Annotated in this window: 100 protein-coding genes, 2 tRNA genes, 1 pseudogene and 2 riboswitches (1 of these 105 only partly in view); of the genes and pseudogenes, 30 read left to right on the top strand and 73 right to left on the bottom strand. The window is 72.2% G+C overall.

The genetic code is table 11. The annotated features are described in order from the left end of the window. From JJV70_RS12020 to JJV70_RS12005, 4 genes are all read left to right on the top strand, one after another. Nucleotides 1-134, top strand: the final stretch of a protein-coding gene (locus JJV70_RS12020) for a fumarate hydratase (protein WP_257573800.1). The gene continues 1606 nt to the left of window position 1, outside the view; only the last 134 of its 1740 coding nucleotides appear in the window; its start codon lies off the left edge, out of view; it ends in the stop codon at nt 132-134. A gap of 136 nt (nt 135-270) precedes the next feature. Then, complete coding sequence (locus tag JJV70_RS12015) at nt 271-1653, top strand: aspartate ammonia-lyase (RefSeq protein WP_219047837.1); 1383 nt, start codon at nt 271-273, stop codon at nt 1651-1653. A 54-nt stretch (nt 1654-1707) separates the two neighbouring features. Further along, nucleotides 1708-2397 (top strand): DUF402 domain-containing protein, encoded by a 690-nt coding sequence (locus JJV70_RS12010; RefSeq protein ID WP_219047836.1) that lies wholly within the window; start codon nt 1708-1710, stop codon nt 2395-2397. A gap of 388 nt (nt 2398-2785) precedes the next feature. Next, complete coding sequence (locus JJV70_RS12005) at nt 2786-4840, top strand: SpoIIE family protein phosphatase (protein ID WP_308294790.1); 2055 nt, start codon at nt 2786-2788, stop codon at nt 4838-4840. A gap of 164 nt (nt 4841-5004) precedes the next feature. Here JJV70_RS12005 and JJV70_RS12000 read toward each other — a convergent pair whose 3' ends face one another. Then, entirely contained in the window at nt 5005-5535 is a 531-nt protein-coding gene (locus JJV70_RS12000; RefSeq protein ID WP_219047835.1) for an alkyl hydroperoxide reductase, read from the bottom strand. Nucleotides 5536-5537: 2 nt separating this feature from the next. After that, nucleotides 5538-6092 (bottom strand): peroxiredoxin, encoded by a 555-nt coding sequence (locus tag JJV70_RS11995; RefSeq protein WP_219047834.1) that lies wholly within the window; start codon nt 6090-6092, stop codon nt 5538-5540. A 175-nt stretch (nt 6093-6267) separates the two neighbouring features. Here JJV70_RS11995 and JJV70_RS11990 point away from each other — a divergent pair, with 175 nt between their 5' ends. Next, on the top strand, nt 6268-7224 hold the full coding sequence (locus tag JJV70_RS11990; protein ID WP_219047833.1) for a hydrogen peroxide-inducible genes activator: 957 nt from the start codon (nt 6268-6270) through the stop codon (nt 7222-7224). A gap of 418 nt (nt 7225-7642) precedes the next feature. Here JJV70_RS11990 and JJV70_RS11985 read toward each other — a convergent pair whose 3' ends face one another. The 6 genes and pseudogenes from JJV70_RS11985 to JJV70_RS11960 all read right to left on the bottom strand — a co-directional run bounded on the left by JJV70_RS11985 (nt 7643) and on the right by JJV70_RS11960 (nt 13080). Then, nucleotides 7643-8020 carry a YkvA family protein gene (locus JJV70_RS11985; protein ID WP_219047832.1) on the bottom strand — a complete coding sequence of 126 codons (378 nt, stop codon included), beginning with the start codon at nt 8018-8020 and terminating at the stop codon, nt 7643-7645. 213 nt (nt 8021-8233) lie between these two features. Beyond that, nucleotides 8234-8509, bottom strand: a pseudogene (locus tag JJV70_RS23405) (hypothetical protein); the annotation flags it as partial. After that, nucleotides 8455-9429, bottom strand: coding sequence for an SPFH domain-containing protein (locus JJV70_RS11975; RefSeq protein WP_219047831.1), 975 nt, complete (start codon nt 9427-9429; stop codon nt 8455-8457). The pseudogene JJV70_RS23405 and the gene JJV70_RS11975, both read right to left, overlap by 55 nt. A 95-nt stretch (nt 9430-9524) precedes the next feature. After that, nucleotides 9525-11858, bottom strand: a complete 2334-nt coding sequence (locus tag JJV70_RS11970; RefSeq protein ID WP_308294789.1) for an FtsX-like permease family protein — start codon at nt 11856-11858, stop codon at nt 9525-9527. Continuing rightward, nucleotides 11855-12559, bottom strand: coding sequence for an ABC transporter ATP-binding protein (locus JJV70_RS11965; protein WP_219047830.1), 705 nt, complete (start codon nt 12557-12559; stop codon nt 11855-11857). The genes JJV70_RS11970 and JJV70_RS11965 overlap by 4 nt, the downstream gene beginning before the upstream one ends. Continuing rightward, a complete protein-coding gene (locus JJV70_RS11960; RefSeq protein WP_219047829.1) occupies nt 12556-13080 on the bottom strand; it encodes a PadR family transcriptional regulator in 525 nt (174 codons plus the stop codon). Before JJV70_RS11960 ends, JJV70_RS11965 begins: the two co-directional genes overlap by 4 nt. A gap of 345 nt (nt 13081-13425) precedes the next feature. Between JJV70_RS11960 and JJV70_RS11955 the strand changes: the two genes are divergently transcribed. Next, a complete protein-coding gene (locus tag JJV70_RS11955) occupies nt 13426-15219 on the top strand; it encodes an alpha/beta hydrolase (protein WP_374227283.1) in 1794 nt (597 codons plus the stop codon). Nucleotides 15220-15293: 74 nt separating this feature from the next. On the opposite strand, the gene JJV70_RS11950 is transcribed toward JJV70_RS11955, so the two are convergent. The 4 genes from JJV70_RS11950 to JJV70_RS11935 all read right to left on the bottom strand — a co-directional run bounded on the left by JJV70_RS11950 (nt 15294) and on the right by JJV70_RS11935 (nt 20815). After that, nucleotides 15294-16724, bottom strand: a complete 1431-nt coding sequence (locus JJV70_RS11950; protein WP_219047828.1) for an AI-2E family transporter — start codon at nt 16722-16724, stop codon at nt 15294-15296. Nucleotides 16725-16926: 202 nt separating this feature from the next. After that, nucleotides 16927-17679: a transglycosylase SLT domain-containing protein gene (locus JJV70_RS11945; RefSeq protein WP_219047827.1), complete on the bottom strand. Its 753-nt coding sequence runs from the start codon at nt 17677-17679 to the stop codon at nt 16927-16929. Between the two features lie 490 nt (nt 17680-18169). Continuing rightward, nucleotides 18170-19501 (bottom strand): PhoH family protein, encoded by a 1332-nt coding sequence (locus JJV70_RS11940; protein WP_219047826.1) that lies wholly within the window; start codon nt 19499-19501, stop codon nt 18170-18172. A gap of 528 nt (nt 19502-20029) precedes the next feature. Then, entirely contained in the window at nt 20030-20815 is a 786-nt protein-coding gene (locus JJV70_RS11935) for an isoprenyl transferase (RefSeq protein WP_219047825.1), read from the bottom strand. A gap of 187 nt (nt 20816-21002) precedes the next feature. Between JJV70_RS11935 and mgrA the strand changes: the two genes are divergently transcribed. Beyond that, entirely contained in the window at nt 21003-22055 is a 1053-nt protein-coding gene (gene mgrA, locus JJV70_RS11930) for an L-glyceraldehyde 3-phosphate reductase (protein ID WP_219047824.1), read from the top strand. 182 nt (nt 22056-22237) lie between these two features. Here the strand turns inward: mgrA and JJV70_RS11925 are convergent, their stop codons facing one another. Continuing rightward, nucleotides 22238-22966: an A24 family peptidase gene (locus JJV70_RS11925; RefSeq protein WP_219047823.1), complete on the bottom strand. Its 729-nt coding sequence runs from the start codon at nt 22964-22966 to the stop codon at nt 22238-22240. Nucleotides 22967-23002: 36 nt separating this feature from the next. On the opposite strand from JJV70_RS11925, the gene JJV70_RS11920 reads away from it, so the two are divergent. Further along, entirely contained in the window at nt 23003-23386 is a 384-nt protein-coding gene (locus JJV70_RS11920; protein ID WP_219047861.1) for a DUF192 domain-containing protein, read from the top strand. 610 nt (nt 23387-23996) lie between these two features. On the opposite strand, the gene JJV70_RS11915 is transcribed toward JJV70_RS11920, so the two are convergent. Then, nucleotides 23997-24791, bottom strand: a complete 795-nt coding sequence (locus JJV70_RS11915) for an SDR family oxidoreductase (protein ID WP_219047822.1) — start codon at nt 24789-24791, stop codon at nt 23997-23999. Between the two features lie 504 nt (nt 24792-25295). Here JJV70_RS11915 and JJV70_RS11910 point away from each other — a divergent pair. After that, nucleotides 25296-25652 carry a hypothetical protein gene (locus JJV70_RS11910; protein WP_219047821.1) on the top strand — a complete coding sequence of 119 codons (357 nt, stop codon included), beginning with the start codon at nt 25296-25298 and terminating at the stop codon, nt 25650-25652. A 188-nt stretch (nt 25653-25840) separates the two neighbouring features. Further along, complete coding sequence (locus JJV70_RS11905) at nt 25841-26359, top strand: hypothetical protein (protein ID WP_219047820.1); 519 nt, start codon at nt 25841-25843, stop codon at nt 26357-26359. A gap of 67 nt (nt 26360-26426) precedes the next feature. Here JJV70_RS11905 and JJV70_RS11900 read toward each other — a convergent pair whose 3' ends face one another. The 5 genes from JJV70_RS11900 to JJV70_RS11880 form a co-directional block, all read right to left on the bottom strand. Next, nucleotides 26427-26579, bottom strand: coding sequence for a Clp protease N-terminal domain-containing protein (locus JJV70_RS11900; RefSeq protein ID WP_374227282.1), 153 nt, complete (start codon nt 26577-26579; stop codon nt 26427-26429). A gap of 2 nt (nt 26580-26581) precedes the next feature. Further along, entirely contained in the window at nt 26582-27364 is a 783-nt protein-coding gene (locus JJV70_RS11895; RefSeq protein WP_219047819.1) for an SDR family oxidoreductase, read from the bottom strand. A 94-nt stretch (nt 27365-27458) separates the two neighbouring features. Further along, nucleotides 27459-27656 carry a DUF397 domain-containing protein gene (locus tag JJV70_RS11890; protein WP_219047818.1) on the bottom strand — a complete coding sequence of 66 codons (198 nt, stop codon included), beginning with the start codon at nt 27654-27656 and terminating at the stop codon, nt 27459-27461. Nucleotides 27657-27667: 11 nt separating this feature from the next. Then, nucleotides 27668-27862, bottom strand: a complete 195-nt coding sequence (locus tag JJV70_RS11885; RefSeq protein WP_219047817.1) for a DUF397 domain-containing protein — start codon at nt 27860-27862, stop codon at nt 27668-27670. Nucleotides 27863-27876: 14 nt separating this feature from the next. Next, nucleotides 27877-28728 (bottom strand): helix-turn-helix transcriptional regulator, encoded by an 852-nt coding sequence (locus JJV70_RS11880; RefSeq protein WP_219047816.1) that lies wholly within the window; start codon nt 28726-28728, stop codon nt 27877-27879. A 212-nt stretch (nt 28729-28940) separates the two neighbouring features. On the opposite strand from JJV70_RS11880, the gene JJV70_RS11875 reads away from it, so the two are divergent. After that, the gene (locus JJV70_RS11875; protein WP_219047815.1) at nt 28941-29369 is read left to right on the top strand and encodes an ATP-binding protein; all 429 of its coding nucleotides are present in this window, start codon (nt 28941-28943) and stop codon (nt 29367-29369) included. A gap of 83 nt (nt 29370-29452) precedes the next feature. On the opposite strand, the gene JJV70_RS11870 is transcribed toward JJV70_RS11875, so the two are convergent. The 17 genes from JJV70_RS11870 to JJV70_RS11790 form a co-directional block, all read right to left on the bottom strand. Beyond that, nucleotides 29453-29875, bottom strand: coding sequence for an OmpA family protein (locus JJV70_RS11870; protein ID WP_308294788.1), 423 nt, complete (start codon nt 29873-29875; stop codon nt 29453-29455). A 203-nt stretch (nt 29876-30078) separates the two neighbouring features. Then, nucleotides 30079-30396: a hypothetical protein gene (locus JJV70_RS22710; RefSeq protein WP_257573799.1), complete on the bottom strand. Its 318-nt coding sequence runs from the start codon at nt 30394-30396 to the stop codon at nt 30079-30081. A gap of 286 nt (nt 30397-30682) precedes the next feature. Continuing rightward, nucleotides 30683-31285, bottom strand: coding sequence for a pilus assembly protein TadG-related protein (locus JJV70_RS11860; protein WP_219047857.1), 603 nt, complete (start codon nt 31283-31285; stop codon nt 30683-30685). After that, complete coding sequence (locus JJV70_RS11855; protein ID WP_219047814.1) at nt 31282-31455, bottom strand: Flp family type IVb pilin; 174 nt, start codon at nt 31453-31455, stop codon at nt 31282-31284. The genes JJV70_RS11860 and JJV70_RS11855 overlap by 4 nt, the downstream gene beginning before the upstream one ends. 297 nt (nt 31456-31752) lie before the next feature. Next, nucleotides 31753-32640 (bottom strand): DUF5936 domain-containing protein, encoded by an 888-nt coding sequence (locus JJV70_RS11850; RefSeq protein ID WP_219047813.1) that lies wholly within the window; start codon nt 32638-32640, stop codon nt 31753-31755. Nucleotides 32641-32653: 13 nt separating this feature from the next. Next, a complete protein-coding gene (locus tag JJV70_RS11845; RefSeq protein WP_219047812.1) occupies nt 32654-33595 on the bottom strand; it encodes a type II secretion system F family protein in 942 nt (313 codons plus the stop codon). 15 nt (nt 33596-33610) lie between these two features. Continuing rightward, nucleotides 33611-34948, bottom strand: a complete 1338-nt coding sequence (locus JJV70_RS11840) for a CpaF family protein (RefSeq protein WP_219047811.1) — start codon at nt 34946-34948, stop codon at nt 33611-33613. A gap of 55 nt (nt 34949-35003) precedes the next feature. Continuing rightward, entirely contained in the window at nt 35004-35507 is a 504-nt protein-coding gene (locus JJV70_RS11835; protein WP_219047810.1) for a TadE/TadG family type IV pilus assembly protein, read from the bottom strand. Next, entirely contained in the window at nt 35504-35869 is a 366-nt protein-coding gene (locus tag JJV70_RS11830; RefSeq protein ID WP_219047809.1) for a TadE/TadG family type IV pilus assembly protein, read from the bottom strand. The genes JJV70_RS11835 and JJV70_RS11830 overlap by 4 nt, the downstream gene beginning before the upstream one ends. Before the next feature lie 72 nt (nt 35870-35941). Further along, nucleotides 35942-37327, bottom strand: a complete 1386-nt coding sequence (locus tag JJV70_RS11825) for an AAA family ATPase (protein ID WP_219047856.1) — start codon at nt 37325-37327, stop codon at nt 35942-35944. Nucleotides 37328-37335: 8 nt separating this feature from the next. Beyond that, on the bottom strand, nt 37336-38049 hold the full coding sequence (cpaB, locus tag JJV70_RS11820) for a Flp pilus assembly protein CpaB (protein WP_219047808.1): 714 nt from the start codon (nt 38047-38049) through the stop codon (nt 37336-37338). A 131-nt stretch (nt 38050-38180) separates the two neighbouring features. Continuing rightward, nucleotides 38181-39200, bottom strand: a complete 1020-nt coding sequence (locus JJV70_RS11815) for a hypothetical protein (RefSeq protein ID WP_257573798.1) — start codon at nt 39198-39200, stop codon at nt 38181-38183. Between the two features lie 159 nt (nt 39201-39359). Beyond that, complete coding sequence (locus tag JJV70_RS11810; protein WP_219047807.1) at nt 39360-40739, bottom strand: Nramp family divalent metal transporter; 1380 nt, start codon at nt 40737-40739, stop codon at nt 39360-39362. A gap of 239 nt (nt 40740-40978) precedes the next feature. Beyond that, nucleotides 40979-42019 carry a serine protease gene (locus JJV70_RS11805; protein WP_219047806.1) on the bottom strand — a complete coding sequence of 347 codons (1041 nt, stop codon included), beginning with the start codon at nt 42017-42019 and terminating at the stop codon, nt 40979-40981. 385 nt (nt 42020-42404) lie between these two features. Further along, nucleotides 42405-43013, bottom strand: a complete 609-nt coding sequence (locus tag JJV70_RS11800; protein WP_219047805.1) for a hypothetical protein — start codon at nt 43011-43013, stop codon at nt 42405-42407. 10 nt (nt 43014-43023) lie between these two features. Then, a complete protein-coding gene (locus JJV70_RS11795; RefSeq protein ID WP_219047804.1) occupies nt 43024-45309 on the bottom strand; it encodes a DUF6571 family protein in 2286 nt (761 codons plus the stop codon). Then, nucleotides 45309-45752, bottom strand: a complete 444-nt coding sequence (locus JJV70_RS11790; protein ID WP_219047803.1) for a hypothetical protein — start codon at nt 45750-45752, stop codon at nt 45309-45311. The genes JJV70_RS11795 and JJV70_RS11790 overlap by 1 nt, the downstream gene beginning before the upstream one ends. Nucleotides 45753-45974: 222 nt before the next feature. Here JJV70_RS11790 and JJV70_RS11785 point away from each other — a divergent pair, with 222 nt between their 5' ends. Further along, complete coding sequence (locus tag JJV70_RS11785; protein WP_219047802.1) at nt 45975-47282, top strand: alanine racemase; 1308 nt, start codon at nt 45975-45977, stop codon at nt 47280-47282. A 100-nt stretch (nt 47283-47382) separates the two neighbouring features. Here JJV70_RS11785 and JJV70_RS11780 read toward each other — a convergent pair whose 3' ends face one another. Both JJV70_RS11780 and JJV70_RS11775 read right to left on the bottom strand, forming a co-directional pair. After that, nucleotides 47383-48015 carry a hemolysin III family protein gene (locus tag JJV70_RS11780; RefSeq protein WP_308294792.1) on the bottom strand — a complete coding sequence of 211 codons (633 nt, stop codon included), beginning with the start codon at nt 48013-48015 and terminating at the stop codon, nt 47383-47385. A gap of 409 nt (nt 48016-48424) precedes the next feature. Then, a complete protein-coding gene (locus tag JJV70_RS11775) occupies nt 48425-49648 on the bottom strand; it encodes an RNA-guided endonuclease TnpB family protein (protein WP_219047801.1) in 1224 nt (407 codons plus the stop codon). A 401-nt stretch (nt 49649-50049) separates the two neighbouring features. Here JJV70_RS11775 and JJV70_RS11770 point away from each other — a divergent pair, with 401 nt between their 5' ends. Then, nucleotides 50050-51876, top strand: coding sequence for a phosphoenolpyruvate carboxykinase (GTP) (locus JJV70_RS11770; protein WP_219047800.1), 1827 nt, complete (start codon nt 50050-50052; stop codon nt 51874-51876). A 139-nt stretch (nt 51877-52015) separates the two neighbouring features. On the opposite strand, the gene JJV70_RS11765 is transcribed toward JJV70_RS11770, so the two are convergent. From JJV70_RS11765 to JJV70_RS11745, 5 genes are all read right to left on the bottom strand, one after another. Further along, entirely contained in the window at nt 52016-52420 is a 405-nt protein-coding gene (locus JJV70_RS11765; RefSeq protein ID WP_219047799.1) for a hypothetical protein, read from the bottom strand. A gap of 83 nt (nt 52421-52503) precedes the next feature. Then, entirely contained in the window at nt 52504-53715 is a 1212-nt protein-coding gene (locus tag JJV70_RS11760; protein WP_219047798.1) for a pyridoxal phosphate-dependent aminotransferase, read from the bottom strand. Between the two features lie 185 nt (nt 53716-53900). After that, a complete protein-coding gene (locus JJV70_RS11755; RefSeq protein ID WP_219047797.1) occupies nt 53901-55949 on the bottom strand; it encodes a thioredoxin domain-containing protein in 2049 nt (682 codons plus the stop codon). A gap of 167 nt (nt 55950-56116) precedes the next feature. Beyond that, nucleotides 56117-58648: an ABC transporter permease gene (locus tag JJV70_RS11750; RefSeq protein WP_219047796.1), complete on the bottom strand. Its 2532-nt coding sequence runs from the start codon at nt 58646-58648 to the stop codon at nt 56117-56119. Between the two features lie 191 nt (nt 58649-58839). Next, a complete protein-coding gene (locus JJV70_RS11745) occupies nt 58840-59622 on the bottom strand; it encodes an ABC transporter ATP-binding protein (protein ID WP_219047795.1) in 783 nt (260 codons plus the stop codon). 424 nt (nt 59623-60046) lie between these two features. On the opposite strand from JJV70_RS11745, the gene JJV70_RS11740 reads away from it, so the two are divergent. After that, nucleotides 60047-60131: transfer RNA gene (locus JJV70_RS11740), tRNA-Leu, on the top strand. A gap of 116 nt (nt 60132-60247) precedes the next feature. On the opposite strand, the gene JJV70_RS11735 is transcribed toward JJV70_RS11740, so the two are convergent. Then, a complete protein-coding gene (locus JJV70_RS11735) occupies nt 60248-60445 on the bottom strand; it encodes a hypothetical protein (protein ID WP_219047794.1) in 198 nt (65 codons plus the stop codon). 92 nt (nt 60446-60537) lie between these two features. Further along, nucleotides 60538-61575, bottom strand: coding sequence for an SGNH/GDSL hydrolase family protein (locus tag JJV70_RS11730; protein ID WP_219047793.1), 1038 nt, complete (start codon nt 61573-61575; stop codon nt 60538-60540). A 262-nt stretch (nt 61576-61837) separates the two neighbouring features. Here JJV70_RS11730 and JJV70_RS11725 point away from each other — a divergent pair, with 262 nt between their 5' ends. Continuing rightward, nucleotides 61838-63232: a cystathionine beta-synthase gene (locus JJV70_RS11725; protein ID WP_219047792.1), complete on the top strand. Its 1395-nt coding sequence runs from the start codon at nt 61838-61840 to the stop codon at nt 63230-63232. A gap of 401 nt (nt 63233-63633) precedes the next feature. Further along, on the top strand, nt 63634-64473 hold the full coding sequence (locus JJV70_RS11720) for a MurR/RpiR family transcriptional regulator (RefSeq protein ID WP_219047854.1): 840 nt from the start codon (nt 63634-63636) through the stop codon (nt 64471-64473). Nucleotides 64474-64491: 18 nt separating this feature from the next. On the opposite strand, the gene JJV70_RS11715 is transcribed toward JJV70_RS11720, so the two are convergent. After that, a complete protein-coding gene (locus tag JJV70_RS11715; protein ID WP_219047853.1) occupies nt 64492-64800 on the bottom strand; it encodes a hypothetical protein in 309 nt (102 codons plus the stop codon). A 126-nt stretch (nt 64801-64926) separates the two neighbouring features. On the opposite strand from JJV70_RS11715, the gene JJV70_RS11710 reads away from it, so the two are divergent. Continuing rightward, nucleotides 64927-65160, top strand: coding sequence for a DUF4287 domain-containing protein (locus JJV70_RS11710; RefSeq protein ID WP_219047791.1), 234 nt, complete (start codon nt 64927-64929; stop codon nt 65158-65160). Between the two features lie 85 nt (nt 65161-65245). On the opposite strand, the gene JJV70_RS11705 is transcribed toward JJV70_RS11710, so the two are convergent. Then, nucleotides 65246-66643 carry an NAD(P)/FAD-dependent oxidoreductase gene (locus tag JJV70_RS11705; protein WP_219047790.1) on the bottom strand — a complete coding sequence of 466 codons (1398 nt, stop codon included), beginning with the start codon at nt 66641-66643 and terminating at the stop codon, nt 65246-65248. Between the two features lie 556 nt (nt 66644-67199). Next, a riboswitch (cobalamin riboswitch) is annotated at nt 67200-67332 on the top strand. 115 nt (nt 67333-67447) lie between these two features. On the opposite strand from JJV70_RS11705, the gene JJV70_RS11700 reads away from it, so the two are divergent. Then, nucleotides 67448-69790, top strand: coding sequence for a ribonucleoside-diphosphate reductase subunit alpha (locus JJV70_RS11700; protein ID WP_219047789.1), 2343 nt, complete (start codon nt 67448-67450; stop codon nt 69788-69790). Continuing rightward, nucleotides 69787-70830, top strand: a complete 1044-nt coding sequence (locus JJV70_RS11695) for a ribonucleotide-diphosphate reductase subunit beta (protein WP_219047788.1) — start codon at nt 69787-69789, stop codon at nt 70828-70830. Before JJV70_RS11700 ends, JJV70_RS11695 begins: the two co-directional genes overlap by 4 nt. Before the next feature lie 60 nt (nt 70831-70890). Here JJV70_RS11695 and JJV70_RS11690 read toward each other — a convergent pair whose 3' ends face one another. From JJV70_RS11690 to JJV70_RS11630, 13 genes are all read right to left on the bottom strand, one after another. Further along, a complete protein-coding gene (locus JJV70_RS11690) occupies nt 70891-71835 on the bottom strand; it encodes a Ppx/GppA phosphatase family protein (protein WP_219047787.1) in 945 nt (314 codons plus the stop codon). Beyond that, nucleotides 71835-72422 carry a DUF501 domain-containing protein gene (locus JJV70_RS11685; RefSeq protein WP_219047786.1) on the bottom strand — a complete coding sequence of 196 codons (588 nt, stop codon included), beginning with the start codon at nt 72420-72422 and terminating at the stop codon, nt 71835-71837. Before JJV70_RS11685 ends, JJV70_RS11690 begins: the two co-directional genes overlap by 1 nt. Before the next feature lie 38 nt (nt 72423-72460). Beyond that, complete coding sequence (locus tag JJV70_RS11680; protein WP_219047785.1) at nt 72461-72949, bottom strand: septum formation initiator family protein; 489 nt, start codon at nt 72947-72949, stop codon at nt 72461-72463. A 168-nt stretch (nt 72950-73117) separates the two neighbouring features. Continuing rightward, nucleotides 73118-74398, bottom strand: coding sequence for a phosphopyruvate hydratase (eno, locus tag JJV70_RS11675; protein WP_219047784.1), 1281 nt, complete (start codon nt 74396-74398; stop codon nt 73118-73120). A gap of 311 nt (nt 74399-74709) precedes the next feature. Further along, nucleotides 74710-75369, bottom strand: coding sequence for a transglycosylase family protein (locus JJV70_RS11670; RefSeq protein WP_219047783.1), 660 nt, complete (start codon nt 75367-75369; stop codon nt 74710-74712). Nucleotides 75370-75374: 5 nt separating this feature from the next. After that, nucleotides 75375-75535, bottom strand: a riboswitch (cyclic di-AMP (ydaO/yuaA leader). Between the two features lie 255 nt (nt 75536-75790). Then, on the bottom strand, nt 75791-76828 hold the full coding sequence (locus JJV70_RS11665) for a transglycosylase family protein (RefSeq protein WP_219047782.1): 1038 nt from the start codon (nt 76826-76828) through the stop codon (nt 75791-75793). Nucleotides 76829-76939: 111 nt separating this feature from the next. Next, nucleotides 76940-78202: a cytochrome P450 gene (locus JJV70_RS11660; RefSeq protein ID WP_308294786.1), complete on the bottom strand. Its 1263-nt coding sequence runs from the start codon at nt 78200-78202 to the stop codon at nt 76940-76942. Between the two features lie 79 nt (nt 78203-78281). After that, nucleotides 78282-78617 (bottom strand): DUF6479 family protein, encoded by a 336-nt coding sequence (locus JJV70_RS11655; protein ID WP_219047780.1) that lies wholly within the window; start codon nt 78615-78617, stop codon nt 78282-78284. Between the two features lie 28 nt (nt 78618-78645). Next, nucleotides 78646-79794, bottom strand: coding sequence for a nucleoside triphosphate pyrophosphohydrolase (locus JJV70_RS11650; RefSeq protein WP_219047779.1), 1149 nt, complete (start codon nt 79792-79794; stop codon nt 78646-78648). A 55-nt stretch (nt 79795-79849) separates the two neighbouring features. After that, nucleotides 79850-80470 carry a SurA N-terminal domain-containing protein gene (locus JJV70_RS11645; protein ID WP_219047778.1) on the bottom strand — a complete coding sequence of 207 codons (621 nt, stop codon included), beginning with the start codon at nt 80468-80470 and terminating at the stop codon, nt 79850-79852. 125 nt (nt 80471-80595) lie between these two features. Then, nucleotides 80596-80976, bottom strand: coding sequence for a hypothetical protein (locus tag JJV70_RS11640; protein ID WP_219047777.1), 381 nt, complete (start codon nt 80974-80976; stop codon nt 80596-80598). After that, the gene (locus tag JJV70_RS11635; RefSeq protein ID WP_219047776.1) at nt 80973-81230 is read right to left on the bottom strand and encodes a hypothetical protein; all 258 of its coding nucleotides are present in this window, start codon (nt 81228-81230) and stop codon (nt 80973-80975) included. The genes JJV70_RS11640 and JJV70_RS11635 overlap by 4 nt, the downstream gene beginning before the upstream one ends. Nucleotides 81231-81309: 79 nt before the next feature. Next, complete coding sequence (locus JJV70_RS11630) at nt 81310-81705, bottom strand: helix-turn-helix domain-containing protein (protein WP_219047852.1); 396 nt, start codon at nt 81703-81705, stop codon at nt 81310-81312. A 163-nt stretch (nt 81706-81868) separates the two neighbouring features. Between JJV70_RS11630 and JJV70_RS11625 the strand changes: the two genes are divergently transcribed. Further along, complete coding sequence (locus tag JJV70_RS11625; RefSeq protein ID WP_219047775.1) at nt 81869-83011, top strand: acyltransferase; 1143 nt, start codon at nt 81869-81871, stop codon at nt 83009-83011. Between the two features lie 128 nt (nt 83012-83139). On the opposite strand, the gene JJV70_RS11620 is transcribed toward JJV70_RS11625, so the two are convergent. From JJV70_RS11620 to JJV70_RS11605, 5 genes are all read right to left on the bottom strand, one after another. Beyond that, the gene (locus tag JJV70_RS11620; protein ID WP_219047851.1) at nt 83140-84537 is read right to left on the bottom strand and encodes an alpha-2,8-polysialyltransferase family protein; all 1398 of its coding nucleotides are present in this window, start codon (nt 84535-84537) and stop codon (nt 83140-83142) included. Next, the gene (locus JJV70_RS11615) at nt 84534-85529 is read right to left on the bottom strand and encodes a glycosyltransferase family 2 protein (RefSeq protein ID WP_219047774.1); all 996 of its coding nucleotides are present in this window, start codon (nt 85527-85529) and stop codon (nt 84534-84536) included. The genes JJV70_RS11620 and JJV70_RS11615 overlap by 4 nt, the downstream gene beginning before the upstream one ends. Nucleotides 85530-85854: 325 nt before the next feature. Next, nucleotides 85855-87141 (bottom strand): serine/threonine-protein kinase, encoded by a 1287-nt coding sequence (locus JJV70_RS22705; protein ID WP_308294785.1) that lies wholly within the window; start codon nt 87139-87141, stop codon nt 85855-85857. After that, a complete protein-coding gene (locus tag JJV70_RS22700; RefSeq protein ID WP_257573796.1) occupies nt 87138-87857 on the bottom strand; it encodes a hypothetical protein in 720 nt (239 codons plus the stop codon). Before JJV70_RS22700 ends, JJV70_RS22705 begins: the two co-directional genes overlap by 4 nt. Before the next feature lie 97 nt (nt 87858-87954). Further along, on the bottom strand, nt 87955-89907 hold the full coding sequence (locus tag JJV70_RS11605; protein WP_308294784.1) for an N-6 DNA methylase: 1953 nt from the start codon (nt 89905-89907) through the stop codon (nt 87955-87957). Between the two features lie 229 nt (nt 89908-90136). Between JJV70_RS11605 and JJV70_RS11600 the strand changes: the two genes are divergently transcribed. After that, complete coding sequence (locus JJV70_RS11600) at nt 90137-90727, top strand: DUF4352 domain-containing protein (RefSeq protein ID WP_219047772.1); 591 nt, start codon at nt 90137-90139, stop codon at nt 90725-90727. Nucleotides 90728-90836: 109 nt separating this feature from the next. Here the strand turns inward: JJV70_RS11600 and mfd are convergent, their stop codons facing one another. The 4 genes from mfd to JJV70_RS11580 form a co-directional block, all read right to left on the bottom strand. Continuing rightward, nucleotides 90837-94427 carry a transcription-repair coupling factor gene (mfd, locus tag JJV70_RS11595; protein WP_219047771.1) on the bottom strand — a complete coding sequence of 1197 codons (3591 nt, stop codon included), beginning with the start codon at nt 94425-94427 and terminating at the stop codon, nt 90837-90839. A 144-nt stretch (nt 94428-94571) separates the two neighbouring features. Then, nucleotides 94572-97142, bottom strand: coding sequence for an ABC transporter permease (locus JJV70_RS11590; RefSeq protein ID WP_219047770.1), 2571 nt, complete (start codon nt 97140-97142; stop codon nt 94572-94574). Next, nucleotides 97139-97927: an ABC transporter ATP-binding protein gene (locus JJV70_RS11585; protein ID WP_219047769.1), complete on the bottom strand. Its 789-nt coding sequence runs from the start codon at nt 97925-97927 to the stop codon at nt 97139-97141. The genes JJV70_RS11590 and JJV70_RS11585 overlap by 4 nt, the downstream gene beginning before the upstream one ends. A 314-nt stretch (nt 97928-98241) precedes the next feature. Then, a tRNA-Gln gene (locus JJV70_RS11580) sits at nt 98242-98313 on the bottom strand. Nucleotides 98314-98467: 154 nt separating this feature from the next. On the opposite strand from JJV70_RS11580, the gene JJV70_RS11575 reads away from it, so the two are divergent. Then, complete coding sequence (locus JJV70_RS11575) at nt 98468-99805, top strand: sensor histidine kinase (protein ID WP_219047768.1); 1338 nt, start codon at nt 98468-98470, stop codon at nt 99803-99805. Between the two features lie 115 nt (nt 99806-99920). On the opposite strand, the gene JJV70_RS11570 is transcribed toward JJV70_RS11575, so the two are convergent. After that, nucleotides 99921-100415 (bottom strand): SUKH-3 domain-containing protein, encoded by a 495-nt coding sequence (locus JJV70_RS11570; RefSeq protein ID WP_219047767.1) that lies wholly within the window; start codon nt 100413-100415, stop codon nt 99921-99923. Beyond that, a complete protein-coding gene (locus tag JJV70_RS11565) occupies nt 100412-100921 on the bottom strand; it encodes a YwqJ-related putative deaminase (RefSeq protein WP_219047766.1) in 510 nt (169 codons plus the stop codon). Before JJV70_RS11565 ends, JJV70_RS11570 begins: the two co-directional genes overlap by 4 nt. Before the next feature lie 319 nt (nt 100922-101240). Here JJV70_RS11565 and JJV70_RS11560 point away from each other — a divergent pair, with 319 nt between their 5' ends. The 7 genes from JJV70_RS11560 to pth all read left to right on the top strand — a co-directional run bounded on the left by JJV70_RS11560 (nt 101241) and on the right by pth (nt 110373). Next, complete coding sequence (locus JJV70_RS11560) at nt 101241-102215, top strand: SMI1/KNR4 family protein (protein WP_219047765.1); 975 nt, start codon at nt 101241-101243, stop codon at nt 102213-102215. A gap of 5 nt (nt 102216-102220) precedes the next feature. Continuing rightward, nucleotides 102221-104593 (top strand): SUKH-4 family immunity protein, encoded by a 2373-nt coding sequence (locus JJV70_RS11555; RefSeq protein WP_219047764.1) that lies wholly within the window; start codon nt 102221-102223, stop codon nt 104591-104593. Nucleotides 104594-104897: 304 nt separating this feature from the next. After that, a complete protein-coding gene (locus JJV70_RS23240; protein WP_219047763.1) occupies nt 104898-105794 on the top strand; it encodes a cellulose-binding protein in 897 nt (298 codons plus the stop codon). A gap of 144 nt (nt 105795-105938) precedes the next feature. Further along, on the top strand, nt 105939-107411 hold the full coding sequence (gene glmU, locus JJV70_RS11545; protein ID WP_219047762.1) for a bifunctional UDP-N-acetylglucosamine diphosphorylase/glucosamine-1-phosphate N-acetyltransferase GlmU: 1473 nt from the start codon (nt 105939-105941) through the stop codon (nt 107409-107411). 480 nt (nt 107412-107891) lie between these two features. Further along, nucleotides 107892-108863: a ribose-phosphate diphosphokinase gene (locus tag JJV70_RS11540; protein ID WP_219047761.1), complete on the top strand. Its 972-nt coding sequence runs from the start codon at nt 107892-107894 to the stop codon at nt 108861-108863. A gap of 213 nt (nt 108864-109076) precedes the next feature. After that, nucleotides 109077-109688, top strand: a complete 612-nt coding sequence (locus JJV70_RS11535; RefSeq protein WP_219047760.1) for a 50S ribosomal protein L25/general stress protein Ctc — start codon at nt 109077-109079, stop codon at nt 109686-109688. A gap of 88 nt (nt 109689-109776) precedes the next feature. Next, nucleotides 109777-110373, top strand: coding sequence for an aminoacyl-tRNA hydrolase (gene pth / locus JJV70_RS11530; RefSeq protein ID WP_219047759.1), 597 nt, complete (start codon nt 109777-109779; stop codon nt 110371-110373). A 115-nt stretch (nt 110374-110488) separates the two neighbouring features. Here the strand turns inward: pth and JJV70_RS11525 are convergent, their stop codons facing one another. Continuing rightward, nucleotides 110489-111172: a TetR/AcrR family transcriptional regulator gene (locus JJV70_RS11525; RefSeq protein ID WP_219047849.1), complete on the bottom strand. Its 684-nt coding sequence runs from the start codon at nt 111170-111172 to the stop codon at nt 110489-110491. Next, nucleotides 111172-112212 (bottom strand): fatty acid desaturase, encoded by a 1041-nt coding sequence (locus JJV70_RS11520; RefSeq protein WP_219047758.1) that lies wholly within the window; start codon nt 112210-112212, stop codon nt 111172-111174. The genes JJV70_RS11525 and JJV70_RS11520 overlap by 1 nt, the downstream gene beginning before the upstream one ends. A 367-nt stretch (nt 112213-112579) precedes the next feature. Between JJV70_RS11520 and ppc the strand changes: the two genes are divergently transcribed. Then, nucleotides 112580-115324, top strand: a complete 2745-nt coding sequence (gene ppc / locus JJV70_RS11515; protein ID WP_219047757.1) for a phosphoenolpyruvate carboxylase — start codon at nt 112580-112582, stop codon at nt 115322-115324. Nucleotides 115325-115343 lie beyond the last annotated feature (19 nt).

The raw sequence follows: 115343 nt of genomic DNA, 5'->3' as shown, positions 1-115343 counted from the left end.
GCATGGAGGCGGTCTGGAAGATCGACGTCGAGGACTTCCCGGCGTTCATCGTCGTCGATGACAAGGGCAACGACTTCTTCACCGACCCCGGCCCGGCCCAGCCGTTCGTGACGTCGATCCCCGTCCGCGGCTGACGCGGCGGGCGTCCGGCGCGCCGCGCTGACCCTGGAGCTGGTGCGGCGGCCCGTGTTGGGGTGCCACCCGCGAGCCGCGTCCGGCAGCGACCGACGGCCCGCCCGCGCCCCGGGCGGGCCGCCTACGCTCGGGGCCATGAACTACCGCATCGAGCACGACTCCATGGGCGAGGTCAAGGTGCCCGCCGACGCCAAGTGGCGGGCCCAGACGCAGCGGGCGGTGGAGAACTTCCCCGTCTCCGGGCAGCGGCTGGAGCGCGCCCACATCCAGGCGCTGGCGCACATCAAGGCCGCCGCCGCCACCGTCAACGCCGAACTCGGCGTGGTGGCACAGGAGATGGCGGAGGCGATCGTCGCGGCGGCCACGGAGGTCGCCGACGGCCGCTGGGACGACCACTTCCCCGTTGACGTCTTCCAGACCGGTTCGGGCACCTCGTCCAACATGAACATGAACGAGGTCGTCGCGACGCTGGCGGCCGAGCGGCTGGGCGCGCCCGTCCACCCCAACGACCACGTCAACGCCAGTCAGTCCTCCAACGACGTGTTCCCTTCCTCAGTGCACATCGCGGCGACCGCGGCCGTCTCGCAGGACCTGATCCCGGCGCTGGAACACCTCGCGGACGCGCTGGAGCGCAAGGCGGGCGAGTTCGCTACGGTGGTGAAGTCCGGCCGCACCCACCTGATGGATGCCACCCCGGTGACCCTCGGCCAGGAGTTCGCCGGGTACGCGGCGCAGGTCCGGTACGGCGTGGAGCGGCTGCACGCCTCACTCCCCCGGCTCGCGGAACTGCCGCTGGGCGGCACGGCGGTCGGCACCGGCATCAACACCCCGCCCGGCTTCGCGGCCGCCGTCATCGCCGAGGTCGCCCGCCGCACCGGGCTGCCGCTGAGCGAGGCCCGCGACCACTTCGAGGCCCAGGGCGCGCGCGACGGGCTGGTGGAGACCTCCGGCCAGCTGCGCACCGTCGCCGTCAGCCTCACCAAGATCGCCAACGACTTGCGCTGGATGGCCTCGGGCCCGCGCACCGGGCTCGCCGAGATCAACCTCCCCGACCTCCAGCCCGGCTCCTCGATCATGCCCGGCAAGGTGAACCCGGTGATCCCCGAAGCGGTACTGATGGTTGCCGCGCAGGTCATCGGCAACGACGTCACCGTGACGACGGCCGGGGCCTCCGGCAACTTCGAGCTCAACGTCATGCTCCCGGTGCTGGCCCGCAACGTGCTCGAATCCGTCCGGCTGCTGGGCAGCGCCTCCCGGCTGCTGGCCGACCGCACGGTGGAGGGCATCACCGCCAACGCCGAGCGCGCCCGCGAGTACGCCGAGTCCTCACCGTCCGTCGTCACTCCGCTGAACCGGTACCTCGGCTACGAGGAGGCCGCGAAGGTGGCCAAGCGCGCGCTGGCGGAACGCGTCACCATCCGCCAGGCGGTGCTCGACGGCGGCTACGTCGAACGGGGTGACCTGACCGAGGCCCAGCTCGACGAGGCCCTGGACGTCCTGCGCATGACCCGCCCGTAGCCGGGGCGGGCCTGCTGCCCGGGGTGCCAGGCCCCACTCCGCTACCATCCGTGGATGACAGCGGATACAGGGCAGGCAGCCCAGGGTGACGTCGGTACACCGCACCGGAGCCGGTGGGCGCGGGGTACCCAGATCCTGTGGCGGTACCGCGCGAACGGCCGCCGGGACCCGCACATCTGCCGCCCGGTGACCGTCGTCCAGGACACCCCGGACCTGCTGGCGGTGTGGATGGCTCCCGGCACCCCGTGCGTGAAACCGCAGCTCGCGGACGGTACGCCGGTGCACCGGGAGCCACTGGCGACGCGGTACACCAAGCCGCGCACGGTCACCCGCTGCCGCTGGTCCGGCACCGGCGTGCTGAAGCTGGCCACGCCCGGCGACCCCTGGTCGGTGTGGCTGTTCTGGGAGCCGGGCTGGCGGTTCAAGAACTGGTACGTGAACCTGGAGGAACCGCACCGCCGCTGGTCACGCGGGGTGGACTCCGAAGACCACTTTCTGGACCTGTGCGTCTACCCGGACGGCAGCTGGGAGTGGCGGGACGAGGATGAGTTCGCGCAGGCGCGGGCCGCCGGTCTGATGGACGCCGCGCAGGCGGGCCGCGTCCGGGAGGCGGGCCAGCGCGCACTGTCGGCCGTGCGCCGGTGGGAGGCCCCGTTTCCCGACGGCTGGGAGCACTGGCGCCCCGACCCGGCCTGGCCGGTGCCCCGCCTGCCGCGCGACTGGGACCGTCCGGCCCGCCCGTAACGCGTTACGCCATGTGGGGGAGCGCGCAAAAAGGTGCACGGGGCATCGTGATGCACCCGAAGCCCGAAGCCTCTTGCTACGCTCCGGGGCCGCAACCGTAGGATCATCCTCCGGGCTGCACCAGCATGCCCGCACGCACCGCCGCAACTCCCTTGCGCCCGGGCGGGCTTGACGGGCGTCGTCCGAGAGGAGCCCCGCACGTGAGCAGCAACGGACGCGCGAAGGTCCCCCGGGAAGCGACCACCCCGGGGTGTGGAAGCTGGCCTTCCGGTTCTGTTCCCGGGCAGCATGAACGGGGTATCGGCGTATCGACGCCCGTACTTCCGCGACCCGCCCGACCCCAGGAGATCCCAGCCCACGCCGCACAGGACGGACGGACACCCGACGCGTGACGGAGCACCCGACCACCCCCCGCCAGTCGGCGGCCGGAGCGCCCAAGCCCCGGCCCTCCGACCGCGCGATCCCGCACGCCCGGGCCCGGGCCGACGCGGCGGAGAGCGACAGCCTCGTGCGGGAGCCCGCCCGGCCGCAGGCCGGGGTGCCGACGGGGGCCGGGGCTCGCCCCCAGCCCGAGTCCGCCGCGCAGAACCCGGCCCAGGCGGAGAGCCCGGGGAGCGCGGAGGCCGCCGAGGGTGACGAGTACGCCCGGCGCGGTGGCGACCGGCTGCGCTTCGTCGGCGCCGCCACCCGCCGTATCGCCCGCGGGCTGGATCTGGACGAGACGGTGCTCGGCCTGTGCCGCTCCACGGTGCCCGCGTTCGCCGACGCGATCCTGGTCTACCTGCGCGACCCGCTGCCCGTGGGCGAGGAGCGGCCCACCGGGCCCGTCCGGCTCCGGCTGCGCCGCACCGACCGTCTCCCGGACCCGAGCCGCCCCGCCCCCGATCCGCAGGCCGCCCCTCCCCGCACCGGCCAGCCGCCCACCCCGCCGGAGCCGCCCCGCACCCCGGACCCGCCACGGCCGGGCGCCGACAGCTCCGGTCCGCGCCTGCCGCTGCTCGCCGGGCTCGCCGAGCTGCCGTCGGCCGGCGCCCCCGAGGTGGCCGAGATCCGCGGGGGCAGCGCGCTCGGGGAGGTGCTGCGCGGCGTGCGCCCGCTGTTCGGCGACCACCCCGCGGCCCGCGCCGCGCTGCCGGAGCTGCTGGGCCAGGAGCGGGACGTGCCGTCCGGCGACCGGGCGATCCTCGCCCCCTTGCGCGGCCGCCGCCGGGTCATCGGGGCCGCCGTCTTCCTGCGCCGCCCGGAGCGTTCCCCGTTCGAGGGCGACGACCTGCTGGTGGCCGCGCAGCTGGCCACGCACACCGCGCTGGGCGTGGACAAGGCGGTGCTGTACGGGCGCGAGGCGTACATCGCCGACGAGTTGCAGCGCACCATGCTGCCGGACCGGCTGCCGCAGCCCACCGGCGTCAAGCTGGCGAGCCGCTACCTCCCGGCCGCGGAGTCCGCGCGCGTCGGCGGCGACTGGTACGACGCGATCCCACTGCCGGGCAGCCGCGTCGCACTGGTCGTCGGCGATGTCATGGGCCACTCCACCACCTCGGCCGCGATCATGGGCCAGCTGCGCACCACCGCGCAGACACTCGCCCAGCTCGACCTGCCGCCGCAAGAGGTGCTGCACCATCTGGACGAGCAGGCCCAGCGCCTGGGCGAAGACCGCATGGCGACGTGTGTCTACGTGGTCTACGATCCCGTGGCGCACCGCATGATCGTCGCGAACGCGGGCCACCCGCCGCCGGTGATGCTGCACCAGGACGGGCGGGCGGAGACGCTGCGCATACCGCCGGGCGCCCCCATCGGCGTCGGCGGCGTGGACTTCCAGGCCGTCGAGCTGGACGCCCCGGCCGGTGCGACGCTGCTGCTGTACACCGACGGCCTGGTGGAGTCGCGGCACCGGGACGTGTGGGCGGGCATCGAGACGCTGCGGGAGAAGCTGGCCGAGACGGGTCGGCTGATCCGGCCGGACGCCGCGGCCCCGCTGGAGCCGCTGTGCGACGAGGTGCTGGACATCGTCGGCCCCGGCGACCGGGACGACGACATCGCCCTGCTCGCCGCCCGTTTCGACGGCATCGCCCCGAGCGACGTCGCGTACTGGCAGCTCGAACCGCGTCCGGAAAGCGCTGGGCAGGCGCGCCGACTGGCCCGGCGGGCGCTGGCCACCTGGGGCGTCGAGGAGCTGACGGACCCGGTGGAGCTGCTGGTCAGCGAGGTCGTCACGAACGCCGTGCGGTACGCCGAACGCCCGGTGACGCTGCGGCTGTTGCGCACTGACGCCCTGCGCTGCGAGGTGGGCGACGACGTCCCGCAGCTGCCCCGGCTGCGGCAGGCGCGGGCCACGGACGAGGGCGGGCGCGGCCTGTACCTGGTCAACCGCATGGCCCGCCGCTGGGGCGCCACCCGCCTGTCCACGGGCAAACTGGTCTGGTTCGAAGTCCCGCTGCCCTGAACTCCCACGGTCCGTGCGGGCGCGAGGTACACGGAGGCGCACAGGCGAGGGGCCTGGGAGCGTCAGCCCCAGGCCCCTCTTGTCCCGCGCCACGGCGGGACACGACCCGAACACCGGGGGTCCGGCGGAACCGAGCACCGCCAAACCCCCGCGTGCGGCAGTTCTCAGGCGAGAGCCGCCTCGGCGTCCAGCGTCGTCGCGACGGCCTGCAGGACGGAGGCGATCTTGAACGCCTCCTGGATCGTCTCGCGGTCCACGCCCGCCTTGCGCAGCACCTGCTCGTGCGAGTCCAGGCACATGCCGCAGCCGTTGACGGCGGAGACGGCGAGCGACCACAGCTCGAAGTCCACCTTGTCCACGCCCGGGTTGCCGATGACGTTCATCCGCAGACCCGCGCGCAGGGTGCCGTACTCGGGGTCGGACAGCAGGTGCCGGGTGCGGTAGAACACGTTGTTCATCGCCATGATCGCGGCGGCGGACTTGGCGGCGGTGTACGCCTCGTCGCTCAGGTTCTCCCGCGCCTGCGGCTCCAGCTCGCGCAGCACGCGCGCGGAGCGGGTGGCGATGGCGCAGGAGAGCACCGTGCCCCACAGCTGCTGGGCCGGGAGGTCGGAGTTGCCGATGACGGAGCCGAGGTTGAGCTTGAGGTCCTTGGCGTAGTCGGGCAGGGCCGACTTCAGGTCAGCGAGCGCCACGGTCACTCACCCGCCAGCAGCTGCACCGGGTCCAGCGTCTCGTCGCCGGCGCTCCAGTTGCACGGGCACAGCTCGTCGGTCTGCAGCGCGTCGAGGACCCGCAGGACCTCCTTGGGGTTACGGCCCACGGAACCGGCCGTCACCATCGTGAACTGGATCTCGTTGTTCTGGTCCACGATGAACACGGCACGCTGGGCGAAGCCGTCCTCGCCCTCGACGCCGCAGTCCCGCATCAGCTCGTGCTTGGAGTCGGCGAGCATGGGGAAGGGCAGGTCGCGCAGGTCGTCGTGGTCCTTGCGCCAGGCGTGGTGGACGAACTCCGAGTCGCCGGAGACGCCGAGGATCTGGCAGTCACGGTCGGCGAACTCCTCGTGCAGCTTGCCGAAGGCCGCGATCTCGGTGGGGCACACGAAGGTGAAGTCCTTCGGCCAGAAGAACACGCACTTCCACTGACCCTCGTACGTCTTGTGGTCGATCTGCTGGAACTCCTTGCCCTTCTCCAGCGAGACGCACGCGGTCAGATCGAAGGACGGGAACTGGTCACCTACAGTGAGCAAAACGCTCTCCTTGTGGGCACGGGAAGCACCGTGGGAGCGGGCTCCCCTTGAGGGTTGGACGGATGTCACACCCTGCCACAGCCGGTATTGATCAAAGAAATAGCTAGACTCGCACGTGTTGATCGGGTGCGGCTATCAGTGGCCGCGCCCCGCGACCCCTCGCGAGTACCGTCACATGAGCAAACCCTCCCGTACGCCCAGCCTCTCCCAGCTCCGGGCCTTCACCGCCGTCGCCCAGCACCTGCACTTCCGCGAAGCCGCCGCCGAGATCGGCATGAGCCAGCCCGCGCTGTCGGGCGCGGTGGCGGCGCTGGAGGAGTCTCTCGACGTGCGGCTACTGGAACGCACGACGCGGCGCGTGCTGCTCTCCCCCGCCGGCGAACGCGTGGCCGCCCGGGCCCGCGCGGTGCTGGACGCCGTCGGGGAACTGCTGGAGGAGGCCGAGGCGGCGCGCGCGCCGTTCACCGGCACCCTGCGCCTGGGCGTCATCCCCACCTGCGCCCCCTACCTGCTGCCGACGGTGCTGGGCCTGGTCCACGAGCGCTACCCCAAGCTGGAGCTACGGGTGCACGAGGAGCAGACGGACTCACTGCTGGACGGTCTGACCGCCGGCCGCCTCGACCTGCTGCTGCTCGCCGTCCCGCTCGGCCTGCCCGGCGTCACCGAACTGCCGCTGTTCGACGAGGATTTCGTCCTGGTGATGGAACGCGGCCACGCGTTGGCGGGACGGACGGACGTGCCGCGCGAACGGCTGCGGGACCTGCCGCTGCTCCTGCTGGACGAGGGCCACTGCCTGCGCGACCAGGCGCTGGAGATCTGCCGGGAAGCGGGCCGCGCGGACCGGCGGAGGGACGCGTCCGGCGAGGTGACGACGACAGCGGCCGGGCTGTCCACACTCGTCCAGCTCGTCGCGGGCGGCCTGGGCGTCACCCTGCTGCCGCACACCGCGCTGCGGCTGGAGACGGCACGCAACGACCGCCTGGCCACCGGGTGCTTCGCCCACCCGGCACCCTCGCGCCGCATCGCGCTGGCGATGCGCGCCGGGACCGCGCGCGAGCAGGAGTTCACCGAACTCGCCAGCGCGCTGCGCGAGGCGCTGAGCGCGCTGCCGGTACGGCCGATAGCCGCCTGAAGCACCGCTGGTACCCAGCCGACGGCCGCCCGGAGCAGTGCTCGGGGCGGCCGTCGGCGTGGGTCCTGCGGCGCGGATTTCACCCGGGAGGGTGACGCGCGTGCCAGGTCACCAATGGCGGGTGCGGTACACCGAGCGTCCCCGGTGCGGGCGCCCCCGCCCCTGGGCGGACGCTCCGCGCACGGCCCGCAGGATGCCGCCCACGACCGCTCCCACCCCGACCCCGTGCGGTGCGCGCCCCAGGCGGCTCGGCGTCGGGGAGTGGCGGCGGCGCGCCATCGGAGAGCCGTGGCGCATCTGACGGCTGATCGTCCTGGCCAGTCGCTTCAGTGCCGGCATGGCGGATTCCTCCGTCCGGTTCGTCGGCAGACCGGGGTGTTCACACCGTCCCGGCCTGTGGGCCCCTCTGCGGCCTGACCTACGTGTGCCCGCCTTCGCCCGCCGCACACTCCGGCTTCTCGCGCGCCGTCACGGGGCGTGGCGCGGGCCGGTTGGGCGCCTGCCGCGAGCGCCCGGGCCGCAACCCGGCGGCCTCGGCGGCCGTGTGCAGGGAGCGCAGCGCGAGCAGCAGCACGCCGATGTCGTCCAGCAGCACCGGGTCGGGCATGAGGTCCACCGGCGAGATGACGTAGACCAGCGCACCCCAGTACGCCAGCTTGTTGGATACCGGGACACCGGCCTCGCGCAGCAGACTGCGGGCCTTGACCACCTGCACCAGCAGGCGGACGGCGAACACGACCGTCACCACCACCAGGGCGGCGGCGACGGTGAGGACGACCCAGCTCTCGGTGCTCACAGCGGCACTCCAGTTTCCACGGGCGGTACACGGACGCGACCCCCTCCTCCGCGTCCGTATACCCGCTCCGGCTCAGGGGATTTCCCCCTGCTCCGCCTGGGCGCCCCCGGTGGCCGGGTCCTCAGGGGGCGGCCCGGCTTCCGGGGTGTCCGCCTGCGCAGGGCCAGCCTGCGCAGCGCCGACCCCCGGCGCGTCCGGCGGCGGGGCCTCCGCCTCCGGCCCGGGCGGAGCGGTAGTGCGGGGCGGACGGCCGCGGCGCGGGTGCGGGCGGGCGTCGCCGGGCAGCCGTCCCGCGTCTTTCAGGGCGCGGCGCAGCAGATAGTCGATCTGCGCGTTGGTGCTGCGCAGTTCGTCGGCCGCCCAGCGCGCGAGCGCGTCGTGGACGGCCGGGTCGAGCCGCAGTAGCACCTGCTTACGGGACGGCCGCCGCTCCGTCACTGGTAGAGCGAACCCGAGTTGACGATCGGCTGCGGGCCGCGGTCCCCGCACAGCACCACGAGGAGGTTGGAGACCATCGCGGCCTTGCGCTCCTCATCCAGGTGCACGAAGTCCCGTTCGGTGATGCGGCTGACGGCGGACTCGACCATGCCGCACGCCCCGTCCACGATCTGCTGGCGCGCCGCGATGATGGCGCCCGCCTGCTGCCGCTGGAGCATCGCGGCGGCGATCTCGGGCGCGTAGGCGAGGTGGGTGAAGCGCGACTCGATCACCTGCACCCCGGCCGCCGAGACGCGGGCGGTGACCTCGGCGGTGAGCTGATCGGTGATCGACTCGGCGTTGTCGCGCAGGGAGAGCGTGCCGTCCGCCTCGTAGGGGTAGTTGGTGGCGATGTGCCGCAGCGCCGTCTCGGCCTGGGTGGTGACGAACTCCTCGTAGTCGTCCACGGCGAAGGTGGCCTGCGCGGTGTCCTCCACCTGCCAGACGATGACGGCCGCGATCTCGATCGGGCTGCCGCCTGCGTCGTTGACCTTCAGCACCGCCGTCTCGTGGTTGCGCACGCGCGTGGAGATCTTGGTGGCGGAGGTCAGCGGGTTCACCCAGCGCAGGCCGTCCTGGCGCACGGTGCCGACGTAGCGGCCGAACAGCTGGATCACCCGCGCTTCCCCTGGCGCGACCATCTTCACGCCGTTCCAGGCGAACAGCGAGGCGAGGAGCAGCAGCACGCCCACGACGACCATGACCGCGATCAGCGCCGTCTGGTCGGGGGAATGGGTGCCGACCGCCGCGCCGCCCAGCGCCAGCCCGATCCCGGCCAGCGGGCCGAGAACGGCGCAGAGCAGGCCGAGCGCACCGGGGATGCTGCGGGCCTGGTGCTCGCGCACGGGCGGCTGCGGCATCTCCGGTGCGTCGATCTGCGGGTCGAGTGGTGTGGTCTCCGGCGTGGTCTCTGGTGTGGTGACGTCCGTCATGACTCCCCGTTCAGGTGATTGCAAACTGCTATCACTTTAACGCGGGCCGAGCGGACTGTCACCCCCCGGTCACCACCCCGTTCCATCTCTCACGGCTACTCCGTGCGCAATCCGTCGGGACGCATCAGGTGCCACAGCATCGGCAGGCTGGCCAGCGTGACCAGGGCGATCATGCCGAGCCCGGCTCCGGCCAGCGGCACAAACGCGAGCCAGTCGGTGACCTCGGCGTCGATCATGTTCACCAGCAGCAGGCCGAGCCCGGTACCGCCCGCCGAGGCCAGCGCCAGCCCGATCCCCACCGGCACCGCCGTTTGCCACAGCACCGAGGAGCCCAGCGTTCCGCGCCGGGTGCCGAAAGCCACCAGTACGGACAACTGCCGCTTGCGCTCGCGCAGTTGCTCCAAGGTGGAGACGATCATGCTGGCCGCGATCACCAGCATGATCACCGCCGCCCCCGCGAACAGCCCCTTGCGTACGGTGACGAACTGGGAGGTGAACTGGGTGTTACTGAGTGTCTGCACTCCTCCCCAAGGACCCAGCCCGGCCAGGTTGCGCAGGTGCTCGATCGCGTCCGCGTTGCCCGGCTCCGTCTGGGCGAAGCCCACCCACACCGCGTCCTCCATCCGGGACACCTCCAGGGCTCCCGGCGTGGCCAGGACCCCCGAGACATACAGTCCCTGCGGGTCCCGCAGGCCCTCCACCTGGCGGGCGGTTTCCGGAATGGTCCACCACCGGGGCTCGGCGTCCGTGCCCAGGTTGACGCGATTGGCGGGCTCCGGCACGGCGATGTCCTCCGGGATGTTCTCGGAGTCCTCGGCCAGGAAGACGTCGCCATCGGCACACGAACCCGTCCGCGCCAGCTGCCGGAGCTCGGCGCAATCCGCCACCTGCACGGCGACGTACTCCGGCATACCGTTCGTGTTCTCCCCGCCTTCGAGCACGGCCGATCCGCGCACGTAGCCGGTCAGGGCGGTGACTCCCTCGGCTCGGGCGTACCGGTCGCGTTCCTCCCGCGCCTGGCGCGCGCTGTCCACCTCCGCGTAGATGACAGCCTGCGCCCGGCTGGTGTCCTCGCCGGTCACGTTCAGCTCCTGCGTCTCCACGGCCGAGAACAGCATGTGCAGCGCCACCGCTCCGGCGACGGCCACCGTGACTCCGCTCACCGCACGAGCGGCCATACCGCTGTGCAGCTGGAGTCGGCGGATGGCCAGCTGCCAGGACAGCGGCCCGCCGTGCAGCCAGGTAACCGCCCGTTCCACAGCCCACGGCAGCAGCGCCGTGATGCCGCCGAGCATCAGCAGCACGCCGGTCGCGATAGCCCACTCGTTGACGTCTCCGCCACCGACGTTCGGCCCGAAGTACAGCAGCATGGCCACGCCCACGGCGAGCAGCGCCAGCCGCCACCACACCCGGCGCCGACGCGTCGTGCCCTCCCGGAAGACACCCAGCGGCCCGATCGACACCCCGCGCAGGGCCGCCAGTGTCACCAGCACCGCCGTCACCGGTACCAGGAGCATGACGAGTGCGCCCAGCCACCAGACCGGCACGATGTCGTGGGGATAGAGACTGATCTGCGATATCTCCACATCGTCAGCGAACAGGCGGGCGGTCAGAAACAGGCCGAGCCCGAGCAGCAGGCCGAGCACGGCGCCGAACAACACCTCACCGGACGCGATACGCCGCGTCATCGCCGCGTCAGCGCCCACGAGCCGCAGCGCGGCCAGCCGTCTGTCCCGCCGCTCGCCGCCGAAGCGCACGGCCGTCGCGATGAAGACGACGACCGGCATGAGCAGCACGGCCAGCATCACGATCAGCAGGACGACCAGGGCCGGTTCCAGGGGTGTCTTCGCACCCTGGACTCCGAAACCAGGCACCCGCACCACGGTGGTGTCGTTGTGGCGCAGCTGGTCCGAGCCCTGGTAGAAGACGAGCTCTCCGGGGCCCTTGAGCCCTTCGGGGCTGACCGTCCCCGCGATCCGCGTTCCCTCGAAGCGCTCCTTCAGCAGCTTTCCTTCGGAGCTCTTCAGCAGTTCCCGCAGCGCTGGCGAGACGACCATCTCACCCGGCCCCGGCAGTTCGGCCACCCCCGGCGGCCGGACGGCTTCGGCCGGGTCCCCCTCAGGCTGGAGCGCCCACCCCAGGACGCCCTTGTCCCGGTACTGGGTGTCCAACCGGGTCACCAGAATCGTGTGCGGCCCTCGCGGCGTCGCATCTTCACCGTCAGAGGTGAAGTTGACCTGGTGGGTCCGGGCGTTTGTCCTGGCATCCGCCGCCTGGAGAGCCGTGGGGATGGACCCCGCCAGCAGCAGCACCGCGACGCCGAAGCCGATGCCGACGGCGGTCAGCAGGGTGCGTACCCAGCCGGACCGGCCGCCCGCCGCCGCGAACCGGACGCCCATGCCCAGTTCGCGCACCCGCTGTGCGATCACGCGGCACCCGCCAGGCCCGCCACATCCCGCGCCTGGCCGTCCCGCACGATGACCTCGCGGTCGGAGTAGGCCGCCACCCGCGACTCGTGGGTGACGAGGACCACCGCCGCCCGCGTCTCGCGCGCGGCCTGGGTCAGCAGCTCCATCACGCGCTCGCCGTTGAGCGAGTCCAGCGCGCCCGTCGGCTCGTCGGCGAAGACGACGCGCGGCGTGCCGACCAGTGCGCGGGCGATGGCCACCCGCTGCCCCTGGCCGCCGGAGACCTGCCCGGGCCGGTGGTGCCGGACGTCGTCCACCTCCAGCCGCTCCAGCCACTCACGTGCCCGCACCTCGGCGGCCTTGCGGCCCACACCCGCCAGCCGCAGCGGCAGCGCGACGTTTTCCGTGCACGTCAGCTCCGGCACGAGCTGGCCGAACTGGAAGACGAAACCGAACTCGCCCCGCCGCAGCGCGCTGCGCTCGGCGTCGGACATGGCCGACAGCTCGTGGCCGCGGTAGAACACCGTGCCCGCGTCGGGCGCGACGATGCCGGCGAGGCAGTGCAGGAGCGTGGACTTGCCGGAGCCGGAGGGGCCCATGACGGCCACGAGCTCACCGGGGCGGATCGCGAAGTCGGCCCCGGACAGCGCCGGGGTGGAACCGTAGGTCTTGTGCAGCCCGGTGGCGGTGAGCAGCGCGCCGCCGGAGTCGTGGGCATTCACGGGGTGACCTCCTGACGGAGTCGGTCGAGACGCGCTGCGGTCAGCTCCAGCCAGCGCAGGTCGGCTTCCAGGTGGAACAGGGCGTGGTCGCAGATGAGCTGGTGGGCCAGGTCACCGCCGCGCTTGCGCTGGGTCAGCTCGCGCATCAGGCGCAGGTGCTCGGCGCGCTGGGTGTCCAGCAGCCCGGCCGCGTCCCGCTCGGTCAGCAGGGCGAGCACGACCTTCGTGTACAGGGTGGACTGCAGGTACGGTTCCGGCTTCTCGGGCCGCCCGAGCCAGGTGGCGACGTCGGTCACCCCGGCCTCGGTGATCGCGTACCGCTTGCGCTCGGGACCCTCTCCGGCCTCGACCGCATCGACCTCGACCAGGCCGTTCTTCAGCAGGCGCGACATCGTCGCGTACACCTGCCCGTAGGCCAGCTGCCGGTCGTGCCCGAAGCGGGCGTCGAAGGCCCGCTTGAGGTCGTACCCGTGACTGGGCCCCGACTCCAGAAGCCCGAGTAGGGCGTGACTAATGGACATGCGGAGCACTCTACACCACGCGTATACACATCGTGTATACGCCGTTGGGAGTACCGAGCCGGGGATCTGGCCTCCGCCGCACCAGGCAGCGGGGCGTCGATGACGCGGCCGGCGGCTGGGCGGAGGAAGCCACTCGCGCGTGCTGGACGACACCCCGCCGAAGACGCGGAGGCGGCAGGGCGAAAAGAAGATGCCGCGCGCATTCGTCGGGCGCAGACTGGGCAGCGGGGGATGGGGCGGTGGCACCGTGGCAACCCGCCCCGCCCGTACCGCGTCACCATCCACGGTTGCGGGTTCACCTACCGTGACCCCAGGGTCAGGGAATGACAGCCGGGAGTGGCCTCGATGCTCGACACCACGGGGGAACGGGTACCTGTGCCGGGACCGATGCCGGAGAGTGGGCGCGGCCCGGTCTGGCAGCGTGCCCGTCACCACGTGCTGGCGGCCGCCGCCAAGCCCTACTGGGAACGGCACGACGAGAGCTGGCTCGTGCGCCGCTGGCCTGATCTGACCGCCACCGCCGTCGCCACCGTCTTCTTCTGGCTGTCGCTCACCCCTTCCCTTGTCCCGCGCCCCTGGTACTTGCAGGGCGTCATCGGCGGCATCACGGCGGCTATCGGGTACGGGATCGGCTGCCTGCTGAGCTGGGCCGCGCCAGCCGTGGTGCGCTGGCGGCCATCGCCAGAAGCCCGCGCCCGCGTCCGGGCGCGGGCCTGGCAGGGGTACTGGGTGCTGAGCCTGCCGCTGGCGGTCTTCCTGCTGGGAGAGAGCGCGCGCATGCAGCGCGAGCTGCGCCGCCTCCAGGAGCTGCCGCCGACCCTCACCTGGCACTCGCTGATGATCGCGCTCCTGGCGCTGGCACTGTGCTGGACGCTGCTGGTCATCGCGCGCCTGATCCGGCTGGGCACCCGCAAGCTGATCACCGTGCTGCTGCGGTACGTGCCGCGTCCGGTCGCCGTCGTCTCCGGGCTGGCCGTCAGCGCCTTGGTGGTGACGTTCGGCGCCAAGGACGTGGTGCTGGAGCGCGGCATCATCGACGTCGCGTCGAGCATCTCGGCCAACACCGACCAGAGCACGAAGGACGGCGTCATACAGTCGGACTCGCCGTACGTGTCGGGCAGCCCGCAGTCGCTGATCGCCTGGGACGACCTGGGGTACCAGGGCCGCAACTTCACCGGGAGCGTCCTGAGCGAGGAGCAGATCCGCTCTTTCACCGGCCGGGACGCGATGGACCCGATCCGGGTCTACGTCGGCCAGGCGGCGGCCGACAGCTACGCCGCGCAGGCCGACCTCGCGATCGCCGAGCTGGAGCGCACGGGCGCGTTCAGCCGCGAGGTGCTGGCCATCGCGGGCACCACGGCCAGCGGCTGGGTTGACGCGCGTACCGCCGAGCCGCTGGAGTACCTGCACGACGGGGATACGGCCATCGTCGCGCTGCAGTATTCCTATCTGCCCAGCTGGGTGTCGTTCGTGGTGGACCGGGAGAAGGCCGGGCGGGCCACGCGCGAGCTGGTCAGCGCCGTCGAGGAGCGGCTCGCACAGCTGCCGGAGCGGGACCGGCCGAAACTGGTGGTGTTCGGCGAGTCCCTGGGCGCGACGGCCATCGAGGACTCGTTCACGGGCCTCGATGACCTGCTGGCTTCCACCGATGGCGCGCTGCTGGTCGGGCCGCCGCACCACAGCCCGATCTGGTCCCACCTCACTGCGCACCGCGATCCCGGCAGCCCCGTGTGGCGGCCGGTCTACGATGAGGGCGAGCACGTGCGCTTCGCCCAGTACCCGCAGCGCGACCTGTGGCGGCCGCCGGGCCCGTGGGAGTTCCCGCGCGTGGTGTACCTCCAGAACGCCTCCGACCCGATCGTGTGGTGGTCCCCGGACCTCGCGCTGCAACCACCGGCGTGGCTGGAGGAACCACTGGGCCCTGACGTGACCGACGAGGTCAACTGGTTCCCGTTCGTCACGTTCTGGCAGACGCTGGTGGACATGGCGGTGTCCTACGGCGTCGAGGCGCCGCACGGGCACCGCTACGGGACCAACGCCGTCGAGGGCTGGGCGGCGGTGCTGCCGCCGGAGGGCTGGACGCCCGAGGACACCCAGCGGCTGAAGGCGTTCGCCGAGTCCCACCCGTCACCGTACTGACGCGTTCCGGTACGAGCGCGGCGCACGCCAGCCGGTTAACGGCTGCTGCCGGGACGCCGGGCGGGCCGCAGGGGTCAGGGGTGCGGCCCGCCTGGGGCGTCCGGACGGCCCGGCTCGCCCGGCTCCTCCCGCCCCGCCTCCCGCTCCGCCAGCTCCCGCGCGGCGGCCTGGGAGGTGTCCAGCGCGCCGACGGGCTGCTCCTCGCCGCCCGGCATCGCGGGCGGCACCCCGGGCGAGACGGCCAGCGCGGTGGACCCGTGCACGCGCCGCCCGGCGGGGCTGCGCTCCTCGGCGTAGGCGCGCAGGTAGCTGACGACGGTATTGGCCACCGCCACCAGCGGCACGCCCAGGACCGCGCCCGGGATGCCCGCGAGCAGCGACCCGCCGGTGACGGTCAGCACCACGGCCAGCGGATGCACCTGCACCATGCGGCCCAGGATGAACGGCTGGAGCACGTGCCCCTCGATCTGCTGCACCAGCAGCACGATGCCGAGCGCGAGCAGCGCGGTGACGGGCCCATTGGTGACGAAGGCCACCACGACGGCCAGCGCTCCGGAGATGAAGGCGCCCACCAGCGGGACGAAGGCCCCCAGGAAGACGAGCACGCCCAGCGGCACCGCCAGCGGCACGCCCAGAAACCAGATCCCCACGCCGATGCCGATGGCGTCGATCATGGCCACTATCACCGTCCCGCGCACGTAGCCGGTGAGCGTGGTCCACGCGCGCGGCCCCGCCCCGGCGACGCCCTCGCGCGCGCTGAGCGGCACGAAGTTCAGCAGCCACTGCCACACCCGGCGCCCGTCGTAGAGCAGGAAAAGGCAGACGAAAGCCGCGAGTGCCGCGCCGCTGAGGAACTCCACCAGGTAGGAGGCGCCCTCCAGGCCCGCGGTGGTCAGGTCCTGACTGTTCTCCTCGATCCACTGATTGATGTTGGTGGTGAAGTCGTTGAGCTGGGCCTCGGTGACGTGGAAGGGGCTTTCCAGGATCATGCGGCGCAGTTCCTCGATGCCGCTCTGCACCTGCTGGGTGAGGGTTTCCTGGTTCTCGATGACCTGCCACACCACGAACCAGCCGATGAGCCCCATCACCCCGAAGCCGCTGATGAACGTGGCGGCCGTGGACAGCCCGCGGCCGAGGCCCAGCCGGCGCAGCCGGGCCACGGTGGGCTGAAGCAGCGCGGTGATCAGCAGACCGGCGGAGAAGGCGATGACCAGCAGGCTCATCGCGCCGACCACCTGCATGAGGACCCACACCACCGCGGCCAGCACCAGCAGCCGCCAGCCCGCCTCGGCGGCCACGCGGATGCCCCACGGGATCGCCTGCGCGGGTTCGTCCGGCTTCGGCGGGGGTGGCGGCCCGGGGGCCTCCGCGGCCGGCCCGGGCTCCGGGAACCGACCGCGTTCGCGGTCGCGGGCCTCGCGCTCCCGCTCGGCCCGCTCGCGGTACTCCGCCATGCGGGAAGCCATGCGGGACGCCTTGGTCCGCAGCCGCCGTAGTCCTGCCATCGTCTGTTCCTTCGCCCCCGCTCGCAGCGGTCCTGTCCCACCGTGGGGACGACGTTACCCCGCCGCGGGGTTGCCACACGGCACGGCTTCTCCCCAGCCGCCACGGTCCCCGGGACGCGGCACCCGGGCGGTCACCGGACGCGGCGCTGCCCCCGACCCGGCTTCCGGATCGGGGGCAGCGCCGTAGAAAGTGAGCGACGTCTCAGTACCAGTGGTTGGCCTGCCAGAACTCCCAGGCACCGCAGGGGCTGCCGTAGCGGTTGTTCATGTAGTTCAGGCCCCACTTGATCTGGGTGGCCGGGTTGGTGCGCCAGTCCGCGCCCGCCGAGGACATCTTGGAGGCGGGCAGCGCCTGGACCAGGCCGTAGGCGCCCGAGGACGGGTTCGTCGCGGTGTAGTTCCAGCCGCTCTCCCGCGTCACGATGTTGGAGAAGCACTGGTACTGGCCGCCGCCGACGATCTGCTGCGCCATGGCCTTGACCTCGGAGACCGAGTAGGAAGACTGCTGCGGGAAGGAGGCCGCCGGGCGTTCGGTGCTGCGCGTGGCGGCCTTACTGGCCTCCTCGCGCTCCTTGGCCTGGCGCTCGGCCTTCTCCCTGGCTTCCTTGGCCTTCTTGGCCTCCTCGCGCTCCTTGGCCTCGCGGTCGGCCTTCTCCTTCTTGGCCTCGGCGTCCTTGGCTGCCTGCTTGCGGGCGTCCTCCTGGGCGGACTTCTGCGCCTCGGCGTTGGCCGCGTCCGTCTGCCGGTCTGCCTGCTGCGTCAGGGAGGCGGTCTGCACCTGGGTGTTGCCATCGACGGGTACGTCGGCGAGCAGCGTCGCGTCAGCGGCGGCGAGCTCGACCGGCTCTGCCGCGCCCTGCTGGCTCCCCGAGGCCACTCCGACGACGGCGCCGACGGTGGTGACCGCGGTGGCGGATGCCACGGCGAATCCCCGGACCGAGATCCGAGCAGTCACTCAGTTTCCTTCCACAGTTGCCCGCAGCGGTGACCCCGCGAGCGCAATCGTGCCCCTGGCACTGTCCTCCGCCTTGTGCGTGGAGGTCCACGCACGTGTAGGGCCACAGGAGGCACGGGCCCGTGGGTCCCCTGAGCGGGGAGTCCGCGTGGTGCTTTCGGGCGGCATACGGCGGTGATGGCTGTTGAGTTGTGTGGTGCTGCACCTCTGGAGATGCGGGGGTGGCCGTATGCGGGGCCTGACAGAACCCACACCTTGCCGGAACCAGACGGCCGATGGCAATCCCGGGTTGCGTGGGAAAGCTCACATGCCGTTTAGCCCACGGGTGTTGCGGAAATGCGAGCGTAGCCGGGCCTGACCCGGCTACGCTGCTTCACCCTGCGACGGCGTGTCATGTCGGTTTGTTGACATGACAGTTACCTCATCCCACAACGGGGTGTTATTCCCCTTTCCGGGGACTCCGTCCGGTTTGCTCTTGATGCTTTTCGGATCAGATGCGCCCTTCCTCCAGCATCTCGGTCACCAGTGCCGCGATCGGGGAGCGCTCGGAACGCGTCAACGTGACGTGCGCGAACAGCGGGTGACCCTTCAGCTTCTCCACCACCGCCACGACGCCGTCATACCGGCCAACCCGCAGGTTGTCGCGCTGCGCCACGTCATGGGTGAGGACGACGCGGGAGTCCTGCCCGATGCGGGAGAGCACCGTCAGCAGCACGTTGCGCTCCAGCGACTGGGCCTCGTCCACGATGACGAACGCGTCGTGCAGCGACCGGCCCCGGATGTGGGTGAGCGGCAGCACCTCCAGCATGCCGCGCGCCACGATCTCCTCGATCACCTCCCGGGAGGTCACCGCCGAGAGCGTGTCAAAGACGGCCTGCGCCCACGGGTTCATCTTCTCGTCGGCGGTACCCGGCAGGTAGCCCAGGTCCTGACCGCCGACCGCGTACAGCGGCCGGAAGACCATCACCTTGCTGTGCTGCCGCCGCTCCAGCACCGCCTCCAGACCGGCGCACAGCGCCAGCGCCGACTTGCCGGTGCCCGCGCGCCCGCCGAGCGAGACGATGCCGACGTCCGGGTCGAGCAGCAGGTCCAGCGCGATGCGCTGCTCGGCGCTGCGACCGTGGATGCCGAACGCCTCCCGGTCGCCGCGCACCAGGCGCACCCGCCCGTCAGCGGTGACGCGGCCCAGCGCGCGGCCCTTCTCCGAGTGCAGCACCAGCCCGGTGTGCACCGGCAGCCCGTCAGCCTGCGGCACGGCCACGGTGCCGGCGCCGTCCGGTGCGAACAGCTCGTCGATGGCGTCACCCGGCAGCGTCAGCTCGCTCATCCCCGTCCAGCCGGAGTCGGTGATGGCCAGCTCCGCCCGGTACTCCTCGGCCAGCAGGCCAACCGAGGACGCCTTGATGCGCAACGGCAGGTCCTTGGAGACGACGGTGACGTCGTACCCCTCGGCCTGGAGATTGCGGGCGACGGCGAGGATGCGCGAGTCGTTGTCCCCCAGCCGGAACCCGGCCGGCAGGATGCCCGGATCGGAGTGGTTCAGCTCGACCCGCAGCGTGCCGCCGAGTTCGCCGGTCGGAATGGGCGCGTCCAGCCTCCCGTACCTGATCCGGTACTCGTCCAGCAGCCGCAGGGCCTGCCGGGCGAAGTAGCCCAGCTCCGGGTGGTGGCGCTTGGCCTCCAGCTCCGTGACCACCACGACGGGCAGCACGACCTCGTGCTCGTCGAAGCGGGCCACGGCCGCCGGGTCGGCGAGCAGGACGCTGGTGTCGATGACATAGGTGCGCCGGTCGTTCTCGCGGCGCTTTGTGCTGGTCACCACGGATGGACGAACCCCCTCGGACGAGGATGGTGCGCGGCGTCCGCCGACGGCGGGCCGCTGCGGAACGGACCGGGCCGGCCGCCACTGCCGTGGGCCGGGCACCGGCCCTCCGCGTCCTGCGCACCCGCTGGGGGTGCGGCGTCCGTGGCTGGCAAAGGGCCTCCCGATGGCCGGAACTCGTCGGCGAGTCCCGGCTGCCAGGGGTATTCCCTTTTCCCCGACCCGCCATGCGAACCGCACCCATCCACCAGGTGAACCCTCCCCGCCCGCCCCTCTCGCGAGGTTCCCGCACGGTGCGGGCGAGCGGCCTCCGGGGAAAGCCGGACGCGTCCCCCGGCGCACTTGCGGACGCGACGACGCCCACCGCACGCTCACGCCCCACCGGGCACCTCACCCCAGCGCCGTGCGGCCGGAAGGCGTCGGCCCGGCCGCACGCGCTGTGCCGCTGCCGTAGTCCGCGCCGGTGACGTGGGGTCAGCCGCCGTAGCGGGGTCAGCCGCCGTAGCGGGGTCAGCCGCCGTAGCGGGGTCAGCCGCCGTAGCGGCGGTGGCGGGCGGCGTAGTCGCGCAGAGCCCGCAGGAAGTCCACCTTGCGGAAGGCGGGCCAGAAGACGTCGCAGAAGTGGTACTCGGAGTGCGCGCTCTGCCAGAGCATGAAACCGGAGAGGCGCTGCTCACCGCTGGTGCGGATGACCAGGTCCGGGTCGGGCTGGCCACGGGTGTACAGGTGTTCGGCTATATCGCCGAGGGTGAGGGTCTCGGCCAGGTGGGCGAGGGTCTCGCCGCGCGCCTCACGTTCCGTCAGCAGGGAGCGGACGGCGTCGGTGATCTCCTGGCGGCCGCCGTAGCCGACGGCGACGTTGACCAGGATGCCGGTGTTCTCACTCGTCGCGGTCGCCGCTTCCTTGAGGACGCGCTGGGTGTGGTCGGGCAGCAGATCCGGCGTACCGACGTGGTGCACGCGCCACCTGCCGTCGGCGGCCAGCCCGCGCACGGTGTCCTCGATGATGCCCAGCAGCGGCGTCAGCTCGGCGGCGGGCCGGTCGAGGTTGTCGGTGGACAGCAGCCACAGCGTGACCACTTCGACGTCGGTCTCGGCGCACCAGCTCAGCAGCTCGTGAATCTTGTCCGCGCCCGCCCGGTGCCCCTCGACCGTCGTGCCGCCGGACGCCTTGGCCCAGCGCCGGTTGCCGTCCAGGATCACGCCGATGTGCCCGGGGACCTGCCGGGGGTCGAGGTGGCCTTCCACCCGGCGGGAGTACAGGCGCACCACCAGGCGGCGCAGGGTGTCCTTCAGGCGCAGGGTGTCCTTCATCTGAGCTGCCGGCCCCTTCCCATGCTGCCGCGTCCCAAGCCGAGGGAAGCCTAACGCCAGTCCGGGCGAGGGGACGCCCCGGGCGTGTCACAGCCCTGTGATAGCGCGGCGGGTGGCGGCCACCTGGGTTTCCCGGCATCCGGGCACGCACGGAGCGGCGTCGGTGCCGCGTGATAGGCAGGGGAACATGACGCGCACCACCGAACCCGTGCACTACCGGGCGGCCAACACCCGCTACGACGCGATGGTCTACCGCCGCAGCGGCCGCAGCGGGCTGAGGCTTCCGGCCATCTCGCTCGGCCTGTGGCACAACTTCGGTGACGACCGCCCGCTGGCCACCCAGCGGGCCATCCTGCGCCGCGCGTTCGACCTGGGCGTCACCCACTTCGACCTGGCCAACAACTACGGCCCGCCGCCCGGCAGCGCGGAGCTGAACTTCGGCAAGCTGCTCCAGCAGGACTTTAGGCGGTACCGCGAGGAGCTCGTCATCTCCACCAAGGCGGGCTACCTGATGCACCCCGGCCCGTACGGGGAGTGGGGTTCGCGCAAGTACCTGCTGTCCTCGCTGGACGCCTCGCTCGGGCGCATGGGTCTGGACTACGTGGACATCTTCTACTCCCACCGCTTCGACCCCGACACGCCGCTGGAGGAGACGATGGGCGCGCTGGCGTCCGCCGTCCACCAGGGCAAGGCGCTGTACGTCGGGCTGTCGTCGTACAGCTCGGCGCGGACCCGGCAGGCGGTGGCGCTGCTGCGGGAGATGGGCGTACGGCCACTGATCCACCAGCCGTCCTACTCGATGATCAACCGCTGGACGGAGGAAGACGGGCTGCTGGACACGCTGGAGGACGAGGGCATGGGCTGCGTCGCCTTCGCCCCGCTCGCCCAGGGCCTGCTCACCGGGAAGTACCTCCGGGGCGTCCCGGAAGGTTCGCGCGCCAGCAGCGGGACGACGCTGGACCCGGCGCTGCTGACGGAGGAGGTCGTCGCGCGGCTGGGCAGCCTGAACGCGCTGGCCGAGCGACGCGGGCAGAGCCTGGCTCAGCTGGCGCTGTCCTGGGTGCTGCGGGACCCGCGCATGACGTCCGCGCTGATCGGCGCGAGCAGCGTGGCGCAGCTGGAGGCGAACGTCGGGGCGCTCAGCGGTGCGCCGCTGACGGCGGAGGAGCTGGCGGAGATCGACCGGTACGCGGTCTCCGAGCCGGGGACGAACCTCTGGGCCCGCAGCAGCGAGAGCTGACCGCGCGGCGGGCGCGGCACTCCGGCGCGGGCGCGGCGCCGTGTCGGCGCGACGCGGGCGTGGCGGGCGCTGTGGGCGCACAAAAAGCGGGCCGGTCCGTGGGGGGGAATACGGACCGGCCCGAGGGGGGGATTCCACCATAGCCCCTCTCCGGGGGTGCTCTGTGCATCCCCGGCGGAATTTCATGCTCCGAGTCCTCCGGCAGCCACTCCGAGCAGCGCGCCGACGATCATGAAAGGGCCGAACGGGAGCGCCGTCTTCCGGTCCGCACGGCGGGCCACGATCAAGCCGATTCCATAGGCCGCACCCAGGACAAACGCGGCGAACGTGCCGCCGAGCACCACCGGCCAGCCGTACCACCCCAGGGCGACCCCGCAGGTGGCCGCGAGCTTGACGTCCCCGAAGCCCATACCGCGCGGATTGATGAGGAACAACACAAAATAGCCCCCGCTCAGCGCCACGCCGCCCAGCACCGCGCGTGGCCAGCTGCCCCCCGCCTCCGGAACCAGCGCGGCCAGCCCCAGCAGCGCCACGGCGGCCCCGGCGAGCGGCAGCGTCAGCAGGTCCGGAAGCCGGTGCACGGCCAGATCGACGGCGGCGAGGAGCACCAGCACCGGCGTCAGCAGCAGCCACACCACCAGTTCCGGGCGCGGCCCGGTCGCGGCGGCCAGCCCCGCGCAGGCCACGCCCGCCGGAGCCCCCAGCCGCCACCACCCCGGCCCGTACGCCGCGCCCCCGCACCGCGCGCACCGCCTGACTCCGGCCCACCCTGTCAGCGCGTGCCCGTGCGGACACGCCGTGCGCCACGCCTGACCGGCGGGCACCGACAGCCGGTACGCGGACCGCGCCAGCAGCCCGCCCGCCACACCGCCGTACACCCCGGCCCCCACCACACTCACCAGCTCTCCCACCCCGCGAGCCTACGATCCGGCGTGCACAGCGGCATCATGGGTGCCGTGAGACGACCGCGCCCGGCTGACGGCACCGCCGTCCTGCGCCTTCCGCACGGCGGCACCGTGCCGGTGGAAGTGGCCGCCTCGCTCGGCGCCCGGACGCGCGGGCTGCTCGGGCGGGACGGGATCGACGGTGCGCTCCTGCTGACCCCGGCCGCCTCCGTGCACACCTTCCGCATGCGGTGCCCCATCGATGTCGCCTACCTGCGCGGTGACCTCGCCGACGAGCTGACCGTGCTCGCGGTGTGCACGATGCCGCCCGGACGGCTGGGGCTGCCGCGTCCCCGCGCCCGGCATGTGCTGGAGGCCGCGGCGGGCGCGCTGGCAGCGTGGGAGGTGCGTCCGGAGGCGCGGTTGCGGCTGGAGACGCGCGGGTGACGGCGGTAACGTCGCACGCGTGATCGAGACTCCGCGCCTACGTCTGCGTCCGCTGACCCCGCACGACATGGACTGCCTGGTCGAACCGCATAAGGGCGTCCGGGGCGAGTGAGGGTCCGGCGCCGCGAGCGGTGGAGCGCCGGGCGTGCTCGGCTGCGGCGCGGACGACTCCTGTGCGGTCAGCTCGGGGAGGGGGTTACGCCGGTGCGGGCTGCGGCTCCGGGCCGGGGGCGGGCGGTTCCGGCGTCGGCCCCGGGCCGGGGGTCGGGCTCGGGTGCGGGGGCTCGGGTGGCGGGACCGGGATCGGGCCGGGCTCCGGGCCAGGTGCGGGACCGGGTTCGGGGCCGCCGGGGCCCGGTGGGGGCGTCGGGGCGGGCGGCACGGGGTCGGGCTGCCGGGCCGTGGCGGGGTGGTGCTGCGTCCGGGTGGCCGGTGCGGTCGTCGGGACGGTCACTGCTCCTCCTTCGCCCGGTGTGCGGCACCGGGCATCGGTCCGTGCCCCGTCGGGTTCCCGCTCCCACCGCCCCTCACGCCTGCGGACCGGGGTGTTTCACCGGGCGGTCGAGCCGACGCGGTTTGCCCGGCCGACGCGGTGTGACACCGGCGGCGCTCACACGCGGCGCCAGTCGTGGTCGCGGACGTGGGAGCTGGCCTGTGGGCCCATGCGGAGCATGCCGCCGTCCACCGCCCAGGACGCCCCGGTGACGTATCCGGCGTCGGGTCCGATGAGGAACGCGATGACGGCGGCGACCTCGCGCGCGTCACCCGGTCGGCCCAGCGGCACCCCGGGGCGCGGCAGCTCGTGCACGTCGGCGTCCTCGTTGCCGGTCATCGGCGTGGCGATCTCCCCGGGCGCCACGGAGTTGACGTTGATGCCGTGCTCGGCCAGCTCCAGCGCCATCACCTGGGTGAGCAGGCCAAGCCCGCCCTTGGCCGCGCAGTACGGTCCCGCGCCCACCTTCGGCTGGTGCTCGTGCACGCTGGTGACGTTGACGATGCGTCCCCCGTCGCCCTGGTCGATCATGCGGCGCGCGGCGCGCTGGGAACACAGGAACGGCCCGATGAGGTCCACGTCGATGACGGTGCGGATCGTGTCGTGGGCGAGGTCCAGCAGCGGCGTCGAGGTGCCCGTACCGGCGTTGTTGACGAGAGCGTCGACGCGCCCGAGGCGGTCGGCGAGGACGTCGATGGCCGCGGCGGCGTCGGGGAGTACGGCCAGGTCCATGTGCTCCACCTCCGCCCGCTGGCCGAGCGCCCGCACCTCCCCGGCGGTCTGCTCGGCACCCTCCTCGTCGCGGTGCCAGGTGATGCCTACGTCCATGCCCATCCCGGCCAGCCTGACGGCCGTGGCCCGTCCGATGCCCGAGTCGGCCGCGGTGACGACGGCGGCGCGCTGCTGCTCCATGTCCGGCTGCTCCTTATCGACGGTCCGGCTCCCCCGCGCCGCGCACGCGACCGGAGCGGCGTCGAGGGTGCTGGGACCCGGGTGCCCCGAAGGGCCAGGGCGATGCGTGCCGGTTGCCGCCCCCGGCACCCGACGGCCCGGCACGACCGCCGGACGGGGGCGCGCACCTGTGACGCACGCCCCGCAACGCAACCACGGCGGCGGAGGCGCACGGGGCGACGGGCACACCCGAACCGCGTCGCCGCGCTCGCCGACGCGGGCGAGTCAGCGCCATCCGGGAACCACGGACCGGTGCCCAGCCGTCACACAGAGGGACAGCGACACCGTCCTCCACCCGGGGAACAGCCGTGGCATATTCGCAGCGCAAATCCAGCCCCGAGACCGCACTGCTCTCGGCAGAGTGGCGCAAAGCAGCCATTCATATGCTCTTGCGATAGCTCACGCAAACGTCGTACGTTCAACGACATGGGGATGCAGGACGTTAGACACACAGGGGTGGGGGAAATGGACACGTTCGACGATCGGAAACCGGGGGACCGATCGGGATTAGACAAGGCACGGGACGCCGCCAGCCAGTTCGCGGCGTACCTGCGGAACGGCCCGCCGGAGGGGGACGGCGAGCGGGGAACGGCCCCGCAGCTGCTCGACCGCGACTGGCCGATGCCTTCCGGCACCCGGTCCGTCTACGCCATCGGGCAAGCGCTGATCTTGCGCGGCACGTTCACCGAGGCGGACTCGTTCGCCCTCAAGCGGGCCTTCCCGGGCCAACTCGTCACACTGGACGACGAAGACGGCCGCGAGGGAACGCTGGTGGTCTGGCCACCGGCGCTCAGCGGCTACGACGACGCCTCGGCCTGCTGAAAACGTGCGGCACCTGAGTCAGAAGCCGCCCATCGCGCCACCGTGACGAGGGGTGGGTGCGCGGACGCGTCCGCGCACCCACCCCTCGTCACGCACAGGGCGGCCCACCCGCGCCGCTCCCGTGTACAACACCGTGAGGGGCGGCATAGTGTGGACCGGGCAACTGCTCCCGGCCCACGGGGGTCGATATGTCAACATCTCGTCTTCGCCCCATCACCGTCGCCGCCGCCTCCTGCGCGCTGGCTCTTGGCCTCAGCTCCTGCGGTTCCACCGACGCCGCCGATCCGGACCACTCCCCCACCCGCCAGACCGTCTCCTGGACGACGCCCGCGCACGCCGACACCGCCCACGCCCTCGGCGTCCAGGCCGCGCACCAGTTCCGCGCGGCCGAGCAGGCGGCGGAGGAGTCCGCGCGTCAGGCCGCCGCCGAGGACGCTGGCGCCCAGGCCCAGCAGCAGGGCCGCGCCCCGGTCCCGTCCCCCCGTACTCCCCAGCAGTGCACGACGGCCCCCGAGGACCGCGCCGCCTGCACCGTGCCGCCCGGCGCGCGGTTCAGCCCGGACGGCGGCGATCTCGACGGTGACGGCGTCTTCGAACCCCACGAGCCGGTCGGCCCCGGCTACCGGGACCCGCGCGCCTACAACGGCGGCCCCACCTCGGGCGAGACGCAGTGCGCCTGGCTCCGCGAACAGGGCATCGACTGCTGACCGACTCCCGCGACGGTGCCCCAATCCGGCCCGGGCTGGCGGCACCTTCGCACGCCCCACCGCGCGGTCAGGCCGCGAGCGCCCGCTCGACGGACGCGTACGTCACCCCGTGCTCGGCGAGCACGGCAGCGACCGCGCCGCGCCGCGCGGTGACCGCCAGCAACAGGTGCTCGTCACCGATCGCCCGGTCCCGCGTCCGGTAGCGATCCGCACGCAGCACGCTCAGGGGTGCGGAGGCGTGGTGCGACGGGCGAGGTAGGTGTCGAAGGTGACCGTGCCGACGGCGTGGTCGGGGGTGAGGTTCGCGCCGTCGCGGAAGGCGCGGGCCAGCTTGCCGGGCAGCCGCGGGCTGAGCACGGGGCGCCGCCAGCCCTCGGCACGCATCGCGGCCTGGGCGAACTCGCGCCACGAACGGGACTCGGGGCCGCCCATCTCCGGGACGCGGCCAGCAGGCGCCGACTGGGCCAGCTCCGCCAGCCGCTCGGCCACCTCGGTCACCTCGATCGGCTGGAAACGCACGCCTGCGGGAGCCAGCACGACCGGGAGGCGGCGCTGCGCCTGCGTCACCGAGTACACCAGGTCGTGGAACTGCGTGGCGCGCAGCGTCGTCCACGGCAGGCCCGAGCCTTCGATCAGCTGTTCCGCCGCGAGCTTGCGCCGGTAGTAGCCGAGCGGTATGGCGTCGATGCCGACGATCGAGATGTAGACGAGGTGCGGCGGCTTGGCTCCGGCGGCGCTCGCGGCGTCGAGCAGGCGGCGGGTGTGCGTGACGTCGTGGCGCGGATGCGTGGCGCAGTGGACGATCGTGCGCACGTCGCGCAGCGCCTGCGGCAGGCCGGTGCCGGTCGCGAGGTCGCACACCGCCCACGCGTACGGGCGGTCGTCGCCTGCCGCTCGCGGACGGCGGCTCATGACGCGCACGTCCGCGCCGTCCGCGAGCAACCGGTTCACCAGCGGCCGCCCCAGCGTGCCAGTCGCCCCGGTGACCAGAATCGTTCCGGGCATCCGTCTTCCTCCCTGTGGTACGTGCTCTCAGGGTGGAGGACGACGTACGGTGCCCCGGTGTGACATGCGGGGCACCGCCGCCCGACTGCGCCGCTCAGCCCCCCGCCGCGTCAGCCAGCACCCCGCGCCGCGCAGCGCCCAGCAGCGCGGCCAGCCGGTGTGGGGTGGTAGTGAGGATGGTCTGAGGGTCGTCCGACTCCCGGAGGTGCAGCACAGCGCTCCGCTCGTTTGCGGCGATCTCGACGCAGTTGCTGGCCTCGCTGCTGTACGACGACTTCTGCCACTTCCGCATCTGCGACTCCTTCAATCCCCTGAGGGCAACGTGCCCGCACGGGCACCTGCCAGCAAGGCGGCCAGCCTGCGCGGGGTGGTGACGAGAACAGTCTGCCGGTCGTCCGACTCCCTTAGGTAGATGGCATCAGGCGATGCGGATGCCAGCTCCACGCAGTTGCTGCCCTGGGCGCTGTACGAGGACTTCTGCCAGGTTACGGAACGCATAGTTGGTGTGCCCCTCAGAGAGTGTTGCTGATGGCCAGAATGAGATCACGCGAAGCTTCGGCGTTCAGAGCCACGGCCTCGAACCGCTTCATGAACTCCCGGTACCTGTCCAGCTGAGCGTCCGAGTGCAGGAAGAGGGAGCCGTGCTCGGAGTCCAGCTGCACCGTATCGAGTTGGGGCACCGGCCCCTCCGCGTACACCACGGACTGCCCCGCCCCTGGGAAGATCCCGGCGACGAACGGGATGACGACCACCGTGACCAAAGGCCGCTCACTCATCTCAAGGATGTGCCGCAACTGCGCCTTGGCCTGCTCCCGACCCCCAAACTGCATGCGCAGAGCGGCTTCGTGGATGACCGCCGTGTAGGGGGTTGGGTTACCGGCGTACAGCACCGTTTGCCGCTTGATCCGATGAGAGACACGGTGCTCCACCTCAGGCGGCGCCAGTGACGGGATGTCCTGTTGAAACGTGAGACGAGCGTAGTCGACCGTCTGGAGGAGACCAGGCAGGTGGGACACCTGAGCACTCCTGAGGGCGCTCGCGTGGTACTCAAGCTCAGCCAAGTCTATAAGCGCGGAGGGCAGGAGGTCCCGGTACTCGTCCCACCAATGACGACCACGTTCGCCCGCCATCGACGCCAGCTCGGCCACCAGCTTGGAGTCCCCACACCGGTAGGCGCGTGCGAAGGCTTGCACGCGTTCAGGGCTGACGCCGATGCGCCCCAACTCGATGTTGCTCACCCGGGACTGACCGATTCCGAGCATGGCCCCGGCGTCCGTGGCCGACAGACCAGCGCGTTCGCGCAGCTTGCGGAGCTCGATGCCAAGTCGCTGCTGGCGGATGGTCGGAGCCTCCCGTGCTGGCATGCACCCCTCCTCGCGTAGATCAACGGACTCGCACTCTACTTCCGGGTACTAAAGTTTCCACGTTCTATGGACTTGAGTACCCATCAGGCTCTACCTTGTGTATCGGGTCACTTACCCCCCGTGCTGCGCGGCGGAAGTGCACCGTTCTGCCTGCGCGCGGCGGAGCGGCAGGCCACCATCGCGGGCGCCTCCACGAGACGAGGAGCAGTCGCATGACCGTCACTCCGCTGACTCAATCACCCGACCAGTGGTCCTTCGGGCTCCAGCTGACGAACAATCACCGGGCACCCGGGATCGCGCGGCGCACGCTGCACGCGGCGATGGGCACCTACGGCGTCGAGCACGACGTCACGCACACCGCGCTGCTGCTGGCGAGCGAGCTGGTAACGAACGGCGTCAAGCATTCGGACGGGCCGGTGTACATCCGGGCCTCGGTACGGCGCAAAGAGCTGCGCGTCAGCGTGTGGGACAACGACTCGGAGCTACCCGACCCGTTGACCGTCACAACGGACGACTGCTTCGGGCGCGGCCTGTTCATCGTGGAACAGCTGGCACGCAACTGGGGGCGGTACGCACTGGGGTCCAGCGCGTGGGGCGGGGACGACCACGGGAAGGTCGTCTGGTTCGTCCTGGACGTATAGGGGGCTACGGCGCGGGCTGAGCCGGTCCGTCACGGGGAGGGTTACGCGAACCGGCTCAGTGTGACCACGCTACTACGCAGCGTCTAACCTTCCGTGCGAGGGAAGGAAACTTCCACCCTTCGGTTCTTTTCCCGCCCTTCCTCGGTTGCGTTGGAGGCCACGGGGTAGTCCTCGCTGTATCCCCGGATGTTGAACGTCACCCCTGGGCTGTCCAGGTGGGTGATCAGCTCCTGATGGACGGCCTCGGCGCGGTTTTGCGACAACTCGACGCCGTGCTGGTAGGAGCCGAGGTTGTCGGTGAAGCCGTAGACGTTGACCTCGGTGGAGCCCTGCGTGTTGATCTCCTCCGCGATCACCGCGATCGTCGCGTTCGCCTCGCGGTTGAGCTTGGCGCTGTCCCTGCCGAACAGCACCTCCGCCTGGAGCGTGAACGTGGTCTTGGCGTTGGAGTCCGCGCGCCGCTCGTCCCCGGCCTCGTCCTCAACCACCTGCACGATATCGATCACCCGCGACTCCGCGAGAGTAGCCCGGTCGCGCATGCGCAACTGGGGCGACGCGCTATTGACCTTGACGGGTGCAGTGTCATTAGCAGGTCCGTCCGGCGAGTCGGCCGCAGCGGTGGAAGGACCAAAAGCAGTGGTGAACACTGCCGCTGCCAAGAGCGTCACGAATGCCGATGTTGCCGGGTTTCGGCACATAGTCAACGTCTTCACCCCTCAGTCAATTCGAGGGCGACGGCAGTCATGGTGGGTAGCTGAAACTCGACCTCGACCACACTACTCGGAGGTGCCGGAAACTGCGCAAATAGAGGTCGCGTATCACCAGGAGCAGTCAGCGATATGCTGGTGGTGCAGAGGCACTGACCGTCTGTGTCCCGAAGCACCAAGTACCGCTTTTTACCCTGCTGATCGACTAGCGTCGCACCAGAAATGTCAGACTTTGATTTGATGCTGGTTTCTTGTGAACGCAGGCGTACTGGATCGTATGGCTTCGAACCATCGTTGTGCAGCGTGGCCTCGATCGTCACGAAACCGCCAGGGTCGCGCGTGGCCGAGTGCACCTGGACAACAACTCCGTTGGGACCCTTTAGCTCACCGATGACCGTGTCAGTATCGACCTCGGCGGAGGCGGACCCCTGGGAAGATTCCGTAGCCTGTTCCTCACGGTCTACCTTGTCTTCCCCTTCTCCCCCACCGCCACAGGCAGCAAGCACACACGTCAATACCGCCGCCGACCCCGCACAAGCGATTCTCCTACCCAATGCCCCTACGTGTCCTGCACGCATCAGATACTTCCCTCACCTATGCTGGCATTCATTCGGTTAGTCGAACCCTGAACAGCGCATCGAAATCCGGTACTGTCTCAGGCTCCTCAGGGTTGACGATGAGTTTGTCTCCGTCACACAGGAGCAAAACTGGGTCTTTGGGAGACTCTTCGAGGTCAGCTTCGACTGCCCTGCAGAGCGGTTCAAGGACGGCGGCAGCCGATGCCCGCGCATGGACGCCTTCCGTTCCGGGGACTACTGAATCACCCACAGGCGCAACGGACCTGACCTCTACCGAGAACTCGGGCGCCGTTCCGCCCTTTACCTCGCAAGCTTGAGCAGCAGATTGGTTCTTCTTAGCGAAGCTTTCCGCCTGGGCACACGCCCGCTCGGCTAAAAACGTGCGCCCCGCCAGCAGTTCTTCCCATTGAGCGAGATCGTCAAGGCTGTCGAGAATGCCTTCGCCTAGTTGGTTCCGGGCATCGTGAGCAGCCGCCAACGCTGCTGCGTCGGCGGCGCTTTGTGTTCCGTTCCGAGCAAGGGCCGCTTGTCCGAAAGCGAAATAGGCAAGCGCCAGAAAGAGTGCACCGGCAACCACAGTGATGTAGATCGGTGCAGCTTGCCCTCGGTCAACAACCTCACACGAACTCAGCCGCCCGTCACCTTTGCGATCTGCTGGTTGATGGCTTCGACGATCGCTGAACCAAAGTCCGTCGAAAGGAGGACGACGATGATCGCGGCGACGACGGCGAGGATGCCGAGGTATTCGATGGCCGTTTGGCCGGTGTCGTTGTTCAGGCGCAGGCGCGGGCGGGGGTTCATGGGGGTCTCGCTCTCCGGACTCGGGCGACGGGGGTGGGGTGGTGAGTGGCCCCGGGGCGGGGGGCCTCGCGTGGAGTCGGGCGATGACGGGGCGGAGGGCGGGGTAGCGGAAGCGCGGGTTCGCGGCCCACACGCGGTAACGGGCGGCGCGGCGCGGCATCGGCGGGGACCTCCTCGCTCCGTCGGCACACGTGCACACGGCACGTCGTTCCAGAGAGTGACTCTGCCACAACGGGGTGCGCACGCGAAGGGGTTGGCGAGAAGTTTGTGGGAATTGATGCCGCGTCACAAAGGCGCCTACTCACCGGTGATCCTCCCGAACTCCACGCCGGTGCCGAGGAACAGCCCGGCGACGAGCAGGATCAGGGTGGCCGGGACCATCACGGTGGTGATGACGAGCGTGGCCTTGGGTACCGCTCGGGCCGCGCGGCGGCGAGCGTTCTGGGCGTCGGTGCGGCGCATGTCGGCGGCGAGGGCGATCAGCGTGTCCACGAGCGGTGCGCCGAGGTCCTCGCCTTGCTGGAGCGCGGTGACGAACATGGCGACCTGTTCGGAGTCGTTGCGGCGTCGCAGTTCCTCGAACGCCTGGCGGCGGCTGACGCCGAGGTCCATCTGGCGCAGGGCGATGTGCAGTTCGTCGGCCCACGGCCCCGCGTATCGCTCGGCCACCCGGTCCAGCGCCTGGCGGAAGGCGAGGCCAGCGGAGACGACGACGGCGAGGACGTCGAGGAAGTCGGGCAGGGTGCGTTCGATCTCGGCGCGCCGTACGCGGACGGCGGCGAGGATGCCCACCTCGATCCACAGCAGTCCGAACGCCACCATGAGCGCCGCCAGGAGCCACTGACCGCGCGCGAGCATGGCGAGCGCGCCGAGCGCTCCCAGCATGCCGTAGACGAAGCGGCGGGCGGCGTAGCGATCGACGGTGAGGCCACCGGGGTTGCCCGCGTGGTCGATGCGGCGGCGGACGGCGGCGACGCGGCGCGGGCCCATGAGCCGCAGCACCAGCGGCGCCCAGCGCATGCCGAGCCGGTCGAGCGCGGAGCCGACGGGGGTGGTGCGGGTGGCGCCGACTTCCAGGGCGAGCGCGAGGTCGGCGGGCAGTTTGGTCTCCGCGCGGTACAGGCGCAGGCCGTGGGCGAAGCCCAGCGCGCACAGGGCGGCGAGTGCGGCGAGCAGCAGGGTCACAGCGGGCGCTCCCTCACACGTCGATCCGGGACAGGCGGCGGATGACGAAGAAGCCCACCGCGTACAGGCCGAAGGCGATGACGACGGCGGCCTGGCCGACGAAGGTTGACGTCATGCGGTCCAGGACGCCGGAGCCCGCGCGGTCCATCAGCAGCAGCACGGCCAGACCGATGAGGGGAACGGCGTAGGCGGTCATCATCACCTGGGAGAGCTGGGTGCGCACCTCGCGCCGGGTTTCCTTGCGCTGTTCCAGGGTGTCGGTGAGGTTGCGCAGGGAGCCGACGACCTGGCCCCCGGCACGGTGGGAGAGCACCAGCGTGGTCACCAGTACGACCAGCTCGCGGGAGGGGAGGCGTTCGGCGAGTTCACCGAGGGCGTCGTCCAGGGAGTGGCCGAGGGCGAGCGCGTCGGAGACCTTGCCCAGTTCCTCACCGGCCGGGGCGTCCATCTCCTCGGCGGCCAGGGTGATCGCGGTGCGCAGGGCGAGTCCGGCCTGGGTGCCGTTGGCGAGCAGGCGCGCTAGTTCGGGGAGTTGGTTGATGAACTTCTCGATGCGCTTGTTCCGCTGCCAGCTGAGGAAGGTGGCGGCGGCCCACAGGCCGAGCAGCGCGGCGAGCGGCCCGAAGAAGGCGGCGAGCAGCGACTGGGCGACGATCCACAGCCCGGTGACCAGCGCGAGCACGGCCACGGTGAACTCTCCGACGGTGACGTCGAGTCCGGTGGCGGCTAGGCGGTGTCCGAGGCGGCGGCCGGGTCCGGTGCGGCGCAGCCACCGGTCGAGCCGGGCCAGTCGGCGGCTGTCGGCGGCGGGTGTGGTGGGCGTGGCGGACAGCCGGGCGACCAGCTCGCGGCGCTGCGCGCGTCCGGCGGCGTAGGCGCGCAGGGCGAGCACGGCGAGGACGCAGGCGAGCAGGGTCGCGCCGAGGGTGAGGCGGACGAGGTGGTCGAGTGTCATCGGCGGGGCGGTTCCTCAGCGGGCGGCGCGGGTGGCGAGGTCGAGTGCGGAGTCGGCGACGCCGAAGGCGGGGGGCAGCGCCTCGCCGGAGAGGTAGAGGCGGTCGGCGACGCGGCGCGGGACGGGGAAGTGCGCGAAGGTGCCGCGCACCACGTGGTCGGCCTCCAGCGGGCGGGGGTGGAAGCGGGCGACGGTGGTCAGGCGGTAGTCCTCGCGTCCGGCGGAGTCGAGGATGGCGATTTCGGTGACGCGACGGGAGCCGTCGGGGTGCCGGGTGAGCTGGACGAGGACATCGACGGCGCTGTTGATCTGGTCGCGCAGCGCCTCGAAGGGGATCTTCACCTCGGACATGGACGCGAGCGTCTGGAGCCGCATCAGCGCGTCCTCGGCGCTGTTGGCGTGCACGGTGGCCAGCGAGCCGTCGTGCCCGGTGGACATGGCCTGGAGCATGTCGAGCGTTTCGCCGCCGCGTACCTCGCCGACGATGATGCGGTCCGGGCGCATGCGCAGGGAGTTGCGCACCAGGTCGCGGATGGTGATCTGGCCCTTGCCCTCGACGTTGGGCGGGCGGGCCTCCAGCGAGATGACGTGGCTTTGCTGGAGCTGGAGTTCGGCGGCGTCCTCGACGGTGATGATGCGCTCGCCGTCGGGGATGAGCCCGGAGAGCGCGTTGAGCAGCGTCGTCTTCCCCGAGCCGGTGGCGCCGGAAACGATGACGTTGTACTTCGCCCGGACGAGTGAGGCAAGGAAGAGGGTCATGGGCTCGTCGAGCGTGCCGAGGTCGATGAGTTCGTGCAGGGTGTAGGCGCGCGGGAAGCGGCGGATGGTGAGGGTGGCGCCGGTCAGCGCCAGCGGCGGGATGATGACGTTGACGCGTTCGCCGGTGGGCAGCCGGGCGTCCACCATCGGGTTGGACTCGTCCACGCGCCGGTTGACGGTGGAGACGATGCGTTCGATGGTCTGCATCAGCTGGTCCCCGGAGGCGAACCGCAGCGGCAGGCGTTCGACGCGTCCGGCGCGTTCGACGTAGATGTGGTCGGGGCCGTTGACCATGATCTCGGTGATGGTGGCATCCTCCAGCAGCGGTTCGAGGATGCCCAGGCCCAGGGCCTCGTCCACCACGCGGCGGATGAGCTGGGCGCGTTCGGCGGTGGAGAGCACCGGGCCCTCGCGGCTGATGATGTGCCCCAGCACGCGCTCCAGCCGCACCCGGCGTTCGGCGGCGGCCAGCCGGGACATCTCGGCGAGGTCGATCTCCTCCAGCAGTTTGGTGCGGAAGGTGCCGACGAGGTGGCTTTCCTCCGGCCGGTCGGCGGCGGTTTCGGGCGCGGTCAGGCGGGCCTTGAGGCTCATCGCGCGGCGGCTCCTTCCCAGGGCGCGGGCTCGGTTTCCCAGGGCGCGGGCTCGGTCACGGCAGCTCCCGCTGTCGCGGCATGGTGGCGGACTTCTCGACGCTGCCGAAGCTAACGCCGGGGAGGACGGAGGGGATGGTCACGGTCGCGGTGACGGTCACCTCACCGGGCGCGCGGCGCTCGGTGAAGGCGGCGTCGTCCGCGAGCCAGCCGCTGAGCGCGGCCCGCCCGGCGCTCGCGCCGCCCCGGTCGTCGTCCTGGGAGACGTAGCGGGCGGCCGTGCGGGCGGCGGTGCCCGCCTGCTGCGCGGTGTAGGCGGCGAGCCCGAGCTGCACTCCGGCCAGGGCGAGCAGCAGGAGCAGCGGGAGGAAGCCGATGAACTCGATCGCCGCCTGCCCGCGATCCCGGTCGCGGGGGCCGTTCCGGGGGGCGCCCTCGGGGCCGGTCCGGGAGGTGGCCCCGGGGTCGCTCGGCAGGCTGGCGCTGAGGCCGTTCCGGGGGGCGGTTCGAGGGCCATTCCGGGGGCGCGCGCGGCCGGTTCGCGCCGGGTGCCGCGTCATGGTGCCTCCTCCGAGACCGCCGCCGCGTTTCCGGTGACGTCGAACGGGAAGCCGACGGCGCCGGGGAAGAGCACCGGCACGCGCAACGTGACGTCGGCGTGCACCAGGCCGCCGGACTCGCCGCAGGCCACGGACGCGCCCGAGGCCCAGGCACCGGGCAGGTCGGCGGACGCGGCGCCCGCGCAGTCGGCACCCACGGCACCGGCGCGCGCGGCCTGGTCGGCGGCGTTCCCGGCGAGCGTGAAGGTGTAGCCGACGAGAACGAACTGCCACAGCAGGGCGAGCGTCAGCAGGATCAGCGGCAGCATGCCCAGGAATTCAACGGTCGCCTGCCCGCGCTCGTCCCGGAACCGCCCACGCACCCCGCGCCCGTCCCGGAACCCCGCTCGCCCCCCGCGCCCGCCGCGCGGCTGCCGTCGCACCCCGCCCACGCCTCAGCGCCCCCGCCGCGCCCGGCGTGACGCCCCGCGCGCCCGGCGTGAAGCCACCAGCGCCCCACGCTCGCCGCCGCTGCCGCCGCCGAAGGGCACCAGCCCCTTGCCCGCCCCAAAGCCGCCGCCCGACGCCGAACCTGACCCCGGAGCCGGGCCGGAGGCGGCGTCCGCACCCGGACCCGCCACCAGCCCCACCTCACCGGCCAGCGCCCACAGCGCCTGCCGCACCGAGCCGCGCGCGTCCAGCTCGTGCATGCGCGAGGAGTCCAGGCAGCCTTGCAGCTCCTTGAAGGCGGCCGGAACGGTGGTGCGGGCCAGGCGGGTACCGGTGATCTGCCGGATCAGCGGCGGCTGGATCTCGCTGCCACGGGTGTGCCGGTTGACGACGGTGAGCGTGTCCTCGGCCTTGCGGATCTGTAGCCGGTCCCACAGCCGCACCTGGCGTTTGACGCCGCGCACGGCGACGACATCGGGCGTGGTGACCAGCAGCGCGGTGTCGGCCTGTTCGACGGCGACGGCGCCCGCCGCGTCGAGGTGGCTGCCGCAGTCCACGATCACGGCGTCGTAGCGTGCCCGCAGCGCGGGCAGCAGCTGGCGGGCAGCCGCGTCGGTCACCTCCTCGGCGCGTTCGCCCTCGGCGGGCGCCAGCAGCAGCGCGAGCCCGGTGCTGTGCGCGAACACCGCGTCCTGGAGCACCCGTGGCCCCAGGTCGCTGAGCCCGGCCAGGTCGGCGACCGAGCGCCGGAACTGCACGTCCAGGAACGAGGCGACGTCGCCGGTTTGCAGGTCGAGGTCCACCAGCACGGTCGCGTGCCCGGACGCCTGCGCGGCCAGCGCCAGCTGGACGGCGGCCAGGGTGGTGCCGACGCCGCCCTTGGCCCCGGCGACGGTGACCAGCGGGGCGGAGGGGGCACCGGCGTACGGGTCGTCGGCCGGGCCCAGGTGGCGGCGCACCCCGGTGGACCATCCGGCCACCGCCCGCACCCGGGCCGCCAGTTCCTCGTAGCCGATCGGCATCGGCAGCACGCCGCGCGCGCCACTGTCCATCGCGGCGGCGTACACGGCGGGGCTGGCGTCACCGGTGAGCAGCACGGTGCCGACGGCCGGGAAGCGCAGCGCGACCTCGCGGATCAGCTCCAGCGCGGGCTGGGGTCCGAGGTGTTCGTGGACGAGCACGACCTCGGGCAGCCCAGCCACCGAGTCGGCACCGCGCGTGGCGAGCAGGTCGAGCAGGGCGGTGCTGGTACCCACGGGGGGTTGCGGCTCGGCGCCGGGCAGCCGCTCCAGCAGCCCGGTCAGGACGCGGCTGGCGTCGGCGTCCCGGACAGCCGCCAGGACGCGGACGGGCGCACCGCTGGCGCCTGCCCCGCCGGACGCGTACGGCATGGGATGGTTCACCGTTCCTCCCCCAGCCGGTAGGTGCGCTGGTCCTCGGGCACGTCCCCGGCATCGCCCGGGGCGACGAGGGCGAGGCGGACGTGGGTGGCGAAGGACTCGGCGTAGGCGATGCGCTGGGCTTTGGCGGTGTCGAGCGCGAACGTGATGGGTACGGCCTCGCTCTGGCCAAAGGCGCGCTCGGAGTCCCGGTCGCCGCTGTCCTCGATGCTGGTCAGCTCGCCGACGTCGATGACGCGGGCGGCTGCCACGATGAGCTGGGAGACGTCGGCGGCGTCACCCTCACCCCGGAAGGTCGCGTAGACGTTGACGCGCGCCCCCGGGGTGATCTTCCCGGCGACCCCGGTGGCGGCGTCGATCATGATGGCGATCTCCTGCTGCCCCTCCCCCAGCGCGGGCCGGTCGGCGATCATGTCGCGCTGGAGCAGCGAACCCCGCTCCAGCGGGTTGACGGCGATCTTGCCGGTGACGGCGTCCAGATCGGTGACGGCCGTCTTCGGCAGCCAGCGCTCGGGCATGCTGATCTCGGCGAACTGCTCCGGACGCAGCTCCTGGTACGGCTCGATATCGGCCGTCACCTCATACGCCGTCACCTCGGGGCCCACCTTCGACTCCGCCTCGTCCACGACGGAGAGCACACCGGCGAACGCGGCGAGCGCGCCGAGTATGGACAGCAGCATCAGGATCACGCCGCGGCGCTGGCGGGAGTTCATGGGCGGGGGCTACCTCGGGTCGGAAGGCGTGGTCGTCAGGCTCGGACGGTGCGGGCGGTGCGGGCTGTGCGCGTTGCTCGGGACGTGCCCGGCAGGCAGGCGGGGCCGCTGGCGGTGCCCGGGCGGCTGTGTCATCTCTGCCCCGGGTGCGCGGGCCGGTATGCGTCGCCGCCGTAGGGAACGACGGGGGCGGCGGCCGGGCGCCCGTCCTGCGCGCCATAGTCGTGCTGTATCACCGGGCCGTGGGCCGCGCCGTCGTCCGCCTCCTCGTACGGTGCGGTGAGCGCGGGGGCGTGGGCCGCCGGGGCCCGGCGCGGCGGCTGGAGCGCGGGCGCTGGCAGCGGCGCGGCGCAGAACCCGCAGCGGTCGCCGATGAGTTCCAGCCCGCACCAGTGGCACGCGGCGCGCTGCACGGAGCTGACGAGCTGGTACAGCACGGAGATGTCGGGGATGGCGGCGGCGAACTCCACCAGTTTCCCGGTGCCCCACCAGCGCGGCGACTCCGGCGGCAGCGCGGCCTCCTCGACGCCGGTCACCTGCCACTGCGGCGCGAGCGTGCCGCCGACCCAGCCCGTCGTCAGCTGGCCGGCGGCCGTCGTCAGCCGGGTGAGGTACCCGGGGCCCTCCAGGGCGCCGCCCGCCGAGCCGAGTTTGAGCAGCTGCGCGGTGGGCGTGGTGACGACGGCGAACTGGCTGCCGGGCACCCAGGAGCGGGCGTGCGCGGTGAGCGAGACCGGAACGCGGTCGAGCTTGGCGACGGAGGCGAGCACGGCACCGGCGTGGATGTAGTGGGCGAGCAGCCGCACGGCCGCGGCCAGCACGCCGGGGCTGAGGTCAGTGGCCGACAGCTGGCGCAACTGCCGCACGAGCACGGCGAGCGCGAGCGGCGGCAGCTCGCTGGGGAGGAGGGCGATGCGGTCGGACTCCAGCACCGAGCGCACGGTGTGCAGCCGCTGCCGGAGTGCCGTCGGGACGGAGGCGGGGTAGAGGGCGATGAGGTAGCCGTGCTGGTCCAGCACCGTACGCGTCTGGGCGATGGCGGCGTCCAGCGGCTGGGCGCCGGGACAGCTGAGGACGAGCGCGGACGGCGTGTGCCGGTCCGGCGGTGGCAGCACCAGCTCCGGGCTGGTGACGGCTATCGCGGTAGTCAATTCGCTTCCCGTCGCCCTCGGTGGATGGCCGCCAGGGCTGACCGTTCCTCACCTTGCGTACAACGTGCGTCACGCGCAGCCTAGCCGCGAGTGGGCTGGGAGTGAACCCTTGCCCGCATACGGGGAGTTGTTGTGCCGGTGAACGCCAGGGTGGGCCCGTCACCAGGGCAGGGTGCGGATCTGCTCGGCGCACAGGACGACGAACAGCAGCGCGGCGGCCACCAGCATGCTGTTGCTTACCCAGCCGCTGCGCCACCGCGTCGGCATGTCCCGCCGGTTGAGCAGCACCAGCAGCGTTCCGGCCAGGAACGGCAGGAACAGCGCGCCGAGCACACCGTAGGCGATGACGAGGGCGAACGGACGGTCCAGGAACAGCAGCACGATCGGCGGGAAGGTCAGCCACAGCAGGTAAAAGCGGAACGGCACGGACCGCTCGCGTTCCCCGGACGCCACCGCGCCCACGCCACCCGGGCCGGGGCGGCCCTCCCCGCTGCCGCGCGGCTGAGCGGCGCTGCGCACGTAGTCGGAGAACAGCAGGCTCACCCCGTGCCAGACGCCGACGAGCGAGGAGAACGAGGCGGCGAAGAACCCGACGAGGAACAGCGTGGCGGTGAGCGGATCGAAGCGTTCCTCCAGCACCTCGCCGACGCCCACCAGCCCGGAGGCGCCGTCCAGCGCGGTGCCCGTGGCGTGCAGCAGCTCCGCACCGACGATGATCATGGCGACGGTGAAGACGCCGGTGGCGGCGTACGCGGTGGCGTTGTCCAGCCGCATCATTTTCATCCACGCGGGTGAGCCCCACCCCTTGGCGTTGACCCAGTACCCGTAGGCGGCCATGGTGATCGTGCCGCCGACGCCGCCGATGACGCCGAGCGTGTAGACCACCGAGCCGTCCGGAAGGGTCGGCACCAGCCCGGCGAGGGTCTGCCCGGCGTCCGGCACGACGCGGATCGCGAGCACGACGACGACCACGAACATCACCCCGACCAGCACCGTCATCACGCGCTCGACGACCCGGTACCGGTTGAACCACACGAACGCCAGGCCCAGCAGCGCGGTGCCCACGCCCCACACCTTGAGGTCGGCGACGCCCGGGAAGAGCGCGGCCAGCGGCAGCGCGCTCACGGACATCGCGGTGGCGCCGTAGACGAAGCCCCACAGCAGAGCGTAAATACCGAAGTAGTACAGCGTCCAGCGGCCGAGGGAACGCCAGCCGTCGAACAGCGTGCGGCCGGTGGCCAGATGCCAGCGGGCGGCGCCCTCGGCGAAGGCGATGCGGAGGGCGCAGCCGACGACGACGGCCCACAGCAGGCTGTACCCGAACCGGCTGCCCGCGACCAGGGTGGCCACCAGATCGCCCGCGCCGATTCCGGTAGCGGCGACGACGAGGCCCGGGCCGACACTGCGCCAGCGCGGCCGGTGCTGCGCGGGCTCGGCCACTTTCCCCGCCGCTGCGTGCGCGGAGCCGGACCCGGGCCGGGACTCGGCGCCCGCGCCCACCCCGTGGCCGTCCGCGGACCCTTTGCCCACCTCGCTCATCGCGCCACCTCCGCCGGGGATCATCACGCCGCCACGCTCGCTCCGGCAAGGGGGCGTGCGCGGGCGCACGGGACGCTGACGCGGCGCTGCGGACGCGAGTGCGAACGCACCGGACCCCGGCCGGAGCGCGGCGCCACGGACGCGGTGAGCGCCACGGATGCGGTGAGCGCCACGGATGCGGTGACGCCAGAGACGCTACGGGCGCCACGGACGCGCGGAAGCGAGGAGCGCGGCCGACGCTACGGGCGTGGCAGGGTGCAGCCCGGGGCCTCCAGCGTCACCGTGCTGCCCGCCGTCACGCAGCGGGTGAGCGGGTACGTCTGCTGGCCGTAGTTGGTGCCCTGCCGGACGGTCACGGCCCCCTCGGCGTCGATCTCGCACGGGTTGTGGACGCCGCACCGGCCGCCCTCGTCGTTGCCGGTGCTGTTGACGCCGACGACCTGCCCGGTGACCCGCTCGATCACCGGCGCCCCCGAGGTGCCGCTGACGGTGGCGCAGGAACGGGTGTAGCGCAGGGAGTCGGTCATCGTCCACGGCCCCTCGCGCAGCACGGGGACAAAGCCGTCAATGGCGCAGTGGTAGACGTGCTTCCAGTAGGAGGACGGAATGTCGATGCGCGTCCCGGCGCTCGGCCGCTCGGAGTCCAGCGTGCGGGCGTGGGCCTGCGCGCCGTACCGCCCGGTGACGTCGGCGTAGGTCTCGCCCAGCCGGTACAGGGCGACGTCGGTGCCGGTGACGGTGGCGTACGCCAGGCGCGCGGCGCGCAGCGTGCCCAGGCGGCGTCCGGCGACGTCGAGCAGCGTGAACGTGCGCTGTGACGGTGTGTCCGCGACCACCTCGCCCGGACGCGGCACACCACGCTCCGTCAGACAGTGGCCGTTGGTGAGGACGAGCGCCGGATCGGCGGGCCGCGAGTGCGGCATGCGGACCAGCGCGCCGGAGCAGTTACTCAGCACGACGGTTCCGGCCAGCCCGCCCGGCGTGACCGGGGGCACCGGCACCGGCAACGCGGGGTGGGCGTAACCCGGCAGCGGCGCGGCGACGGCCGGAGACGGCCCAAGCCCCAGCGCCGACCCCGCACACAGCAGCAGCGCGGCGGCCCCGGACCACAGCGCCCGCCGCTGGCCCCAGCCGGAATGCCCGCTCCCCCCGGCACCGCACGACCCGGACACCACGCTGGCCAGACGGCCAGTGGCGACGCTGACCAGGCGTCTGGGGGCCACACTCTCGGCGTGCTCGGGCGTGCGCCGGGCAGGGGGCTCGGCTGCGGTACGGCTCATGATCCCCTCCGGTCGCGATGTTCCGTCTCCGTAGGGGGAACTGACCCACCGCACGCCGGTTACGGCCAGCCCCGCCCCCCTCCGCCAAACCAGTGACCGGTGAACTACCCGAGGAGGGCGCGGCGAGCCCTCGAACACCTCGTCCTCCCCAGCGGCCAGCGCCTGCCGCCCGCACACGCGGACAGAGAACTACCCAGTCACCTGGAACACGCTGACCTTCCATACGCCGTGACGGAACTGACCAGGCCGCACGTACACGCGGCAGGGTTAACCGCGCTGCTGACTCCTGAGCATCCCGGTGTCGCCCCCCGGCGTCCGCTATCCGCCACTACAGCCGCCCCCAGCAACCCGCCTCGCTCCAGCCCCCTCGCACCCAAGCTCCCCATCACCCCTCCGAACCCGACTCCTCACACATAGCCGCCCCCGAAGCCACCGTGGCGGCTTTCTCTACCAAGAACTCAAGTTCTTCCCGGTGATCACCACCCCCATGTGACCTCACGATGACACTCATGCCACCGTGGACTTCCCCGGAGCCACGGTAATTCGATACCGTGCATGGCACAAAAGTTCCCGCCAAGCTCGGCGTAGAGAAACCACCGATGCCCACGTCCAAGTTTTCTCGGTTTCGAGTGGAGTCAGGCTCATTTCCCGTTACATAGTTGTCCCAATTCTCTTTACCCCAGCGATGGAAATTTACGTAGGCGAAAAGTGCCCGCTCACCACCTGCCCTGGCTTCACACGTAGCAGAGTAGTGGTCACCGCTCTGCCTCAGACTTTCGGTAATCAGGAAACTGTCAGCAGGTGGAGCAATGTCCCCGATCGGATTCGCGTCGTAACGCCCCAATACCGAGGGGCAAGAACCGAACGCAACTTCTTGGTATTTACCTTGAGAGCCTATATTGGTTCCGACTAGAAATGCCACACTTGCGCACAGAACCCCAAAGCACAGCACCATTATCGGCAAGCGGATACGCTTCAGAATACCTGCTTTCACGCAACACTCCTCACTTTCCAGTCGTAACAATATCGTCAGCATAGTTTCTCACCAGTTGACTACCGTTAGAGAAACCGTCATTACTTTCTTGTCGAATCCAGTCAGAAACACGGCTGGTGATATCTGGGGCATGATTCTCTGCAGCACGCGCAGCGGCATCCTGCATGTTTATCCGGTTCTCGTCCTTCGTTTCCTCCATCATCGCCCCAGCATCTCGTGTTGCTTCCCCAACTGTTCTCTGCTCAGCCGCAGCGAAAACCTCCCCCAGTACGACGTTCGTGATAGTGCTTGCCCCTCCGCCTGCGGCGGCGCCAAGCGCGGGAGTTCCGATAAAGCTTGCTCCAACGCCAACAAGTGTGCCGGAGATCCCAGAAGCCCAGGTCTTTCCCTGCGCGAGTGCATTATTAAAGGAATCATCACTCTCCTTGGCAGGACCCACCATGGCCTCTCTGCGTCCCTCAGCCAGAATCCCCGCAACATCTCCCGACCAGTATGAAATTTCCTCCACGATATCTTGGGGGGTTCCATCGTAACGCACGTCGGCTTGTACATTCGGATTCAGGTGATAATCTAGCAAATTGTAGGCATAAGCTTTCTGCCCCAACTCGACTGCGGCATACCCCTCGGGGTCCTGTGCCACGCTGAAGAGAAAACGAGTAACATCTCTGCCTTCCATCTCCGCTTCAGCACCTGCGACCGGATACAAGTCATCGGAATTCCCTCTGTCCTCGCCGATCAGAGCCCGTGTTATGTCCGGCATATACTCGCCGGCCATGCGTCCCATGTTGTCTGACATAACGCTACGGTCGGTGATGCGAGCAGGGTCCTCTGAGATCGACTGAACGATGTCCTCCATGAGAGCGGCCTGTTCTGGGGTGTGCAAGGCGTTCGGGGGAGCTCCGACTGGGTGGCCGGTGGTGGCGGCTTCAAGAGCTTCACCCAGCGCGTTGTAGTTCTCGGTGCTCTCCTTTCCTTCCGCAGTGGACTCGGCAATCCAGCCACGCTCCTCAAATAGGTAGTCGAAATTCGACAGGCTGCGCTTGTCGTCCTTGTCGGGACCGTTACCACCGATCTTGAAGTCGTGGTTCTCCTCCTTGGAAAGGAATTCTTTACCAAAGAACTCTGTCGCGGCATCAGGGTTGTTCGACAGAGCCTTCATAAAACCGGTCATCGGGTCGATGCCCTGATCAGTTCCCGTACTGTTGAGCGTCTGCGGAGTGCCTGGTGCATACTGATCCCAGTGCGCCGTCCTAGAGCCGTTGCCGCTCATCTCCTTCTCGGTTTCCATCAGCTTCTCTCCATAAATTCCGAGAAACTGATCATCGTAGTCTCCATAGCGCATGAGGTTACTCATGATCTGAAACCCATATGCGTTGCCGCCGCTGAAGATGACCTTCTTGTCGCCCAAGTTGACCATGTCCTGCTCCCATTTGTTCATAGCAGGACTGTCAGAGTGCGTGGCGTTGGCCAGAGTAAGGCTAAAATTCTCTTGGAACCTCAGGTACTGGTCTCCTCGCTCGTTGTTGATTTCGACGGTTGGGTCGAGAAGGCCAGCCCATAGTTGCAGGGTCGCCTCAGGCCCGAGCACCGTGGCGAACCTTTCCGCGAACAGCGAGTCATACCTGTGCTTGCGCATCAACTCGTTCATCTCGTCGAATTCCTTGGCCGACAGATCCTCTGGATGCTGCTCGCCGAGTTTTGCAAGCCGCTCTGCGTCATCGAGAGCCTGTGCGACCTCGTCTCGGTCGCCGTAGTATGAACTGGAGAAACCATAGGGAGTGGCTTCGACCAAGGCGGTTAGCGCTTCGGCGGCAGAGGTGTCACTTTCGGTTGCTTTATCAATAATCCCCTGAATCTGTAGCTTGAGGTTCTCCATATCTTCGGGGGAACTTTCCGGGAGGTCGGTCGTAGCCCGATCGGGGTGCCGGTTCATAATGATCATGAAAGAACCGTCACCGGTGCTCACGGCGGTGAGGTTCTTTTCCCGGGCCGCCACGTCAAGGGCATCGTTGACCTCCTTGCGATACCCTTCGATCTCCTCTTTCGTGTCGTTCAAAATGTTGTAGATGGACTTAGCCTGGGTGACGGCATCGTGAAATTCACCCGTAGTCTTGTCTACGAATTCTCGTGTGACGGTGGCATTAACTCCGCGCCAATTAGCTTTCGCGGCCTTGTTCTGGAGGCCGTCCTGAGCGTCTGTGGCGATACTGTCCAGTTTGTCAATCATTTCGGACCAGTCACCAACCGCCGTGTTGAGAGACGAGAGACTAGTAAACATCAAGGCGTCGAAATCCATTACGACTGAGTCCTCTCGTCAAAACCCACGTACAGCTCGATCACACTGAAGGTGGTGCCGATGTGATGCTCGTCGTCGGCATGCGCCTTTTTGGTGTAATCGAGATGGTTGGAGATGTGACCGCACGCTTGCAGCAGAGTGTCTACCTGGGACTTCCATTTGTCCGCAACGGTTTCCAGCGCCACGCCGAGCTCGAAGTCACGTTTGAGGTCACGCCCAGCCTTGTAGGTGGACGACTGGGCATGGTCGCCGTCCTGGTTCAGTCGCTGGTAGAGGTCAAACGCCTCGTCGCCAATCGCCGCAAGGTCCTCGCTGGCCACCGACAGATCGCCCTGCGGCGCGCTGCTTGCGGCAGGAGCCGCGACACTGTTCAACTGAGTTCGTGTGCGCTGTCTCTCCGCAGCAGCTGCCACGAGCTGCGCCCACTCTTCGTCAAACGACACAGGTTGTCCCCCCACGGTGTGGCCTTGGTGTGACCCGCTGCTGGTCTGGTCCAGCAGCGGGTGTTGCTTCGTACGAGCCTACTCACGGGCACGGTGGTAACCGGGGCGCCGAGGGCAACCGCACGAGGCGCGCGGGAGTTTACCCGGTGGCCGGAGGCTGTGGGGGCGTGAGTTCTGCGCCCTGGGCTGAAGCGAGGCCCGCCGGGCGGGCAACAGGAGGGGATGCGCGTGCAAGACGGTACGAGGCGGGGAGAGGACCTGAACGCGGCCTGGAAGGGGCTCCAGGAGGAAAGGATCGACCACCGCTTCAAGGGGTTGCCGCCCGATGCCGAGGGGCTGACGGTGGTGGAACTTGCCCGGCAGCGGCGCGAGCTGTTTGGTGGGGGTTTCAGTACGCCGGTGCTCGCGCTGTCCGCGGAGGCGCTGGAACACAATCTGACCGCGTTGGAGCGGTACACCGGCCGGCATGGGCTGGCGTTCGCGCCGCATGGCAAGACGTCAATGGCTCCGCAGCTGTTCGCCCGTCAGCTGACACGCGGTGCGTGGGGCATCACGGCCGCCACCGTCGCCCAGGCCCGCGTCTGCCACGCGTTCGGCGTGCGCCGGGTGTTTCTGGCCAACGAGCTGGTGGACGCGGCGGCCCTGCGGTGGGTGGCCGCCGCGCTGGCCGCCGACCCCGGTTTCCGCCTCGTCTGCTACGCCGACTCGGTACGCGGCGTGGCGCTGATGGACGCGGCGCTGGCCGGTGCGTCCCGCCCGGTGGAGGTGTGCGTCGAGCTGGGTGCCGGGCCGGGGTCGCGCACCGGGGCCCGGTCGCAGGAGGAGTGTGTCGCGGTGGCACGGGCGGTGGCGGCGTCCCCGGTGCTGCGGCTCGCCGGGGTCGCGGGCTACGAGGCCGACATGCCCGAGCCGTCCACGGAGCGGGTGACGGCGTGGACGCACCGCCTCACCTCACTGGCCGAGGCCCTGGATGAGGCGGGCCTGTTCGCCGGGCTGGAGGAGGTGATCGTCAGCGCGGGCGGCAGCGCGTGGTTCGACGCGGTCACCGGCGTCCTGGAGGAGTTCGGCCAGCCGCTGTCGGCGTCGGCGCTGAAGCTGCTGCGCTCCGGGGCGTACGTCTCCCACGACGACGTGCAGTACGCGCGGCTCACGCCGTTCAACCGGGTGCCGGACGAGGGTGGGCTGCGCGCGGCCTTCACCCTGTGGGCGCAGGTCGTCTCCCGGCCCGAGCCCGGGCAGGCGTTCCTCAACGCGGGCAAGCGGGACGCCCCGCAGGACCTGCACCTGCCGGTGCCGAAGCTGATCCGCTCGCTCGACACCGGCGCGGTACGCCCCGCCGACGGGCTCGCGGTGACACGTTTGTCCGATCAGCACGCGTGGCTGTCCGTCGCGGACGGCGCGGAGCTGGCCGTCGGGGACTGGGTGGGCCTGGGGCTTTCCCACCCCTGCGCGGTCTTCGACCGCTGGCAGCTCATCCCCCTCGCCGAGCCGGACGGCACGGTGACGGACTACATCCGCACGTTCTTCTGACGAGGCGGGCTTCTGACGGCCTTGGGCGGCGCGGGCTTGGGCGAGGCGGGGCTTCTGCCCCCAGCGGGCACGGGTGGCCCCGGCCCGGTGGGCGGAGGGATCACCCGTGCTGGTACGCCACCAGCGAGATGCCGACGTAGTGGACGACGAACGCGGCCAGCGTGAACGAGTGGAACACCTCATGGAAGCCGAACCAGCGCGGTGAGGGGTTCGGCCGTTTGATGCCGTAGATGACCCCGCCCGCGCTGTAGAGCAGGCCGCCGACGATCACCAGGACCAGCACCGCGATGCCGCCGGTGCGCAGGAAGTCGGGGAGGAAGAACACCGCGGCCCACCCCATGGCGAGGTAGCACGGGGTGTACAGCCAGCGGGGCGCGCCGACCCACAGCACGCGGAACGCGATGCCGAGCGCCGCCGCGGCCCAGATGCCCCACAGCAGCAGGTCGCCTCGGCCATCGTCGAGCAGCAGGATCGTCAGGGGCGTGTAGGTGCCCGCGATGATCAGGAAGATGTTGGCGTGGTCGAGCCGACGCAGCACCGCGCCGACCCGTGGGCTCCAGTCGCCACGGTGGTAGAGCGCGCTGACGCCGAAGAGCAGGCAGGCCGTCAGCGTGTAGACGGCGCAGGCTATGCGGCCCCGGGTGGAGTCGGCGAGCGCGGTGAGGAAGATGCCGGAGGCGAGCACGGCGGGGAACATCCCGGCGTGCAGCCAGCCGCGCAGGCGGGGTTTGATCGGCGGCGGCGCGGCGGGCGGCGACTCGCTGCCGGGTCCGAGGTCCGCGGGTGGTCCGACGGGCGGCGGACCGGCGACCGACCCGTCCGCGCCCGCACTTGACGGCGCCGGAGCCGGAGCCGTCCTCCCCGAGCGGGGCTCCCCCGAGCCCGTCACCCCCGGGGCGGCCTGAGCCGGAGCAGCCTCAGCCGACGCGGAGGCGGCCGGAGCGGAGGCGGACCCGGTGGTGGCTGGAGTCGGCGCGGGACGCGCCCGGGGCACCGACGCCGAACGGGACGGCGCGTCAGCGTCGGCCGCCCGGCGGGGGGACGGCGCGGGGTCAGGCAACGCGGCGGCAGTCATGCCGATCAGGGTACCTACGACCCCGTAATTGAATCCTCCCCTCCCTGTAGGGGTGGGGATTTCTGGCTCAGGCTGCCTGCGGGAGCGGCGCTCCCGCAGGTCTTGCGCCCTCGGCACCAGCCGGGTTGAGACCAGCCCGGACCAGCATCACCCGCGCGGAGTTCTTGTCCCTGGGCGAGACAGCTCCGCACGCGGTGCAGGTGTAGGTACGTTCGGACAGCGGGAGTGCGTGCTTGGTTCTCGCTCCGCACGATCCGCAGTCCATCGTGGTGTGCGCGGGATGCACCAGACACACATCCCGCCCGTGCCTGCGGCCCATCTCAATCAGGGCCGTCTTCGTGGCGGCGATCGCCGCGTCAGCGGCCTTGCGCGCCAAAGTGGACTTCGCCAGGAACCTGGGCCGGAAGTCCTCCACCGCGATCGCGTCATGATCCCGGACCACGGACTTAGCCCACTTGCGGCCGGTGTCCTGCCGCTGCCGCACGGCCTTCTTGTGCACCTTCGCAGCCTGCCGCCGCGCCCGCCGGTAGCCCCTCGACGCGGCCTGCCCCCGCGCGGGCTTACGGCGGGCCATCATCCGCTGATAGCGAGCCAGACGCCGCGCAACGTTCTTGCCATACTGCGGGTGGGGAAGATCGTGAGCGTCGGAAGTGGTGGTAGCGATCTCCTTCACCCCCCAGTCCACCCCCAGCACCCGCCCCGTGGACGGGAGCGGCTGGGACTCGGTGGCCAGGACGAACGAGGCGTACCAGTGCCCCAGACTGTCCTGGTACACCCGCACACTGCTCGGGTCGGCCGGCAGAGCGCGGGACCACACCACCGTCAGCACGATGCCGCCCGCGAGGTGCAGGCGGCCGTCTTTGAGCCGGAAGCCGCGCCGGGTGTAGTTCAGCGTGGGCAGCGCCGCCCGCTTGCGCTTGATCCGGGGCATCCCCGCCCGCCGCCCACGCGGCAGCTTCGCCTGGATGTCCTTGACAGCCCTGGCGCGGGAGGCGGCGAAGTCACGGATGGTCTGCTGCTGCGGCACCGAAGCCCCCGCCCGCAGCCACCCCATCACCCCACGAGCCCCCGTCAGCATCCGATCCAACCGCGCCGGGCCGCACGTCCTTGTCTCGTCTGCCGCCTGGTTCGCGGCGTGAACCCGGCGGGAAACGGCCACACACTCATTCCACACCCACCGACAGCGCGCCCACTCCGCCAGCAGACCCGCGCGGGCAGCCGACGACACCCGCAGCCGGTAGGTATACCGGGCATGCCCACCACCCCGCCCGGCCCCCACTGTCGTCCTCATGGTCGGGAAGCTAACAGCCGCCATTGACAACGGAAGACAGGCAAGAACCTATGCGAAGAGAACCCCGCCACTTCGCGGCCCCGGGCCACAGACCCATTCCTCCCCGCCCCGAAGGGACAGGGCATCCGGGGAGAAGACAGGTGAAGGAGGGGGGTTTATCACCCTGCTCTGCGGTGTACTCCGTGCTACCTATGGAGTGGCGATGCTCACCTGTTGGCCCCCTGGACACATAAGAGCGGTGGCGACATGATCAGATGAGCGTGGCCGACACCGGATGAGCATCGCCGCAGCGTCCGGGTCGCAGCCCCCACGGGGCCGCAGCACAGAGCAGCACAAAGCCGCTGGCCGGAGCGCTCCGACCAGCGGCCACACACCCTCACCCTCATCATCCTGGAGCGATTGTGGCGCGCAGTACTGCGGCTCCCACCCAAGCCCCCACCCAGCACCGCGAACTGGTTGCCTGGGTTGACGAGATCGCTGCCCTCACCCAGCCCGACCGCGTCGTGTGGTGCGACGGGTCGGAGGCCGAGTACGAGCGCCTGTGCGAGGAGCTCGTCGAGAAGGGCACCTTCACCAAGCTCGACCCGGTCAAGCGCCCCCACTCCTACTACGCCGCCTCCGACCCGCGCGACGTCGCCCGGGTGGAGTCCCGCACGTTCATTTGCTCCGCCCAGGAAGAGGACGCGGGGCCGACGAACAACTGGAAAGACCCGGCCGAGATGCGCGCGATCTTCGCCGGCGAGCAGGGCATCTTCCGTGGCTCGATGCGCGGCCGCACGATGTACGTCGTCCCGTTCTGCATGGGCCCGCTGGGCTCGCCGCTGTCGGCGCTCGGTGTGGAGATCACCGACTCGGCCTACGTCGCCGTCTCCATGCGCACGATGACCCGCATGGGCCAGGCCGTGCTGGACGAGCTGGGCACGGACGGCTTCTTCGTGAAGGCCGTACACACCCTCGGCGCCCCGCTCGCCGAGGGGGAGGCAGACGTGCCGTGGCCGTGCAACGACGAGAAGTGGATCTCCCACTTCCCCGAGGACCGCGAGATCTGGTCCTTCGGCTCCGGCTACGGCGGCAACGCGCTGCTGGGCAAGAAGTGCTACGCGCTGCGCATCGCCTCCGTCATGGCGCGTGACGAGGGCTGGCTGGCCGAGCACATGCTGGTGCTGAAGCTGACGCCGCCGAAGGGTGCGGCCAAGTACATCGCCGCCGCCTTCCCCTCCGCCTGCGGCAAGACCAACCTGGCCATGCTGGAGCCGACCATTCCGGGCTGGACGGTCGAGACCATCGGCGACGACATCGCCTGGATGCGCTTCGGCGACGACGGCCGTCTGTACGCCATCAACCCCGAGGCCGGGTTCTTCGGCGTCGCGCCCGGCACCGGTGAGCACACCAACGCCAACGCGATGAAGACGCTGTGGGGCAACACCGTCTTCACCAACGTCGCCCTCACCGACGACAACGACGTGTGGTGGGAGGGCATGACCGAGGAGCAGCCCGCCCACCTCACCGACTGGAAGGGCAACGACTGGACGCCGGATTCCGGCACTCCGGCCGCCCACCCCAACGCCCGCTTCGCCGTCCCGGCCGCCCAGTGTCCGACCATCGCCCCGGAGTGGGAGGACCCCAAGGGGGTGCCGATCTCCGCGATCCTGTTCGGTGGCCGCCGCGCCTCGGCCGTCCCGCTGGTGACCGAGTCGCGCGACTGGCAGCACGGCGTTTTCCTCGGCGCCAACGTGGCCTCGGAGAAGACGGCGGCGGCCGAGGGCGCGGTCGGCGAGCTGCGCCGCGACCCGTTCGCCATGCTGCCCTTCTGCGGCTACAACATGGGCGACTACATGGCCCACTGGATCAAGGTCGGCCAGAACGCTCCGGACCCGGCGAAGCTGCCGAAGATCTACTACGTCAACTGGTTCCGCAAGAACGACAAGGGCGCGTTCGTCTGGCCCGGGTTCGGCGAGAACAGCCGCGTGCTGAAGTGGATCGTCGGTCGGCTGAACGGTGAGGCCGAGGGCGTGGAGACGCCGATCGGCACCGTGCCGGCGAAGTCCGCGCTCGACACCGACGGGCTGGACCTGTCCGAGGCCGACCTGGAGTTCCTCCTCACGGTGGACCAGGACGTCTGGCGTGAGGAGGCCGCGTTGGTCCCCGAGCACCTGAACACCTTCGGTGACCACACGCCGAAGGAGCTGTGGGACGAGTACCGCACGCTGGTGGCCCGCCTGGGCTGACCGGAGCACACCGCAGGGGCCGGACGCGTGCGGGCGTCTGGCCCCTGCGGTGCGGCCCTGCGGTGGGCGGGCCGTCCGAATCGCCGTCGCGGACTCGCCGTCGCGTGCGGGCCGTCCGGCGTCTGCCGTCGCGTGGCTCCTACAGCCCCAGCGCGGCGGCGTGGGCGTCCATCCGGGCGGCGGCCAGCGCCTCGCCCGCCGCGTCCTCGCGGGCCGTAGCGACCACCAGCGCGTTGCCCGCCAGGGTGTGCGCCCGCCGGTGCAGGGCCTCCACCCGCTCGGCGCCCGCCGAGCGCGCGCTCGGTTCAGCCCGCAGCGGCTCGGCGCCCCGCAGCCGCGCGATCTGCGCGACCAGCCCGTCAGCCGCCGCGTCCAGCTCCGGGCTGGCGGTGAGCACGCGCAGCTCGTCGGTGACGGTCAGCAGGGCGGTGAGATGCCCGGCGAGCCGGATGTCCAGCTCCTCTTCGCGGGAGCGGTGCGGGTAGGGATCGGCGCCGTCCTCGGCCAGGGAGTGGACCGACTTGCTCCGGATCGGTTCGTACATGGAGGGGCCTCCTGGCGGGTTCAGAAGACCATCCTAACTCTAGACTCTGTCTAAAGTTGTAGCCGATGCAGAATGCAGCTGGCTCAGGGCTGGGTGTAGCCGTCCAGGAAGGTGCCGATGCGCTGCACGGCGTCCGCGAGCTGCCGCGCCGGGGGCAGCGTCACGACGCGGAAGTGGTCCGGCTCCGGCCAGTTGAAGCCCGATCCGTGCACGATCATGATCTTCTCCGACCGCAGCAGATCGAGGACCAGCTGCCGATCGTCCTTGATCTTGTAGACGTTCGGGTCGAGCCGGGGGAACGCGTACAGCGCGCCCTTGGGCTTCACGCACGTCACGCCCGGGATCTGGGTGAGCAGGTCGTAGGCGACATCGCGCTGCTCGCGCAGCCGCCCGCCCGGCAGTACCAGGTCATTGATCGACTGGCGTCCGCCCAGCGCCGTCGCCACCGCGTACTGCGCGGGCATGTTGGCGCACAGCCGCATGTTGGCCAGGATCGTCAGGCCCTCGATGTAGTTCTGCGCGTGCGCCTTCGGCCCGCACACCGCCAGCCAGCCGCTGCGGTACCCGGCGACCCGGTACGCCTTGGACAGGCCGTTGAAGGTGAGCGTCAGCAGGTCGGGGGCGACGGCGGCCGTCGGGTGGTGCACGGCGCCGTCGTAGAGGATCTTGTCGTAGATCTCGTCCGAGCAGACGACGAGCTGGTGCCGACGCGCGATGTCGGTCAGCGCGCGCACCATCTCCACGTCGTAGACGGCGCCCGTCGGGTTGTTCGGGTTGATGATCACCAGCGCCTTGGTGCGGTCGGTGATCTTGCGCTCGATGTCGGCGAGGTCGGGCATCCAGTCCGACTGCTCGTCACACCGGTAGTGCACGGCCGTCCCGCCGGACAGGGACACCGAGGCCGACCACAGCGGGTAGTCCGGCGCCGGGACGAGCACCTCGTCGCCGTCGTCGAGCAGCGCCTGCATGGACATCTGGATCAGCTCGGAGACGCCGTTGCCCAGGTAGACGTCCTCCACCGAGAGCTGGATGCCCAGCGTCTGGTAGTGCTGCATCACGGCCCGGCGGGCGGCCAGCAGGCCCTTCGCGTCGCCGTAGCCGTGCGCGGTGCCGACGTTGCGGAGCATGTCTTCCAGGATCTCCGGCGGGCACTCGAAACCGAACGCCGCCGGGTTACCCGTGTTGAGCTTGAGGATGCGGTGACCTGCCGCCTCCAGCCGCATCGCCTCCTCGAGCACCGGACCCCGGATCTCGTAGCAGACGTTGGCGAGCTTCGTGGACTGGATCACCTGCATGCCCGCCACGATACGGGTGCCGCCGCCGGGACGTCCTGTGGTTTTCCCCACGGTGGGCGGCCGCCCACCTCCCGCCGGACGGTGCCGCGCCCTTCCGCTGGGCGGTGCGCAGCGCCCGCCGCCCAGCGGTGCCGCGCCCGGCCGCCGGGCGGTGACCAGCCCGGCCGACGGGCGGACGCGGGCCGTCACTGGCGCAGCTGCGCGGCGAGCGATTCCGGGTCGGCCGTGGGGGCCGTGCAGGTGAAGTGGCGGCAGACGTACGCCGCCGGACGCCCGTCCAGCAGCCCGCGTCCAGCCAGCAACGCGGGCTCCGGCGCACCCGGGGCGCCCAGGGCCACCGCCGCGCCCGGAGCGGCGGCCAGCAGCGCGGTGCGGTGCAGCTCCGCCGTGCCCGGATCACCCTCGGGCCCGACGACGGCCACCTCGCGCGGCCCGTCCAGCGCTGCCTCCGCGACGGCCAGGCCCCAGCCGATGAACCGCGGCGCCCGCGCGCCCAGGGCCCCCACCACGCCCAGCGCCCGCTCCGCCGCCTCCCGGTACCGCGCGCCGCCGGTGTACGCCGCGTGGGTGAGCAGCGCACCGGCGGCCGACGTCCACCCGGAGGGGGTCGCCCCGTCCGTCGGGTCCTGGGGACGCCGGATGAGGCGTTCCGCGTCGTCGGCGGTGTCGAAGAGCGTGCCGTCGGGCGCGGTGAAGCGGTCGAGCACGGTGTCCAGGAGCAGCCCGGCCAGGTCCAGCCACGCGGTGTCACCGGTGACGGCGTACAGGCTGTGGAAGCCCTCGGCGCAGCTCGCGTAGTCCTCCAGCACGCCGGTGCTGGAGGAGGCGGTGCCGTCGCGCGAGGTGCGGGCCAGCCGCAGCTGACCGCCCCGGTGCTCGGTGTGGACGGCGACGAGCAGGTCACCGGCCGCGGCGGCGGCGTTCACCAGGTCGGGGCGGCCGAAGTAGGCGCCGGTCTCGGCGAGCGCGGCGATGGCCAGCCCGTTCCAGGCGGCCACCACCTTGTCGTCCCGGCCGGGCCGGGGCCGCCCCTCCCGCGCCGCGAGCAGCCGTTCCCGCACGGAGGCGATACGCCCGGCGTCCACTGGCCCCTCCCCCACGTCCGGGAGCTGGAGCACCGACGCGCCCTCCTCGAAGGTGCCCTGTGGCGTGACGCCGTAGTAGCGCATCGCCAGCTCGGCGTCCTCCTCGCCCAGCACGGCGCGCAGCTCGCCCGGCGTCCACACGTAGTAGGCGCCCTCGCGGTGGCGGCCGGTGCCGTCGTCGCTGTCGGCGTCCAGCGCGGAGGCGAACCCGCCCTGCCCGGTGCGCAGTTCGCGTACCAGGAAGTCGGCGATCTCCAGCGCGACGCGCCGGGCCAGCCCGGAGCCCGTGGCCCGCCACAGGTGTGCGTACACGCGGCACAGCAGCGCGTTGTCGTACAGCATTTTCTCGAAGTGCGGCACCACCCACTCGGCGTCCACGGCGTACCGGGCGAAGCCGCCGCCGAGCTGGTCGTAGATGCCACCGCGCGCCATCGCCTCACACGTCGCCTGCACCATCTGCAGCGCACCCTCGGCTCCGGTGCGGGCGTAATGCCGCAACAGGAACTCCAGCACCATCGACGGCGGGAACTTGGGCGCGCCCCCGAAGCCGCCCCGCACCGCGTCGAAGTCCCGCGTCAGCCCGAGCAGCGCGTCCGCCAGCTCCGCTTCGCCGGGCCGGTGCGGCTCGGTGCCCTCGGCGTACGCGATCGTCCGCCCGGCCAGCTCCCCGGCGACCCGCGCGGCCACCGCGTCCACCTCTCCGCGCCGCTCCTCCCACGCCCCGTGCACGCCTTCCAGCACCTGGCGGAAGCCCGGCATCCCGGCGCGCGGCGCGGGCGGGAAGTAGGTGCCGAAGTAGAACGGCTCCCCGGCGGGCGTCAGGAACACCGTCATCGGCCACCCGCCCTGCCCGGTGGCCGCCTGCACGGCTTCCATGTACACCGCGTCAACGTCGGGCCGCTCCTCGCGGTCCACCTTGACGGCCACGAAGTGCGCGTTGAGGTAGGCAGCCGTCCCCTCGTCCGCAAACGACTCGTGCGCCATCACATGGCACCAGTGGCACGAGCTGTAGCCGACGCTGAGCAGGACCGGGACGTCGCGGCGCCTCGCCTCCTCGAACGCGTCGTCCGTCCACGGCCACCAGTGCACCGGGTTGTCGGCGTGCTGGAGCAGGTAGGGAGAGGTTTCGCTGCCGAGTCGGTTGGCCATGCCCCCATCCTGCCGGACGCACCAGCACGTGCGGCGCACGTGCGTCCCGGCGGCAGGCGTGAGGGGGCGGGTGGTGGTGCCACGTCGTCGAGGCCGCCCCACAGCTGGCCCGCGCGAGGGTAGGTCGCGCGGGCCAGCGGGCGTCTGGGGCGGGAGGTGCCGGACGGTTACTCCGCCTTGATGGCCGTCAGCATGTTGAGGCGGGCGGCGCGGCGGGCGGGCCACAGGGCGGCGAGGACGCCGACGAGGGCGGCCAGGGCGAGGAAGAGGCCCATGCGGCCCCAGGGCAGGACCAACTCGTACGTGGACAGCGAGCCGCTGATCATCTCACCGGCGGCCCAGCCGAAGAAGACACCGAGGCCCAGACCCAGCACGCCGCCGAAGAGGGCGATGATGACGGACTCCAGGCGCACCATGCGCTTGACCGCGCGGCGGTCCAGGCCGATGGCGCGCAGCATGCCGATCTCCTGGGAGCGTTCGAACACCGACATGGCCAGCGTGTTGATGACGCCGAGGACCGCGACGATGACGGCCATGGCCAGCAGGCCGTAGAGCATGTTGAGCATCAGGGTGAACATGCTGGCGATCTCCTCGGAGATGTCCTCCTTGTCCTGCACCAGCAGGGCCGGGTTGTTGCCCAGGTCGGCCGCCAGCGCGGACTGGGCGGCGTCGCTCGGGCCGCCCTCGGTCGCGACCAGTACCTGGAGGGACTCGACCCGGTCCAGGTGCGGGTCGAGCGTGCCGGTGTCGAGCATGATCCCGCGGATCATCTCGTTGCCCTCGTAGACGCCGGTGACGGTCAGCTCGCCGCGCTCGCCGTCGGCGTAGGTCACGGGGAAGGTGGTGCCGGGCTTCCAGCCGTGCGCCTCGGCGATCTCGTCATCGACGAGGGCGGCGTCGCCACGCAGGTTCGCGGCGGAGCCAGCGGTGAAGTCCAGGTCGGTGAGCTGGCCGAAGTCGGCGCCGTTGACACCGGTGAGGAGCTCGGTGGCACCGTCCACCTCGGCGGGTGAGGTGCGCAGCGGGCTGAGGGCGGTGACGCGCTCGTTCTCGGCCAGGGTCTGCTCCACCTCGGGGGCGAGCGGGGTGAAGTTGGCCATCGAGATGGTGTAGTCGGACTTCAGGGACGCGGAGGCCATCTCCTCGATGCCCTTCTGCGCGCTGCCCGCGACGACGGTCATGCCGGTGATCAGCGTCAGTCCGATCATCAGCGCGGACGCGGTGGCGGCGGTGCGGCGCGGGTTGCGCACCGCGTTGAGGCGGGCGAGCTTGCCGGAGACGCCGAACACGCGCAGCAGCGGCCCCACGGCGGCGATCAGCGGCCGGGACAGCAACGGCGTCAGCACGAAGACGCCGATGATCATCAGCATGCCGCCGAGGCCCATGGGGAACTTGGCGGCCTGGGCGTCCATGCCGGTGCCGAGGAACACCAGCGCCGCGCCCGAGGCGACGAGCAGCGAGCCGATGACGTTGCGCACGACCAGGCCGCGGGTGGTGGGGGTGGCGTGGACGCTGCTCATGGCCGCGACCGGCGGAATCTTCGCCGCCCGGCGGGCGGGCAGCCAGGCGGCCAGCACGGTGACCACGACGCCGACCGCCAGCGAGGCGAGGACGGCGGTGGGCGTGACCTGGAGCGGGCCGTCCGGCAGCACGGCGCCGGTGGCGGTCAGCAGCGAACGCAGCCCGGCGGCGATGCCGATGCCCGCGAGCAGCCCGGTGATCCCGGCGGTGACGCCGACGACGACGGCCTCGACAAGTACCGAACGCGTCACCTGGCGGCGGCTGGCGCCCACCGCGCGCAGCAGCGCCAGTTCCCTGGTGCGCTGGGCGACGAGCATGGTGAAGGTGTTGGCGATGATGAACACGCCCACGAACAGGGCGATTCCGGCGAAGACCAGCAGACCGGTCTGCATGCCGCTCATGCCTCGCTCGATCTCCCTGGTCTGCTCGTCGGCCAGCTGCTGCCCGGTGACGGCCTCGGCGGTGTCCGGCAGGATCTCGGTGACCTCCCGCTCCAGCTGTGCCTGCGAGGTGCCGTCCGTGGCGGACAGGGCGATCTCGGTGAACTCGCCGGGCGCGGCGAACAGCTGCTGCGCGGTGGCGGTGTCGAAGAGCACGAGCGTGCCGCCCGCGGCGACGTTGCCGTCGTCGGTGGTGAAGATTCCGGTGATCGTCTCCTCGCGCACCGGTCCGTTGACCGAGACGCGGGCGGTGTCGCCGACCTCGTAGCCGGTGCGCTCGGCGGTCTTGGCGTCGATCGCTATCTGCCCGGCCCGCTGCGGCGCCTCGCCGCTGCTCATCGGGTAGCGGGAGTCATCGCCGTCGGCCCCGGCGTAGTAGTTGGCGCCGAGCGTGGACCAGCCGTCGCCGACGAGCTTGCCGTCCCGGCCGGCGAGCGCGGTGAAGCCGGAGACGGTGCCGGTAGCGGAATCCACGCCGGGCAGCGCGGCCGCCTCGTCCAGCAGCCGCTGGCTCAGCGCGGGTGCGTCACCGGGTGTCTGCGAGCCGGAGTGGTCCGGCTGGACGGCGACATCGACGTGTTCGAACCCCTTCTCGGCACTCTTGTGGTAGGCGCTGGAGACGGTGTCGGTGAAGACCAGGGTGCCGGAGACGAAGGCGACGCCGAGCAGCACGGCGAGCGTGGTCATCAGCAACCGGGCCTTGTGCGCGAGCACGTTGCGCACGGCGGTACGGAACATGGGTGGGCTTCCTGCGGTGGAGGGCGGGCGGTAGGCGGGCGCACCCAGCGGGCGCGCGGATGGCGCCGGGCTGGCGGACGCACCGGGTTCGTGGGCGAGGACGCGCCGGGCTCGCGGACGACGCGGGCGCGAGGACGACGCGGGCGCGCGGGTGGCGCCGGGGTGCTGGCGGCACCGGCGGGCGCTGGGCGTCAGCTGGTGCGGCCCTTGGCGTCGAAGCCCTTCATCCGCTCCAGCACCTTCTCAGCCGTGGGCGCGGCCATGTCATCGACGATGCGGCCGTCGGCGAGGAAGACGACGCGGTCGGCGTAGGAGGCGGCGACGGGGTCGTGCGTCACGATGACGACGGTCTGGTTCAGCTCCCGAACGGAGTTGCGCAGGAAGCCCAGCACCTCGGCGCCGGAGCGGGAGTCAAGGTTGCCGGTGGGCTCATCACCGAAGATGATCTCGGGCTGGGAGGCGAGGGCGCGGGCGACGGCCACGCGCTGCTGCTGCCCGCCGGACAGTTCGCTGGGGCGGTGCTTGAGGCGTCCGGACAGGCCGACGGTCTCCACCACCCGGTCCAGCCAGACCTGGTCGGCCTTGCGCCCGGCGATGTCCAGCGGAAGGGTGATGTTCTCCAGCGCGTTGAGGGTGGGCAGCAGGTTGAACGCCTGGAAGATGAAGCCGATCTTGTCGCGGCGCAGCTGGGTGAGCTTCTTCTCCTTGAGCGTGGTCAGCTCGGTGTCGCCGATGCGGGCGGAGCCGCCGCTGACGGAGTCCAGCCCGGCCATGCAGTGCATCAGGGTGGACTTGCCGGAGCCGGAGGGGCCCATGATGGCGGTGAACTCGCCCTTGCGGAAGTCGACGGAGACCTGGTCGAGGGCGACCACCTGGGTCTCTCCGGCACCGTAGACCTTGGTCAGGCCGGTGGCGCTGGCGGCGGCGACTCCCGCCGGGGCGGTCACGGGGCCGGGGTGGGTGCTGGTGGTCACGGGAAGGGGCTCCTGTCGGACGCGGACAAGCGGTCCATTCCATCGTCGGCCCCGGATCACCGGCGCGACTCCCTCCCACTACCCGTCTTGGGGCAGCCTTCCGGGGTAGGCGGCGGAGCCCGCCGTCCACCCTGGGTATGACCGCGTCCCCGACCCGCCCCTGAGCGGTGAGCCTGCGGGAAACCTGTGGGAAAGGGGCGCGGCGCCTGGGGGCGACTTTGCGACATTCCTGTCCCTCCGGCATATGCGGGGAGCGCCGACGCGGCACGGGCGTCGGCCCTGACACGCGATCAATCGCCAATAAAATAAGACAACATCGTTCACTCAACGCGACCCTGGATGCACAGATCCGGTTACCCTCGACCCGCACCTTGGGAACGGGCCGGACGTCGCCAGCCGCGGCGCGACCGGCGTGGGAGCCGGTGCCCGGATGGTGGAATGCAGACACGACGAGCTTAAACCTCGTTGGCCTCGTGGGGGCCGTGCCGGTTCGAGTCCGGCTCCGGGCACTACCGGCGCGCCCAGCGCTCCGCTTCCGGCGACGGCCGGGCGCGGGGGTCACGCCCCGGCTGCCCGCCCCGGGGACAAGGGGCATCCGGGGCGCGCGTACCCGGCCGCCTGGGGTTCAGGCGGCGGTGGTCCAGGTGGCTGTGGCGCCCGTGGGCGGGGTGGTCGCCTGCGCCCACAGGGACAGCAGGCGTACGTACTCCTCGGCCCGGCGGCTGTCGGCGGGCTGTTCCATCAGGTGCCGGATCGCGGCGTTCACGTCGTCTGCCGGGGCGGGACGGGCCGGGCCGTCGCCAGGCCGGGAAGGCGGGGTCATGCACCACACAGTAGGGCCGAGCACTGACAACCGCCGAATCCGACGTGGCGTCAGCGCGCGGCCTGACGTGACGCGTTGCCTGCCCGCAGCGCTCAGCGGCGGTCGGCGGGGTCGGAGGACGCGGGCGGGGCGGCCGCGTCGGCGGTGGGCGGGGTGGGGTCCTCGGCGGGGAGACGGCGACGTCGGCGGTGGCGCAGCAGGGCCCAGGGGCCGCGGGCGGCGGCGACCTCGGTGCCGCCCTCGGAGGCGGCGCGGGCGGCCGCGTGCGCGACCGGGAGCAGGCCCTCGCGGCGGGCGGCGTCCGGGCGCTCGACGTCCTCCGGCCACAGCCCGAGCGCCCCGCACACCGTGGGCAGGACGGCCATCGCCGCCGTCGCATAGCCCTCGGCGGAGGGGTGGTAGTGGTCGGGGCCGAACAGCTCGCGCGGGTTCGCGGCGAACTCCGGGCCCAGCAGGTCGCCCAGGGAGACGGTGCGGCCGCCGTGCTCGACGACGGCGATCGTCTGCGCGGCGGCGAGCTGACGGCTCAGCCGCCGCGCCAGCCAGCGCAGCGGCTGGCCCATGGGCTCGATCGTGCCCAGGTCCGGGCAGGTGCCGACGACGACCTCGCTGCCCGCCAGGCACAGCCGCGTCACCGCCTCCGCGAGCTGCCGCACCGAGCGGCTGAGCGGCACGCGCTCGGTGACGTCGTTGGCGCCGATCATGATCACGCACACGTCGGGTGCCTGGTCGGGCTGCTCCAGCAGCAGTGTCACCTGGCGGTCCAGGTCGTCGGAGCAGGCGCCGGACAGCGCCACGTTGCGCAGTCGCACCGGCCGTTCCGCGACGGCGGCGAGCCCGGCGGCCACCAGCGCGCCGGGGGTCTGCCGCGCGCGGTGCACGCCGAGGCCCGCCGCGGTGGAGTCGCCCAGGAACGCCAGCCGCAGCGGGGGCCCGTCGCGGTGCGCGAACGTCGTCCCGTAGCGGCCGTCCGCGCGCGGCGGCAGCTCCTCCGAGGTGCCGATCCGGCGCCGCGTCAGCTGCGCCTCGGCCGCCATCAGCCCGATCGTCGCGCCGCTGAGCAGCCCGATTCCGCCGCCGCCGTATGCTGCGGCCGCCGCGATGCGCCGCGCCACACTCGCTCTCGACATCCGACGCCCGCCTTCCGTCTCACCCGGTCGCCCCGTCGTCCCGACGCTCCGTCGTCAGTGGCCCGTGGCCCGTGGCCCACTGTGCGCCCGTCTGCCTGCTGCCCATGGTGCGCCCGGCCTGCCGTGTGCGAGCCCTATCAGGGTGTTGCCCAGCGTGGTGGTGCGTGCAACACTCCGCGACGGCCCCGGTCAGCCGTGTCGCGGCATAGGCTGCTGTTTCGGGACCGCGACCGCGGCCACCCCTTCTGACGCGGAGACCACAGTGCAGTATCACGAGTCGATGATCGAGCTTGTCGGCAACACCCCGCTGGTCAAGCTGAACAACGTCACCTCGCCGTCCGGGGCCACCGTCCTGGCCAAGGTGGAGTACTTCAACCCCGGCGGCTCGGTCAAGGACCGCATCGCCGTGCGGATGATCGAGGCCGCCGAGCGCTCCGGCGAGCTGAAGCCGGGCGGGGTGATCGTGGAGCCGACCTCGGGCAACACCGGCGTTGGGCTGGCGATCGTCGCGCAGCAGAAGGGGTACCGCTGCGTGTTCGTGTGCCCGGACAAGGTGTCCACGGACAAGATCAATGTCCTGCGGGCTTACGGGGCCGAGGTCGTCGTCTGCCCCACGGCCGTCGCGCCCGAGCACCCGGACTCTTACTACAACGTCTCCGACCGCCTCGTCCGGGAGACGCCGGGCGCCTGGAAGCCCGACCAGTACAGCAACGTCAACAACCCGCGCTCGCACTACGAGACGACCGGTCCCGAACTGTGGGAACAGACCGGGGGGCGCGTCACGCACTTCGTCACCGGGATCGGCACCGGCGGCACGATCTCCGGTACCGGGCGGTACCTGAAGGAGGTCTCCGACGGTCGCGTTCAGATCATCGGTGCCGACCCGGAGGGTTCGGTGTACTCCGGCGGCTCCGGACGCCCCTACCTGGTGGAGGGCGTCGGCGAGGACTTCTGGCCCAGCGCCTACGACCAGAACATCACCGACGAGATCATCGCCGTCTCCGACAAGGACTCCTTTCAGATGACGCGCCGCCTGGCCAAGGAGGAGGGTCTGCTGGTGGGCGGCTCCTGCGGCATGGCCGTCGTCGCGGCACTGGAGGTGGCCGAGCGGCTGACGCCTGAGGACGTCGTCGTCGTCCTGCTGCCGGACAGCGGGCGCGGCTACCTGTCGAAGATCTTCAACGACGACTGGATGGCCGACTACGGCTTCCTGGAGGAGGGCGAGCCCGCCACCACGCGCGTCGGGGACGTGCTGCGGCACAAGGAGGGCGCGATGCCCTCGCTGGTGCACATGCACCCCGAGGAGACCGTGGGCGACGCGATCGAGGTGCTGCGCGAGTACGGCGTCTCCCAGATGCCGATCGTCAAGCCCGGCGCCGGACACCCAGACGTGATGGCCGCGGAAGTCGTGGGCTCGGTGGTCGAACGCGAGCTGCTGAACGCGCTGTTCACCCAGGCCGCAGTGCTGGGTGACCCGCTGGAGAAGCACATGAGCGCCCCGCTGCCGCAGGTCGGCTCCGGCGAGCCCGTGGGCGACCTGATGGCCGTGCTGGAGGGCGCGGACGCGGCGATCGTCCTGGTGGACGGCAAGCCCACCGGCGTCGTCAGCCGCCAGGACCTCCTGGCCTTCCTGGCCCAGGGCGCGCAAGGCGCCTGAGCAGACCCGGCCGTGCGGCTGACAGACGCGTCGGCTGACGGTCACGGGCCCGCAAAGGCGGGTTAACACGCGACCGGCAGGGTGGAGCCCGTCGGCGGGACGGCTCCGGAGCGGCTCCCGGAGCGGTCGGCGCCGGACGCGGGTCCGCGTTGCCCGGACCACGCCGGACGCGGGGACCGCCGTCGTCCCGCCCCTGGTGCACGCCACCGGGGTGCGGCGGTCCCCGCGTGCGGACCCGGCCGCAGTGACCGCGGCTGCGCGGCTCACGGCGCGGGGGGCGCCACCCGCAGGTGTCGCGGGTGTGCTGGCAGAGCTGGGGTTACCTCCCCGCGTGCGGGGGTGCATAGAGTTATGCGGAGTCGTTGGCTGCTGAATGTGGTGGAGGAGAGCGGGTGGACGCCATGGGCGGGGCGGTGGCGCGGTTGCAGGAGCTGTTCGAGGGGCACCGGCTCACGCCCACGCAGCGCCGCATCGCGCACTGCCTGGTGCGGCGGGCCGGTGACGCGCCGTTCCTGTCCAGCGTGGAGCTGGCCGAACTGGCGGGCGTCAGCCAGCCGTCGGTGACCCGGTTCGCCGTCGCCCTGGGGTTCGACGGCTACCCGGCGCTGCGCCGCCACCTGCGCGAAGCGCCCGGAAAGGAGGCTGAGGCCGACGACGCCGAGCACACCGCCAACGAGTACCAGCAGGCGGTGGCCGCCGAGATCGACAACCTGCGCCTGCTGGCCGCGCGGCTCGCGGACCCGGCCCCCGTCACGGCCGCCGCCCGGGTGCTGGCGGCATCCCGCCCGCTGCCGGTGCTGGGACTGCGCGCCGCCTCCGCCCAGGCACGCGGCTTCGCCTACTTCGCCGCCAAGGTGCACCCCGATGTGCGGCTGCTGGACGAGGGCGGCTCGCTGCTCACCGACCGCATCGACGCCGCCGCCCACGCCGGTGCGAGCGCGCTGCTGTGCTTCTCCCTGCCCCGGCATCCGCGCGAGGTCCTCGACGCGCTGGATCTCGCGCGCGGCGCTGGGCTGCGCGTCGTCACGGTGGCCGACAGCGCCTACGCGCCCGTCGCGCACTTTGAGGACATCCTGCTGCCCGCCGCCGTCGGCACCGGGCTCGTCTTCGATACGGCCTGCGCGCCGATGCTGCTGGGGCGGGTGCTGCTGGAGGCCATGTGCGACGAACTGCCGGGCGCGCAGGCCCGCCTGGAGGAGTTCGACTCCCGGGCCGCCGAACGCGGTCTGTTCCTGCCGTGAGGCGCGGATTCGGCGCTGTCAGGGCAGCGCGCGGGCGGCGGCCCTGACCCGGGCCACGGCCTCGCCCACCTGGCGCTCGGTGCCATGCGCGCGCAGCGCCTCGGCAAGGTCGTGGCCGGTGACGGCGAGCTGGTCCCCGACGGCGAACAGCCCCGCGTCCGGCAGCTCGCGCGGCGGACGCCCCGGTTCCTCCAGGCGCTGGGCCGCTTCGGCTAGCTCGCGGGCCAGGGCGAGCGCGGTGGCGGCGGCGCCCCGGCGCAGCGTGCTCTGGGGTAGCGCGCGCAGCCGGTCGGCCAGCGCCTCAACAGCGGTTACCAGGGGCGTCACATCGGGCACGCCGTTAGCCTATGCGCCGCTGGGAGGCGGTCAGTGACGTGGCAGGGCCTGTTGCCAAGGGGCGCGCGCTCGGGCACGGTGTCGGGAAGGACTCAGCGAAAGCGTCCGGAGGCGCCGATGTCCCATGTCTTCTCCGACGAGACCCATCAGAACATGCTCTCCCGCATCCCCGAGTGCACCGGCCGCGAGATCGGTGACTGGCTGCGGACCGTCGATGACGGCCCGTCGTTCTTCCGCTTCGAGGACAAAGTGAACTGGCTCCGGGGCGAGCACAACCTCGCCTACGGCCATGCGAAGGCCATCATCCACGAGCACGACATCCGCCGCGGGCGCGCTGCGCGCAAGCACTAGTCCATCCCGCCGCACGGCGCAAAAGCGAACAGGCGCCCTCCCCACGGATGGAGGGCGCCTGTTCGCCGGTCACGAGTGTCGCTGGTTACGACGCGCGGGCCTTCTGGCGTACGACGTCGTCGGCCTCGGCGGCGGGCGGCATCGGAGCGGGGCGGGCGGCCTCGTAGAACTCCTCGCGGGGGTTCTCCATGGCGCCGAGGGAGACGACCTCGCGCTTGAGGAACATGCCCAGCGTCCAGTCGGCGAAGACGCGGACCTTGCGGTTCCACGTCGGCACGGCCAGGCCGTGGTACGTGCGGTGCATGTACCAGGCGAGGCGGCCACGGAGCCTGATCTTCAGCTTCTTGCCCAGGACGATCATGGCGACGCCCTTGTGCAGGCCGAGACCGGCGACCGCGCCCTTGTTGGCGTGCTGGTAGTCCGCCTGCGGGAAGCCGCGCATGCCGGAGATGACGTTGTCGCCGAGCACCTTGGCCTGGCGCAGCGCGTGCTGCGCGTTCGGCGGGCACCAGGCGTTCTCGACGCCGGCGGCGCGGGCGGCCAGGTCCGGGATCTGGGCGTTGTCGCCAGCGGCCCAGATGTAGTCGGTGCCGCTGACCTGGAGCGTCGGCTGGGTGTCCACGTGGCCGCGCGGGCCGAGCGGCAGGCCGAACCGGCTCAGGGCCGGGTTGGGCTTGACGCCGGCGGTCCACACGATCGTGCTGGAGTCCACCTCCAGGCCGTTGTTGAGCACCACGTGGCCGTCCACGCAGGAGTCCATGCCGGTCTTGAGGTAGACCTCGACACCGCGCTTTTGCAGGTGTTCACGCCCCCACGTGCCCAGCTCCGGGCCGACCTCGGGAAGGATCTTGTCGGCGACGTCCACGAGGATGAAGCGCATGTCCTCGCGGCTGATGGTCGGGTAGTACGCGGCGGCGTCGCGCGCCAGGTCCTCGATCTCGCCGACGGTTTCCGCACCGGCGAACCCGCCGCCGACGAACACGAAGGTCAGCGCCTTGCGGCGGACGGCCTCGTCGGTGGTGGAGTCGGCCTTGTCGAGCTGCTCCAGCACGTGGTTGCGCAGCCCGATGGCCTCCTCGACGCCCTTCATGCCGATGCCCTGGTCCGCCAGACCGGGGATGGGGAAGGTGCGGGAGACGGCGCCGAGCGCGATGACCAGGTAGTCGAAGGGCAGCTCGTAGGACTCCCCGACCAGCGGGGTGACGGTGGCCACCTTGCGGTCCTGGTCGATGGTGGAGACGCGGCCGGTGAGGACCTCCGCCTTGGGGAGAACGCGGCGCAGCGGCACCACGACGTGTCGGGGGGAGATGGACCCGGCGGCCGCTTCGGGGAGGAAGGGCTGGTACGTCATGTAGGAGCGCGGGTCCACGACGGTCACGGTCGCCTCGCCGTACCGCATCTTCTTCAGTATGCGGCGCGCTGCGTACAGACCGACGTACCCACCACCTACGACGAGGATTCGAGGACGCTCCGTGGTGCTCATGCCATCGAGTATCCAGCACCCGAACGAGGGGTGCTCGTGAGCCCCTTCACAAGGTCTGCCATCACCTCTGCTACACTCCCCCGCCCCGTGACCGGCACCACACCGCAGGTGGGGAGCCGTCCGGCCGCGCTCTACCCGGGCCACCCCGTGTGAGCTGGGAGCTTCCCCGGCGACGCGATGCCCCGGACGCGTCGCCCCGTCGCTCCCCTGGCTTCCACACGACCCATCCGCACCTTGCCTTCCAAAGCGTTTCGGCGCTCCGGAGGTTCAAAGAACCGGAAAATCGGGCCGTCAGGCAGCGTTTCTCTTGTGAAGAACTTCACGAAGTTTCCTCGCGGGACGCCCGGAAGCGGCCCCGCCGACCGGACGCGGCAGGCACCAAACGGCCCTGCGCGACAGGAAAGCGCGACGGATCGCACCCGGGGCACGCGGCGGCACCCCCACCCGGCAGGACGCGCCCCGGAGTGCCGCACCACACTCGGCACGCACCGGGCGACACCCCAGCCCAGCACACCCCTCCGACACAACATCTGGGCCTCACGCCATGATCCGCCACTAGATGTATGCTCATCCCGCTGTCGCAGCAGGGGAATCCGGTGTGAGTCCGGAGCTGTCCCGCAACGGTGTGCGCGGCGCGCCTCGGCGTGCCCGCGCGAGCCCGAGTACCTGTCGGCGGCGTCGTACGCGTCCGGGCCTCGCGGAGTGGGCCGGTGGACGGGAACGCCGGCATGCCCTGCCGCAGCCGGACCCGCGTTCGCCTGCCGCCTTCCCCGGGGCCGAAACCGACCGAGGGGAAGCACCTACGTGACCATCGCACCCGCCGAGCCCGCAGCGGCCCTGCTGCTGCGCGAGCTCACCGAGGCGAGCGCCGACCTGCCCGCGACCGAGCCCGGCCGGGTGGCCGCCGCCGCGCTGCGCGGCCGGCACCCCGGCTCCGACGAGGCGGCGTTGCGCGCCCTGGCCGTCGAGGCGGCGGCCGGGCTGATCGGCGAGGAGCCGCAGTACGCCCGCCTCGCCGCCCGCCTGCTGGTGCGCGCGGTGCGCGAGGAGGCCGCCGGGCAGGGCGCGGTGTCGTTCGCGGCCTCCGTCGCGCTCGGCCACCGGGAGGGCCTGATCGCCGACCGCACGGCCGCCTTCGTCGCCGCCCATGCCGACGCGCTCGACGCGCTGGTGGAGCGCGCGGAAGGTGCGGGCGCCGACGACCGGTTCGAGTACTTCGGCCTGCGCACCGTCTACAGCCGCTACCTGCTGCGCCACCCGCGGACCCGGCAGGTGATCGAGACGCCGCAGCACTTCTGGCTGCGCGTCGCCTGCGGTCTGGCGGCCGACGCCAGCGAGGCGGCACTCGGCGAGGTGGCGGAGCTGTACCGGCTCACGAGCACCCTGGCCTACCTGCCGTCCTCGCCCACCCTGTTCAACTCCGGGACCCGGCACCCGCAGATGTCGTCCTGCTACCTGCTGGACTCCCCGCGCGACGAGCTGGACTCGATCTACGAGCGCTACCACCAGGTGGCGCGGTTGTCCAAGCACGCGGGCGGCATCGGCATCGCCTACTCACGCATCCGCGCCCGGGGTTCGCTGATCCGGGGCACCAACGGGCACTCCGGCGGCATCGTGCCGTTCCTGCGCACGCTGGACGCCTCGGTGGCCGCCGTCAACCAGGGCGGACGGCGCAAGGGCGCGGCCTGCGTCTACCTGGAGACCTGGCATGCCGACATCGAGGAGTTCCTCGAACTGCGCGACAACACCGGCGAGGAAGCGCGCCGTACCCACAACCTGAACCTGGCGCACTGGATTCCGGACGAGTTCATGCGCCGCGTCGAGGCGGACGCCCCGTGGTCGCTGTTCTCCCCCGCTGACGTGCCCGAGCTGCCCGACCTGTGGGGCGCACCGTTCGACGCCGCCTACCGGGCGGCCGAGGCGGCGGGCCTGGCCCAGCGCACCGTGCCCGCCCGCCAGCTGTACGCCCGCATGATGCGCACCCTCGCGCAGACCGGAAACGGCTGGATGACGTTCAAGGACGCCGCCAACCGCACCGCCAACCAGACCGCCGAGCCCGGCCACGTCATCCACTCCTCCAACCTGTGCACGGAGATCCTGGAGGTCACCGAGGACGGCGAGACCGCCGTGTGCAACCTCGGCTCCGTCAACCTGGCCGCGCACCTGACCGACGAGGGCGAGCTGGACTGGGAACGGCTGGACGCCACCGTCCGCACCGCCGTCACCTTCCTGGACCGGGTGGTGGACGTGAACTACTACCCCACCGAGCAGGCGGGCCGCTCCAACGCCCGCTGGCGCCCGGTCGGCCTGGGGCTGATGGGCCTGCAGGACGTGTTCTTCCGGCTGCGCCTGCCCTTCGCCTCCGAGGCGGCCCGCACGCTGTCCACGCGGATCTCCGAACGCGTCATGCTCGCCGCCTACGAGACGTCCGCCGAGCTGGCCGAGCGGCACGGTCCGCTCCCGGCCTGGTCCGCCACCCGCGCCGCGCGCGGCGTACTGCACCCCGACCACTATCCCGGCGCCGCCCCCGCGTGGCCCGAGCGCTGGGCCGCGCTGCGCGAGCGGATCGCCCGCACCGGCATGCGCAACGCGCTGCTGCTCGCCATCGCGCCGACGGCGACGATCGCCTCCATCGCCGGGGTCTTCGAGTGCGTCGAGCCGCAGGTGTCCAACCTGTTCAAGCGCGAGACGCTGAGCGGGGAGTTCCTTCAGGTCAACGCCTACCTCGTGGCCGACCTCAAGCGGCTCGGCCAGTGGCACGAGCAGACCCGGCAGGCGTTGCGCGAGGCGAACGGCTCCGTACAGGAGCTGCCCGGGCTGCCGCCGGAGGTGCGCGAGCTGTACCGCACCGCGTGGGAGATCCCGCAGCGCGCGCTGATCGACCTGGCCGCCGACCGCACGCCCTACCTGGACCAGGGCCAGTCGCTGAACCTGTTCCTGGCCGCCCCCACCATCGGCAAGCTCAGCTCGATGTACGCCTACGCGTGGAAGCGCGGCCTGAAGACGACGTACTACCTGCGCTCGCGCCCCGCGACGCGCATCGCCGCCGCCGCGCGCGGCGCGGCCGTACCGAGGCAGCCGGTCACCCCCGAGGACGCCGCCGCCTGCTCCCTGGAGAACCCCGAATCCTGCGAGGCCTGCCAATGACCGCCCCCACCGCTCCCGAGTCCGCCGCCACGCGGCCCGCCCAGCACCTGCTCGACCCGGGCTTCGAGCTGACCCTGCGCCCGATGCGCTACCCGGAGTTCTACGACCGCTACCGCGACGCGATCAAGAACACCTGGACGGTCGAAGAGGTGGACCTGCACTCCGACGTCGCCGACCTCGCCCAGCTCTCCCCCGGCGAGCAGCACCTCATCGGCCGTCTCGTCGCCTTCTTCGCCACCGGGGACTCGATCGTCGCCAACAACCTCGTCCTGACCCTCTACCGGCACATCAACGCGCCCGAGGCGCGGCTGTACCTGTCCCGGCAGCTGTTCGAGGAGGCCGTGCACGTCCAGTTCTACCTGACCCTGCTGGACACCTACCTGCCCGATCCGGACGAGCGCGCCGAGGCGTTCGCGGCCGTGGAGAACATTCCGTCCATCCGTGAGAAGGCGCGGTTCTGCTTCCGCTGGATGGACTCGGTAGACGACCTCACCACCCTGCGCACCCAGGCCGACCGCCGCCGTTTCCTGCTCAACCTGATCTGCTTCGCCGCCTGCATCGAAGGGCTGTTCTTCTACGGCGCCTTCGCCTACGTCTACTGGTTCCGCTCCCGTGGCCTGCTGCACGGCCTGGCCACCGGCACCAACTGGGTGTTCCGCGACGAGAGCTGCCACATGGACTTCGCGTTCCACGTCGTGGACACCGTGCGGGCGGAGGAGCCGGAGCTGTTCGACGCCGATATGAGCCGCGAGGTGACGGCGATGCTGCGCGAAGCCGTGGAAGCGGAACTGCAGTTCGCGCGCGACCTGTGCGGCGAGGGCCTGCCCGGCATGAACACCGAGTCCATGCGCGCGTACCTGGAGTGCGTCGCCGACCAGCGCCTGACCCGCCTCGGCCTCGACCCCGTGTTCGGCTCGGCCAACCCCTTCCCCTTCCTGGACCTCCAGGACGTCCAGGAACTCACCAACTTCTTCGAACGCCGCCCCTCCGCCTACCAGGTCGCCGTAGAGGGCACCGTCTCCTTCGACGACGACTTCTAACGCCTCCGGCCGACGTGACCGCGGGCGTACGGGGACAGCGCCCAGCGGTCACGCTGCCGCCTATCCGGCGGCGGTGGCGAAGGCGATGCCGTCGAGGATGTCGTGTTCGCTGACGACGACTTCCCGGGCGCCGCAGTGTTCCATCACCGACTGGAGGATCAGCGCGCCGGCCGCGATGACGTCGATACGGCCGGGGTGCAGCACCCCGATGGTCTCGCGCTCGGCGTGGGTGGAGGCCAGCAGGCGGGCGGTGATCTCGCGGACCCGGGCGAGGGGCACGCGGCTGTGGTGGATGGCGGCCGGGTCGTACTCCGGCAGGCCGAGGGCGATGCCCGCCACCGTCGTCACCGATCCGGCGAGCCCGACCAGGGTGTGGGCGCGGGCCAGCGGCACGGTCTGCCCGGCCAGGTCGAGGGCGGCGTCCACGTCGGCCCGTATGGCGGTGATCTGCTCGGCCGTCGGCGGATCGCTCACCACGCCATCGCGCACCAGGTGGCGTTCGGTCATGCGCACGCAGCCGATGTCCACGCTGCGGGCCGCCGCCACGCCGTCGGAGCCGACGACGAGTTCGGTGGAGCCGCCGCCGATGTCCACCACGAGGTAGGGCGCCGGGAAACCGGGGCCGGTCAGGCCCCGGGTGGCGCCGGTGAAGGAGAACTCGGCTTCCTGGTCGCCGGTGATGACCTCCGGCTCCACGCCGAGGGTGTCCACGACGCCGCGTACGAACACCTCGCGGTTGCTGGCGTCCCGGGTGGCGGAGGTGGCGACGAACCGGGTGCGCTCGGCACCGAGCGAGCGGATGACACCGGCGTACTCGCGGCAGGCGGCGAAGGTGCGCTCCAGCGCCTCGGGGGCCAGCCGCCCGGTGCGGTCCACGCCCTGGCCCAGGCGCACGATCCGCATGCGCCGGTCCAGCTCCGTGGCCGTCCCGGTGACCGGATCGACGTCGGCAACCAGCAGGCGGATGGAGTTGGTGCCGCAGTCCACGGCGGCGACGCGGGTCATCAGGCGCTCTCCTCGGCGGCGTCGGACGTCTCGTCAGGCAGCTCGTCGCGGGAGACGCTCTCCTCGCGGGGCACACCGGGCGCCACGCACGGGCCCTTGCGCCACCACTGCGGCAGCAGGGCGATGGCCTCGTCCCCCAGCGGGTTGACCCCGGGTCCGGCGGCGAGCGAGTGCGCGACGAGGACGTGCAGGCACTTGACGCGGTCGGGCATACCGCCCGCGCTGGGGAAGCCCTCCAGCACCTCGATGGCGTCGCGGCGGGCGAGGTAGTCCTCGTGGGCGGCGCGGTAGGCGGCGGCCAGCTCCGGATCGGTGGCCAGGCGCTTGCTCATCTCCTTCATCACCCCCTCCGCCTCCAGCGTGCCGATCGCGGAGGCGGCGCGCGGGCAGGTCAGGTAGTACGTGGTGGGGAACGGCGTGCCGTCCTCCAGCCGGGGGGCGGTCTCCACGACGTCGGGCTGTCCGCAGGGGCAGCGGTGCGCGATGGCGCGCAGGCCGCGCGGGGGCCGCCCGAGCTGCGCCCGGAAGGCGGCGACGTCCGCCTCGGTGGGCGGCGCGGAGTCGGTCGGGGGCGGCGGAGTGTCCATGGGTCGGCGGGTGTCTTCCGGATCGTCAGGCAGGGGAACTAGGGGTGTTCGGCGCGGTCGGCGCGGTCCACGCCGTCCAGGAAGTTGCGGTACCAGGGGCGGTCGGCGGCGGCGTCGTCGCTGGGGCGGTGCGTTTCGGGCCGGCTCTCGCCCTCCACGACGTAGCCGCGCTCCCCGGGCCGCACGTAGTGCAGGTGCTCGCGGGCCAGCTGCTCGACGTAGGCCGGGTCCTGGAGGCGGGCCTTCAGCTCCCGCAGCTCCTCGACGCGTTCGCTGGTGGTCCCGGCCTCTTCCCGCAGCTCGGCGATTTCGGCGCGCTGCGAGACGTACTGCCGGATCGGGTACGCCAGCGCCACGATCAGCGAGCACAGCACGAGGGCCAGCAGGGCGGCGCGCCCGGTGAGCCTGCCGCGTCGCGGGGTGCGGCGCAGCCGGCGGTTCTCGGCGCGGTAGAGGTGGGCCGCCGCCTGCTCGCCGAGCGCCTTGAGCCGGGTCGTCGTGGAGGACGGTTCCCGTTTCGGGGCCACGTCGCCTCCCTGGTCGCGGTGTTCTGCGCGGGGTCGGTCCGCGTCGGCTGCGGACGCCGCCGTGCGCGTCGGCGTCCCGGCCTCACGGTACGGGACCGCGGGCCGGGACGTCGTGGTACGGCACGGCATCGTACGACGGCGCCGGGGGGCCGGGCGGCCCCGTTCGGGTCAGCCCTTGAAGCGCGGGAAGGCGCTGCGGCCAGCGTAGACCGCGGCGTCGTCGAGGATCTCCTCGATGCGCAGGAGCTGGTTGTACTTGGCGACGCGCTCGGAGCGGGCCGGGGCGCCGGTCTTGATCTGGCCGCAGTTGGTGGCGACGGCGAGGTCGGCGATGGTGACGTCCTCGGTCTCGCCGGAGCGGTGGGACATCATGCACGTGAAGCCGTTGCGCTGGGCCAGCTCGACGGCGTCCAGGGTCTCGGTCAGCGAGCCGATCTGGTTGACCTTCACCAGCAGCGAGTTGGCCGCCTTGTCGTCGATGCCGCGCTGCAGGCGCTCGGGGTTGGTGACGAACAGGTCGTCGCCGACGAGCTGCACCTTGTCACCGAGCTGGGCGGTGATGGTCTGCCAGCCCTCCCAGTCGTCCTCGAACAGCGGGTCCTCGATGGAGACCAGCGGGTAGGCCTCGACCAGCTCGGCGTAGTAAGCCGTCATCTCGGCGGCGGTGCGGGACTGGCCCTCGAACTGGTAGGCGCCGTCCTTGGCGAACTCGGACGCGGCGACGTCCAGGGCGAGCGCGATGTCCCGGCCGGGGGTGTAGCCCGCCTTCCGCACGGCGTCCAGGATCAGGTCCAGTGCCTCGCGGTTGGAGCCGAGGTTGGGCGCGAAACCGCCCTCGTCGCCCAGTCCGGTGGACAGGCCGCGCTCCTTCAGGACCGCCTTCAGCGCGTGGTAGACCTCGGTGCCCCAGCGCAGCGCCTCGGAGAACGACTCGGCGCCGATCGGCGCGATCATGAACTCCTGGATGTCCACGTTGGAGTCGGCGTGCGAGCCGCCGTTGAGGATGTTCATCATCGGCACCGGCAGCAGGTGCGCGTTCGGGCCGCCGAGGTAGCGGAACAGCGGCAGGTCGGACGCCTCGGAGGCGGCGTGTGCGACGGCCAGGGACACGCCCAGGATGGCGTTGGCGCCGAGCGAGGACTTGTCGGCGGTGGCGTCCAGGTCGAGCATGGCCTGGTCGATCAGGCGCTGTTCGGTCGCGTCGTAGCCGACCAGCTCCGGGCCGATCTGCTCGATGACGGCGAGGACGGCCTTCTCCACGCCCTTGCCGCCGTAGCGGGCCTGGTCGCCGTCGCGCAGCTCCAGGGCCTCGAACGCACCCGTGGAAGCGCCGGACGGCACGGCCGCGCGGCCGGTGCTGTGGTCGTCGAGGCCGACCTCGACCTCGACGGTGGGGTTGCCTCGCGAGTCGAGGATCTCGCGGGCTACGACGACGTCGATGGACGGCACGAGGGTCTCCTTCGGTGAGTCGGTCTTCTGGGCCAGAGCCTAGCGGTCCCGGTGGGGCCACGGGGGCCACGGCCTGGCCGGGACACCGGCTCGGGCGGCGAAGGCGCAGCTCACGGCGGCGGCCTCGATTTGTTCAGCGAGTGAAGAAAGTCCCGGGCCGACGCGCCTGTCTCGCCGTACGGACGAGTCGGTACGCGCGGGGCGGGGCGGACCCGGCGGGGTTGGTGGCCCGGCGCGCCGGGTGCCCTCCGCTGTCGCTCGCGCGTGGGCGCGGAGGGCGCGCGCCGGGGTCCAGCCAGGTCCGCGTCCGGTCAGACCGTCAGCTGCTGGCCCGGGAAGATGAGGTTGGGGTCGGCACCGACCACGGACTTATTCTGTGCGTACAGCTGCTGCCAGGACAGGCCGTGGGCGGCCGCGATACCGGACAGGGTGTCGCCCGTCCGCACGGTGTAGCGCTGGCTGCCCGACGACACCGGCCGCTGGGCTTGCTGCCGCTTGGGCGCCGCCTGGGGGGCCGGTGCGGCCTGCGGGGCCGCCTGCGGAGCCGACTTCCGCGCTCGCGGGTTGACGTTCGCGGCCGGGCCGGAGCTGGTGAGGCCGCCCTCCTCCGCGCACGCCCAGGCACCCGGGCCCTGCATGTCCAGCAGGCGCTCGGCGGTGGCGATCTGCTGCTCCTTCGTGGCCAGGTCGGCGCGCGGCGCGTACTGGGTGCCGCCCGCCGCCTCCCAGCTGGACTGGGCGAACTGGAGCCCGCCGTAGTACCCGTTACCCGTGTTGATGGACCAGTTGCCGCTGGACTCGCACTCGGCGACCTTGTCCCAGGTATCGACCGAGGCGGCCTGGGCACTGCTCGCCATCGCGACCTGGCCGCCTGTGGCGGCACCGGCGAACCCGGCCAGCGAGAACGCGAACCGGACGAAGACGGACTGGCGGTTCTGCTGCTTCTCGTAGCCCTTTTCGGTGAACAGCATCGGGGTCTTCCTCACCGGACGCCTGCGGGGTGAGCTGTCGGGTTCGGGCTGTGAGCGGCCCGGCCCGGCGCGGTCTCCCGCACCGGACTTCACCCCTAGCCGCTGGGCGGCGCTTCATGGTTCCCCCGCTCCTGCCTGCGGCACGCGGACGCGACGACGTTCCCGTTCGACCGTCGGCAGGATTTGGCGTGACGGTCAACGGGCCCGCAGTAGCGGGCGATGTGACGGTAAGCACACCGCAATAATCGGATCAAACACCCTGATATCCCGACAAACAGGGTGGTTTGACGAGGCACCAGCACTGTCGCCGCAGGTCCGGGCAAGTAGCTGCATCCTGCGGCAATCCGGACACGCCGCAGCGGAATGTGACAAGGGTCACATTCCGCGCGAACGGGTGACGGGGCGTAGCGCCCGTCACCAACTAGTGTGCTGCTGCGGGGAGTTCGAGGGTCTGACCGGGCAGGATCAGGTTCTCATCCGCGCCGACGACCTCCTCGTTGGCGGCGTACAGCGCGGGCCAGCCACCGGGCACCTGATGCGACCCGGCGATCCCGGAGAGCGAGTCACCGGACTCGACGGTGTACGTCTGTTCGGTTCTCCGCGCGTCACCGTTCGCCGGATGGCGGGGCTCACCGGCGCCCGCGCCGGGGGTGCCGGTGAAGTCATCCGCGCGCGGTTCGGCGAAGGGGATGCCGTCGGCCGGTGCCGCGTGGCGGCCCGTGCTCCGGTCCGAACGCTGTCCGGCCCCGGGCGGGTTCTTTGCCGCGTCCGGTTCGCCACGGTGCCGCCCGCCGCCGTCCCGCTCGCCTGCGGCACGCTCCTCCGCCTCCGGGCGCCCGGAGGCGTCCGCCGCACCGCCCGGGTCCGCACCGGCGCCGCTCCCGCCGGACTCGGGAGCGGCGGGAGCGGCGCCGGGGCGGGCCTGGTCGGCACCCGGATCAGCGTCGCCCGCTGGTGCTCCCGTGGCCTCCCCGGCCGGTTCGTCCGCCGCCCCGGGCGCCTGGGGAGCGCCGGTGGCGTCGTCGGACAGCTCGCCGCCCTCGGCGCCGTCGGGTGTCCGCGCTGACGCGTTGACGCCGTTGACGGCCGCCGTCAGTCCGCTGGTGACAGCGCAGGTGGGCCAGGCGTCGGGGCCCTGCTGGGCCAGGATCTCCTCGGCGACCGCGATCTGCTGGTTGCGGCTGGCCAGGTCGGGGCGGTCGGCGTGCGCGGTGCCGCCGTAGCGCTCCCAGGTGTCCAGCGGGAGCTGGAAGCCGCCGTAGTAGCCGGTGCCGCCGTTGGCGCTCCACGCGCCGCCACTCTCACACTCGGCGACCCGGTCCCACACGGTGCCGTCCACGGCGTGCGCGCCGGACGCGCCGAGCAGCGGCAAGGCCACCCCTGCTCCGGTCACCCCCATGGTGACGACGACGGCTGGGGCCTGGCGGGGTCGGCGGTGCCGACCGTTCCCGGAACGCATGTGGAACCCTCTCCTATGGCTGCGGCACACCCTCCCGGGCGGGCCCAGCGGCTGAAGGTAGCGGCGAACGCGTGTGCGTCACAAGCCAGTGTCGTCTAGATCACGCAATGGTCACGACGTCTTCACGTCCTGGGTGGGCTCCGGGGTGAACTCCACCGGTAGTGTGCGCAGTCCACGCATGATGAGGCCGCCGCGCCAGCGCAGGTCGGCCGGGTCGGCGGCCAGCCGCAGCTCGGGCAGGCGGCGCAGCAGGGTGGCCAGCGCCGTCTGTCCCTCCAGCCGGGCCAGCGGCGCGCCCAGACAGTAGTGGATGCCGTGCCCGTAGCCCAGGTGCTGGTTGTCGCGCCGCGCGAGGTCGAGGACGTCGGGCTGGTCGAATTTGCGCGGGTCGCGGTCGGCCGCCGCCAGGACGACGAGGACCGGCTCACCGGCGTCGATGTGCTGCCCGCCCAGCGTCAGCGGTGTGGTGGCGAACCGCCAGGTGGCCAGCTCCACCGGCCCGTCGTAGCGCAGCAGCTCCTCGACGCCGGTCTCCAGCAGCGCGGTGTCGCCCCCGGCGAGCGCGTCCTGGAGCCGCCGACGCTGCTCGGGGTGGCGCAGCAGGGCGAGGGTGCCGTTGCCGATGAGGTTGACCGTCGTCTCGAACCCGGCAAATAGGAGGATGAACGCCATCGCGGCGGCCTCGTTCTCGGTGAGGTGTTCGCCGTGGTCGCTGGCCCGGATCAGGCCGGAGATCAGGTCGTCCCCGGGGTCGTCGCGCTTGCGGTGGATCAGCTCGGCCAGGTAGCCGCGCATCTTCTTGACCGCCCGGCCGACGCCGCCGCGCGGGCCGCCGCCGTGACGCAGCATCATGCCCGCCCAGTCGCGGAAGTCGTCCTGGTCCTCCGCCGGGACACCCAGCAGGTCGCAGATGGCGTAGATCGGCAGCGGGAAGGCGAACTCGTGGATCAGGTCGGCGCTGCCGCGCTGTGCGAAGCCGTCGATGAGGGTGTCGGTCAGCTCCTGCACGCGGGGCGCGAACGCGGCCACGCGGCGCGGGGTGAAGGCGCGGGAGACCAGGCGGCGCAGGCGGGTGTGGTCGGGCGGGTCGATGTTCAGCAGGTGCGTCATGAGCCCCGCGCTGCGCTCGCCCGGGATGCCCACCTTGCCCTTGCCGTGCGCGCGCTCGCTGTGCGCGCCGGGGTTCTTGCTCAGCCGCTGGTCGGCGAGGGCCTGGCGGGCGTCGTCGTACCGGGTCACCAGCCAGGCCGACACCCCGCTGGGCAGCTCCGCCCGGTGCACGGGCGCGTGCTCCCGCAGCCAGGCGTAGGCCGGGTAGGGGTCGGCGGCGAATTCCCAGGTGAAAAGCTCGGGCGGCGCGGTGCGGTCAGTCACGCCCCCGACGCTACGCGCTCCGCCGCGCGCCCCGGGCACGGGCCTGAGCCGACCCGGGCGGGGCGCTCAGCCCGCTCGCCTACTCGCCGCCCTTCGGCGTGTCACCGCCCCGGGTGCCCTCGCTCCACCGGGGCCGCTCGCGCCATGCACCACGGCGCGTGGTCGCCGTGCCGCCGCCGGGCATCTCGTGCGGCAGCCGACGCCTGCCGTCGCGCGGCATCTCGTCCGGCTCCCGGTACTCGCGCTCGTGTCCCGTCTCCTCGACCTCACCCGGCGCGGGCTGGTGGCGGGCGGGCGGCCGGGAGATCCCGGTGCTGCGCAGCCGGCGGATGCCGTAGACCACGGCGAACGCCAGGACGGCCGCGACGACGATGCCTGCCGCGAACGGTGCAATGCCGACAAGTAGGTCCCTCATGCTCTCCGGGTACCCGGAGAGACCGGGCTTACGCTGTCGGGCGGCTACGCGGTCGGGGCGGTGTTTCCGTGGTTGCCGCCGTTTCCGCCGTTTCCGCCGTTTCGTCGTGTCGTCGATTCGTCGCGGCCCCGGTCGCGCCCGCGCGCTGCTCCGCCGCGACCACGGCGTCCCGGTAGGCGCGGGCGGCCGCCCGCAGCGCCGTTTCCGGGTCCACCCCGGCGGCCTCCGCGCGGACGGCCAGCGCGAGCAGCTCGTATCCGACGGCGCCGACGCCGCCGCCCGTACCGTCTGCCCGGCCGCCCGTCGTGCCGCTCCGCGTGCCCTCCACCGCGCCCAGCGGCACCTCCAGCCCGGCCGCGCGCACCCGGCTCGCGAGCTTCGCGGCGAGCGCCAGCGCGGGCTGGCCCAGCGGCACGCCCTCGGTCACCGACGTCCGCTGCTTCTCGACCGCCTTCGTGCGCAGCCAGTGCGCCTTGACGTCCTCGGCCGTCTCGGCGCTCTCCTCGCCGAAGACGTGCGGGTGGCGGTGGACGAGTTTGGTGACGATGCCCGCGGCGACGTCGTCGATGGAAAACGGCTCCTCGGCGGCGTCCTCGGCGATGCGCGCGTGGAAGACGACCTGGAGCAGCACGTCGCCCAGCTCCTCGCACAGCGCCTCGCGGTCCCCGGCCTCGATGGCCTCGACCAGCTCGTACGCCTCCTCGATGCCGTACTTCACCAGGTCCTCGTGGGTGCGCGGACCGGTCCACGGGCAGGCGAGGCGAACGCGGTCCATGACCTCCACCAGGTCCAGCAGGCGGGCGCCGGGCAGGTCGTAGGAGCCGGGCAGCAGTTCCAGGTCGGGCACGGCCTCCTGGCCACCGCCAGCGAGGCGCGCCAAGCCATCGGTCAGCCGCGGCTCACCGTCGGCTCCGGCGACCACCACGACCGTGCGCCCGCCCGCGCACTGCTTGGCGAGCTCGCGCGCCCCGGGCTCTGCCGCCGCCACGGCGACGCCCGCCTCACGCAGGTACGGCAGCTGCGGATGCGCCGCGTCGGCGCACACCACCCGGTCGGCGGTGCGCAGCGCCTGCCAGGCGGGCCACGACAGCAGGCCGGGCGCCACCCGGTGGGTGGTGGTCAGCAGGATCAGGCGGCCGGTGTCGGCGGTCGGTGTCACGGGTTCGGCGGTGGTCACCCGTCGAGCCTAACCCGGGGCCGCCGAGCCCCGCCCGGGGCACGAAACCGCCAGCTCAGAACGGTTCCTGCGGGACGGTGGCGGGCTTGATCCACGGGTCGGTGGCGCCCGCCAGCGTCACCTGCTCGGCGTTCCAGGTGCCGTAGCGCGGGCTGACGTCGATGCCCAGGTCAGCGGCCGTCTCGGCGAAGACCCGTTCGACGTCCCCGCCCAGTGCCTCGGCCGTCTTCCGCACCAGCAGCTCCACCCGCAGCGCGTTGTCGATCTGGTCCGGCGCGATGGCCCGCTCGCGCAGCATGACCGTCTCCAGCGCCTCGCCGCCCCGGAAGCGCTTCTCCTCGGCCGCCCGGTACTCCTGCACCTCGGCGCGGCTGACGCTCACGCCCGCGTCCTGTGCGGCCTGCTCCACCACGCGCTCGACAAGCAAATAGTTCAGCATGTAGCGCTGCACCGGGCCGGTGCTCTGGATCAGCTGCTCGCCCTCCGGGTCCGCCCGCTGCGCGTCCCGCACCGCCTCGGCGCGGGCCTGCACCGCCGCGACGGGGATCTCCTCGCCGTCCACCACGGCGGCCGCTCCCGGGCGGCCCTCCGCGCCGCCGCACCCGGACAGCAGCGGCACGCCGAGCAGCAGCGCGGCTGCGGCGGAGACGGAGAGCGCGGACCTACGGCGGTGCATGGGGGCCTCCTGCTGGGCCGAAACGACGACGTTCCTCCTACTCGGTGATCGTAGGGACTTGGCACCCCCGACCACCACTGTTTCGGCACAACCGTCCGCCTGAGCGCGCGTCGCCCCAGACACGGTCAGGCGCTGAGGTCGATGAGACGCACCGGGCGCCCTTTCCATGCCCGGGGTGCCGCACTGGCCACAAACGCTCCCAAAGGACGGTCGGGGCTCGGCTGAGCCGCGTACTCGGTATGGGCAGCGGCCCAGGTGTCCTCTTGTGCGACCGCGAGCGCGGACGGCAGATCCAGCTCAAGGACCACGACGGCGGGAAGTGCCGCGAAGTGTTCAGCCGTGCCCCGACGCGTCCGGTCGGCTTCCACCAGAGCACACGCCGTGGTGTAAAGGTGCCAGCCAGGCTCGGCATGAGCTCGGTGAATTAGCCGTGACGCCAACTCGTTGCCGCGTCCTGCGGCGACCAGCGCCGAGTCGTCCATGAGGATGTGGACGAAGTCGGTCACGCGGCCCCCGCCTCGGCCAGGCGGCGGTCCAGTTCCTGGTCGGCCATGGCTACCTCGGAGTCGTCCGGGTCATAGCCGTTCCACTCCCGCAGGATGTGCCGCGCCCGCTCCGCCCGCTCGGCTCGTTCATCGGGGGTCAGCAGCGTCTGCGCCAGGTGGGCGAGGTAGGCCCGCAGGGACAGCCCTTCCGCCGCCGCCACTTCAGCGAGTCTGTCCCGGGCTTCCGCAGGGATGCGGACGTTCGCGTCAGACATGATGAATCCCTTCTCCAGCACACCCGCCATACTACGGGTACGCACCCGTACCCATCCTCCCCCTTCGGGTACGCCGATCTCAGGCCGCCGCCGAGTCTCCGGCCTGCTCGCCTTCACCCGGGGTGTCAGGAGCGTGGGCGATGAAGCGGAAGACGGAGGCGTCGCCGTCCAGTTCGATGACCAGGGACGCGTCCAGCGCGATGGCCAGCCGCCGCAACAGGGGCAGGGTGGGCACGGTGTCACCGCCCTCGATCGTGGACACCTGCGGCTGCGTCATACCCGCTCGGTGGGCGAGTTGGCTTTGTGTGAGCCCCAACTCCGTGCGCCGGTCGTACACGGCTTGCCCCAGCACGAAACTGTATCCGGCCTGGACGTAGGCGGCGGACTCCTCGACACTCTCACCCAGCAGCTTCCGGTCCCGGCGCGTCCTCCACTGTGTGTGGTTTACGGTGTATCCTCCCGAACCCTGTCGTATGCGTGCTGAGCCGGGCCGTGCTCGTAGCCTCTTGAGGGTATGCCGGACTCAGGCCGTGCACATCCGGTGTTCACCGGGTGGTCACGTGGGGCATGCAGGGTGTTGCGGCGGGACCGGGCCTGGGTTCCGTGCCGTCCCTCCGCCGCCGACACCTCACAGGACCATGCCGCCGAGAACTCCCGCCGCCGCGCCTGACGCGGCCGCAACCGACGCCGCCGACCGCCCGGACGCCGCTGCCGAACACCCGGACACCGAGATCGCCGCCGGCCAGGAGCCCGCTCCCGCCACCCGCGAGCACCGGTTCGATATTGACGTGCTGCGCCTGGTGGCCTCCTGCACGGTGATCCTCGGACACGTGGCCGCCGCGTTCATCCAGGCCGTCGGCAACGACCGCGCGGCCGGGTCCGGCGCCTACTGGACCGGGCACGTCTTCGAGGCAGTCAACTCCTTCGCCGTCCCGGTGTTCTTCGCCATCGGCGGGTGGGGCGTGCTGGTGGGCGCCCGGCCACGGGACGAGGCCACGATGTGGCGGCGCATCGTCCGCAGCGGGCTCCCGCTGTTCGTGTGGACCGGGGTGTACCTGGTGTGGGCGTGGCTGCGGGACCGCAACGACAAACCGATGACCGAACTCGCCCTCGACTCGCTCTTCGGCTCCGTCCAGCCCGCCTACCACCTGTGGTTCCTGTACGCGTACCTGCCGGTCGTCGCGGCGCTCGCGTGCGCCGTGCTCGTCCGCGACGGCGGGCGGCCGTGGAAGCTGGGGCTCGCGCTGCTCGGTGTGGCGGCGCTGCCGAGCCTGCTGTCCACCGTGCGCGACGTGACCGGGTGGGCCGTGCCCGCCGTCGGCTGGAGCTTCGGCACCTACTCGGTGGTGTACGCCGTCGGCGGGGCGCTGCTGCTGGCGCTCCCCGCGCGGGCGCTGCGCGGACGCCGCTGGATCTTCGGCGTACTGCTGCCGCTGACGATGGCGGCCTGCTTCTGGTACCACACCCAGATCCACTACGTGATCCCCAACGCTCACCTGATCGTCGGCGTCATGACGCTCTGTGTGCTGCTGCTGGTGAGCCGCACGCGGGTGCCTCAGCGGTGGCGTGAGCCGCTGACCCGGCTGGGCGGCGCGGCGATGGGCGCGTACCTGGTGCACGTGCTGTTCGTCGAGGAGCTGCTGCGGCCGCTGATCTCCCCGGACATGGGCCTGCTGGCCGCGTCCGGGCTACTGCTGGGGATGTTCGCCGTGGTGACGGCGCTGTCCTACGCGGTGAGCCTGGCCTGGGGCCGCCTCGGCCTGCGCCGCTACCTGGGCTGACGCGGCCCGCGCGGTCCCCGCGTCCGGCGCGGTCCCCGCATCCCGCGTGACCCCAGCGGCCAGCGCGGTCCCGGCGGGGTCGCCGCGCGGGCGCCCGCCGCGCCGTGCGCGGGGTGCGCGAGGGCGGGTCAGCGGGGCCTTGGGCGGTGCGCGGCGCGCTTGACGCGGCGGGCCACGCGGAGCGCGGTGCGGCCGCCGGGGAAGCGGTCGGTGGCCGGGACCAGGCTGCCGGGGAGTTCCAGGCTGGTGAGGCGGCGGCGCTTGAAGTAGTGCTGGGTGTGCGGGTTCCAGTGGTCGGCGAGCCAGGCGTGGGCCTCGGGCCGCAGGTGGGGGTAGAGGCGCGGCTGCATGCAGTAGCCGACGGTGCGCACCAGGCGTTCGGCTTGTTCCGCCGTCAGCTCCGGCGCCGAGCCCGGGCGTTCCGCGTCCGGCACGGTGGCGTGGACGAGGGTGAGCGGGACGCGGTTGCTGTTCTGGTACGGCACGAGCCGGTCGAGCAGTTCGGCGGTGCCGACGCGGGCGATGGGGATGCCGTAGAAGGCGGACGCCGTCAGCAGGGCGGTGGAGAAGCAGCCGACGACGAGGCCGGGACGGCAGCGGCCGAAGACGGCTTCGGCGAGCAGCGCGGTCGTCGGCGTCAGCAGGGTCACGCCACGGTCGGCGGCGGCCTTCTCCAGGGCGCGGGAGTAGCGGGCGGGCGCGGTGGGGTGTGGCTTGAACAGGACGGTGGCGTGCCCGGCGGCGGCTGCGGCGCGCACCATGCGGGCGTGCAGTTCCTCCTCCTCGTCGGCGGTGAGGATGCCCAGTGCGGCGAGGTACTGGCCGAGGATGACGGCGACGCCGGACTCCTCGCCGGCGTCGGCGGCGGCGGTCAGCGCGGGGTCGGCGGCGCCGGCCGCGGTGAGCTCGTCCAGCACCGCGCGGAAGGCGTCGGCCGGCACCGTCTCCGGTTCGACGCCGTACTCGGACAGCAGCAGCGGGCGCAGGCCGGGCACGAGGTCGAGGTGCAACAGACGCTGGACGCGGGGGGCGGTGGCGGCGGGCAGGCGATCGCGGGTGGGGCCGTAGCTCATCAGGCCGTCTGCGTACACGTGCACGTCGGCGTCGGCGAAGATCCCGGCGAGCGCGGCGGCCGGGTTGACGTGCACGGACTCCACCACCAGGTCCATCGGGCCGTCCGGCAGCCGCCAGGCGTCGCACAGGAAGCGCTGCCACAGCGGGCGGTCCTGGTCGCGCGGCGTCCAGTGGCTGGGGTGCAGGGGGCGGAGGGTGGCGTTCCAGTCCACGACGCGGTCGAAGCGCTCGGCGATGCCGCTCCAGCCGGTCATCTCCGGCAGCTGGGTGGCGGTCTCCGGGACGGTGGCATGGTGGGACACCACCAGGACGCGGTACGCGGCGTCGGCCGGGCCGAACTGGCCCGCGTCCAGGGCGGCGGCGAGCGTCGCGGCGCCGTAGAGGGTGGAGACCTCGAAGACCTGCGGGCGGCGGGCGGCGGGCGGAGTGGGCGCGGTGGAGTGCACGGTCAGGCCGCCTTTCCGGTCCGGTGGGAGCTGGCGGGCCGGGCCGTGGGGCGACCCAGCAGGCGCCGCAGCACCTTCGCGCGCGGCGCGTCGAGCACGTCGAGCACGTCCGCCAGCACGTCCTGCGGCATCCGGCGCAGCGCGGCGGCCGACCGGCGGCGCAGAACCTTGGCGGTGGGGGCGTCGTAGCGGGTGGCGCCCGCGGCGTGGAAGGCGATCATGGCGCAGTAGGTGCGCACGATCTTGGGCAGGAAGCGGTCGGCCTCGGCGTCGGCGGTGACCTCGTCCAGGATGCGGTCGTGGGCGGGAATGAAGTCCAACTGGCGTTCGTCGCCGATCTGGGTGAGCGAGGTGGCCACGCCGCGCCGGTAGTACACGCCGTACAGGCCGGTGGTCGCGAACGTCCGTGCCCGCAGGTGGAGTTGCCAGGTGAACAGCCGGTCCTCGGCGGTGCGCAGGTCGGGTACGAAGCGCAGGCCCTGGTCGAAGAGGGAGCGGCGGTAGGCACCGGCCCACACGAACGGGTAGTCCACCATCGTCTTCATCGCCGCCGGGACGATCGCCTCGCGCGGTGAGAGGGCGACGTCGCGGCGCGGGGCGGGAGCGCGGTGCACGACGCGCGCCTTGCCGGTGACCTGGACGTGGTCGGTGCGCACGAAGTCAGCGTCCAGGCGGTGGGCGGCGGCGAGCAGGGCGTCGAGGTAGCCGGGGGCGTACCAGTCGTCGCCGTCCAGGAAGGTGAGCCAGTCGCCCCGGGCGGCCTCGATGCCGGAGTTGCGGGCCTGGGAGATGCCCTGGTTCGTCTCGTGACGGATCACCCTGGCCCGCGGGATATCCGGCGCGGCACGCCGCAGCAGGTCGCCGGTGGCGTCCGTGGAGCAGTCGTCCACGAGAAGGAACTCCGCGTCCTGGCCCGCGTTGCGGGCGAGGCTGCGCAGGGTGTCCGGGAGGAAGTCCTGGACGTTGTGGCAGGGCACGATCACAGAAAGCTTGGGCACGTGGTTTCCAGACGCTGCGGACAGGCCAGGAGACCGGTCCCGCGCCCGGCCTCCACCCCGGAGCGTAGGCCGGAGTGCGGAGCGCGGGATGCCGCACAGACGACGTCCGGGTGAACGACAGGCGTCACTTGGCCAACGCCGACATCACACGCCGGACGCGTGCCCCTGCCCCGTGTCTGCCCCGCGCCGCTTCCCCGCCCGCGTTACGGCCGTCCCGGGCGGCCGGACGCCGGGCTGTACCGTGGGCCGCCGGGCGTGTCGCGGGCGGAGGGCGGCGCGATGGGCCGGAGCGGCCAAGGACCCCGCCGCTAGCGCGCCGGGCGGGTCAGCGGTGGCCGGTGAGGCGGTGGCGGCAGAACGCCTCGTCCCGCAACAGCTGGGTGACCACCGGGTCGTGCGGGCCCAGTTCGGCGGCGTACTCGCGCACCAGCCGCGTCACCTCCGGCAGCGCGGTGGCGTACTGCCCGGCTTCCATCAGCGTCGCCGCGTACTGCTTGCGCAGCTTGCGGACGATCGGCGAGCCCTCGCCGTGCTCGGCGACGGCGGCCGGAAGCGCGCGCCCCAGCACGTCGGCCACCTGGGCGTACTGGCCGGACGCCAGCAGGCGCCGCACTTCCTCCAGCGTGGCCGCCAGCCCGGTGGGCGGGGGCGGACCGAAGCCGGGCGGGGGCGGCACGGGCCGGGGCGGCCAGGGGGCCATGGGGTCCAGGAACGGCCGGGTGGGGTCCAGCGGCAGCGCCGGTCCGCCCGGGCCGCCCGTGCGGGGCAGCAGCGGGGCCAGCTCGTCGTAGACCTGGTGCGCGTCGGCGGGCCGGGCGGCGGGGTCCTTGTGCAGCAGGCGGTGCACCAGGTGGGCGAGCCGGTCGGGCACTTCCGGGCGCAGCTCGCGCACCGCACGGGGCTCCTCGTGCAGCTTCTTGTACAGCAGCCCGGAGGCTTCGGGGGCTTCGAACGGTGCCTGCCCGGTGAGGAGTTCGTACAGCATGCCGCCGAGTGCGTACAGGTCGGCGGGCGGGCCGACGGGCGCGGTGCCCATCGCCTGCTCGGGCGCCATGTAGACCGGTGTGCCGATGAGCGCGCCGGTGCGGGTGAGCCGCGTGGCGTCGCCCGGGGAGCCGACGGCGGCGATGCCCAGGTCGAGGATGACGACGCGGCCCTCGGGGCGCACGATGACGTTGCCGGGCTTGAGATCGCGGTGGACGACGCCGACGGTGTGCACCGCGACCAGCGCGGAGCACAGCTGCGCGGCTACGGCGACCGCCCAGGAGCAGGGGTAGGGGTCGTGTTCGGCGAGGTGGTCGGCCAGGTCGCTGCCGTCCAGGCGCTGCATGACGAGGAACAGCTCGTCGCCCTCGCGGCCCGCGTCGAAGACGGTGACCAGGTTCGGGTGGTCCAGCCGCGCCGTCACCCGGCACTCGCGCTCGAACCGTTCGCGCAGCTCCGGTGGGGAGGCGCTGCCCGACAGGGAGGCCATATGCCCGGAGTGCATGAGCTTCACCGCCACCGGACGTCCGCCCAGACCCTGGTCGTGGCCGCCCCACACCTGACCCATCGCGCCCTTGCCCAGCGGTTCGGTCAGTTCGTAGCGGCCCGCGATGAGGCGGCCGATCACTGGCCGCCGTCCCGCCGGCGCAGCAACGCGTCCAGCTCGTCCAGCTCGGAGGCGACCTGGCGCATGCGGGCGGGCTCCTCGGCCGGCGCGGTCGGCGCGGCCGGTTGCGGCGCGGACGGCGACTGCGGCGCGGACGGCGGCTGCGGTACCGGCTGCGGCCGCAGCCCGGGCGGCGCGTACTCGGTGGGCTGCTGGTGCACGGAGTGCGGGTACCGCGCGGACGGCTGGGGTGGCGGCGCGGGGTACGGCGGTGCGGCGTAGGGCGGCACGTGCTGGTGGACGGCGTGCTGGGGCGGCGGTGTTGGCTGAGGGTAGCCGTTGCCGGTTGGGGCGGGGCCGGGCGCGGGCTGCGGGTAGCCGTAGCCCACCGCGTGCGCGCCGTACGGGGTGGGCGCAGTGCGCGGGAACCGGTCGGCCAGGACGGCGTGGGTGACGGCGCCGATGAGGAACATCAGCACGTACCCGCCAGCCGCGGCGTTGGCCGGGTGGTCCGGCTCCTCGGGCGTGAACGCCAGGAGCAGGATCTCCGCGACAGTACCGGCGGCGAAGGCCGCGAACACGGCCCAGTCCAGCGGACGGCGGCGCAGGATGGCGAACCGCAGCGAGGGCACCCACGCGAGCAGGCCCAGCGACCACACCGGGAACGACGCGAACAGCAGCCGGGCCGTCATCGCCCCGGCACCGGGACCGGCGCGGTGCGCCGGTGGCGGCGTCACAGATGATGGCGTCGGAGGTGCGCCCGCCCCGTACATCTTCCAGCTCCCGTCCCTCGCCTGACCACATGGTAGGAGGCGAGCGTATCCGCGAGGTAGGTCAGCGCGGGGCCTGGTCCGGGGAGTCGCCCGGTTCCAGGCTGCCGTCGGTGAGACCGTCGTACACGCCCTGCACCAGCCGCGCGCCCAGCTCCCCGGCCAGGCGCAGCGCGGCTTCGAACGCGGCCAGGCGGCGGAAGTGGGCGCCGTAGCGGCGCTGGCCGTCCAGGTCGAGCCGGGGCAGGTGCAGGCGGCGCACATCCAGCCGGGAGGCGCTGGAGGCGTAGCTGCTGGCCTGGCGGGTGTTGGCGGTCGAGCGCAGGAAACCGGCGACGAACCACGGGTCCAGCGCGTACGGCTCCGGGCGCAGCAGGTACAGCGGCTTGGCCAGCGTCTGGCCGGCGGTGTCGGCGTCCACGACGTAGGCGGCGCCCCGGCCCTGGACCGGGATGACGATGTCGCCCGCGCGCGTCACGGCCGGGGCGCCCTCCGCGCCGCCCGCGCGCACCTGGAGCGCTCCGGCGCGCAGGAGTTCGCCGACGGTGGTGAGGGTCCAGCGCCCGGTGGTGGTCTCGCCGGGGGCCGGGGTGGGGTCGGGGGCCGGGGTGGGGTCGGGGGTGAGGTCGAGGCTGCGGCGCAGGGTGCGGGCCAGCTCGGCGCGGGTCCCGGCCAGTGCGGCGGCGTCGCCCGCGCCGGGGAGAGGGGGCAGGTGGCGGGCGGGGGCGAGGTCAACGTCGTCGTCCAGCAGGTCGATGACCGGCCGGGTGCCGCACACCCCTGGCTCCTCGGGCACCTTGGCGCCGTCGGCGAACGCGCGCCAGGCGGTGAGCACGGTGTCGGCCAGCGCGTCCCAGGGCAACGGCTCGCGCCCGTCGGGCTGGTACCGGGTGCTGGTGTCCAGCAGCAACAGGCGTGGCTCGGCGGGCGTGACGCCGTCCGGCTTGCGCAGTACCCACAGGTGCAGCGGCAGGCTGTGCGGCGGCGCGGCCCCGGCGGGCAGGGCGACGACGGCGCGCAGGGCGCCGCGCCGCAGCAGGGCGGCGCGGATGCGGCGGCCGGTGCGGCGGGAGGCGGCGGCCGGGGGCATGAGCAGCACCGCGACGCCGCCGGGGCGCAGCCGGGCCAGGGCATGCTGCACCCAGGCCAGTTCGGATTCGGTGCGGGCGGGCAGGCCGTACTCCCAGCGGGCGTCGTAGGCCAGTTCGTCGTGTCCCCAGTGGCGTTCGTTGAACGGCGGGTGGCACAGCACGGCGTCCACGGCGGGCTGTTCGGCGGGCGCGGTGCGCAGGGCGTCCTCGGTGCGCACCTGGACGGCGGCGGGGCGCGGGGCGGCGCACAGGGTCAGCCGCAGGGCGGTGAGCCGGGCGAGGTCCGGGTCGGTCTCCTGGCCGTACAGCCGCAGGCCGCCTCCGGCGTCCGCCGCCCGGCTCCGGGCAGCCCTCGTGCCCTGGTGGGCGGGCGCGGGTGGTGCCGCTGTGCGCTGTGCGGCGGCGAGCAGTTCGCCGGAGCCGCAGGCCGGGTCAAGGACGGCGCCGGGGCGGGCGGTGGCGGCGGCCAGGGCGGCCATGAGGTCGGCGGCGGGGGCGGGGGTGCGGGTGTGGGCGCGGGGGCTGGCGTCGAAGTAGCGGGTCAGGAGGAAGCCGAAGGCCGCTCCCGCGCCGCCGAGTTCCCCGGCCAGGCGGTGCAGCGGGGTGGGGGGCTCGTCGTCTTCGTCACCGCTGGCGAGCAGGGTTGCCCCGGCGCGGGCCAGGGCGGCGGCCGGGCCTTCGGGGTCGGTCTCGATCTGCTGCCACACCCGCTCGCGCAGCGGCACCTCGGCGAGTTTGCCGTGGGCGCGCAGCCACTCCTCGATGTCGGCGAGCGCGAAGGTGGGACTGGCCTCGGTGCCGCCGACGGGCTGCGGGAAGTGCGGGTACCGGCGGCGCCAGTTGCTGACGGCGGCCCGGCCGACGCCCGCCAGCCGGGCGATCCCGGCCGCGGTCACCTCCGGTTCTTCGGGCGTGCTCTGCGACACGTCGGCGCCTTCCTGCGAGTCGTCGTGGCGGTGCGGCTGAGCATACCCGCGGATTGCTCGCCGCACCGGTTCACTGCGTGAACCTCGTGAATCCAGTGAACAGTGTTGACTCGATTCACAGTCTCTGTTGTTATTGACCCAGCGGTTCGCAAGATCCGCACCGGGCGCCTTCACGGCGTCCTCGCGTTCTTCCCGCACTCGTTCTCGCAGCATCCACAAGGGGTCAGTCATGTCCGTGAACACCACCCGCGCCCGCACCCTCGTCGCCGCCGTGGCCACCGCCGTCCTAGCGGTCGGCGGGCTGACCGCGTGCGGGGACGCGGACGAGCCCACGAAGGAGAGCGGCAACAGCCAGGAGGCCGGCCAGGAGGGCGACGCGAAGGACGCCGGGGCCGAGGACGCCGGGGACGCGGGGGACTCCGCGGAAGGCCCCTACGCCGGGGGCGACACCGCCGTCTACGACAGCGGGCTGAAGGTCACCGTCTCCACGGCGAGCCCCTACCAGGTCGGCGAAACGGACTTCGGCCACACCGAGGGGAACGAGGCGTACCAGGTGACCATCACCCTGGAGAACACCGGCGAGGAGAACGTGGACGCCGACCTGGTCTCCGTCAGCGCCCGGGCCGGGGAAGAGGGCACCACGGTGGAGGAGATCTACGGCGACAAGGTGGGCACCGGCTTCACCGGCACCGTACTCCCGGGCAAGAAGGCCACCGCCGGGTTCGCCTATGACGTGCCCGCCGACGCGAAGGTCCTCGACCTGGAGGTCGAACTGTTCGACTTCTCCACCACCCCGGCCCAGTGGAGCCTGTCCCTGTGACAGAACCGCCCGGCACGGCGAAGGGGGCCAGGGAGAGAGCCGTCTCTCCCTGGCCCCCTTCCCGTCCCGCGAGCGGGTGGTGAGGCAGCGGGCTGCCGGGCAACGCGGCCTACGACCCCAGCACCGTCGTCAGGAACTCGCCCGTCCAGGCCAGCAGGTCGCGGCCCACGACCGGCTTGCCGCCCAGGCCCCCGGACTTGGGACGCGGCACGAGTACCTGCCCGGCCGACGCCTTGATCACCGATCCGGGGTACACCCGCTTCAGGCGCAGCTCCTGGGACTCGCGCAGCTCCACCGGCGCGAACCGCACCTTGGTGCCCTGCAGCGTGACGTCGGTGACCCCGCAGGCGCGGGCCAGCAACCGCAGGCCCGCGACCAGCAGCAGGTTCTCTACTGGCTCCGGCAGCGGACCGTAGCGGTCGGTCAGCTCCTCGCGGACGGCGGCGATGTCCGCCTCGGAGTTCACCGCCGCGATCGAGCGGTACGCCTGGAGCCGCAGCCGCTCGCCGGGCGCGTAGTCATGCGGCACGTGGGCGTCCACCGGCAGCTCGATCTTCACCTCCAGCGGCGCGGCCTCCGCCGCCTTCTCGGCGTCCCCCTCCAGGGAGGCGCGGAAGTCCGCGACCGCCTCGCCGACCATGCGCACATACAGGTCGAAGCCGACGCCCGCGATGTGGCCGGACTGCTCACCGCCGAGCAGGTTGCCCGCGCCGCGGATCTCCAGGTCCTTCATCGCCACGTACATGCCCGCGCCCATCTCGGTGTGCTGGGCGATGGTGGCCAGCCGCTCGTGGGCCGTCTCCGTCAGCGGCTTCTCCGGCGGGTACAGGAAGTACGCGTACCCGCGCTCGCGGCCCCGGCCCACCCGGCCGCGCAGCTGGTGCAGCTGGGACAGGCCGAAGGTGTCACCGCGCTCGACGATGAGGGTGTTGGCGTTGGAGATGTCGATCCCGGACTCCACGATCGTCGTGGAGACCAGCACGTCGAACTTCTTCTCCCAGAAGTCCACGACGACCTGCTCCAGCGCGGCCTCGGACATCTGGCCGTGGGCCGTGGCGATCCGCGCCTCCGGCACCGCCTGCCGCAGCCGCGCCGCCGCCCGGTCGATGGACTCCACCCGGTTGTGGATGTAGAACACCTGGCCCTCGCGCAGCAGCTCGCGCCGGATCGCCGCGCCGATCTGCCGCTCCTCGTACGGGCCGACGAACGTGAGCACCGGATGCCGCTCCTCGGGCGGCGTGGTGATCGTGGACATCTCCCGGATGCCGGTGACCGCCATCTCCAGGGTGCGCGGGATCGGCGTCGCGGACATCGTCAGCACGTCCACATTGGCGCGCAGCTTCTTCAGCTGCTCCTTGTGCTCGACGCCGAAGCGCTGCTCCTCGTCCACGATGACCAGGCCCAGGTCCTTGAACGTCGTTTCGGAGGAGAACAGGCGGTGGGTGCCGATGACGATGTCCACCGAGCCCTCGCGCAGGCCCTCCAGCACCGCCTTGGCCTCGGTGTCCGTCTGGAACCGGGACAGCGCGCGCACCGTCACCGGGAACTGCCCGTACCGGTCGCTGAACGTGCCGAAGTGCTGCTGCACCAGCAGCGTCGTGGGCACGAGTACGGCGACCTGCTTGCCGTCCTGCACCGCCTTGAACGCCGCCCGCACCGCGATCTCCGTCTTGCCGTAGCCGACGTCGCCGCAGATCAGCCGGTCCATCGGCACGGTCTTCTCCATGTCCGCCTTGACCTCGCCGATCGTGGTGAGCTGATCGGGGGTCTCGGCGTAGGGGAAGGCGTCCTCCAGCTCCCGCTGCCAGGGGGTGTCGGTGCCGAAGGCGTGGCCGGGGGCGGCCATCCGGGCGGAGTACAGCTTGATCAGGTCGGCCGCGATCTCCTTGACGGCCTTCTTCGCACGGGCCTTGGTCTTCGTCCAGTCCGCGCCGCCGAGCCGGTGCAGCGAGGGCGCCTCACCGCCGACGTACTTGGTGATCTGCTCCAGCTGGTCCGTCGGCACGAACAGGCGGTCGCCGGGCTGGCCGCGCTTGGCGGGCGCGTACTCCACCACCAGGTACTCGCGGGTGGCGCCCTGCACCGTGCGCTGCACCATCTCCACGTAGCGGCCCACGCCGTGCTGCTCGTGCACGATGTAGTCGCCCGGGTTGAGGGTGAGCGGGTCGATCGTCTTGCGGCGGCGCGCGGGCATGCGCGCCGCCTCGCGTCCGGCCGCCTTCTGGCCGGTCAGGTCCGTCTCGGTGAGGACGGCGAGCCGCAGTTCGGGGGCGAGGAAGCCGTGGTCCAGCGCGCCGCGCGCGACCTGCACGACGGACGGGGCCAGGGTGGTCAGCTCCTCGTCCAGCCGGGCACCGACGCCCTCCCCGGCCAGCACCTCCACCGTGCGCTGCGCCGGGCCGTGCGCCTCGGTGAGGTAGACGCAGCGCCAGCCGTCGGCGAGCCAGCCCTTGGTGTCCGCCAGCGCCCGCGCGGTGTCGCCCCGGTAGGACTCGGCCGCCTTCAGGCCCAGCCGGATCACGTCGTCACCGGCGTCGTGGGCGTTCCCGGCGGCTCCGGCCGCTCCGCCGGCGAACTCCGCCAGTTCCGCGTCGGCGGTGAACGGGCTCACCGACCACCACGGCAGCCCCAGCTCGCCCGCGTGCTCGCGGACGTCGGCCAGGGACCACAGGGACGCGGCGCCCAGGTCCACCGGCGCCTCGCCACCCCCGGCGCTGGCCGCCCACGAGGCTTGCAGGAACTCCTGGCTGGTGGCCACCAGGTCGGCGGCCCGGGTCCGCACCCGCTCCGGGTCGCACACCACGGCCATGCTGCGCGCGGGCAGCACGTCCAGCAGCAGCTCCATCTCGTCCACCAGCACCGGCGCCAGGGACTCCATACCCTCGACGGCGATGCCCTCGGCGACCTTGCCGAGCAGCTCCGCCAGCTCCGGGTGCGCCTGGGCCAGCTGGGCCGCGCGCGCCTTCACGTCGTCCGTCAGCAGCAGCTCGCGGCACGGCGGCGCCCACAGGCCGTGCTCGGCGACCTCCAGCGAACGCTGGTCGGCCACCTTGAAGTAGCGGATCTCCTCCACGTCGTCGCCCCAGAACTCCACCCGAAGGGGGTGCTCCTCGGTCGGCGGGAACACATCGAGAATGCCGCCGCGCACCGCGAACTCGCCGCGCTTTTCCACCAGCTCGACGCGGGCGTAGGCGGCGGCCACCAGGCCGTCCACGACGGTGTCCAAATCCGCGCTCTCGCCGGTGCGCAGGCTGACCGGCACCAGCTCGCCCAGGCCCTTGACCTGCGGTTGCAGCACCGAGCGGATCGGGGCAACGACGACGGAGACGGGGCCAGCGGTGGGGTCGTCGGCACGCGGGTGGGCCAGGCGGCGCAGCACGGCCAGGCGCCGCCCCACGGTGTCGCTGCGCGGCGACAGGCGCTCGTGCGGCAGCGTCTCCCAGGCCGGGAACTCCGCGACGCCGTCCGGCGGCAGCAGCGAGCGCAGGGCCGCCGCCAGGTCCTCCGCCTCCCGGCCCGTCGCCGTCACCGCGAGCACCGGGCGCCCGGCGTCCCGGGCCAGCGCAGCGACGGCCAGCGGACGGGCCGCCGGGGGGCCGATCAGGTCCACGTGCGGGCGGTGGCCAGCCTTGGCGGCCGCCACCGCCTCGGTGAGGCCCGCGTCACGGGCGACGGCGTCGAGCAGACCGGGCAGGCTCATGACCGCATCACTTCTTCGTCCCACAACCTCATCAACCGGACCACACGAAGGCCCGGCACGCTTGGCGTGCCGGGCCTTCCACCCTACGCGCTCCCACCGACCGGCTCCGGCCGCGTCAGCGGCCCTGGCGCCCTGGCGCGGCCCCTACTCCGTCGCGATCGCCGTCAGCACGTTCAGGCGGCCCGCGCGGAACGCCGGGATCAGGGCCGCGATGAGGCCCACCAGCGCGGAGCCGAGGAAGACGGTGAGCAGCGTCGGCCACGGGATCTCCAGGACGCGCAGCCCCTCCAGCTCCAGCAGGCGCTGCCCGGTCGCGCCCCAGGCCAGCCCCAGGCCCAGGCCCAGCAGGGCCCCGAACAGGGCGATGACCACCGACTCCAGCCGCACCATGCGCCGCAGCTGCCGCCGGGACAGGCCGATGGCACGCATCAGCCCGATCTCACGGGTGCGCTCCACCACCGACAGCGCGAGCGTGTTCACCACGCCCAGCACCGCGACGATGATCGCCAGCGCCAGCAGCCCGTACACCATGTTCAGCAGCTGGCCGACCTGCTCCTCCAGCAGCTCCTTGTACCCGGCCTGGTCCTGCACGGAGAACTGCGGGTAGGGCTCCAGCTCGGCCTCGATCGCCGCGAGCGCCGCGTCCTGGCGGCCCTCGACGGCCGTGCCCAGCAGCAGCGAGTTCAGCGGCATCGCCTCCGCGGGCACGTACCGCTCGGCTGTGGCCAGGCTGGTGTACATCATTCCCTGGTCGATCATCGCGTCCCCCGCGGTGACGGCGCGGATCTCCAGCTCCGCTTCCGTGCCGCCGGGGAAGGTCACGCCCAGCACGTCACCGACGCTGAGCCCGTGCGCGGCGGCGAACTCCTCGCCCACCGACATGCTGTCCCCCCGGTAGGCGTCGGCCAGGTCACCGGCCACCATCTCCTGCCGCAGGTCCTGGGCGTAGGTGGGGGACGCCGCGACCAGCCGGGCCTCGGCGGTGTCCCCGCCGGGCAGCGTAAGCCGGGTGCCCTCCAGGTAGCGGTACTCGCTGACGTGGTCCAGTTCGGGCAGGCCGGAGAGCGCGCGGGTCACCTGCGGGGTGAGCGCCTGGCCCGTGCCGGTGACGATGAAGTCCGCGCCGACGCTGCGGTCCACCTCCGCCCGGCCCGAGGCCACCATGGAGGAGCCGACCACCGACAACCCCGCGACCAGGGCCAGCCCGATCATCAGCGCGGCGGCCGTGGCCCCGGTACGGCGCGGGTTGCGCAGGGCGTTGCGCTCCGCGAGGCGGCCCACGGGACCGAACGCGCGCAGGAGGACCACCGACAGCACGCGCACCACTGCGGCGGCCAGCAGCGGACCGATCAGCACGAACCCCAGCAGGGTCAGCACCACGCCGAGGGCCAGGTACAGCGCTCCGGTGCCGCCGTCGGTGGCGCCCGCGGCCAGCACCAGAAGGGCCGCGCCCGCGCCCGTCAGCGCGACGCCCACCACCGCGCGCACCCGGCCGGAGCGCTGGTCGGCGGCGGCGCCGCTCTCGCGCAGGGCGGCCATCGGCGCCACCCGGCCCGCGCGGCGGGCGGGCAGCCAGGCGGCCAGCAGCGTCACGCAGACGCCGAGCACCGCGCCGGTCACCGGGGTGGTCCAGGCGATCGTCAGGTCGTCGGTGCTGAGGTTCATGCCGACCGCGCCCATCAGCCCCATGAGGCCGATGGCCAGCCCGACCCCGGCGGCCAGGCCGAGCACCGAACCGAGCACCCCCAGCAGCAGGGCTTCCACGAGCACCGTGCGGCTCACCTGCCTGCGGCTCGCCCCGACGGCGCGCAGCAGCCCCAGTTCCCGGGTGCGCTGGGCGACGATCATCGAGAACGTGTTGACGATCAGAAAGACGCCGACGAGCACCGCGATCCCGGCGAAGCCGAGCAGCGCGTACTTGATGACCTCCAGGAAGGAGCCCATGTCCTGCTTGCTGCGCGCCGCCTGCTCCTCCTGCGTGAGCACGGTGTAGTCGCCGCCCACCGCGTTCGCGACGTTCTCGCGCAGGAGTTCGTCGGTGAAGCCCTCAGCCGCCGTCACGGCGACGGCCGTGAACCGCTCCGGGCCGCCCAGCAGGCGCTCTTGGGCGGTGGCGGTGTCGTAGTAGACCACCGCCGCGCCCGGGTTGGTCACCTGGAACGTGGCGATGCCGGAGATCCGGGAGGTGAACTCGCCGGACGCGGTGACGGTGCGCAACTCGTCACCGAGCTGGAGGCCGTGCGCGTCGGCGGTGTCGGCGTCGATCATCACCTCGTCGGGTCCGCGCGGCGGGTGGCCCGCGGTGACCTTCATCGCCTTGCGGTCCACCTCGGTCCAGTTGGAGGCGAGCGTGGGGGCGCCGTTGGTCGGGCCGATGTTCTCGTTGTCGGCGTCCACGACGGTCAGGCCGGTACTGACCGTCAGCCCGGTGGCCCGCTCCACGCCGTCGGCACCGGCCGCCTGGTCCACGACGCACGCGGGGAGCGTCGCCGGGCGGCCCGTCACGGGCGTCTCGTCGCCGTCGGCGCCCGGCGGGGAGACCGTCACGTCGGCGGTCGTCTGGGCGAACATGCGCTCGAAGGTGGTGTTCATCGTGTCGGTGAACACCAGCGTCCCGCTGACGAAGGCCACCGACAGCACCACGGCCAGGCCGGAGAGCACCATGCGGCCCTTGTGCGCGAAGAAGGTGCGCAGCGAGGTACGGACGATGGTCATGACACCCGCCCGAGCGTGTCGAAGGCCTTCATCCGGTCCAGGACCCGCTCCGCCGACGGACGGCGCATCTCGTCCACGATGCGCCCGTCCGCCAGGTACAGCACCCGGTCGGCGTAGGACGCGGCGACGGGATCGTGGGTCACCATCACCATCGTCTGGCCCAGTTCGTCCACCGAGCGGCGCAGGAAGCCCAGCACCTCAGCACCGGCCCGCGAGTCGAGGTTGCCGGTGGGCTCGTCGCCGAAGATGATCTCCGGCCGCGCGGCCAGCGCCCGGGCGACGGCCACCCGCTGCTGTTGCCCGCCCGACAGCTGGCTCGGCCGGTGTTTCAGCCGCTCCCGCAGGCCGACGGTTTCCACCACCTGCTCCAGCCACGGGCGGTCGGGTCTGCGTCCGGCGATGTCCATCGGCAGCGTGATGTTCTCCTGCGCGGTCAGCGTGGGCAGCAGGTTGAAGGACTGGAAGATGAACCCGATGTGGTCGCGGCGCAGTCGCGTCAGCCGCTTCTCCTTCATCCCGGTGATCTCCGTCTCCCCCACCCAGATCTGGCCGGAGGTCACCGTGTCCAGCCCGGCCAGGCAGTGCATGAGCGTGGACTTGCCGGAGCCGGAGGGCCCCATGATGGCCGTGAACGCGCCGCGCGTGATGTCCACGTCCACCCGGTCCAGCGCGACGACGCGGGTCTCCCCGGCGCCGTAGGTCTTGACGACCTGCCGGGCCCGCGCCGCGACGGCCGTGCGTTCCGGGGTGCCCCCGGTCTTCGGATGCGATACCGCCGTGGTCACGATGTTCTCCCCTGGGTGCGTCGGTGTCTGACCAGCCCTGCCCGAACCGGGCCGGGCCGCTTTCGGACCGGGCCGCGAGGGTGCTCGCCGGCCGGTGGAGCGGGTCTGTCCCCACCCCTCGGGCACGGTTCACGCTAGGAACCCCGGCCCCCGCACCACGTCCTGCGCACGACCGATCCCACCCCGCGCCCAACCCCGGCCCGCCCCCTAGGGGTGGCCGCACCCCTCCCCCGAGGCCGCAAACGACGCGGGCACGCGGGGACGCGGAAACGAAAAGGCTCCGGTCGGTGTACGACCGGAGCCTTCGCGGACCGCTCCCCCGCCAGGACTCGAACCTGGAATGATGGGACCAAAACCCATAGTGTTGCCAATTACACCACAGGGGACCGCTTTTGGTGCGAATCCGGACAACTCGCTCAGCTGTCCGGAAGCGTCGTCCCCCACTATGCCGTACCACCGGCCTCCGACGCGACGAGGTAGCTCGCCCCCGCCCCGGCCAGCTCCGGAAAAGGGGTGGCGAGAAGTTTTAGGGTGGTCGGTATGACCGAGTCGGGGGCCCAGGTGGCGGCGCGACGGCGGGCGGGGCCGTGGTGGTGGGAGCGGCCCCGCAGCGCCGTGCTGGACGTGACACTGGGGGTGCTGTCCGCCGCCGAGTGCATGGTGGAAGGCGTGTGGTTCGCCGACGAGGCGGGCATCCCGGTGCTGCTCGGCGTGCTGCTGGGGTTCGTGGCGGGCGGCTCGCTGGTGCTGCGGCGCCGGTTCCCCGTCGCCGTCGTCCTGGTGGCGATCGCGGTCCTTCCGGCGCAGCTCGGCTTCATCCTGGCCACCGTCGGCCTGTACACGCTGGCGGCCACCGACGTGCCACGGCGCATCATCGCCCTGCTCGCGGGCCTGCAGATCCTCGGCGGGTTCGTGGTGATGTACGTGCGGTTCCAGCCGGGCGGGGTGGAAGACATCGGCGGGCCGCCCTGGTTCCCGCTGCTGGTGGCCGCGCTGCTGGCGACGATGACGGTGCTGCCGCCGGTGCTGCTGGGCCTGTACGTCGGCGCGCGGCGCCGTCTGGTGGACGCGCTGCGGGAGCGGGCCGACGGGCTGGAGCGCGAACTGGCGCTGCTGGCGGAGCGGGCGGAGGAGCGCGCGGAGTGGGCGCGCGGCGAGGAGCGCACGCGCATCGCCCGCGAGATGCACGACGTGGTGGCGCACCGGGTGTCGCTGATGGTGGTGCACGCGGCGGCGTTGCAGGCGGTGGCGCTGAAGGACCCGGCCAAGGCGTCGAAGAACGCGGCGCTGGTGGGCGACATGGGACGGCAGGCGCTGGCGGAGCTGCGGACCATGCTGGGCGTCCTGCGCGCCCACGAGGAGGGCGGCGCGGAGGCCGTCCGGGAACGGCCGCTGGAGCGGGTGGCGGTCTCGGCGGCGGCAGCGGCCGCGGCGGTGGCCACCGGGCGGGAGGTGTCACCGCCCGTGGACCCCATGGACAGAGACGGGCCACGGCTGGGCGAGCTGGAGCAGCTGCTCGGGCAGTCGCGGGCGGCGGGGATGGCGGTGGAGCTGTCCGTGGAGGGTGACGTGCGCGCCTACGCGGCCGTCGTGGAGCGGACGGCGTTCCGCGTGGTGCAGGAGGCACTGACGAACGTGCACAAGCACGCGGCGGGCGCGGACACCCGGGTGCGGCTGGCACACCGGGGCGCGGAGGTCGCGGTGCTGGTGGAGAACGCCGCCCCGGCGGCCGGGGTGGGCGATGCCGGGCTGCCCAGCGGTGGCAACGGGCTGGTGGGGATGAGGGAGCGGGTGACGGCGCTGGGCGGGGGCTTCGTCTCGGGTCCGACGGCGGCGGGCGGCTTCCGCGTGTCGGCGGTCATCCCGGACCGGCCCTGACGGCATGCCCGGCCCGGTGACTGGGGCACGGACGGTGACGTGGCCGCACCGGCTGGTGGTGGCGACAGCGGGCCGCAGCGGCCCCGGGGCGTCCGTGCGCGTCGGGCCGGAGGGGTCACCGTGCCGCGTACGTGAGGCGGGCGGGCCGGGTGCCGGTGACGAGGGTGGTGAGGGCGGCGGCGAAGGTGGGGCCGAGGTACCAGTCGCCGCTGTGGTCGAGGCTGTAGACGCGGCCCTGGGCGTCGATGGCGAGCAGCGCGCTGGGCTCCCCGTGGTGGCCTTCCTCCTCGCCGAGTGGCGCGATCTCGGTGTCCAGCGCCCGTCCGAGGTCGCTGAGCGTGCGCGCCCAGTGAAGCCCGGCGGCGGGGTCCACGGTCAGCGGGGTGGGAGCGAGGTGGCGGCCGGGCGCGGTTCCGGCGATGCGCAGCCCGCCGAACTCCGCCCAGGCCTCGACGGCGGCCGGGAAGACGGCGTGCTGGTGCCCGGAAGGCGAGCTGTGGGCGCGCAACGCGTCCGCCCAGACCTCCGCCTGCCGGATGTCCCAGCGTCCGGGGGTCCAGCCGGCGTCCCGGAGGGCGGCATCGACGGCGGCCGGGAAGCGGGTGGTCACCGCTCCTCCCCGGAGGCCGGGGCGACGGCATGGACGCCGAAGTAGTCCAGCAGCGCGGCGCAGGAGCGGCACGGCGGAGCGTAAGTACCGTGCTGCGGATCGCCCTGTTCGCGAATGCGACGAGTGGTGATCTTCGCGTTCTTCAGCGCCCGCCGGGCGTCACCCGGGGTAAAGGGTTTGCGGGCCGCGCGTTTGGAACGCCCCGCCTCGGCGGAGGTGAGATAGCGGGTCAGCAGGACGGCCTCCGGGCAGCGTCCGGTGTGACGTTCGCGACGCTCGGTGGTGAGGGTGTCGAGGAAGTCCTGCACGAGGGGGTGGTGCTCGGGTGGCGCGGCGGCCTTGCCCGCGGCGCAGGTGAACGTGGTGCCGCGCACCGACAGGGCGGCGGCGGTGGTGGGCATGATGCCGTCCCGGCGGTGGCGGGGCAGCGGTGCGCTGCCGTCGCCGGGCCCCGGGGCGGCGCCCCAGCCGATGCGGGGATCGGAGGTGTGGTGGGTCGCGGACATGTGGTGCGTCCTCCCGTCGCTTCCCCGGTGTACGGAGTGACTTTGCCAAACGTTCGCGCGGTTGCGGAAGTCGCATCGGGTGAGGGCGAGTCGCGGGAGGGGTGACGCACGCTCCCGGCGGGCGGGGCCAGCCCGGCCGGTCCCGCCCCGACGCCTGCCCGCTGGCCCGCTCGCCGCCCGTCCGCCGAGCCCGTCCGCCGAGCCCGTCCGCCGCGCCCGCGCGGCCCGCCGCCGGACCGCTGGTCGCCGGACGGGTTCGGGTCACGGGCGAGCGCATACGCTGTGGACCGACAGGAGCCACGCAGCAGGGAGCACCGCCATGACGACAGGTCGGCTCGGGCAGCACGCCGCGCCGCCGAACGCGGCCTACGCGGGGCAGGCCGTGCACTTCCCCGACCCGGTGCGGGCCGCGCGCTTCGGGCAGGGCGTCCGCGTGGACGCCGACGGGTACCCCGACTTCGCCCCCTACGCCCGGGCGGCCGCGGAGGTCGCGGAGCCGCCGGAGGGTTTCGGGGTGGACGAGCTGCGGCTGACGGACTACGTGTCGGCGAACGTCGCCCAGCACGCCGACGGGCACGAGCTGTGGGCGGAGCTGCCGCCGGTGGCGACGCCGCACGGCTGGACGTGGCACCACGTGCGCGGCAGCCGCCGCCTGGAGCTGGTGCCGGTGGAGGTCAAGGCGCTGCTGCGGCACCACGCCGGGCTCGCGACCGCCGCCGTGGACCACGACAAGCGTGGCACCCGCCCGCTGCAGGAGACGCGGCCCGCGCACTTCGAGGTGCCCCACGACGTCGCGGTGACCGAGGAGCAGGTCGCGCAGGCCGAGGAGCAGCTGGGCTACCGGCTGCCCGGCGCGTACCGCACGTTCCTGAAGGCGGCCGGCGGCTGCGCTCCCGTCGGCGTCGCGCTGGACGCGGAGTTGGGCCTGCTGCTGGACCAGCCGTTCTTCACGGTGCGCGACGAGGCGGCCGTCAACGACCTCGTCTACGTCAACAAGTGTCTGCGTGACCACCTCACCAAGGACTACCTCGGGGTGGCGTTCGTGCACGGCGGCCTGCTGGCGGTGAAGGTGCGCGGCGAGCACCCCGGCTCGGTGTGGTTCTGCGCCTACGACGACGCCCGGGACCGGGACGGGCTGGACACGGCGCAGCGCGTGGAACGGCTGCTGCTGCCCTGCGGCGCGGACTTCGACGCGTTCTTGCTGCGGCTGGCGGGCAATCCGCCGGAGCTGGAGACGGTGGCCAACCTGATGGTGGACGGCGGCTTCGCGCGCGCCGTCGCGGTGGAGGGGTGAGCGCAGTGGTGACGTTCGCACAGGCGCAGGAGCGGGCGGAGCGCTGGGTCAACGGCGGCGTTCCGGCGTACCAGCACCGGGCGGTGCGGGTACGCGAGTTCGACCTCGGGTTCGTGGTGTGGGCCGAGGACCGGGCGGAGGGACCGCGTTCGGACGACGGCAGCGCACGGCTGGTCATCGCCCGCGACAGCGGGGAGTCCACGCTGTGGCCGGGGCTGCCGGTCGGTGAGGTGATCCGCCGGTACGAGGAGGAGTACGGCGCGCGCACGGAGCCGCCCGCGTCCCCGGTGCCGAAGCAGCGCGTGGACCTGAACGCGACGTCGTTCCTGCTGACGCCGCCCGAATGGCTCCAGGAGGCGGCCGACCGCCTCGGCATCCCTGACCACCGCCCCCACGGCGGCGCCCGGGACGCCGGGTCCCCGAGCGAAGGCACGCCGGGTGACGCGGCCCCGGATGACGGGGTGCCGGGTGACGCAGCGCCGGGGGGTACGGCCCAGGGTGGTGACGTGACGCCGACCCCCGCGTCGGAGGCACTCGCCGCCGACCCCGCGCCCGGCCAGCCGCCGTCGGAGCCGGACGCGACGCGGCCCGGGGACGACGCCACGGCGACCGCCGCGCCAGCGCCGCAGGACACGCCGCGTGCGGTCGGCGGCTGGGCGGACACCTCGGACTCCGGCGCGGGCGAGTCCGTCGCACCGCCCGCCACGGTGCTCACGCCCCCGCTCAGCGGCAGCGACGCGGACGACGACCCGCCCGCCGGCCCCGGAGCCCACGGCCCGGCGGTGGAAGCCCACACCGAGTTGCTGCCCGACGGCAGCAGTCTGCCGCACACCCGCCTGAGCCCGCCCGCAACGAGCCCGCAAGCCCCGCCCTCCCCGGCGGACGACAACCCGCCGCACCCAGCCGGCGAGGAGGGCATCGCCTACGCCGCCACCAGCAAGGTGCGCCCCACCTCGTCGCGCGGACGCGGCCCGACGGTGCCACCGCCCCCGGGCGAACCGGGCGTCCCGGGTGCGGGGCGTCGCCCGGGCACCCCCGCACCGGGCGGGGTCGCAGGCGGCTACGTGCCGACGCAGATGATGTCCGCCGGCGACGTAGCGTCACAGGGCCAAGCACCGGCACCGGCACCGGCACCGGGAGAACCACAGCAGGCGCCGCACGGCTCCCCGGAGACCGGCGGTGACCCCACGGCCCCGCCTCCCCCGCTCGCCCCGAACCAGCCCGGCGGCGGCGTGCACCACGCGGCGACGATGCTCGCCGGACCCGGACCCGGACCCGGCGCACCGCCGCCCCCGCCGCAGCCTGCCCCGCCGCACGCCCAGGCACCGCCCGGGCACCCCCCGCAGCACGGCGGTCCCGGTGGCCAGCCGCCCGCGTACGGGTACCCGCAGCAGCCCGGGGTGCCGATGGTCGGCCCCGGGTACATGGCGGTGTTGCGCTACCGCGCGCCGGACGGCTCCGAGCAGCAGGTGATCCGCCGCTCCGCGCCGGGTCTGCCGCACCCGGAGTGGCAGATCCTCTACGAGCTGCGGTCGATGAACGTGCCGCCGCAGCAGGTGCTGGAGCTGCACACGGAGTTGGAGCCGTGCGACCTGCCGGGCGGCTACTGCGCCCGGATGATCCGCGAGACCTGGCCGCAGGTACGGGTGAGCCACACCGCTCCCTACGGCACCGACCACGACTCGCGCCAGCAGGGTATGGCGCACCTGCTCGCCCACCAGGGGGAGTTGCACCAGGTGGCCGACGGTCCGGCGCGCCCCGCGCCGGTGCGGGCGCCGCTCCATCCGGTGCCACAGGCGCAGCCGGTGCCGCCGGACGCGATCGGGCACGAGCTGCTCCAGGCGTTCGGCCCGCAGGGCGTGTTCCGTTTCGACCAGCGCGCGGTGTCCCGGCAGGGGGTGCCCGAGACGGTGGCGCACACGCTGGTGTGGGCGGGACTGCCGCTGGAGTTCGGTCCCCTCTTCTGGGCGCAGGCGCAGCCGGGCCGCCCGGTGCCGACGCTGGCGGAGCTGGCGCAGGAGCGCGGGGTGCGGCCGGGCCCGGACGCCGGTTCCTACCTGGTGATGGGCAGCGACTTCGGCCGCCAGCTGTGCGTGCAGTACGGCACCGCGCACCTCGTCGCCGTCCCGCTGGAGGCCGCGCCGAACGGGCAGCCCGCGGCGGCGCAGTTCGTCAACACCGGGCTGCCGGAGTTCACCCGGTGCCTGGCGATGGCGGGCCGCATGTGGCGGCTGCGCTATGGGTTGACGCCCGATCAGGCGGGCCGCTGGACGGTGGACTTCCAGCAGCAGCTCGCCGCGCTGGACCCGGCGGCGCTGGCCCACCCGGAGAACTGGTGGTCGGTGCTGCTGGAACAGCTGTGGGACGGCCTGTTGTAGGGCTCCTCCCTCGTTCGCGTCCCGCCCCACCCCCGGGGTTCCGTGGCCCCGGTCGCCTCGCGGCCGGGGCCTTCGGCCTCGGTGTGTCCACCACGCTCGGAACGTCGCCGCCCGGGCCGGGAGGCCACGCGCCCGGAGGTGGTCAGCACACCTGGCGCGGACGTGAGCGCGCCGGTCGCGCACTGATCCCGCCGCATGCTCCATCCTGGGGGCGCAATGACCCAGGGCGTCCGCAAAGCGTCCGGTACGGCACCGGGTGGACGGGTTTGGGCGGACCGGCGCTGACGTGGGAGAGAGTGCGCAGATGTCTTCGACACAGTCACCGCACGGCTTCGAGGTGGTGCGGGGCCGCGGCTACCGGCCGGGGCAGGTGGACCAGCGGGTGGCCGCGCTGTTCCAGGAGGCCGCCACGGCGAAGGAACGGCTGGGCCGTCTGGACGTGCTGGCCCGGGAGCTGGGCGAGGAGGCCGAGCGGCTGCACGCGACGGTGTCCGCGCTGCCGCCGCCCACCTACGAGTCGCTGGGCGGGCGGGCGGTGGCGCTGCTGGCTGAGGTGGAGGCGGAGGCGGCGGACGTGCGCCGCCGGGCCGGGGCGGAGGCGGCCACGCTGCGGGCGGACGCCGAGGCGCACGCTCACGAACTGCGCGCCACCGCCCGCGCGCGGGCGGCCGGAATCCGGGCGGCGGGCGAGAAGGCGGGTGACGCGGCGCTGGCCCGGGCCGGTGTGACGGCCGACGAGGCCCGTGCGGCGGCCCGGGTCATGGCCGAGCGGCTGCGCGGTGAGGCGGAGGACCATCTGAGGGAGATCACCGAGCGCTGCGCGGAGCTGTTGTCCGGCCAGGAGCGGGACCAGGCGGCGTGCGGCGAGGCCGCCGAGGCCGAGCGGGCGGCCCGAAAGGCGCAGACCGCCGCGCACGCCGCCACGCTGGAGGAGCGCGGGCGGGCGGCGCTGGAGGCGGCCCGCCGCGCCTATGCCGAGGCTGAGGAGGCGGCGGATGCGGCGGCGGAGGCGACGGCGGCCGAGACGGCCGTGCTGCTGGCGAAGGCCCGGGCCCAGGCGGAGGACATCGACCGCGAGACGGGCCGGGTGCTGCGCGAGCACAACCGCCGCGCCGACGAGCTCCGCGACCACCTCGCCCGCGTCCGCTCGACGCTGTCCACCCTGACGGGCCAGGTCCCGTCCAGCCCGACCGGGGTGTGAGGCGGGCGCGGCTATGAGCCCGCGCGCAGCCTGGCGCCCGCGCGCACAGCCCGGTTTCCCGCTCCCGCCGTCCGCCCGGCGCCGGTCTCCTACCGGGCAAAGGTATTCTGCGGGTGACATTCACCCGAAGCCGAAGGGCACCCCGTGAGCGCCAACCGCCCGGCAGCCGTCGTCGTTCTCGCAGCGGGTGAGGGAACCCGCATGAAGTCGGCGACACCGAAGGTCCTGCACGAGATCTGCGGGCGGTCGCTCGTAGGCCACGTCGTCACCGCCGCGAGGGAACTCGACCCCGCGCACCTGGTCGTCGTCGTCGGCCACGCCCGCGAGCAGGTCACCGCGCACCTCGCGCAGGTGGACGGCGCGGTCCGCACCGCCGTGCAGCACGAGCAGAACGGCACCGGGCACGCGGTGCGCATGGGGCTGGAGGCGCTGGCGGCCGAGGGGGTCACGCTGTCCGGCACGGTGCTGGTGACCTGCGGCGACACTCCGCTGCTGACCGCCGACACCCTCGCCGAGCTGTCCGGTGCGCACGCCGCGCAGGGCAACGCCGTCACGGTGCTGTCCGCGCAGGTGCCCGACGCCACCGGGTACGGCCGCATCGTGCGCGGTGACGGCGGCGCGGTGACCGCCATCGTCGAGCACAAGGACGCCTCCGGCGAGCAGCGCGCCATCGACGAGATCAACTCCGGCGTGTTCGCGTTCGACGCGGCGCTGCTGGCCGACGCGCTGGGCCGGGTGCGCACCGACAACAGCCAGGGCGAGGAGTACCTGACCGACGTGCTGGGCATCCTGCGCGCGGACGGGCACCGGGTGGGCGCCTGCCTCGCGCGGGACCACCACGAGATCGTCGGCATCAACAACCGGGTGCAGCTCGCGCAGGCCCGCCGGCTGCTGAACGACCGGCTGCTGGAGCGGGCGATGCTCGCCGGGGTCACGGTGGTCGATCCGGCGACGACGTGGGTGGACGCGGGCGTCACCTTCGAGCCTGACGCGCTGGTCCACCCCGGCACCCAGCTGCTGGGCGCCACGCACCTGGCGGCGGGCTGCGAGGTGGGCCCGAACAGCCAGCTGACGGACACCGTCGTCGGCGCGGACGCCACGGTCAGCAACACCGTCGCGGTCAGCGCGCGGATCGGCGCGCAGGCGTCGGTGGGGCCGTACGCGTACCTGCGGCCGGGCACCGAGCTGGGCCCGAAGGCGAAGGCGGGCACGTATGTGGAGATGAAGAACGCGCGGGTCGGCGAGGGCTCCAAGGTGCCGCACCTGAGCTATGTGGGCGATGCCACGATCGGCGACCACACCAACATCGGCGCCGCGAGTGTGTTCGTCAACTACGACGGCGAGCACAAGCACCACACCACGATCGGCTCCCACTGCAAGACGGGCTCGGACAACATGTTCGTGGCACCGGTCACGGTGGGGGACGGCGCCTACACGGCGGCCGGGTCGGTCATCACCAAGGATGTGCCGCCCGGTTCGCTGGCCGTCGCCCGTGGTCAGCAGCGCAACATCGAGGGCTGGGTCGCCCGCAAGCGGCCGGGCAGCGCCGCCGCGCAGGCCGCGCAGGGGGTGGGCAAACCCCTGGGCGACGGCCCCGCAGACCACGGGACGGCATGACGCCGGAAGCGGCCGGGCGCGACGCGGCACGGTACGCCGTCCCGCGTCGAGCCCCCGCATCCCGCCGAAAAGCGTCGAAAACGGCCGAAAATGAGTTCCCCCGCAAGGCGCGTACCGTGATAGGCGCACCACTGGCGAAGCCCACCAAGGAGACAGTGCATTGAACCCTCCCCCAGCTGAAGCAAGGGGATTCCTGGCTCACGCTGCCTGCGAGTCTGCGACCCGACAGGTCTTCCACGATCAACACCAGCCGGGTTGGAACCAGCCCGGTTTGGTACAGCAAAACTTGGAGATGCGAGTGCCGTCTTGGTTCTCGAACAGCACGGTGTACGCGCTTGGTTCTCGCCACGCACATCCCGTACCCTACCCGCTCAGGCGGCGGTCATCCGTCCCAAGGGCGAAACCCCGCTTCCTGCCCTGCTCCGCAGGAGTCCGATTCCACCCCGGCCAGAACGCCGGGGCATCCTCGGAGGTAGCCCGGTGACCGGGATCAAGACGTCCAGCGAGAAGAAGCTGATGCTCTTCTCCGGCCGCGCTCACCCCAAACTGGCGGAGGAGGTGGCCAGCGAGCTGGGGGTGGAGCTGGTCCCGACCAAGGCGATCGACTTCGCGAACGGCGAGATCTACGTGCGCTTCCAGGAGTCGGTGCGCGGCGCCGACTGCTTCCTGATCCAGAGCCACACCGCGCCGATCAACAAGTGGATCATGGAGCAGCTGATCATGATCGACGCGCTGAAGCGGGCGTCGGCGCGCAGCATCTCCGTGGTGATCCCGTTCTACGGCTACGCCCGCCAGGACAAGAAGCACCGGGGCCGCGAGCCGATCTCCGCCCGGCTGATGGCCGACCTGCTGAAGGCGGCGGGCGCCGACCGGGTGCTGAGCGTCGATCTGCACGCCGACCAGGTGCAGGGCTACTTCGACGGGCCGGTGGACCACCTGTTCGCGCTGCCGGTGCTCACCGAGTACATCGCCCAGCGTGTGGACCGCGAGAAGCTGACCGTCGTCTCCCCCGACGCGGGGCGGGTCCGGGTCGCCGACCGCTGGGCCGACCGGCTCGGCGCGCCGCTGGCCATCGTCCACAAGCGCCGCGACCCCGATGTGGCCAACCAGGTCACCGTGCACGAGGTCGTCGGTGACGTGAAGGGCCGCGTGTGCGTCCTCGTGGACGACATGGTGGACACCGGCGGCACCATCTGCGCGGCGGCCGACGCGCTGTACGCCAACGGCGCCGAGGACGTCATGGTGACGGCGACGCACGGCATCCTGTCCCACCCGGCGCCGGACCGGCTGAAGAACTCCAAGGTCAGCGAGTTCGTGTTCACCAACACGCTGCCGACGCCGGAGGAGCTGGCCATGGACAAGATCACCGTGCTGTCCATGGCCCCGACGATCGCCCGCGCGGTGCGCGAGGTCTTCGAGGACGGCTCGGTCACCAGCCTGTTCGAGGAGTAGAGCCGACACCTGGCCCCTGGAGTACGAGGGGCTTTCGGTGCTCGATTTACGGTGCGGTCTGCCCGCCGGGTAACATCTGCGGCGTTGCTCGGCGAGGGAGACCGCACCGTTCTTCGTGACGGCGTGGGGCTCCGTTATCGACGCGCTCTTCGTAGCAGGCCCGTCGTGGGCCGGGTGACCTTATGTTGACACCTGACACGAGGAGCGTGAGCCATGGCTGACGTCAAGATCTCCGGCACGATCCGCAGCGAGTTCGGCAAGGGCGCGGCCCGTCGGCTGCGCCGCGCGGAGAAGGTTCCGGCCGTCGTCTACGGCCACGGGGCGGACCCGGTGCACATCGAGCTGCCCGGCTACGACCTGATGATGGCACTGAAGACCCCCAACGTCCTGATCAGCCTGGACATCGAGGGCAAGAAGGAACTGGTCATCCCCAAGGCGGTGCAGCGCGAGGCCATCCGCGGCTTCCTCGTCCACGTGGACCTGCTGACCGTCAAGCGCGGCGAGAAGGTGGCCGTGGACGTCCCGATCGTCACCGAGGGCGACCTGGCCCCGGGCCAGCACATCCTGGAGCACGCGCTCACCTCGCTGCCGGTCGAGGCCGAGGCCACCCACATCCCGGAGTCCTTCACCGTCTCCATCGAGGGTCTGGCCGCCGGTGACAGCATCCTCGCCAAGGACGTCAAGCTTCCCCGTGGCGTCACGCTGAACGTCGAGGAGGACACCCAGGTCCTCCAGGTGGTCCCGGCCCAGGCCGAGGAGCCCACCGAGGAGGAGGGCGAGGAGGCCGAGGCCGCCGCCGAGGCGCCCGCCGAGTCCTCGGAGTAATGCCCCCGGGCCGGGCCGCGCGGGGTGCGACACCTCGCGCGGCCCGGCCCGCTTCGTAGTCCCTCACACCCCAGCGGGAGAGCACCCGATGAGCGAGTCGCCGTCCACCGGACCCTGGCTGGTCGCGGGTCTGGGCAATCCAGGTCCCGGGTACGCGGGCAACCGGCACAACGTGGGCTTCATGGTCGCCGACCTGCTCGCCGAGCGCATGGGCGCCCGCTTCACGACCCACCGCGCGCGGGCCCAGGTGGTGGAGGGCCGCGTCGGCCCGCCCGGACCGTCCGGTCAGCGCGTCGTCCTCGCGAAGCCGATGACCTACATGAACCTCTCCGGCGGCCCCGTCACCGCCCTGCGCAACTTCTACAAGGCGGGCCTGGAGCGGATCGTGGTCATCCACGACGAACTGGACCTCGACTACGGCGCGCTGCGCCTGAAGCTGGGCGGCGGGGACAACGGCCACAACGGCCTGAAGTCGCTGACGAAGTCACTCGGGCCGGGCTATCACCGCGTCCGCTTCGGCGTGGGCCGCCCGCCCGGCCGCATGCCGGTGGCCGACTACGTGCTCAAGGACTTCGGCTCCAGCGAGCGCAAGGAACTCGACTACTTCGTGGACCGGGCCGCCGATGCCGTCGAAACCCTGATCCTGGACGGCCTCCCCCGCGCCCAGAACACGTACAACGCCTGATCCCGCGCCCGGCGCACCCGCGTTCTTAAGCCCGCGCGCCGTGGCGGCGGTGGGGGGTCCGCGCCCCCACCCGGCCAGGCCGGAGATAAGCCGGGGTGGGGAAGGCGGGCCGTGGCTATGACTTCCGGTGGCCCACCAGGCGGGGTTTGGGCTCCAGGCCGTCCAGCCCGTGCCAGGCGAGGTTCACCAGGTGCGCCGCGACGTCGGCCTTCTTCGGCTTCTTGGCGTTCAGCCACCACTGCCCGGTCAGCGCGACCATGCCGACGAGCGCCTGCGCGTACAGCGGCGCCAGCTTCGCGTCGAAGCCACGGGCCTTGAACTCCAGCCCCAGGATGTCCTCGACCTGGGTGGCGATGTCGCTGATCAGCGAGGCGAACGTGCCCGTGGTGGACGCCACCGGGGAGTCCCGCACCAGGATGCGGAACCCGTCGGTGAAGGTGTCGATGTAGTCCAGCAGGGCGAACGCCGCCTGCTCCAGCAGCTCACGCGGGTGGCCGGCGGTGAGCGCGCTGGTGACCATGTCCAGCAGGCGCCGCATCTCGCGGTCCACGACCACCGCGTACAGCCCTTCCTTGCCGCCGAAGTGCTCGTAGACGACGGGCTTGGAGACTCCGGCCTTCGCGGCGATCTCCTCCACCGACGTCCCCTCGAAGCCCCGGTCCGCGAACAGGGTGCGGCCGATGTCGAGGAGCTGCTCCCGGCGTTGCTTGCCGGTCATCCGGCGGCGGGCTCGCCGGGAGGTGGGAGCGGAGGGCGGGTCGTGGAGGGTGCTGCGGTCGTCGGTCGCCACAGGACCCATCATGCCGCGTCGGTAAGGCTCCGCTCACGGCGGGACGCCTTCGGGTCCGCCGAGCGCTTGGCCTCCAGCCGGTCCGCCTTGGGCCAGCGCACGTCGTAGGCCCAGCCAGCCTTCTCGAACCAGCGGATCAGGCGGGCGCTGGAGTCGATCTGGCCGCGCTGTACGCCGTGCCGCGCGCAGGTCGGGTCGGCGTGGTGCAGGTTGTGCCAGGACTCGCCGCAGGAGAGCACGGCCAGCCACCACACGTTGCCGGAGCGGTCCCGGGACTTGAACGGGCGCTTGCCCACCGCGTGGCAGATCGAGTTGATGGACCAGGTGACGTGGTGCAGCAGCGCGACGCGGACCAGGGAGCCCCAGAAGAACGCGGTGAGCGCGCCCTGCCAGGACCAGGTGACCAGGCCGCCGACCAGCGGCGGGATCAGCAGGGAGACCGTCGTCCACAGGACGAACTGGCGGGAGATGCGGCGGAGGGCCGGGTCCCGGATCAGGTCAGGCGCGTACTTGCCCTGCGGGGTCTGCTCGGTGTCGAACATCCACGCCATGTGCGCCCACCACAGGCCCTTCATGAGGGCGGGAACGGTCTCGCCGTAGCGCCAGGGGGAGTGCGGGTCGCCCTCGGCGTCGGAGAACTTGTGGTGCTTGCGGTGGTCGGCGACCCAGCGCACCAGGGGGCCTTCGACGGCCAGGGAGCCGGCGATCGCCAGGGCGATGCGCAGCGGACGTTTGGCCTTGAAGGAGCCGTGCGTGAAGTAGCGGTGGAAACCGATCGTGATGCCGTGGCAGCCGATGAAGTACATCGCGACCAGCAGGCCGAGGTCGAGCCAGCTCACCCCCCAGCCCCAGGCCAGCGGCACGGCGGCGATCAGGGCCAGGAACGGCACGGCGATGAACAGCAGCAGGGTGATCTGCTCGATGGACCGGCGTTCGTCACCGCCGAGGGTGGCGGAGTCCTCAGGCTCGGGCGCGGCGGGCGCGGGGACAGGGGCGGGTTCGGCGGTGCTGCCGACGGCGGCTTCGACCAGGTCTGGTGTCGTCGTCATCTGCGTCCTCGTGGAGCGGGGGCGGGGCCACGGTTCACTTACGGGACCGTAACCTACGGCATCGTAAGTATGGCAGCAGTTGTGCGCCGGGCACAGGCCATGCCCCGGGCGGCGTTCCGCACGGCGCCCCGTTCGGCCGTTCGCGCAGCTCACGACTGGCGCGCCGGTGCGTGGACAGCGCGGCGGCGGGGTAGGCGCCGGTCCTATCCTTAGGGCGTCGGACAGCGCGGTCCGTGACGTGCCAAGAGCGAGAATGTCCTGAAACGGGCGCTCGGCGGCGGCAGCCGTCCACGGTTCCGCGAACCGTGGACGGCTGCCGCCGAGCCGCCCCAAGCCTGCCGAACACAGCTGCAAGGAGCCGCCCCTCATGAGCAGTGCCGAGACCCCCGTGGAGCCCCTGGAGTCCCCGGAGGCGTCCAGCGCCCTCCGCGCCGACATCCGCCGTCTGGGCGATCTGCTGGGCGAGACGATCGTCCGGCAGGAGGGCCCGCAGCTGCTGGAGCTGATCGAACGCGTGCGGGCCCTGACCCGCGAGGACGGCGAGGCCGCGGCCGCGCTGCTGGGCGAGACCGACCCGCAGACGGCGGCGAAGCTGGTACGGGCGTTCGCCGTCTACTTCCACCTGGCCAACGTCACCGAGCAGGTGCACCGGGGCCGGGAGCTGCGGGCGACGCGGGCGGCCGAGGGCGGCCTGCTCGCGCGCACCGCCGACCTGCTCAAGGACGCCGACCCCGCGCACCTGCGGGCCACGGCCGAGCACCTGAACGTGCGTCCGGTGTTCACCGCCCACCCCACAGAGGCGGCGCGCCGCTCGGTGCTGACGAAGCTGCGCGAGATCGCCGGGCTGCTGGAGGACACCGACACCGGCGACCGGCGCCGCACCGACCTGCGGCTGGCGGAGAACATCGACCTGATCTGGCAGACCGACGAGCTGCGCGTGGCCCGTCCGGAGCCGACCGACGAGGCGCGCAACGCCGTCTACTACCTCGACGAGCTGCACCAGGGCGCCGTCGGTGACCTGCTGGAGGACCTGGCCGCCGAGCTGGAGCGCGCCGGGGCGCCGCTGCCGGGGGGCGCCCGTCCGCTGACGTTCGGCAGCTGGATCGGCGGCGACCGGGACGGCAACCCCAACGTGACCCCGCAGGTGACGTGGGACGTGCTGATGCTCCAGCACGAGCACGGCATCGAGCAGGCGCTCGCGCACGTGGACGAGCTGCGCGGGGCGCTGTCGTCGTCCATCCGCAACGCGGGCGCGACGCAGGAGATGCTCGACTCGCTCAGCGACGACCTGGAACGGCTGCCGGAGATCACCCCCCGCTACAAGCGGCTCAACGCCGAGGAGCCCTACCGGCTGAAGGTCACCTGCATCCGGCAGAAGCTGCTCAACACCCGCGAGCGGCTGGCGCAGAACAAGGCGCACCAGGCGGGCCGGGACTACCTGGGCACCGGTGAGCTGCTGGCCGACCTGGAGCTGGTGCAGACCTCACTGCGCGAGCACCGTGGCGGGCTGGTGGCCGACGGCCGGGTGCAGCGGGTGATGCGCACGCTGGCGGCGTTCGGGCTCCAGCTGGCCACGCTGGACGTCCGCGAGCACGCCGACGCGCATCACCACGCCCTGGGCCAGCTGTTCGACCGGCTGGGCGAGGAGTCCTGGCGGTACGAGGACATGCCGCGCGACTACCGGCACCGGCTGCTGGCCAAGGAGCTGCGCTCGCGCCGTCCGCTGGCCGCGACCCCGGCGCCGCTGGACGCCGCGGGCGCCAAGACGCTCGGGGTGTTCGAGACCATCCGCGAGGCGCTGGACACCTTCGGCCCCGAGGTCATCGAGTCCTACATCATCTCCATGTGCCAGGGCGCGGACGACGTGTTCGCCGCCGCGATCCTCGCCCGTGAGGCGGGGCTGATCGACCTGCACGCGGGCTGGGCGCGCATCGGCATCGTGCCGCTGCTGGAGACCACCGACGAGCTGCGCATCGCCGACGAGCTGCTGGAGGCGATGCTCTCCGACCCGTCCTACCGGCGGCTGGTCGCCCTGCGCGGCGACCTCCAGGAGGTCATGCTCGGCTACTCCGACTCCTCCAAGTTCGGCGGCATCACCACCTCCCAGTGGGAGATCCACCGCGCCCAGCGCCGGCTGCGCGACGTGGCGCACCGGCACGGGGTGCGGCTGCGCCTGTTCCACGGCCGGGGCGGCACGGTGGGCCGGGGGGGCGGGCCGACACACGACGCGATCCTGGCGCAGCCCTACGGCACGCTGGAGGGCGAGATCAAGGTCACCGAGCAGGGCGAGGTGATCTCCGACAAGTACCTGGTGCCCTCGCTCGCCCGGGAGAACCTGGAGCTGACGGTCTCCGCGACGCTCCAGGCGTCCGCGCTGCACACCGCGCCGCGCCAGTCCGACGCGGCGCTGGCCCGCTGGGACGCGGCGATGGACACCGTCTCCGAGGCGGCGCACGCGGCCTACCGCGCCCTGGTGGAGGACCCGGACCTGCCCGCCTACTTCTTCGCCGCCACCCCGGTGGACCAGCTCGCCGAGCTGCACCTGGGCTCGCGCCCCTCCCGGCGCCCGGACACCGGGGCGGGCCTGGACGGGCTGCGGGCGATCCCGTGGGTGTTCGGCTGGACCCAGTCGCGGCAGATCGTGCCGGGCTGGTTCGGCGTCGGCTCCGGGCTGAAGGCGGCGCGCGAGGCGGGCCTGGACGACGTGCTGGCCGAGGCACACGAGCGCTGGCACTTCTTCCGCAACTTCCTGTCCAACGTGGAGATGACGCTCGCCAAGACCGACCTGCGCATCGCCCGGCACTACGTGGAGACGCTGGTCCCCGACGAGCTGCGGCACGTCTTCGACGTCATCGAGGCCGAGCACGCGCTGACCGTGCGCGAGGTGCTGCGGATCACCGGGGAGAGTGAACTGCTTCAGGCCAGCCCGGTGCTGCGGCAGACGCTGAAGATCCGCGACGCCTATCTCGACCCGATCTCCTACCTCCAGGTGGCGCTGCTGCACCGCCAGCGGCAGGCCGCCGAGCGGGGTGAGGCGCCGGACCAGGTGCTGTCGCGGGCGCTGCTGGCCACGGTCAACGGCGTGGCGGCCGGTCTGCGCAACACCGGCTGACGGGCACCGCCACCCCGGC

The sequence above is a fragment of the Streptomyces sp. JJ66 genome (assembly GCF_019303495.1).
Classification (GTDB): domain Bacteria; phylum Actinomycetota; class Actinomycetes; order Streptomycetales; family Streptomycetaceae; genus Streptomyces.
The sequence above is the reverse complement of the archived record's forward strand: the minus strand, read 5'-3'. Positions and strand labels throughout refer to the sequence as shown.

Coding starts and splice junctions, on each gene's coding strand:
- JJV70_RS12015 (WP_219047837.1), top strand. CDS start 271: ATGAACTACCGCATCGAGCACGACTCCATGGGCGAGGTCAAGGTGCCC.
- JJV70_RS12010 (WP_219047836.1), top strand. CDS start 1,708: ATGACAGCGGATACAGGGCAGGCAGCCCAGGGTGACGTCGGTACACCG.
- JJV70_RS11990 (WP_219047833.1), top strand. CDS start 6,268: ATGAGCAAACCCTCCCGTACGCCCAGCCTCTCCCAGCTCCGGGCCTTC.
- JJV70_RS11975 (WP_219047831.1), bottom strand. CDS start 9,429: ATGACGGACGTCACCACACCAGAGACCACGCCGGAGACCACACCACTC.
- JJV70_RS11960 (WP_219047829.1), bottom strand. CDS start 13,080: ATGTCCATTAGTCACGCCCTACTCGGGCTTCTGGAGTCGGGGCCCAGT.
- JJV70_RS11955 (WP_374227283.1), top strand. CDS start 13,426: ATGCTCGACACCACGGGGGAACGGGTACCTGTGCCGGGACCGATGCCG.
- JJV70_RS11950 (WP_219047828.1), bottom strand. CDS start 16,724: ATGGCAGGACTACGGCGGCTGCGGACCAAGGCGTCCCGCATGGCTTCC.
- JJV70_RS11935 (WP_219047825.1), bottom strand. CDS start 20,815: ATGAAGGACACCCTGCGCCTGAAGGACACCCTGCGCCGCCTGGTGGTG.
- mgrA (WP_219047824.1), top strand. CDS start 21,003: ATGACGCGCACCACCGAACCCGTGCACTACCGGGCGGCCAACACCCGC.
- JJV70_RS11920 (WP_219047861.1), top strand. CDS start 23,003: ATGGGTGCCGTGAGACGACCGCGCCCGGCTGACGGCACCGCCGTCCTG.
- JJV70_RS11915 (WP_219047822.1), bottom strand. CDS start 24,791: ATGGAGCAGCAGCGCGCCGCCGTCGTCACCGCGGCCGACTCGGGCATC.
- JJV70_RS11910 (WP_219047821.1), top strand. CDS start 25,296: ATGGACACGTTCGACGATCGGAAACCGGGGGACCGATCGGGATTAGAC.
- JJV70_RS11905 (WP_219047820.1), top strand. CDS start 25,841: ATGTCAACATCTCGTCTTCGCCCCATCACCGTCGCCGCCGCCTCCTGC.
- JJV70_RS11895 (WP_219047819.1), bottom strand. CDS start 27,364: ATGCCCGGAACGATTCTGGTCACCGGGGCGACTGGCACGCTGGGGCGG.
- JJV70_RS11890 (WP_219047818.1), bottom strand. CDS start 27,656: ATGCGGAAGTGGCAGAAGTCGTCGTACAGCAGCGAGGCCAGCAACTGC.
- JJV70_RS11885 (WP_219047817.1), bottom strand. CDS start 27,862: ATGCGTTCCGTAACCTGGCAGAAGTCCTCGTACAGCGCCCAGGGCAGC.
- JJV70_RS11880 (WP_219047816.1), bottom strand. CDS start 28,728: ATGCCAGCACGGGAGGCTCCGACCATCCGCCAGCAGCGACTTGGCATC.
- JJV70_RS11875 (WP_219047815.1), top strand. CDS start 28,941: ATGACCGTCACTCCGCTGACTCAATCACCCGACCAGTGGTCCTTCGGG.
- JJV70_RS11855 (WP_219047814.1), bottom strand. CDS start 31,455: ATGAACCCCCGCCCGCGCCTGCGCCTGAACAACGACACCGGCCAAACG.
- JJV70_RS11845 (WP_219047812.1), bottom strand. CDS start 33,595: ATGACACTCGACCACCTCGTCCGCCTCACCCTCGGCGCGACCCTGCTC.
- JJV70_RS11840 (WP_219047811.1), bottom strand. CDS start 34,948: ATGAGCCTCAAGGCCCGCCTGACCGCGCCCGAAACCGCCGCCGACCGG.
- JJV70_RS11835 (WP_219047810.1), bottom strand. CDS start 35,507: ATGACGCGGCACCCGGCGCGAACCGGCCGCGCGCGCCCCCGGAATGGC.
- JJV70_RS11825 (WP_219047856.1), bottom strand. CDS start 37,327: ATGCCGTACGCGTCCGGCGGGGCAGGCGCCAGCGGTGCGCCCGTCCGC.
- cpaB (WP_219047808.1), bottom strand. CDS start 38,049: ATGAACTCCCGCCAGCGCCGCGGCGTGATCCTGATGCTGCTGTCCATA.
- JJV70_RS11810 (WP_219047807.1), bottom strand. CDS start 40,739: ATGAGCGAGGTGGGCAAAGGGTCCGCGGACGGCCACGGGGTGGGCGCG.
- JJV70_RS11805 (WP_219047806.1), bottom strand. CDS start 42,019: ATGAGCCGTACCGCAGCCGAGCCCCCTGCCCGGCGCACGCCCGAGCAC.
- JJV70_RS11795 (WP_219047804.1), bottom strand. CDS start 45,309: ATGGATTTCGACGCCTTGATGTTTACTAGTCTCTCGTCTCTCAACACG.
- JJV70_RS11785 (WP_219047802.1), top strand. CDS start 45,975: ATGCGCGTGCAAGACGGTACGAGGCGGGGAGAGGACCTGAACGCGGCC.
- JJV70_RS11775 (WP_219047801.1), bottom strand. CDS start 49,648: ATGAGGACGACAGTGGGGGCCGGGCGGGGTGGTGGGCATGCCCGGTAT.
- JJV70_RS11765 (WP_219047799.1), bottom strand. CDS start 52,420: ATGTACGAACCGATCCGGAGCAAGTCGGTCCACTCCCTGGCCGAGGAC.
- JJV70_RS11760 (WP_219047798.1), bottom strand. CDS start 53,715: ATGCAGGTGATCCAGTCCACGAAGCTCGCCAACGTCTGCTACGAGATC.
- JJV70_RS11755 (WP_219047797.1), bottom strand. CDS start 55,949: ATGGCCAACCGACTCGGCAGCGAAACCTCTCCCTACCTGCTCCAGCAC.
- JJV70_RS11750 (WP_219047796.1), bottom strand. CDS start 58,648: ATGTTCCGTACCGCCGTGCGCAACGTGCTCGCGCACAAGGCCCGGTTG.
- JJV70_RS11735 (WP_219047794.1), bottom strand. CDS start 60,445: ATGACCCCGCCTTCCCGGCCTGGCGACGGCCCGGCCCGTCCCGCCCCG.
- JJV70_RS11730 (WP_219047793.1), bottom strand. CDS start 61,575: ATGTCGAGAGCGAGTGTGGCGCGGCGCATCGCGGCGGCCGCAGCATAC.
- JJV70_RS11720 (WP_219047854.1), top strand. CDS start 63,634: ATGGGCGGGGCGGTGGCGCGGTTGCAGGAGCTGTTCGAGGGGCACCGG.
- JJV70_RS11710 (WP_219047791.1), top strand. CDS start 64,927: ATGTCCCATGTCTTCTCCGACGAGACCCATCAGAACATGCTCTCCCGC.
- JJV70_RS11705 (WP_219047790.1), bottom strand. CDS start 66,643: ATGAGCACCACGGAGCGTCCTCGAATCCTCGTCGTAGGTGGTGGGTAC.
- JJV70_RS11695 (WP_219047788.1), top strand. CDS start 69,787: ATGACCGCCCCCACCGCTCCCGAGTCCGCCGCCACGCGGCCCGCCCAG.
- JJV70_RS11690 (WP_219047787.1), bottom strand. CDS start 71,835: ATGACCCGCGTCGCCGCCGTGGACTGCGGCACCAACTCCATCCGCCTG.
- JJV70_RS11685 (WP_219047786.1), bottom strand. CDS start 72,422: ATGGACACTCCGCCGCCCCCGACCGACTCCGCGCCGCCCACCGAGGCG.
- JJV70_RS11670 (WP_219047783.1), bottom strand. CDS start 75,369: ATGCTGTTCACCGAAAAGGGCTACGAGAAGCAGCAGAACCGCCAGTCC.
- JJV70_RS11665 (WP_219047782.1), bottom strand. CDS start 76,828: ATGCGTTCCGGGAACGGTCGGCACCGCCGACCCCGCCAGGCCCCAGCC.
- JJV70_RS11655 (WP_219047780.1), bottom strand. CDS start 78,617: ATGAGGGACCTACTTGTCGGCATTGCACCGTTCGCGGCAGGCATCGTC.
- JJV70_RS11645 (WP_219047778.1), bottom strand. CDS start 80,470: ATGCACCGCCGTAGGTCCGCGCTCTCCGTCTCCGCCGCAGCCGCGCTG.
- JJV70_RS11635 (WP_219047776.1), bottom strand. CDS start 81,230: ATGTCTGACGCGAACGTCCGCATCCCTGCGGAAGCCCGGGACAGACTC.
- JJV70_RS11625 (WP_219047775.1), top strand. CDS start 81,869: ATGCCGCCGAGAACTCCCGCCGCCGCGCCTGACGCGGCCGCAACCGAC.
- JJV70_RS11600 (WP_219047772.1), top strand. CDS start 90,137: ATGTCCGTGAACACCACCCGCGCCCGCACCCTCGTCGCCGCCGTGGCC.
- mfd (WP_219047771.1), bottom strand. CDS start 94,427: ATGAGCCTGCCCGGTCTGCTCGACGCCGTCGCCCGTGACGCGGGCCTC.
- JJV70_RS11590 (WP_219047770.1), bottom strand. CDS start 97,142: ATGACCATCGTCCGTACCTCGCTGCGCACCTTCTTCGCGCACAAGGGC.
- JJV70_RS11575 (WP_219047768.1), top strand. CDS start 98,468: ATGACCGAGTCGGGGGCCCAGGTGGCGGCGCGACGGCGGGCGGGGCCG.
- JJV70_RS11565 (WP_219047766.1), bottom strand. CDS start 100,921: ATGTCCGCGACCCACCACACCTCCGATCCCCGCATCGGCTGGGGCGCC.
- JJV70_RS11560 (WP_219047765.1), top strand. CDS start 101,241: ATGACGACAGGTCGGCTCGGGCAGCACGCCGCGCCGCCGAACGCGGCC.
- JJV70_RS23240 (WP_219047763.1), top strand. CDS start 104,898: ATGTCTTCGACACAGTCACCGCACGGCTTCGAGGTGGTGCGGGGCCGC.
- JJV70_RS11535 (WP_219047760.1), top strand. CDS start 109,077: ATGGCTGACGTCAAGATCTCCGGCACGATCCGCAGCGAGTTCGGCAAG.
- pth (WP_219047759.1), top strand. CDS start 109,777: ATGAGCGAGTCGCCGTCCACCGGACCCTGGCTGGTCGCGGGTCTGGGC.
- JJV70_RS11525 (WP_219047849.1), bottom strand. CDS start 111,172: ATGGGTCCTGTGGCGACCGACGACCGCAGCACCCTCCACGACCCGCCC.
- JJV70_RS11520 (WP_219047758.1), bottom strand. CDS start 112,212: ATGACGACGACACCAGACCTGGTCGAAGCCGCCGTCGGCAGCACCGCC.
- ppc (WP_219047757.1), top strand. CDS start 112,580: ATGAGCAGTGCCGAGACCCCCGTGGAGCCCCTGGAGTCCCCGGAGGCG.